Origin of the sequence: Streptomyces sp. NPDC059743 (assembly GCF_042732975.1) — a bacterium.
In the GTDB taxonomy this organism is placed as follows: Bacteria; Actinomycetota; Actinomycetes; order Streptomycetales; family Streptomycetaceae; genus Streptomyces.
On the sequence record NZ_JBHWGS010000021.1, the window covers coordinates 57,672 to 171,746 of the forward strand.

Genomic DNA, 114,075 nt, shown 5'->3' on the forward strand with positions numbered 1-114,075 from the left:
GCTGATGCAGGCGCAGCCCACGACGGGCACGATGGCGGTGGTCCATGCCGACGCGGAGACGGTACGTGCTGCCCTGGCAGGGTATCCCGAGGTCGAGATCGCCGCGTACAACGCTCCTCGGTCCCTGACCATCAGCGGCCCCGAAGCAGCCGTCGATGCCTTCTGCGAGCAAAGCGGACACCGTACACAGAAGTTGACGGTCAGTCATGCCTTCCACTCGGCGGCCATGGAGGGTGCTCTCGCGCCGTTCGCCGAGGCGGTCGCAGCGACGCCGCTCTCCGCTCCCCGGATCCCGTTCGTGTCGACACGGACAGGCGACTGGCACACCGCTGCCACCGTCGCCGATCCCATCGGCTGGGCCCAGGCCATTCGCCGTCCGGTGCTCTTCTCACAGGCGCTGACCAGGACGGAGGAGGCCGGCGCCCAGGTCTTCTGGGAGATCGGTCCGCATCCGGTGCTCACCTCGCTGGGACGTGCCACTCTCCCGGGCGCCGGGCTTCAGTGGCTGCACACACTGCGCCGTGGCCGCTCCGACCAGGAGGAGCTGCACACCGCCCTGACGAGTCACTACAACCAGGGCAACTCGGAGATCCACTGGGACGCCGTGCATCACGGCAAGAACCAGCGCACCACCACCATCCCCACCTATCCCTTCAACCGGCAGCGTCTCGCCGCGCCTGCCGCGCCTGCCGCGCCTGCCGCGCCTGCCGCGCCTGCCGCGCCTGCCGCGCCTGCCGCGCCTGCCGCGCCTGCCGCGCCTGCCGCGCCCGCCGTGACGCCCGTACCCGAGCCCGTCGTCACTCCCGCAGTCCCCGCGTCGGCCGCCGAGGTGCGGGCCGGCGGTCATCCGCTGTTCGACCGTCACTACGTCAATCGGAGCGAGGGATCGTGACGTATCGGGTGGAGACCTACGAGAAGACATTCGCCGGGCGTGAATCCTTCCTCGCCCAGCACCGCTCCGGCGGGATCGGAATCCTGCCCGCCTCGATGCAGTTGGAGATGGCCCTCTTCGGGATCGCCTCCCGCCAGGCGTTCACTCCGCTGGAACTCACCGATGTCGCCTTTCTGCGTCCGTTCACCGTCGCCGACTCCGCCGAGGGCACCGTACGGCTCGATGTGACCTTCGGCCCGCGGACGCGGTTCGAGCTGAGTACCGGCACCGACGCGGGACGCAAATCGCTCTCCACCGGCACCGGCCGCCCGCTCCCGGAGCCGGAGGCGCGTCCGGTGGCGGCATGGGAGGTGTCCTGCCCGCGGACGCTCACTCCGCAGGCTCTGTACGGGAGTTGGTCGAGCCGTGGCCTGGAGTACGGGCCGGACTTCCGTACCGTACGAGAACTCCGTGTCGGGGACGGTACGGCCGAGGCGGTCCTGCACACCACCGCCGAACCGTTGCCCTGGTATGCCCATCCGCTGCTGGTGGACGGTGTGTTCCAGGTGGTGAGCTGTGCGCTCCAGGCCGAGGGCGAGCAGACACAACCACGTCCGATGCTGCCGATCGGTGTCGCACGGTTCGCTCTTCTCTCCGATCTCACCGAACTCGCCCGGACGGCCGGGCCCGTCACCGTGCGCGTCCGGCGGACCGCCGTCGAGGGCGCCTACTCGGTCGCCGACGCCTTGGTTCTCTCCTCGTCGGGCGATGTCGTCGCCGAGTTCGACGGTGTACGGATGCGGCGCATGCCCGCGGCGGCCGACGCGCGGGGGAGTGGTACGGTCTCGCCGCTCACCACCTGGATCCGCTGGACGCCCGCCACCGCGCTCTCTTCGCCCGTCCCGCGCGAGGTCACGACGGGCACCTGGGTGGTGCTGCACCACGGTGAACCGGACGCCCTGGGCGGACACATGGTCCGTACGCTGGTGGCGCGAGGCGCGCGTGTGGTGGAAGTTCTCCATGAGGAGCCGGTCACCAGGCCGGTCACCAGGCCCTCCGATGAGCCTTCCGGCGAGCACCGGGTCATGCCCGAACCCGACGAGGCCGCGTTCCGCCGGCTCTGGGAGGAGATTGCGGAGCCCGTCGCGGGCGTGGTCCATCTGTGGAACACCGGGCCGGTCCGGTCGGCCGACTCGGAGTTGAGCACCGGTCTGTACGGTTGCCTCGCCGCCCTGAAGACACTGGGCGAACGACAGCGCAAGGCGCGGTTTTTGGTCGCGACCGAGAACGCGCAGCCGGTCGCGAACGGCGATCTGCCCGTTCCCGAGCGCGCCGCGCTGTGGGGCCTGATCAGGACCGCTGCCATCGAGTACCCGGGACTGCGCCCTCGCCTCGTGGACCTGGACCGGGGCTTGGACCTGGACCTGGACCTGAGTACGGATGCAGGAGCCGGTGCGGGTACGGCTACGGCGGCGGGCGAAGCCCTGCTCGCGGAGCTGGACGCGGGACCGGTTGAGGCCGGTTACCGGAACGGTGTCCGCCATGAGCCCGTACGTATGCCGTTCCGCCGGGCCGGCGTCGGTCGGCCGCCTATCAGGCGCGGTGGGCGCTATCTGATCCTGGGCGGCCACGGCGGCCTCGGACTGGAGGTCGCCGCGCGCTTCGCCAAGGAGGGCGCGGGCACCGTCGCGCTCGTCAGCAGATCCGGCGGCTCGGGCGTCGACCACGACCGGATCGCCGAGATCGAATCGTACGGCTGCGCCGTTGTGTCGTTCGGTGTGGATGTCGCCGAGCCCGGCGCGCTCTCGGCCATGGTCGCGGAGATCCGGCGCGACATCGGGGATCTGCACGGTGTCGTTCATGCGGCGGGCACGTTGAAGGACGGGCTCATCCGCTCCGCCACCGCCGCCGATGTCGCGGCCGTACTGCGGCCCAAGACCGTCGGCGTCCATGAATTGGCCGCCGCCGTCGCGGGAACCGAGCTGGACTTCGCGGTGCTGTTCGCCTCGGTGTCCGGGACGTTCGGCAATCTCGGACAGGCGGGATACGCCGCTGCCAACGCCTATCTCGACGCCTTCGCACACGCACGGAACGCGCCCTGGATCAGTGTCGACTGGGGCCTGTGGGGCGAAGTGGGCATGGGAACGGCGGTCGCCGAACAGTTGCGCCGACGCGGTGTCCGACCGCTGGGAACGGCCGAGGCGCTCGACGCGCTGCTGACGGCGCTGCACGGCGACGCGCGCCAACTGGTCATCGCGCACCCCGACGTCGACCATCCGGAAGTGGACAGCACACCGGCAGGCAATACGCCGACAGACAACACACCGGCAGACAGCACACCGGCAGGCAACGCGCCGGGCGACGACGGGAAGGCCCGCCACGACGAGCTGGCGCGCTTCCTGGCGGAGCGGCTGGGCATCACGGACTTCGACCGGGACGCGCCTCTGGCGGATTACGGCATCAACTCGATCATGAGCGTCGAGCTGTCGGAGGAGCTGTCCCGCCGCTGGAACACCTCCCTGCCCGCCACACTCTTCCTTGAGTACGGTGACTTCGCCGAGCTCGCGGACGCGCTGACCCAGCGGTACGGAGCCGTGCCTCCGGCCGCCGCGCCCGCGCCCGTCGAAGCGGAATCCGTACCGACACCTGCTTCAGCGCCGGGACGGGATGCCGAGCCGCAGGCCGTCACCGGCAGGCGCCGTCGTCCGCGCGCCGAGGACATAGCCGTGGTCTCGGTCTCGGGCGATCTGCCCGGTGCCACGACCTTCGCGGAGCTGTGGTCCATGCTCAGATCCGGTGGCGACGCCTTCACCGACGTCCCGGCGGACCGGTGGAGCGCGGACGCCCACTTCGAGGAGCGCGGCCCGTACATGACGGGAACGTACTGCCGCACAGGTGCCTTCCTGTCGGGGATCAACCGCTTCGATCCGAAGTTCTTCGGGATCTCGGTCCGCGAGGCCGAGGAGATGGATCCACAGCAGAAGCTGCTGCTCGAACACGCTTGGTCGGTGATTGACGACAGCGGACTCGCGGGCCGCAAGGACATCGGGGTATTCGTTGGCGCGACGTACACCCATCACCGCGACGCCCAGGGCCTCGGCACCGTCGGGCCGCACACCGCGCTCGGTTCGATGAACGCCATACTGGCCAATCGGATCTCGTACGCACTCGATCTGCACGGCCCGTCGCAGACCGTCGACACTCTCTGCTCGTCCTCGCTGGTCGCCGTGCAGCAGGCCGTCGCCGGGCTGCGCGCCGGGCACTGCGGAGCCGCGATCGTCGCGGCCTGCCATGTGGGACTGACTCCGTGGTACTACCGGAGCCTCAGCCAGCTCGGCGCGCTGTCCGAGACCAGGCCACGGCCCTTTGACGACCGGGCCGACGGCTTTGTGCCCGGCGAGGGCGCGATCGTGGTCATGCTGAAGCGGCTCGCCGACGCGGAGAAGGACGGCGACCGGATCTGGGGCATCATCCGTGGCGCCGCCGTCAACCACGGCGGGCGTGGCAGCGCGCTGCCGGTGCCGCGCAGCGGGTCCCAGGTCGCGGTGGTACGGGCGGCCCTGGCCGACGCGGGAGTGGAGCCGACGGACATCTCTCTGGTCGAGACCCATGGCACGGCAACACGGCTCGGTGATCCGATCGAGATTGCTGCCCTCACCGAGGTGTTCGGCGGCGACACCGCGCGGGAGGACCCGTGTTTCCTCGGCTCGGTCAAGGCCAACATCGGGCATCTGGAGCCCGCGAGCGGTCTGGCCGGGCTGGTCAAGGTCCTGCTGTCGCTTCAGCACAGGGAGATTCCGCCGCTGGCCGGCTTCGAGAGACCTGGCGCGCATATCGACTTCTCGTCCGGTCCGTTCGTGGTGCCGACCGAAGCGCGGCCATGGAGTACGGACGGGCCGAGGCTGGCCGGGATCAGCGCCTTCGGCATGGGTGGCACCAATGCGCATATCGTCGTCCAGGAGTACGTTACTGACGCGGACTACCGTCGTACGGAGACGGTTGATACAGCGTCCGCCGAGCATCTGCTCGTCCTCTCCGCGCACACCTCGGAGGCACTGCTCCGACGAGTTGGAGACGTCGAGCGCCTTCTCACGGACGCGCCTTCGGTCGATGTGGACGCGCTGTGCCTCTCGGCGGCCGTGGGACGTGACCATCTGCCGCACCGGATCGCCGTACTGGGCGTCGACGCAGGCGAGTTGAGGGCAGGGCTGCGCCAGGCGTCACGTACATCGGGAGACATTACCGGGGTGGTTCTACGCGGGTCGACGGTCCTGGTGAACGAAGGGACGACGAACGGCGGGGAACTCGTCGCGCGCGCCTTCCAGTACGCCGCTGGTCGGAGCGTCGACTGGCGTGGTGTGTACGAGGGCGTGCGGACGCGCAGGCTGTCCTTGCCTCCGTACCCGTTCCGGCCGGGAGCCGGTTCCGAGACCGTAGCCGATATGTCCGACGGCGGGGTCGGTCTGGCCGATATGGCCGATGCGGGAGACCGTCTGATTCGGGCGCATCGTGTCTTCGGCCAGGAGACGGTACCGGCGGCGCTGCTGCTCGCCATGGGATTCGAGCGGACCACCGTTCTGGAGCGGATTGTCCTCATCGCTAAGGGAGTTGGCGCGCAGCGGCTCACCAGCGATCTGGCCGAGCGAGCGCGGTCGGAGACCGCGGCCTTCCGGTACGGCGACCAGGTCATCGCCCATCTTGTCCTGGGCGCACCGCCATTGACCGAGCATGCTCCTGGCAGGTCATCGATCGACGCACTGCGCGCCGACTACGGGCGGAGGCTGGAGCCGGACGGTCTGTACGCGTGGTTCGCCGCCAAGGGAATGGAGTTCGACGCACCGCTGAAGGCGATCACCGCCATCCACTACGGCCCGGCCGGAGTGCTCGCCCGGCTCGATGGTGACGAGGAGAGCCCGTCGGTGCGCCGGATCGTGGCGATCGACGCCGCGCTCCAGAGCATGGCCGTACTGACACTGGCCGATCCGGCCGCCTCACCGCTGACCTATCTGCCGGTGTCCATCGGCCGCGCCGTACGGTGGGCCGACCCGGCGTTGACCGCTTTTGTCCATCTGCGGGCCGTCGAGCAGGACATTGACGGCACACGGCGAGGCAGCGCGACGCTGCTCTCCGCCGAGGGACGAGTTCTGGTCTCGCTCGATGATGTGGTGTACCGACCGCTGCCCAACGATGGAGCTCTGTCGGTCTCTTGCGCGGTAACTCCCGCTGGTGGAACGGTAGATGAGGAAGCCGTCGTCGCGCTCGTACGGTCAGTGATGCGCGATCCCGACATCACGCCCACGACCTCACTCTCCGCCGCAGGCCTCGATTCGATGCTGGCGACGATGGTTGCGACCGAGATCGGGGAGAGCCTGGGCATACGGCTGAGCCCCACGGATGTTCTGAGCGCACGCGACTGCCGTGCCCTGGCGGCGGTGGTGGCGGACCTGGCCCCTGAGGGGACAGAGAAACCGGCCGAGGAGGAGACAGCAGCCGCCCGGGATTCGACGGCCACGCTCGTATCCACGGCGCCGACCGCATCCCGTGCGACTCCGCCCGGCGAAGCGGCAGCCCGTACCAAGGACATGGCCGTCATCGGCCTCGCCCATGCGCTGCCCGGCGCCGCCGATCCGGCACTGTTCTGGCCGATGCTGTCGCGCGGCGGGACGGGCGTCGGCCGCGTACCGTCCGCGCGGTGGAACGGCGGCGCGGACGCCGGCAGTGCCTCCGTCGGCGGCTTCCTGGAGAACATCGATGAGTTCGACGCCCGCTTCTTCGACTTCTTCCCCAAGCAGGCGGATGTCCTCGATCCCCAGGTCCGCTGGCTGCTCCGTACCGCGTGGGAGGCCTTGGAATCGGCCGGCGTGCCCGCGCTGTCCGTGCCCGCGTCGACCGGTGTCTTCGTGGGGGCCAGCTATCAGCACTACAAGGACTACAACATCGAACCGGAGCTGGACGCGCCGAGCGGCCTCGGCAATCACAACGCCTTCCTGGCGAATCGGGTGAGTTATTTCCTCGATCTGCGGGGGCCGAGTATGACGATCGATACGTTGTGTTCGTCGTCGCTGGTCGCGCTGCACACCGCCGTACGCAGCATCCGTGACGGCGAGTGCGCGCAGGCGATCGTCGCCGGAGTGCGGCTCGCGATGTCGCCACTGCACTACACCGCGATGCGGAGTCTGCGCGCGCTGTCTCCGTCCGGTGTGTCGCGTGCGTTTGATGCGTCGGCGGATGGGTTTGTGCCGGGTGAGGGTGTGGTCACGGTGGTGATCAAGCCTCTGGTGGATGCGGTGCGGGACGGTGACCGTATCCGTGGGGTGATCAGGGGTTCGGCGGTCAATCATGGTGGTCGTACGTCCGGGTTGACGGTTCCCAGTGGTGCGGCGCAGCAGGAGGTGATTGCGGCTGCGTTGAAGGATGCCGGGATCGGTCCGGACAGCATCGGGATGGTGGAGGCGCATGGTACGGGGACGAGTCTGGGTGATCCGATCGAGGTCGACGGGCTTTCGCGTGCGTGGCGTGAGGAGACGGATCGGCGGCAGTTCTGTGCGATTGGTTCGTTGAAGAGCAATATCGGTCATCTGGAGCCGGCGGCGGGTCTGGCCGGGCTGGTGAAGGTTCTTCTTGCGATGGAGCATGGCGAGATTCCGCCGACGTTGCATGTGACGCGTCCTAACGATCACATCCGGTTTGAGGACACGCCGTTCTATGTCGCTGACCGGCCGGTTGCCTGGCCGCGTACGGATGGTGCGCCTCGGCGTGCCGCGCTCAGTGCGTTCGGGATGGGTGGTGTCAACGCGCATGTCATTGTGGAGGAACCGCCCGCTGTCCCGGTGCGTACGGTGCTGCCGCAGGAGAGCCATGTGCTGCGTGTCAGCGGAGCGACCGAGGACGCGGTACGGGAAGTGGCCGCGGCCTACGCGGATCGGTTCGCCGACTCCCATGACGATCAGGAGACGGCCGACCTCTGCCACACGGCCAACGTCGGCCGCTCGGCGCTGGACTTCCAGACAGCGGTGTACGGTCGCGACGCCGCCGCCTTGGCCGACGAACTCCGTGCCGTCGCCGATGGACGTATCCAGGTGGCGCAGACCGATGGTGAATTGACGCTACATCAGTCCGCTGATCGATTCGCTACGCAGACCGACCGGCACGCGGCGGTCGTGGATCTCGTACAGCGTGGATACGCCCATACCGACTGGACGTTGCTCTCCGCGCCGGGAGCGAGGATCACCGATCTGCCCACCTATCCGTTTGCCCGTGGCCATCACTGGCAGGTCAGGGACTCGGCTGTCGCCTCGGACGCTACGGATCCGGCAACATCCTTGATGCTCGGGGCTCCGGAGGCGCTCCGTACCGGCTGGCGTGCGGCGGACATCAACGAAGAACCGTTGAACGGCGGGAACTTGGCCGAGGCCGTTACCGTCCGCGTCGTCGCGGCGGAGCGGGAGATGGCAGGCCTGGTCTCGGCTTCTCTTCGGGACATGGGCGTGCGCGTTGTGGAGGAGGGACAGCCGGTCGAGGCCATCGTCGTCGTCGGCGCGGCCTCAACGCTCGGTACGGAGTCCGAACTGAGCGGCTTCTGGAGCGATCTGCGTAACTGGATCGCCGCGCTCCCCAGGGACGGGAAGATGGTCTGGGCCGGTCACCACTCGACCGTGGTCCATCCGGAGGAGCGTGCCCGTCTGCTGCCCGGAGCGGCGGCCGAGGCGATGGCGGTACGGGCGGCCTGCGCGGAGAACCGGTTCGCTGTCGCGACCATCGACTTGGACCCGGCGGACCTGGCCGCCCTGCGCGCCCGGCAGATAGCCGCCGAGTTCGTGGCCCTGCACACCGGCATCGACAGCGGTGGTGGCACCGCCGTCGATACCGCCGCCGTCAATACCGCCACCACCGTCGATACGGTCGTGGCCTACCGGCGCGGAGTCCGCTTCGTTCCCGAGTCCGTCGTGGCGAGGTCGGCCCCGGCCGCCAAGCTGTCCATCGACGGTTATTACCTGGTCACGGGTGGTCTCGGCGCGGTCGGCCGACGCCTGGCCGAGCACTTGATCGAGCGTGGCGCGAAGCGCGTAGGCATCGTCGGCCGCTCGACGCTCAACAGCGTCAACTCGCCTTATCTGGAAGAACTACGGCGGCGTGCGGAGGTGGACTATCTTCCCTGCGATGTCTCGGACGCCGCCGCCCTGACCGCTGTCGCAGCCCGGTTCGGGCAGAGCTGGGGCCGGCTGTTGGGCGTCGTGCACTCCTCGGGTCGCGTCAATCCGTTCGGCGCGGTACGCCGCCGGGAGTGGGCCGACGCCGCCACGGTGACCGGTCCCAAGATCGCCGGTTCGGACAATGTCGTACGGCTGGCCAAGGCCGAGGGCGCCGAGTTCGCCGTACTGGTCTCCTCGATCGCCGGTGCCCTGCCTCAGGCGGGCCGTGGGCTGGTCGACTACGCCTTGGCCAACGCCTACCAACTCGCTCTCGCCGAGCGCGAGCACGACTCCGTCACCGCTGTCACCGCCCACGCCTGGCCCAACTGGACCGGTACCGGAATGGAGGCGGACGCGTCGTACGCCGCCGTCCACTCGATCACGCTCGCCCAGGCGCTGGACGGATTCGCCGGTCATCTGCGGTCGGGCGGCGGTGTGGTCTTCCCAGGAAGCGCGGCGCCGATCACGGCACCGGCACCGGCGACGACACCTACACCTACACCGGCACCGGCGATGGCTCCGGTGCCGGCATCGTCACCGGCACGCCCGGCCGCGGAGGCCATGTCCAGCCTTGTCCGCAACGCCTTCCTGGACGTTCTCGGCGAGGACCCGGGCGATCGCGCACTCCCGGATCTGGGGCTCGACTCGCTGGCCATAGCCGAGGTGGCGACCGCCATCGAGCGCCGCAGCGGACGGACGGTGGACCCGTCCCTGCTGATGCGTGCGCGTACTGCCGGTGACATTGCCGCCCGCCTCGCCGAGACCGACACCCGCATCCACACCGAATCCGGCCCTGATTCCGAACCTGATCCGACGGTCCCGGTAGCGGCGCCTCGCCAGGCATCCGGCTCGACACTCAGTTCGCTGCTCCGGCCTCTGCTCACGCAGAACCGAGGTCACTGACCCATGCGGAATCAACCGTACGAAGGGAGTGCTGTGACCGAGGACGACGACAGCCGAATCGCCGTGATCGGCATGGCCGTACGGCTCCCGGGAGCCGAGGACATGGTCGATCTGCGGCGGATGCTCACACATGAGTCCGTCGAGGTGGACGAGGTGCCCGCGAGCCGCTGGGCTCGGGAGCTGTATCTCGGCGACGGCGGCCACCAGGGCTCGCACCACCGTGGTGCGTTCCTCCAGGATCCGTTCTCCTTCGACCACGAGGCGTTCGGGATGACCGCCGAGGACGCCGTCCTCCTCGATCCTCAGCAGCGGTTGATGCTGGAGGTCGGCGGCCGGGCCTTCGAGGACGCCGGCTGTCTGGCGTCCGGACGCAGGCTCAACGCCGGTGTGTTCGTCGGCGCGCGTATGAACTCGTACGGTTTCGACCAGGGCCGCGGCCTCTCACCCGACTGGGCCGACGGAACCGCCGCGACGGCCGGGCCGACCGGCTCGATCGATGCGAGCAGCTCGATTGCCCCGACCGGGCGCGGGACCGGCGCGGTTCGGCCCGTCCCTGCCGCCCTGTGGGGACGGTCCCAGAACTTCATGGCGGCCTGGCTCTCGGACCGGTTCGATCTCTCGGGGCCGAGTCTGGTCGTGGACACGGCCTGCTCCTCGTCGCTGACCGCGGTCTGGCTCGCCTGCCGGAGCCTTCGGGCGGGCGACTGCGAGCTGGCGGTGGTGGGCGCGGTCGATCTGCTGATCGATCCTCTGACCTTTGTCCTCCTCTCCCGTACGGGTGCGCTCTCCAAGGACGGGCTGTGCCACACCTTCGACGAGAAGGCCAACGGCTATGTCCCGGGCGAAGGCGCGGCGGCACTGGTGCTCAAGCCGATGAAGGCGGCGGTGGCCGACGGTGATCTGATCCTCGGCGCCATCGCCGGCGTCGGTGTCAACAATGACGGTCACACCATGGGGGTGACCACACCGAGCCTCGAAGCGCAGGTGGAGCTGTTGACCAAGGTGTACGGGAAGGTCGATCCGTCGACCGTTCAGTACATCGAGGCACATGGCACGGGCACGGCCATCGGCGACCCGATCGAAGTACGGGCGCTCACCGAGGTGTTCGGACGGCTGGGCGCGGCGCGTGGCTCCGTGGCGCTGGGCTCGCTCAAGCGGCGGATCGGCCATCTCCACTCGGCGTCGGGGCTGGCCGGACTCGCCAAGATCATCACAAGCCTCTATGAGGGTCTGCTTCCGGGTATCGCGGTCGAGGCCCCCAACCCTCGTCTGGGGCTGGAGATCAGCCCTTTCTATCTGCCGGAAACGTCAAGTCCCTGGCCCAGCAAGGCGATTCGCCGGGCGGGAGTGAGCGGATTCGGCTTCGGCGGCACGAATGTCCACGTCGTGGCGGAAGCGGTCCCTGCTCCGGCACCGGTCCCGGCCGCCACTGCTTCCGACGGCAGCGACGGCACATCGCCTCGCCCTGTGGAGGTGCTGCCGCTGTCGGCGGACAGCCCGGACGGTCTGCGTGAACTGGCCGCGCAGTGGCTGGAGTTCCTGCCGACGGTGACGGCGGACGATCTCGGCAGTGTGTGTGCCACCGCCCGGCTGGCCCGCCCGCACCGTGCCGTACGTACCGTCGTGACCGGACACGACACCGACGCGCTCGCCGCCGCCCTGCGCGCGCGGCTGCTGGCGGCCGATGTCCCGAGGGCCGAGCGCCGGACCAACGGCCTCCGGCCCACCGTGATGGTGCGGCCGACCGAGGCCTCGGCTCCGCCCGGTTGGCTGACGGCGCTGAACCGTTCCGTACCCTCGGTACGGGAGACCGTCGGCCGGTTCGAGGAGGCGTCCGGCCGCCGACTGGCCGAGTTTTCCGGCGAGTTGCTGAGGATCTGCGCCGGTGTCGCCCTCGTACTGGCGCTGAGGGATCTCGGTCTGCCCGAGCAGTCCATGGATCTGCCCTCGGGCTGGCAGCCGATCGCGGACTTCGCCCACGGACGTGCGTCTCTGGAGCAGGCGCTCGCCGAAGTGCTCAGCCATGAGAACGACGAGCGGAGCCGCACCGGCGGGCGGCCCGGGACAGCCGGGACCAGCCTTCACCGGGACGGCGAGATCTGCGCGCGGCTGGCCGGTGCCGGTGCCACGGACGAGCGCGAGGTCGCCGCCGTGTTCGCGGCGATCGTGGCGGAGATCCACGAGTCCGGGCAGGACATCGACTGGGCCGCCTTCCAAGGAGAGCGGGCTTGGGCCAAACGGCTGCTGCCGGTGGCCCAGCCGCGCGGACGCGCACTGGACCTGCGTGAGCCGCTGCGTTCTCCCGAGCCGGGAACACCGGTGACACTGGACTCCGACGCGGGAGCCGGCGGCGGATATGTCTTCTCACGGATGTTCGGCCCTGGCGAGGTGCCCATCGCCCAGCACTCGGTGTATCGCAGGATCATGCTCCCGGGTGTCGCGTGGTTCGACTTCCTGCGCCAGGGTGCCGAGCTGCGCGGAGACACCTTCCACGGCGTGCGGGACGTCCTGTTCCACCGTCCGCTGATTCCCTCGGCCACGGCGGGAGCGCAGCGGGTGGTGTGCCGGGTCGACGGCAGCGGACGATTCACGGTCGAGGACGGCGTATCCGAAGTCCCTTATGTCACCGGGCGGTTCGCCGCGGACGCGGGACCGGCACCGGAGTCCGAGCCGGTGGCCGCCCTTCTGCGGCAGTGCTCCCGACTGCACGCGGGATCGAGCCTGTACCGCTGGCTGCGCCGTATCGGTTACCACCACGGCCGCTACTACCGGAACATCTCCTGGGTGGCGAGCCTGCCCGACGGTGGCACTCTCGCCAGGATCGAGGGCGGCCGTCAGCGGGAGATGAACCCGGCGGATGTACGGCTGTTCCCGGGCCTGCTCGACAGTGTGACCATCGCCGCGATCGATCCGGACAATCCCGTCTTCGGCGCGGACGACGCGACCGCCTTCATCCCGCTTTCCGCCGACCGCGTGCTGGTCCATGGGGCGGGCTCCCTGGACGACGCCGCCTATGTACGGACCGAGGTCTTCTTCTGGAACGAGGAGGCCTGCCGGGTCACCCAGGTGGTGATCGACGCGGCAGGCAAGGTGCTGCTGGTCTTCGGTGACATCTCGTCAAAGCGCGTTCCTGGAACGGCGTTCAGCGGTGGGACGGATGTCGGCGGGACCGCGCCTTCCGACGGGCCGACGGCGGTTGTCGCGTCGGCGGCGGAGCCTGCCACCATGCCCTCGGAGACGGTGGCCGAGCCGGTCCGAGCGGGAGCCGTCGTGGCGCACGGCTCACCTGCCGCGCGTGTGCTCACCTGGTTTCTGGAGCTGACGGGCGTCTCCGACGAACACACCGACACCGAGTTTCTGTCCGCGGGGTTCGACTCGGTCGGTCTGGTCGGACTGAGCGACCGGATCTCCCAGGAGCATGGGCTCTCGCTCTATCCGACGGTCTTCTTCGAGTACCCGACTCCTCGCGAATTCGCCGACTATCTGGTCCGGGAAGCTCCTGACTTCGTCCCGCCACCGGCCGCTTCGGCCGCCGTACGGGCGCCTGAACTGGAACCCGTTCCCGCTCCCGAGCAGATGGAGACGCAGCCGCCGAAGTCCGCTCCGGCCCAGGCCACTTCACAGCCCAGGAGCTCGCCCGCCCGCCAAGCGTCGTCCTCGCGTGATATCGCCGTCGTCGGCGCCGCGATCCGGGTGCCCACCGCACGTACCCTGGCCGACTACTGGTCCCTGCTCGCCGAAGGGCGCGACACCGTACGGACGCTCCCGCCGGACCGGTGGAGTTCCATGGACGGCAACGGCAACGGCAACGGCAACGGGAGCGCGGTCGGCGACGAGGACGCGGAGGTCCCGCACGCGTCCTTCCTGGAGAGCGTCGACGAGTTCGATCCGGCTCCGTTCCGGATCTCCGCGCGCGAGGCCCCGCTGATCGATCCGCAGGCCAGGATCGTCTACGAGACGATCTGGGAGGCCCTGGAGGACGCCGGCCGCCTGGGCGACCGCGCCCGTGACAGCCGTACCGGCCTCTGGATCGCGTACAGCCACGACCACTACCACGAGGAGCGGTCACGCCACGGTGTGTCCGCCGGGCGCGGGCTGGGCCTTGAGGCCATGATCCCGAACCGGCTCTCCTACCTCATGGACTGGCACGGCCCGAGCGCGGTCGTCAACACACTGTGCTCGTCGTCGCTGGTCGCCCTGCACACCGCGCTCCAGCATCTACGGGCAGGCGATATCGACACGGCGGTGATCGGCGGCGTACACGCGGCGATCAGCCCCGAGTACTTCCGCTCGATGGGCGATCTGATGGCGCTGTCGCCGCAGCACCGCTGCCGCTCGTTCGACGCCTCCGCCGACGGATTCACACCGGGCGAGGGCGCCGTGGCGGTGGTGCTGCGCCGGTACGAGGACGCCCACCGGGACGGCGACCGTGTCCGGGGCCTGATCAAGGGCGCGGCCGTCAATCACGGCGGTCGTACCACCCGCTACTCGGCACCGAGTCCACGCGCTCAACGGGAGGTCATCTCGGCCGCGTTGAAGGACGCCGGGATCGGTCCGGAGAGTATCGGGATGGTGGAGGCGCACGGCACGGGGACGAGTCTGGGTGATCCGATCGAGGTGGACGGGCTTTCGCGTGCGTGGCGTGAGTGGACGGACCGTACGCAGTTCTGCGCGATCGGTTCGTTGAAGAGCAACATTGGTCATCTGGAGCCGGCAGCCGGCCTTGCCGGGCTGGTGAAGGTGCTTCTCGCGATGGAGCATGAGGAGATTCCGCCGACATTGCATGTGACGCGGCCCAATGATCACATCCGGTTCGAGGACAGCCCGTTCTATATTGCCGACCGGCCGGTTTCCTGGCCGCGTACGGAAGGTGCGCCACGGCGGGCCGCACTCAGCGCCTTCGGCATGGGTGGTGTCAACGCGCATGTCATCATCGAAGAACCCCCCGCTGTCCCGGCACCCGAATCCCTGGCCCAGGAGAGTCATGTCCTTCGGATCAGCGGCGCCACCGAGGGCACCGTACGCGAGCTGGCCGCCGCATACACACACGAGTTGGGCGCGTTGCGCGAGGACGCGCTGAGCGATTTCGTCTTCACCGCGAACGCGGCGCGCGCCTCGCATCGCTATCGGACCGCCGTCCGCGGAGCCACACATGATGAGCTGGCGCATGGACTGAACGAGGTGGCTCTGGGCGGGCGGACGGTGACACGGCTGGCGAATCTGCCGGCACCGGCCGTGTTCATGTTCACGGGTCAGGGCTCGCAGTACGGGGACATGGGCCGTGGGCTGTTCGCGACGGAGCCATTGTTCCGTGCGGCGCTGGAGGAGTGTGCGGAGCTGCTGGCGCCGCACACCGACACACCGCTCCTTGAGTTGTTGTTCGGCGAGGCTCAGGCCGCCCTTGATCAGACGCGGTATGCGCAGATCGGTATCGTGAGTGTGCAGGTGGCGCTGGTCCGGATGCTGGAGGCCTGGGGAATACGGCCCGATATGGTCGTGGGCCATAGCGTAGGGGAGTTGACGGCCGCATGGGCGGCCGGAGCTGTGTCGCTTCCTGATCTGCTGCGGCTGGTGGCGGTACGTGGGCGGCTGATGCAGGCCCAGCCGACGACGGGCACGATGGCGGTGGTCCACGCCGACGCGGAGACGGTGCGCACTGCCCTCGCCGGGTATCCCGGTGTGGAGATCGCCGCGTACAACGCTCCTCGGTCCCTGACCATCAGTGGCCCCGAAGCCGCCATTGATGCCTTCTGCACGCGGACCGGTCACCACACACAGAAGTTGACGGTCAGTCATGCCTTTCACTCGGCGGCCATGGAGGGCGCTCTCGCGCCCTTCGCCGAAGCCGTCGCCACGACCTCACTCTCCGCTCCCCGGATTCCCTTCGTATCGACGTACACCGATGACCGGCACACCGCCACCACCGTCACCGATCCGCATGTCTGGGCCAGGGCGATCCGCGAACCGGTTCGCTTCTCGCAGGCGTTGACCACGGTCGGCGACGCCGGAGCACGGGTCTTCTGGGAGATCGGTCCGCATCCCGTGCTTACCGCGCTCGGGCGTGCCACTCTGCCCGACGCCGGGCTTCAGTGGCTGCACACACTACGCCGTGGCCGCTCCGACCAGCAGGAGCTGCACACCGCCCTGATCAGTCACTACAACCACGGCAACTCGGAGATCCACTGGGACGCCGTGCATCACGGCAAGAACCAGCGCACCACCACCATTCCCACCTATCCCTTCAACCGGCAGAGGTTCTGGATCTCGGCCCCGACACGGCACGCACAACCACTCCCCGAAGAGAGCACAGCGAACACATGAGCAGCGAGTACGGACTGAAGCGGCACTTCAACGGCGACGCGGCCCGCCTGCTGGGCGGAAAGATCCGCGCCGTCCACCCGGAATTCGATGTCGACGGTTACGCCGCCGAGGTCGAGCGGCGCATTCCCGGCAAGGAGCTGAAGGACCGTGTCCTCGTCCTCACCGAAGGGCTGCGCAGCCGGCTGCCCGCCGACTTTGCCGAGGCCGTCGGCATTCTCGTCTCGATCCTTGAGGACGAACTCGCCGAAGGGGAAGGGATGTTCAATGTCAGCTGGTATCTGATGCCGGTCGCGCGGTTCGTCGAGGAGTACGGCCTCGACCATCCCGAGGTCTCCCTCGACGCACTGGTCGAGATCACCAAGCGGCATACCGCGGAGTACGCGATCCGGCCCTTCATCGAGAACCACTACGAGCTGACGATGAAGCGCATGCCCGCGTGGACCGCCGATCCCAGCCACAATGTCCGCAGAATGGTGAGCGAGGGCACCCGCTCGCGGCTTCCCTGGGCTCGCACACTCACTCTCTTCGTCAAAGATCCTCAGCCGGTCCTGGACGTACTCGAACCGCTGCGCAGCGATCCTTCGGAGTATGTCCGCAAGTCGGTGGCGAACAATCTCAACGACATCTCGAAGGACGCTCCCCAGATCGCCCTCGCGACCGCGCTCCGCTGGTCCGAGGAGAGCCCGACGCCCGAGACCGCCTGGATCGTACGGCACGGACTGCGCACGCTCGTCAAGAAGGGCGATCAGCAGGCGCTGACGATCCTCGGTGCGACCGGCGGCGAGCACATTCGGGTCCCGAGTCTGCGGATCACACCGCAGGCAGTGGCTCTCGGCGACACGTTCGCCATCTGTCTCGACATCGAGAACACCGACGGGCGGTCCCACAGCGTCGCCGTCGACTATGTGGTGCATCTCGTCCGCAAGAACGGCCGCTCGATCCCGAAGGTATTCAAGTTCACCACGCTCGAACTGGCGGCGGGTGAGCGCAGAACGCTGGAGAAGTCCCACACGATCAAGGCGATCCAGACCCGTACGTACTACCCGGGGGAGCATGTCATCGACATTCAGGTGAACGGCCTGGTCAGGGCCACGGACAGATTCGATCTACGACTGTGATCCGCGTCCGGCACCATCTCAGCGGAGACGATCCGGTGGTCCGTGACCACCGGATCGGTGGGACACCCGTACTGCCGGCCGCCGCGCAGATCGACACCATGCTCACCGTTTGCGACACCACACGTCCGGACAGCCAGTGGCGGCTCGACCAGGTCGCGTTCGTGGCACCGCTCCACGTCCCGGCGCCAAAGTCCGGAGCTCAGGCGGGAGTTGAGATCGAGGTCGCCGTGGATGCGGGCGAGGGCGGTGAATGCTCGGTCAGCTCGTCACGGCCCGACGGAGGCTACGGACCCGACGGACCCGACGGAGGCGACGACGGAGAGCGGGCGTGGTCGGTGCACAGCCGGGCACGGGCGACCGGAGTCGCGCTGCCGCCACCTCGCTATATCGATGTGTCACGGCTGCGCGCCGGTTGCTCCGACACGGTACCGCTGTCCGCCGTGACCGAGTGGCGGCGAGGGAGCGGGATCGAGTACGGCCCTGCCTTCCAGGCGATTCGCGCGCTCCATCGCGGCCCGGCGCGGATGCTCGCGCTGCTGCGCGCGTCCGAGGGCGGGCCCGGCTCGTACTTCGTACCACCGGCCCTGCTGGACAGTGTCTTCCAGTGCCTGGGCATGCTGGATGCCGGCGCGGCCGGCGCCTGTCTGCCCTGGTACGTGGGCCGGATCACCGCCCGCCGCAGGGTCTCGGGTACGGTCCTGGCCCTGGTCGAGCGGACGGACGCGCCGGCCTCGGCGGAGGGCGCGGGCGGCGGCGGTTTCGTACGAGGCCGGGCCACCGTCTGCAATCAGCAGGGCGAGGTCCTTCTCGAACTGGACCGGATCACCTTGAAGAGTGTGTCGCCGCCCACTTCCCGGGCGCCCGTGAGGACCTCGGCCCGCCGCTCGTCCGGGAGAGTCGAGTCCCCGGTCTGGCGCCCGACGGTCCCGACTCCGGTCCCGACTCCGGTGCCGATGTCGTCCGAGGGGACGACTCTCGTCGTATCGGCCGATGACAGCGCGCGATTGACGGACCGTCAATTAGTCCGGCTCACCCCCGAGGAACTTCGGAGCGAGCGTATCGATGCCCTGCCGGCCGACATACGCGAGGTGATGTATGTGGCGCCGCGTGGCATCACCGACGCGGAGAAGGCGACCGAGGCGCTGCACGGTGTCTTCACTCTCGTACGGCGGCTGGCCGCGCATCCGCCGATGCCGGACCTCACCGTCATCACCGACGCCGCTCAGAATGTGACCGGCGGCGAGTCGGTCGAGCCGTACCAGAGCGCCCTGTGGGGGCTGGCCCGTACGCTGCGGACCGAGTATCCACGAGCCCGTGTCCGGCTGCTCGACCTCGGTGACAGCGGAACGTCCGCGCCACCGGCGCCGGACACCGCCCGCTTTATGGAGCCGGAACTCGCATGGCGCGACCGCGCCTGGTACGAACCTCACCTCACACCGGTCCCTGTCGACACCTCCTCCCTGGAACGGCCCTCTCCCGTGCGGATCGGCGGTGGCAGATTCCTGATCACGGGCGGTATGGGTGGCATCGGCCTCCATGTCGCGGAGTTCCTCGCCCGGGAGGGCTGCGCACATCTCACGCTGGTCGGCAGAACAGAGCCGCAGGACGGCGAGATACGACAGCGGCTCGACCGGCTGGCCGCCGTCTGCGATCTTGATGTCGTCCGCGTGGATGTGCGCACGCTCGGTGACGCGCTGCGCGACACCAAGCCCTTCGACGGTGTGTTCCACGCGGCCGGTGTACTCCGCGACGGTCTGGCCCGCTCGCTGACACCGGAGCTGATCGACGAGGTCTTCGGTCCCAAGATCGGCGGTGCGCACTCGCTCGACACCGCGTTCCCGCCGGAGGCCAGGCCCGGATTTGTCGCCCTCTTCTCGTCCGTCTCCGCCGTCCACGGAAACCTCGGACAGAGCGGCTACTCCACGGCCAACGCCTATCTGGACGGGTACGCGGCGGCCAAACGAGCCCAGGGCGAAGCCTGGTACAGCCTCGGCTGGGGCCTGTGGACCGTCGGAATGGGCGAGCAGATCGTACAGGCCGCCGCCGCGCGCGGTGTCCCCGCACTCTCCGCCGACGAGGGCATCGGCCTGCTCCGGGCCGCTCTCGCTCTTCCTCCCGGGCATTACGTCCTGTCCGCCTCTCCGATCTCGAAGGACGAACAGATGACTCTTGTGACACCAGAAGTCGGGCTGTGGCCGTCGCTCTCGGCGATCTTGAAGAAGACACTGCATATCGCCGATGTGTCGCCGGAAGACAGCCTGCTGGACATGGGCCTGGATTCGATGATGGCGGTCGAGGTGGCAGCCGCGCTCTCCGCCGAGGGGCTGGAGGTCGATCCGGTGGCGTTCTTCGAGCACGGCACTGTCGGTGCGCTGCTCGGCCATCTGGAAGCCCTGCCACGGACTGGACCGGCGCCTTCCCACACGCCTACGCACACTCCCACGCGCAGCCCCATGCCTCCGCCTCCGGCCGTGCCCACGCCGGTCACTCCCTTCATCCCGGAATGGGACCGCTTCCGGAACGTCGACACGTTGCCCTCGCTCTCCGTTCCCGCGGCCGAGCGTCGCTCCGTCCTCACAGCCGCCCCCGAGACACGCGGCCTCGCGCGGTCCACGGCGCCGGGCCGCCGGCCTCGGCATACGGCTCCCGCCGGACCGTCACCGTCGGCGCCGGGCGCGTCGATCCCTCGGCGTACGCTGCCCGGGCGCCTCTCCGATCTGCCGCACGGCTCGTTCCTCGACCGCCGTATCGACGCACTGTCGGCCGAGGACCGTGTCGTCGTCGCCCAGGACGACTACTTCTACGAGCCGGTCATCGAGCAGGCCGAGGGCTCCTGGATCAAGTTCGACGGGCGCTGGTTCCTCAATCTCGCCTCGTACAGCTATCTCGGCCTCGTCGGACACGACTACATCGACCAGCAGGCCCAGCGCGCCCTGGAACGGCACGGCACCGGCGCCCACGGCGTACGGCTTCTCGCGGGCACTCTGCATCTCCACCGTGAACTGGAGCTGACCATCGCCCGTTTCCTCGGCACCGAGGACGCGATCGTCTTCTCCAGCGGCTATATGGCGAATGTGGCGACCGTCGGCGCGCTGGCCGGCCCGGACGACGTCATCATCGGCGATGTCTACAACCATGCGAGCATCCTGGACGGTTACCGTCTCTCCGGCGCGAAGGTCATCACCTACGCGCACAACGATCTGGCGGATCTGGAACGCGCGCTGCGCACGGCGGGCGGCGCCGGGCGGCTTGTCGTCACCGACGCCGTCTTCAGCATGGACGGGGACATCGCCGATCTGCCGGGCATCGTGGAGCTGTGCGAGCGCTACGACGCGCCGCTGATGGTGGACGAGGCGCACAGCCTGGGCGTCCTCGGCGCCACCGGCCGTGGCATCACCGAACACTTCGGTATCGACCCGGCGCGTGTACCCATCAAGATGGGCACACTCTCCAAGACCGTGCCGAGCGCGGGCGGTTATGTCGCGGGATCGAGCGATCTCGTCTTCGCGCTGAAGAACAACGCGCGCGGATGGATGTTCTCCGCCGCGGCCACACCGACCCAGACGGCGGCGGCCAAGGCCGCCATCGAGGTGATGGAGGCGGCGCCGACGCTCGCCGGTGAACTGCGCACCACCACCGACCGCTACCGGGACAAGCTGCGCCGGCTCGGCTTCAACACACTGGCGAGCGAGTCACCGGTGGTGCCGATCCTCTGCGGCAGCGCCGAACAGGCGCAGACGATGGCCCGGCTCTGCCAGCGCGACGGTCTGTTCGTACAGCCGATCGTCTATCCGGCCGTGCCCCGCGCGCTACCTCGGCTGCGGACCATCGTCAATCTCAGCCACTCCGACGACGATCTCGACGAGGCGCTCGCGACGCTGGAGAAGGCCGGCCGCCGTATCGGACTCATCGCCTGACCACCAGCCCACGCACCACGAACCGCCCAGCCGGCCAGAACCGCCCAGCCAGAGAGAACAAGGAGACCGCAATGAGCGACATCGACGGCAAGGCCTTCTTCGGAGCGGTACTGAAGGCCATCGCGTGCACACGCAATCACAACACGGACCAGAGCGAGTACGCCGCTGGCGTGCTTGAACCGGCCACGCGCATACGGGAGTTCGAGAAGGAGCTCGGAGAGCGCCCGCCGACCCGCGCGGAGGCCGAACAGGTCCTCGGCTGGCTGGAGTCGACGTTCCGTACGAAGCGGACGCCCGACGAGGAGCGGGAGCACTACCTCGCCCGTATCGCGGAGGTTTCCGGTCCCGGTCTCTCCGGCTCCGTGGGTCTCTCCGGCGCCGTGGTCTCCGGTCCGGCTCCCGCGCGCGTATCCGTCTAGGTTCCAGCTCCGCCCGACATCTGAGGAGGAGGCCGGCCGGTATGCCGAACCTTGCGTGGTACAGCCACGAGATCTGCTTCTGGCACGATCCCGGACCAGGCTCCGGGTACGTACCGGTCGGCCCGGGGATCGAGCCGCTGCGCCAGTTCGCCGTGGACCCGGATCTGCGGAGGTCCGAGGGCCTGGTCAGGGCGTCCGGAGTGCTGGACCGCTTCACCCAGGTCACTCCGGTCCCGGCCACCGACGAGGAGCTGCTGCTCGTCCATGTGCCCGAGCACATCGACAGGATCGAGGCCACCTCGGCGCTCGGTGCGGGCGACGCCGGGGTGTACGCCCATGTCAACTACCACAGCGCGCGCGCCGCTCGGCTGGCGGTGGGCGCGTGTGTCCAGGCCACCGCCGCCGTGCTGGACGGCACGTTCGACCGTGCGTACTGCCTCGTACGCCCGCCGGGCCATCACGCCGAGCCGGACCGGGCGATGGCGTTGTGTCTCTACAACAACGTGGCCATCGCGGCGCGTACCGCACAACTCCGGGGCGCGGCCCGGGTGATGGTGCTGGACTGGGACGTCCACCACGGCAACGGCATCCAGCGGACCTTCTACGAGGATCCCGAGGTGCTCTATGTCTCGATCCACCAGGAGGGACTGTTCCCGCCCGCGTCCGGACTCGTCACCGAGACGGGCGCGGGCCCGGCCGTCGGCACGACGCTCAATGTGCCGCTGCCGGCCGGTTCGGGGCACGAGACCTATCTCGCCGCCGTCAGCCGGATCGTGGCGCCCGCGGCACGCGCCTTCGCGCCGGATCTGATCCTGGTGGCGGCGGGCGTCGACGCGGGCGGCCACGACCCGATGGGCCGGATGATGTGCACCAGCCGCACCTTCCACACCATGGCGTCGATGCTCTGCGACCTGGCCGAGGAGCTGACGCACGGAAAGATCGTCTTCGCCCATGAGGGCGGCTACTCGGCCTGGTACCAGCCGATGCTGGTGCTGGGCACCGCCGCCGCGATCGCCGGGCTGCCCGAGCCGCAGGATCCCTTTCTGCACTCGCTGGAGCATCTGCCCGGCCAACGGCTCAGACCTCATCAGAACCGGGTGATCGAACATCTCGAATCCCGCCACCCACTGCTGGCCGGGACCGGGACCGAGACCGGGACCGGCTCCGGCGAGAGCGCCGCCAGCAACGGTGTTGGCAGCGGCGTCAACGGTGCGGTGACAGGAGGCGTCGGACCATGACGGCCAACTGGCTGCTCAGAGTGGGCACCGGCGGCGGCCGTCGCGCCGCCGCCGTGGCGCTCCGTCCCCGTCTGCGTCTCATCGCCCTGCCGCACGCCGGCGGCTGGCCCTCCGCGTTCCGCTCCTGGCGGCAGGTGCTCCCCGAGGATGTGGAGTTCCTGGTGGGCCAACTCCCGGGCAGAGGACCTCGGACGGAGGAGCCCGCGGCCCGCCGTGTCGAGCCTCTGGTCGAAGGGCTGAGCCGTGCGGTGGCCGAGCTGGAGCCTCTTCCGTACGCGATCCTCGGCCACAGCTTCGGCAGCGTCCTTGGGTACGAACTCGCCAAGGCCATGGAGCAGAAGGGCCTTCCGCCGAGACTGCTCGCCGTCTCCGCCCGTCAGCCTCCGTGCTTCCCGAGCGAACCGCCCTTCGCCCATCTCAGGACCGACGCCGAACTCCTCGCGCATCTCGTGGAGATGGGCGGAATCTCCCGGGAACTGATCAGCCGTACGGATCTGGTACGGCCCGCTCTACGGGCGATCCGCGCCGATCTGGAGGCCATGGAGACCTACCGACGCCCGCTGACCGGGACTTCTGTGCCGATCCTGTCGCTCGGAGCGGTGGACGATCCGGTCGTCGTCGCCGAGCGGCTGCATCTCTGGTCGCTGGAGACCACGGGCACCTTCACCCGCCGGATGTTCACCGGCGGTCACTTCTACCTGTACGCCCCCGGTGCCGCCGCGACCGTCGCCCGGCAGTTGATCGCCGGTCTCGACGGGCCTTCCGGGGACGGCAGTACGGATGTCCCACCTCACCGTCCCGCCGCGCTCGCGCGGCAGGCCGGCCGATCCGTCAACCCATCACCAACGTAAGGACATGTCTTGAGCACGATCGCCGAACCCCGCCACCGGGCCGGACCACGGGAGTGGCTCGGCCTGGCCGTGCTGGCACTGCCGACACTGTTGCTCTCCATCGATGTGAGCGTGCTGCATCTGGCGGTGCCTCATGTCAGTGCCAGTCTGGACCCCAGCGCCTCCCAGATGCTGTGGATCATCGACATCTACGGCTTCACGATCGCCGGGTTCCTTGTCACGATGGGCACCCTCGGCGACCGGATCGGCCGGCGCAGACTGCTGCTGATCGGCGCGGCCGTGTTCGGTGTCGCCTCGGCGGCGGCAGCGTACGCCACGGACCCGGCCACCCTGATCGCCGCCCGTGCCGCGCTCGGTGTCGCCGGTGCCACACTGATGCCGTCCACACTCGCCCTGATCAGCAGTATGTTCCGGGACGCCAAGCAGCGCGGTGTGGCCATCGCGGTGTGGGTCACCATGTTCTCGCTGGGCATCGCCGTCGGCCCGGTGGTCGGCGGCGCCCTGCTGGAACTGTTCTGGTGGGGCTCGGTCTTTTTGCTCGGTGTGCCGATCATGCTGCTGCTGCTCGTGACCGCGCCGGTGCTGCTGCCCGAGTACCGCGACCCAGACGCGGGCCGGCTCGATCTCACCAGTGTGGCGCTGTCACTGGGCGCCATTCTGCCGATCGTCTACGGGCTCAAGGAACTCGCCAACGACGGCGGCACATTGGTGCCGCTGCTCGCGATCGCGGTGGGTCTGGTCCTGGGCGTGGTGTTCGTACGCAGGCAGCGCACACTGGCGAGCCCGCTGCTCGATCTGCGGCTGTTCCGCGACCGTACCTTCGCGACGGCGCTGGTGGCCCTGCTGCTCAGCATGTTCATCGCGGGCGGCACCTATCTCTATGTGACGCAGTATCTCCAGCTCGTCTCCGACAAGTCGCCCATGACGGCCGGGCTGTGGCTGCTTCCCGCGGCCTTCGCGCTGATCGTCACCTCCATGCTCGCTCCGGTTGCGACACGTTGGCTGCGGCCGGCCCATGTGGTGGGCATCGGTCTGGTGATCTCCGCAGCCGGCCATGTGATGCTGAGTCTGGCCGACAGCCCGTCGGGACTGACACAGGTGGTGACCGGATTCCTGTTCGTGTACGCGGGCGGCGGACCGCTCATCGCGCTGGGCACGGACATGGTGGTCGGCTCCGCACCGCCCGAGCAGGCCGGGTCCGCGTCGGCGCTCTCCGAGACCAGCACGGAACTCGGTATGGCGCTGGGCGTCGCGGTCCTCGGCAGCATCGGTACCGCCGTCTACCGCAGTCAGATCACCGTCCCGGCGGAGGTCCCGGCCGAGGCCGCCGACGCGGCCCGGGGCACGCTCGCGGCGGCGGTGGCCGAGGCGGAGAAGCTCTCCTCGGACCTCGGTGCGGCGCTGCTGGGCCCGGCCCGGGACGCCTTCACCAGCGGGCTGAACCTCATCGGTGTGCTCGGCGCCACGCTCGCGCTGGGGACGGCCGTCGTGGTGGCGATCGTGATCCGGACTCCGGCCTCGGGCGACGGCGACAGCGGCGGTGACGGCGACAACGGCCGTACCGATCCGGCGGAGAAGTCCGCGGCCGACATCGGTCCGGCCGTCGCGGCCCAGGACGGCAGCCTGGCTCCGTAACGACGGCCCCGCAACCACGGGCCCCAAGACCGCGGAATCCCCCGTTGACCGCGGGAGCGGTCCGGGCCGGAGACCGATGAAGGTCCCCGGCCCGGACATACGCTCAGGGACAAGCTCACCCGCCGTCGGCCGGTCCACCGGCCGGTCCGCCGAAGGCGTCGGCGAACTCCGGGGACGGCTTGATCGGCGTGATGATGTCGACCAGCACACCGTCGGGATCGGCGACGATGAAGTGCCGCTGTCCGAAGTCCTCGCTGCGCAGTGGCAGTACGGGCGTCAGCCCGGCGCCGTCCACGAGCCGCGCGTGCTCCGCGTCGACATCGTCCACTTCGAGATTGAGCAACAGCCCCTGTGCGGGCCTGCGATACGCCTCCGGCATGGTGGGATGGTCCGCGTCGAGCAGCGCCAGCTCGTAGTACGGCGGCTCGGGCCGGCGCAGACTCACATACCAGTCCGACTGGAATGTCTTCTCGAAACCGAACAGAGTGGTGTAGAACTCCAGGGACTCGGCGAGATGCTCGCTGCAGATCACCGGGTAGAAGCTGGTCACGCTGGGGGAGTTCATCGCTTTCACCGTTCCTGGCTCAGTGCTGTCAGGGCTGGGCCCAAGTATGGAAGCGTTCGCCAAGTTTTTATGCGCGGACGGATGGTCTTCCACGAACGGGTGACACGCGTGTCGGTGGAAGGACGGTGCTCCGGTGTCCGGGTACGCTGCACGCACCGCCAACGCCCGCTGTCCGACGGGCGCATGGGACCGACGGCGCTACGCGCGTCACCACCCGCACGGCTATGGAAAACACGGGAGTTCCCCATGGAAACCGACGAATCCGGCCCGTCGCGCCGTACGTTACTGCGCGCAGGCGCGTATCTCGGCGCCACGTCTCTCGCGGTCGCCACGGCCTCCGCCGTCGCGCGGGCCGGTGAACAGCGCGGTACCGTCCGTCCCGTCCCGGACTGGATCCCGGCCAGTCCCTCCAACTACACGGCGTCCAGCCGCCCTTCGGAGTATCCGGTCGAGTTCGTCATCATCCATGTGACACAGGTGTCCTTCCAGAACGCCAGGAAGATCTTCCAGAACCCGGCCAAGAAGGTCTCCGCGCACTATATGGTCGCCTCGGCGGACGGATACGTCGGCCAGTTCGTGCGGGAGAAGGACATCGCCTGGCACGCCGGCAACTGGGACTATAACACCCGCAGTGTCGGAATCGAGCACGAGGGCTGGGTGGACCGGCCCGAGTACTTCACCGGCGCGATGTACGAGTCGTCCGCGGCGCTGACCGCCGCCGTCTGCGACCGGTACGGCGTACCGAAGGACCGCGGCCACATCATCGCGCACAGCGAGGTCCCGGGCGCCACGCACACCGATCCCGGGCGGTACTGGAACTGGGACCGCTATATGGAACTGGTCAATCGCTGATCCGCGGTGGCGCGGCCGGAATACCGCCTCGGCCGCGCCACCGCGTGCTTGGTGCTGTGCTGTGCTGCGTTGTGTTACGTGACGCGGTGCGATGGGGTGCTGTGCAATGTTGCGTAGTGGCCGCTACTCCCACTCCACCGTCAGCGTCGCGTCGGCTCCCGACCTCAGGAAGATGTACGCCGTCGACGCCGGCGCGTTGACCAGCCGCAGCCGCGCCTGGGTGACGCCCGTACGGTTCACCGCGGTGAAGTCGCCGGACGCCTTCGTTCCCGAGGAGAAGGCACCGAACTCCGCCGCCTCACTCACCGAGGCCGCGGCGGCCCAGTCGTCCGTACCCGTCGCGCAGGTGGCACCGAAGCATCCGCTCCTGACATCCAGCACCAGCCGGTTGCCCGCCGCCCACGGATCACCGCTGCCACTGGCGCGCGCCACCGTCACATACGCACGCTTCACCGTCGCGCCGTCCGGCAGGGACGAGGTGTCGAACGAGAAGAGCGCGCGGTTGTGCAGCCCGTCCGTCCCTCGGCCGACCGCCACACCGAGGCTGCCTTCGAGCGTGCCGACCACCGGACCACCGCCGCTCGCCGACGCCTTCACATAGCCGTCGTCCGCGGCCACACTCGGAAACACCGCGGTGCTCGGAGGCTCTTCTCCACCGGGCTCTCCCGGCTCCTCGGGCGTTCCGGCGCCGCCGTCCAGACCCCAGAACTGTCCGATGCGGTACGAGGCGCAGAGGTTCACATCAAGGATGTACGCGCCCGCGGTGCCGCACTGCTCCGCTCCCGTGCCCGGGTCGACCGGCTGGCCGTGTCCCATGCCGGTGAGCGAGTACGTCTCCACCACGGCCCGTCCCGCGCCGTCGCGGTACACCGCGTGCGGATAGCCGGCCACGGTGTCGTTGGTGTCGGCCGTGGCGTCCGTGCCGTGGACGGCGGTCCACTGCTCCACGGTCTCCCTCATATTGGCGGGCACGACCGTTGTGTCACCGGTGCCCTGCCAGACCGAGACCGACGGCCTGCGCCCGGTGTAACCGGGATACGCGCCACGGACCTTGTCCGCCCAGGCGGCCGGTGTCAGATTCGTCCCCGGATTCATACAGGTGTAGGCGGCCAGCACACTGGTCGCGCAGGCATAGGGCAGTCCCGCCACCGGCGCTCCGGCGGCGAAGACATCCGGATAGGCGGCGAGCACCACATTGGTCATCGCGGCGCCCGCGGAGAGCCCGGTCGCGTACACCCGGGCCGGGTCGCTGCCCAGATCGGTCTTCATCCGGTCCGTCATCTGTTTGACCGACAGGGCTTCGCCCGCGCCCCGCCCGATGTCCCCGGACTCGAACCAGTTGAAGCAGGAGTTGAGATTGTTCCCGGACTGCTGCTGCGGCAGCAGCAGCGCGAAGCCCCACTGGTCGGCCCACTTGGTCCAGCCGGTCTCCGTGTCGTACGCGGCGGCCGACTGGGTGCAGCCGTGCATCGCCACGACAAGCGGGCGGCCCGCGGGCAGACCGTCCGGCACATAGCGGAACATCCGCAGATTTCCCGGGTTCGAACCGAAACCGGTGACTTCGGTGAGTGACGCGGCCCGCGCCACGGGCACGAACCCGGGCCCGCCCACGCCGAGCAGAGTGACCAGCAGCGCAAGCAGCAGTCCGACGGAGAAGAGGTTTCGTGTGCGGGTTCGATGCATGGCGGCTCCTTCGAGGCGTCCCCCTCTTGTGGGTACGGAGAGTAGGGCGGCTCGCACACCGTGGAGCACGGGCCGGACCACCATCAATCCGCCGGAGCGGTGGTGCCTGGCCATATGGACGGCCGGGCCCTGTCCGGCCGCCGATGGATGGCACCGCCACGCATGACGTCTCCCATGAAGGGAATATCAGATGCGAAGGAGTAAAAGTCCTCTATGTGAAGAGTAAGAAAATTGTCCGAAAGTTGAGATCGGAATGGATGACACGCGTGGCACGGCCACCGGGGAGGCGCCGGCCGGGTCCGGCGGTGGCGTCAGGTGGGCTACGGCGACGGTCGACGCGCGCGGCGTCGTCATCCGCTGGAGCACCGCCGCCGAGCAGATGCTCGGCTACGCGCCCGTCGAGATCGTGGGACACAAGGCCGAGGGACTTCTCCAGGGCACTCTGCCCGCCTCCGGATGGCGGTCGCTGGCCCGCCAGGAGCTGTGGAGCGGCCGGATCGCGGTACGCCACCGGGACGGCGGTCCCATGGACGTGGATCTGCTGGCCTGCCCTCTCGGCGACCGCGACGGCAACGGCGGTGGGACCGGTGGCGGCGGTGGGGCCGGCCAGTGGCTGCTGGCGACCGTGGCGGAGCCCGGTGCCGCTCGCGACGCCGATCTGACGGAGCGGTCATTCGCCCAGGCGGTGCTTCCGATGGCGATCCACGACGTGGATCTCCGGCTGCTCCGCGCCAACCATGAAATGTGCCGGATCGTCGGCCTCACGGAGGAAGAAATGCGCGGACGACGTTCCGGATTCCTGACGGAGAACCGAGTGGACGCAGAGGTCGAGAGGCCCATGCGACGGGCACTGCGCACCGGCGAGCCCGAGACCGCGCTGACCTTCCGCCGCGCGGCGGGCGAGCACCATGAGCGCGCCTGGACCGTATCGCTCTCGCCGCTCACCGATGAGTACGGACAGGTCCTGGCCGTCGCCGTGGCCGGGCTCGAGATCAGTGAGGAGTACCGGGCCCGCGAGGGACTCGCCCTGCTCAACGAGGCGGGCCTGCGGATCGGCACCACTCTGGATGTGACCCGTACCGCCGAGGAGCTGGCGAGCACACCGCTGCCCCGGTTCGCCGACTTCATCAGCGTCGATCTGCTGGACTCCGTACTGCGCGGTGACGAGCCGACGCCCGATCCGCTCACCGGTGATGTACGGCTGCGCCGCGTCGCGCACCAGTCCGCCCACCGGCCCGATGTGCCCGAGGCCGCCGTGGCCGTCGGCGAGGTGGACAACTATCCCGAGTACTCGCCGCCCGCCCGCTGTCTGACCACCGGCCGGGCCGTTCTCACCGGGCCCTGGGACACCGAATACACCCGGTGGATGACGCGCGACCCGAGGCGGGCCGCCAACTGCCCGCGCTACGGCGTCCAGTCGCTCATCGCGGCGCCTCTGGTGGCTCGCGGAAACATCCTGGGCGCGGCCCTGTTCTGCCGCAGCGTCAACCCGGAGGCCTTCACCGAGGAGGATCTGCTGCTCGCCGAGCAGCTCGCGGCCCGTGCCGCCGTCTGTATCGACAACGCACGGCGGTTCACACGCGAGCGCAGCACCGCCGTCACCCTGCAACGCAGTCTGCTGCCACGCGGACTGCCACCGCAGTCGGCCGTGGAGGTCGCCACCCGCTACCGGCCCGCCGACTCCGAGTACGGCGTGGGCGGCGACTGGTTCGATGTCATTCCGCTCTCCGGTTCCCGGGTCGCCCTGGTGGTGGGCGATGTCGTCGGCCACGGCATCCACGCGTCCGCCACCATGGGCCGGCTGCGTACCGCCGTGCGCACGCTCGCGGACATGGACCTGCCGCCGGACGAGCTCTTCACCCATCTTGACGATGTGGTCGTACGGCTCGCCTCGGAGAACGTCGGCGCGACGGAGAACGCCGACACCGCGGCCGACGACGCCTATGTCGGCGCGAGTTGTCTCTACGCCGTCTACGATCCGGTGTCCCGCCGCTGCTGCGCGGCGCGCGCCGGCCATCCGCCGCCCGTACTCGCCAAGCCCGACGGCACGGTGGAGGTGGTCCGGCTGCCGGCCGGTCCGCCGCTGGGCCTGGGCGATCTGCCCTTCGAATCAGTGGAGTTCGAGATCCCGGAGGGCAGCCTGCTGGCCCTCTACACCGATGGACTGATCCAGTCCCGTGAGCATGACGTCGGCTCCGGCATCGAGGTGCTCTGCGACATCCTGAGCACACCCGCCGCATCGCTGGAGTCCATCTGCGACTCCGTGCTGCGGTCCCTGTTCTCCACACGTCCCGTCGATGACGTCGCTCTTCTCGTCGCACGCACCCATGCGCTTGACGACGGCCAGGTCGCCACCTGGGAGCTGCCGGCCGAGCCGTCGCTGGTCGCCGACGCCCGGGAACGGGTGACGGGCCAGCTCGTCTCCTGGGGCCTTGAGGAACTGACCTTCAGTACGGAGCTGGTGGTCAGCGAGCTGTTCACCAACGCCATCCTGCACGCCGGCGGCCCTGTCCAGCTACGGCTGATCCGCGATCGCACCTTGATCTGTGAGGTCTCCGACAGCAGCACCACCGCTCCGCATATGCGCCGGGCCCGGGTCTTTGACGAAGGCGGACGGGGACTGCTGCTGGTGGCTCAGCTCAGCGAGCGCTGGGGCACGCGCCAGATTCCCACCGGCAAGGCCATCTGGGCCGAACAGGCGCTCCCTGTCGCCTGATCCGTACAGTCACCGGTCGCGCGGCCCTCGGTCGCGCGGCCTGCTGCGCCATTCGGCCGACGTCGTTCGAGCGGCGCGTGTGTCGTGGCCGAAGGACGCGTTTTCCTCCGTGAAGGACGGGTTTTCATACATCGCGTACAGCTCTGTCGACTCCGTAGGCCCTTTCGCTTCTGTCCGCGACCGAATCCGTCATTCCAAGGAGAACGCATGCGTCTGCGCACGCGCTGGGCACCGGCCGCCCTTCTGCTGCTCGTCCCTCTGCTCAGCGGTACCGACGCCAAGGCCGGGCCCCGTGAGGACCATGTTCCGGTGGAACGTTCCGCCCGGGCGGTCCCGCACCAGTACATCGTCACGCTGAAGCCCACGCTCTCGCCGGCCGACGCGGTACAGCGGCTCGGGCTCGATCCGCTCTTCACGTACGAGACCACTCTGCGCGGATTCGCCGCCGTCCTCACCTCGTCCCAGCTCGACGCGGTGCGGGCGCTTCCCGGGGTCGCGGCGGTCGAGGAGAACGGCCGGGTCGCGGTCGGTCCGCCCGTGACCGGGCCCGATCCCGGACGGACCGGAGGCGCCGTCGCGAGCTGGGGACTGGACCGGATCGACCAGCGGAGCCTGCCGCTCGACAACGAGTTCACCGTGACCGGCACGGGCAAGGGCGTCACGGCCTATGTCGTGGACACCGGGATCGAGACCGCGAACAGTGAGTTCGGTGGCCGCGCCACCGTTGGCTTCGATGCCGTCCCCGACCGGCGCGAGGGCCAGGACTGCAACGGTCACGGCACTCATGTGGCGGGCACCACGGGCGGAACGATCCATGGTGTGGCCCGGGCGGTCTCGCTGGTCGCCGTACGCGTACTCGACTGCCGGGGCCATGGCACCTGGGCCGGTATCCTCGCCGGACTCGACTGGATCGCCAAGAACGCCAAGCAGCCCGCGGTACTCAACGTGTCCCTGGGCGGGCCTTCGTCCAAGGCGGTCGATGACGCGGCCGACGCGATCGCGGCCCGAGGCGTCCTGCCCGTCGTCGCGGCGGGCAATGAGTCCGCGGATGCCTGCGCTGTCTCGCCGGCGGGCGCCGAGCAGGTGGTCACCGTGGGCGCGACGGACAGACAGGACCGCGAGACCGAGTTCAGCAACTACGGTGAATGCGTGTAGACTTACGCTCCTGGCGCCGCCATCGTCTCGGCCAGACTCGGTGGAGGCTCCGTCGCACAGAGCGGTACCTCCATGGCGAGCCCGCATGTCGCCGGCGTCGCCGCGCTCTACAAGGAGAAGCACCCGGACGCGAGCCCGAAGGACATCGCGCTCTGGCTCGCCGGGCAGTCCAGCAAGAATGTGCTCTCGCCCATCAGCAAGGGTTCGCCCAACCGTCTGCTCCACACCGGCGGACTCTGACCGACGGACTCCGCCGGACTGCGACGGTTCCGGCGGTTCGGGCGATACGGAGTCGGCGCCTGCCTCCTCGCTCATGCGCCGCTGCCGGTCCCGGCGTGGGACCGGCAGCGGCGTTTTCCATGACGGATCCGCCCGGGCGGACAGGGCCGAGGCGCCGAGGCGTGGACGGGTCGGTCGAAGGGCAGGGCTCTGATCGTCGCCGTACCGGGCTCGGCGGACTGAACTACGCAGGGCGCGGCCGTCGGCCCAGCCGTACGGTCGGCCGCCCTCATCCCGACGGCCCGTACGCGACACCGTAATGCGACGTATTACGCGCGTAGTTCGAAGGAGCCCTGTTATGACATCCGCCCTCCAGCCCTCCTCCGCCAAGCCGTTCGCCCTGGCGCCCGGTGAGGCGACGCTCGACCGTATCTCCGCCGTCCGTCTCTCGCTTGTACGGCTGCCGCTGCATGCGCCGATCAGCGACGCCAAAGTACTGACAGGACGTCAGAAACCGCTGACCGAGATCGCGTTCCTCTTCGCCGAGATCGCCACCGAAGGCGGCCACGAGGGCATCGGCTTCAGCTACTCCAAGCGGGCGGGCGGTCCCGGACTGTACGCCCATGCCCGGGAGATAGCTCCCGAACTGATCGGCGAGGATCCCAGCGACACCGGCCGGCTCTGGCAGAAGCTGGTCTGGGCGGGCGCGTCGATGGGCCGCAGCGGGCTGACCACCCAGGCCATCGCCGCCTTCGATATCGCACTGTGGGATCTGAAGGCCCGCCGGGCGGGACTGCCGCTGGCCAAGCTGCTGGGCGCGCACCGTGACTCCGTACGCTGCTACAACACCTCCGGCGGTTTTCTCTCCATGCCTCTCGACCAGGTGCTGGAGAACGCGGGCCTCGCGCTGGCGCGGGGCATCGGCGGTATCAAGATCAAGGTGGGCCAGCCGGACAGTAGGACGGATCTCGGGCGCGTCGAGGCCGTACGGGAACACCTCGGCGACGATGTGCCGTTGATGGTCGACGCGAACCAGCAGTGGGACCGCACCACCGCCGCCCGGATGGGCCGCGCCCTGGAGGGATTCGGACTCACCTGGATCGAGGAGCCGCTGGACGCCTATGACGCGGAAGGACACGCGGCACTCGCCGCGAGTCTGGACACGCCTGTGGCCACCGGCGAGATGCTCACCAGCGTCGCCGAACACACCGGTCTGATCATGTCCGGGGCCACCGACTTCATCCAGCCCGACGCGCCTCGGGTCGGCGGGATCACTCCGTTCCTCCAGATCATGGCGCTCGCCGACCACAAGAGCCTCGGTATGGCGCCTCACTTCGCGATGGAGATCCATCTCCATCTCGCCGCCGCCTATCCGCGTGCCACCTGGGTCGAGCACTTCGAGTGGCTGGAGCCGCTGTTCAACGAACGCCTCGAACTGCGCGAGGGCCGGATGATCGTGCCGAGCCGTCCGGGACTGGGTCTCTCGCTCAGCGATCAGGCCGCCGACTGGACCTCGGAGGAGACAACTGTCGCTCCCTGAGGCGTGGTTGCCCGCCTCCGTCCTCGCATCCACAATGCGCATGACAAAACCGAAGGCACTTCGGTCACAGAGGGGACCCCCACATGAAGAAGCCTCTCCTCGGCGCGCTCCTCGCCGTCCTGCTCCTCGGAGCGGGTACGGCACCGGTGATGGCCGCGAGCCATGACACGGTGGCGCCGACGACGACTGCCACGAACAGCACCACGCCCCAAGTCAAGGTCAAGGCGGTCGACTTCGCGGGAACGGTGGCACTCAGCAACTGCTCGGGCTCCGTGGTCCGTACGCCGGGATCGCAGCCCGGTGATCCGGCCCTGGTCCTGTCCAACGGCCACTGTCTGGAGACCGGCTTCCTCGGCCCCGGCCAGGTCGTCGTGGACCGGGCCTCCACCCGTACCTTCAGTCTGCTGAACTCCGCGGGCAGCAGCGTCGCGACCCTGCGCGCCAGCAAGATCGCGTACGCGACGATGACCGACACCGACATCTCGCTGTACCAGCTCACCAGCACCTATGCCCAGATCCAGAGCTCGTACGGGATAACGGCGCTGGAACTGAACACCGTACGTCCGGTCCAGGGCAGTGCTATCAAGGTGGTCTCCGGCTACTGGAAGCGCATCTACAGCTGCAATGTCGACGGTTTCGCCTACCAGTTGAAGGAGGCCGACTGGACCTGGAAGGACTCGGTCCGGTACACCTCCGCCTGCAACACCATCGGTGGCACCTCGGGCTCGCCCGTGATCGACAATGTCACCGGCAAGGTCGTCGCCGTCAACAACACCGGCAACGAGTCCGGCGGCCGGTGCACACTCAACAATCCGTGCGAGGTGGATCAGAACGGCACGGTGACGGTGCGTCAGGGCATCAACTACGCCCAGGAGACCTATGGCATCGTGCCGTGCGTCGGCACGGGCAACAAGATCGACCTGAGCCGCGCGGGCTGCGCCCTGCCCAAGCCGTAACGGCCCGGTGCTTCAGGCGACAGCCGCGCCTCCGATCGTCTGGCGGCGCGGCTGTCGCGGTATCGGTGCGCGGGCGGTCGGCGCGCGGGCGGTCATAGGCCGGGCGCGCCCCAGACGGGGAACCAGCGGGCCAGATCGGGTTCGATCCGCAGATCGTCGCCGAGCAGGGCCCGCACCTGGAGCTCCCGCTGGTTGTCCCGTTTCTCGCCGCTGCCGGGCAGGGGAGCGAAGGGATAGAAGGTGCCGCGCTTGTAGAGATAGACGAGCCCGAGAGGCCGCTGCTCCGAGTCCCGGAAGCTCATCAGCGAGCAGAGGAGCTGCGGGCCGAAGCCGCCCTCCTCCAGCAGCGTATTGACCGCGTGCAGATCGTTGACCAGCGCGGCCGTGTCGTCGGGCGGCTGCCGGGCGAGCAGCCAGGTGTAGCCGTACGAGTCCTGGCTGAACTCCACCGGGTGACCGGCCCGTCCCGAGTCCGCGTCGAGCAGCTCCCGTACGTCCTGTCTGATCCGCGCGAAGCCGCCGCCCTCGACGCCCGCGAAACAGACGGAACCCAGACCGGTGGGTACGAATCCGGCGCCGGCCTGGAGAGTGAGTGCGGCGGACGGGAGGGCGAAGAGCTGGTCGAGATCGGGACGGACGGGCTTGCTCCGGCCGAGGATGGTGGCGAGAAGACCCACGGGACCAGCTCCTCGCTGCTCGGGTCGGTACAAACGTACGGGTCGGTACCAGTCGTACCGGTACGGTCGCTCACGGGCGGGCGGGTCGCTCACGGGCGGGCGAGTTCGGCGGACAGCCGGGCGAGCTGCTCCAGACGCTGTTCCAGAGTCGGGTGCGAGGAGAACAGCCGGCTCAGGCTCTCCTTCGAGGAGAACGCCGGGACGAAGTAGAAGGCGTTGTACGGCTCGGCCTTCCGCAGATCCCGCGTCGGTATCCGCGCCATCTGCCCGCTCACCTTGGTCAGGGCCGAGGCGAGCGCCGACGGACGGCCGGTGAGCAGCGCGGCGGCACGGTCGGCGGACAGCTCCCGGTAGCGCGAGAGCAGCCGGGTCAGCAGAAAGCCGATCACATAGACCACCGAGCTGACCAGCGGAATGACCATGACCGCCAGACCTGCCGGTCCTGCGTTCCTGGCACTGTTCGACAGTCCGCTGTAGAGCGCGAAACGGGTGATCAGACCTGCCATCACGCCCAGGAACGAGGCGATCGTCATGACCGCCACATCGCGGTGGGCGACATGGGACATCTCGTGCGCCAGGACGCCTTCCAGCTCCTCCGGCTCCAGTCTGCGCAGCAGTCCGGTGGTGGCGCAGACCAGGGCGCTGCGCTCACTGCGGCCGGTGGCGAAGGCGTTCGGGATGTCGCTCTGCGAGATCGCCACCCGTGGCTTGGGCATATCGGCCAGGGCGCAGATCCGGTCGACGGCGCCGTGCAGCTCGGGCGCCTGCTCGGGCGTGACCTCGCGCGCGCCCATACCGAAGGCCGCGATCCGGTCGCTGAACCAGAACTGCGCGATGAACAGCGCACCGGCGACGATCAGGATGACGGGCCAGAACTTGCCCAGCACCGCGAGCAGCACACCGACCAGGACCACATACAGCAGGCCGATCAGGAACATGGTGGTCACCATGCGGGTGGTCAGCCCGTGGTCCTGGGTGTAGCGGGTCTGTGTCATCGCTTCGCCTCCAAGGGGGACTCTCTCCTACTATTTTCCTCCTTTCCCGGCGAAACGGAATAAGCGGAGTATATGGAGGGCGCGCGGGGGCGGTCCGGCCCTCATGGGGCGGTCGGCCTTGTGGTTCGCCGGGGCCTACCGGCGCCGACCAGGGTCCATCGGCCGGGGACCGTGCGCCTGGCGCTCGGCGGAGCCTCCGTCGAGCCGGGTAAGCCCTTACGCGGTCCCGCCGGGCGCGCGCGGTGGCGCACTGCTGCACGCGGGTGCTCGGCGTGCATCGGAAAGTGCCTCCCTTACTGACGAATTTCGCGTTCCTGACCGCTTTCGCCGGGCATTGTGGTGTGGGCGATGACATCAAGAGGAGGCAGGACATGATCCGGGTCCATGTGGTGCACCATGTGAGTCTGTTCCGCTCGGCCCTGGTGGCGCTGTTGCGGGCCGATACGACACTCGATGTGTCGTCGGCGCCCGGGTGTATGTCATTTCATGGAACATACGTAACGCCGCCGCATGTGTTTGTGGCCGATATCGACTGTCTGGATTCTCCAGGACATTCTCCGGGCCATACCGGCAAGACGGCGTCCGCCTACGGTGACCTGGGCCATGGGCCTGGTCTGCTGGTTCTCGCCACCGTGAGGAAGCCGGGAGCTTTACGCAAAGCTTTTGACGCGGGCGCTCTCGGATATGTCAACAAGGACGGTGAGCCTCGACGATTGGTCGAGGCCATCCACAGAGTGGCCAGAGGTGAGCGATTCATCGACGAATCGCTTGCTTTCGATTTTCTCCAGGCCGCGAAGATGCCGTTGACGCCACGCGAACTCAGTGTTCTCGCGATGGCGGCGGAGGGCGCGCCGATCGATGAAATCGCGCGGTCCCTGCATCTGTCCAAAGGGACGATACGCAACTATCTGGCCGCCGCGATACGGAAGGTCGGCGGACGCAACCGCCTGGACGCGGTCCGTATATCCCAGGGCGCCGGCTGGCTCTGACCGCGCCGACCGGCGGACCGCGGGCAGCGGGCCACCGGGCAGCGGGCCGCCGGATCACCAGTGGCCTGCCAGATCGCGGTAGAGGGCCGAGCCGGTCAGCAGCTCCTCATGTGTCCCGCAGGCGGGCCTGGTCCCGTCCAGTACGAGGACACGGTCCGCGCGGCGCGCGGACGACAGCCGGTGCGCGATCACGATCAGCGTGCCGGGACGCTCGGCCAGAGCCCGTTCCGCACGTGCCTCCGCGACCGGATCGAGATGGCAGGTGGCCTCGTCCAGGATCACCAGAGGCGCGGCGGAGACATAGGCACGGCACAGGGCGAGCAACTGGCGCTCGCCCTGCGAGAGCTTCGCGGGCTCGACCGTCGCGTCCGGCCCGCCCAGCCGGCCGATGAGTCCGTCGGCGTCCAGCGCGTCGACGGCCGCTGTCAGCTCGGCGGACGACGCGTCGGGACGCAGATACCGCAGATTGTCGCGGACGGTGCCGGTGAATATGTACGCCTGCTGCGGTATCAGTACACGGCGTCGCGCCGGCTCGCTCGTCCGTGGGCCCGATACGGGCTCGCCCGCCAGCAGTACGGTCCCATGGTCGGGTACGAGCAGTCCCGCGATCACGCCGGCGAGAGTCGACTTGCCGATACCGCTCGGTCCCACGACCGCCAGATGTTCGCCCTGCTCCACGGTCAGATCGAGACCGTCGAGCACGGGAGGCGCACCGGGAGCGTACGCCACCGTCACCGAGCGGATCTCCACGGCGGGCTGGGGCCTCCGCGTCGATGCGACACCGCCCTTGACCACCGGCTGCGCTGAGGGATCCGGCGCCATGGCCGCGGGAGCTGCCGTGCGGTCCTCGAACCGATCCAGGACCACCAGCAATCTCGTACCAGCTGTGCCCAGAGCCGTCATCAGCGTATGGAGGGCGGGCAGCAGCGCCTGGACGAGATAGGCCAGCGCCCCCAGCAGGGCGCCCGCCGTCACTCCGTGGCCCAGCAGCCAGGGAGTGGCGGCCAGCAGCGTGATCACCGGTAGCTGCCCGGCCACTCCCAGCGCCAGCGCCCGGACGGCCGCCCACCGTGCCAGGACGCGCGAGGCGCGGGCGCCCGCTTCGATCAGCCGTTCCGTACGGTCCGCCACCTCCGCTCCCGTACCGCAGGCCACGATGTCGCGCAGCCCGGCGCCGACCGCGCCGACGCGATCGGCGAGCGCCTCGTCGGCGTCCAGGAACGCGCGCTGGGCGGTGGCCATCGGGCGCAGCGTGGCGAGGAACAGCAGCAGTCCCAGGGCCAGCGGCGGCAGGACCACGAGCAGGAACAGCGGCGCGAGTGTCAGCAGTCCGGCCATGGCTCCCACCAGCGTGAACACAAAGGACCGGGCGGTGAGCACCAGACCGGCGAAGCTGTCCCGCACGATCTCGGTCTGATGGGTGAGCCGTGAGACCGCGCCACCGTCCGGATGCGCCGGGTCGGCCACGGCCCGGCGCAGTGACTGTGTCACCGCCCGGCGGACCAGGGCGTCCCGCAAGGGCTCCACGAGCGAGGCCAGCTCGGCGAAGACACCGCGCACGAGCGGGCCGCCGACGAGGATCGCCGTGGCGGCCACGGCCAGCCAGACCAGGCCGGTGCCTGTCCGGCCCGCCAGAAATCCCTGGTCAAGGGCGCGCGCCAGGCAGTAGCCGCCGAGAAAGGTCTGTGCGGACTCCAGCAGGGACCAGCCCGCGAGTCTGAGCAGAACTCCCTTTCTGCGCGAGAGAAAGCGGCGACCACGCGGCAGAAACCGGCGCAGCGTGCCTCGGTCCTCGTACGGTGTGCCACCGCCCTCGGCGAGAGCCCGGCCGGCCATTTCCTTCGCCGTCACCGGCCGGGCCGTTCCATCGGGACGTCCGCCGTACGCCCGGCTCCGTACGGCACAAGGCCCGGGTCCGGCGCCGGACCCGGTGCCGCGAAGACCTCGCGGTAGGCCGCGAACCGCCATAGCTCCGCGTGCGGTCCCACCGCCCGTACCCTTCCCTCCTCCAGCCAGATCACCAGATCCGCCCGGACCGCCGAGGAGAGCCGGTGGGCGATGATCAGCCGGGTGCCCGCCCGGATGTCCTGGGCCAGGGCGCGTTCCACCTGCCGTTCGGTGACCGTGTCCAGGCTGGAGGTCGCGTCGTCGAGGATCAGCAGCCGACCCGCGTGCGCGAACGCCCGTGCGAGACCGAGCCGTTGGAGCTCACCGCCGGACAGCGGAGCCTCGCGCGGCGGTGTGTCGTACCCATGGGGGAGCAGTTGTACGAACGTGTCCGCGCCCGCTGCGCGGGCCGCCGCCCGTACCCGGTCCTGGGAGACCTGCTCGGCGCCGCACGCCAGGGCCTCGCCGATTGTGTCGCCCCAGAGGGCGGGCCGTTCGAAGGCATAGCCGACCTCACGGCGCAGTTGTCCATGCTCAACGGCGGCCAGAGACACACCGTCGAGGAGTACGGAGCCCTCGTCCGGATCGGTGAGGCGCCCGGCGACGGCGGCGAGCAGGGACTTGCCCGCTCCCGAACGTCCCACCACGGCCGCCGAGATGCCTCCCGGGATCTCCAGATCCACGCCGGAGAGCAGAGCACGGCCCTCGCGCACCACGCGTACACCGCACAGCCGGAGCGTGCCCGGTCCGTCAGGCGGCAGGGATTCGGTGCCGTAGGCCAGAGCGGGCAGGTCCAGCAGCTCGGCGGTTCTGCGGGCGGCGGACCGGCTCCGTACCAGCGCGCCGAGAAAGCCGGCGGTGGCGCCCACACCGGCTGCCAGCGCCGCGTACCGGGAGGCGGCCAGCAGTTCGCCGACGCTGATCGCGCCCGAGGCCAGCCGCGCGCCGCCGACCGCCAGTACACCGGTGGTCAGCAGCGGCATGAGGACACCGCTGCGGGCCAGGGCCCGGCCGTGCACGCGCCACATACGCCGTCCCTGGACGTCCAGTTCGGGCAGCGGCGCGAGGATACGGTCGAGCTCGCGCTCCGTCGTACCGGCGGCGGCGATGGTCCGCGCGCCGCCCAGCGCCTCGACGAGCCGGGACGCGATCTCGGACTGCACGCGCTGATACCGCGCGATGCTGTCGGAGGAGTCGCGGGTGAAGGCGCGCAGCAGCAGAAAGAGCAAGGGCACACCGACGAGGAAGGCGACGGCCGTCCAGAGATCGATGAGGAGCAGTGCGACGGTCGCGCCGGCCGGAGCCAGCAGCGACGCCGCGAGGGACGCGGCGGTCACCGGCGCGGCAGCGGCCTCGGTGGCATTGGCGGAGAGCCTGGCCGCCGTGTCGCCGGGAGAGAAGCGGGAACCCTGCTCGGGCGGCGCCGCGAGCAGCCTGGTCAGCCCTCCGAGCCGTAGCCAGGCGGTCGAACGGGCATTGGCCATACCGCTCGCCAGAGCCACCAGGGCATCGAGAAGCACCTCCGCGATGATCGCGACGGCGCACAGAAGGAGCCAGAATCCGGCTCCGCCGTCGCGGGCCAGCAGCAGATCCAGCGTCCGGCCGACGGCCGCGGGCAGGACGAGGGACGCGCCCGCCGAGGCGGCCGAGCAGAGGAACACCGCCGTGGTGAGGCCCGCGCTGTGCCGGGCAGCGCCGATCAGCGGACCAGGGCCCGACAGCGGACCAGGGCCGGACAATGGACGGGGGCCGGGCAGCGGACGGGAGCCGGACCGCGTCGCCATGAGCGGTGCGTCGCGGTCGCGGCCTCCCTGGGACGGGCGCCGTTCCGGGCGTGGAACAACCATCGGGGCGGGATCCTCCTCCGGTCCGGGGCCCATCGGCGGCCCGGCAGCCGCCGGCCGGATCCCGGGCGGTGCACCGCCCGGGACCCGTGACGTCAGTGACGTCAGTTACAGGTGAAGAGGCTCAGGCTGCTGTCGCCGCAGAGCAGCAGACTCGCGCGGCTCCCGGTTTCCACATCGCCGATGGCCTCTTCCTTCGGGGTCTCCATCGACTGCAGGTCGAGAAGGGTCATGGTCCTACCTCTCATTCATGGGGACGGTGTGCTCTGTTTCGGCTCCTGGCAGGAGCCGGTTCTGGGGCCGCCGGAGCGGCGGGAGGAAGGGCAGTTGGGCCGGACGGCCGGGCGAGGCGGCGGCGAGCGCCAGCAGACAGCCCGCCGTGCCGGTCGACAGATCCATCGACAGCCGCATCATCTGCTCACCGGGAAAGGCCAGTTGGCCTCGGTACGTCATGGCGTGCCAGGACAGCGCGTCCATCTGGCGCCGTACATCCGCCGGTCCGGTGCCGGGGCCCGGAGCCGTGGTGCGGCTGAGATACAGCACCATGCCCGCGGCGCCGCGGAAGAGGCCCGGCTGCGCGTAGAAGGTGGCCTGCGCCGCCCGTACGATCTCGCCGCGCGCCCGCTCGAACGTGTCGTCCGCGCGGTGTGCGAGATAGTCGTCCAGCACCATACCGATGCCCACGCTGCCCGCCCCGAGATACGGCATGGTGCGCCATCCCTCGTCGATCTGGAGGGTGCCGCCCACGCCGTGTCTGCAGCGGGCCAGATCGCGACGGAGCGCCTCGGCCGCGAGGTCGAGCAGCGCGGTGTCGCGGGTGCGCTCATAGAGGCGGATGAAGAACAGTGCGATGCCCGACGCGCCGTACAGCAGCCCCGCGCGGGACAGCCCGGCGCCCGGCCGCGCCGGATCGCCCGACACCACGCGGGCGGCCGACTCGGCGCAGCGCAGCGCCGCGTCGTACAGCGCCGATTCACCGGACGCCGCCGCGAGATCGCTCAGCGCGAGGCCCAGCCCGGCGGCCCCGCCGTGCAGACCGGGCGGCAGGGACTCCCATGACTGACTGAGCGTCAGTTCGGTCAATTCAAGGGCGCGTTGTGTGTGACCGAGCCGGTTCAGTGTCCAGGCGAGGCCGGCCAGACCGTCGTAGAAACCGAGCGGTGTGCCCGAGGCCGGTTCCTTCGTTCTCAGCAGCAGCCACTCCTCCGCCGGAACGCACCGGCCCGCGCCGCTCTCCTCCAGCGCGTACAGCACTCCGGCCGTTCCGTGGCCGAACGACAGACCGCCGCCCGCCGTGGCGAACTGGGCGATGTCACCGGGGAAGAAGCGGTCCTCGCGGTCGGGCGACGCCGAGGCGAGGATCGCGTTCACCATGGAGTCCCGGCTCCGTGGCCAGTCGGCGGGCTCGGCCGGCAGATAGGGGCCCATGGCGCGGCTCTCGCCCGCCATGGGCCCCTCGACGGGGCCGTCTCCCGCGGCCCATGGACCGGCGGCCGTCTTCCGGTCGCCCACGGGATCGCGGAGCAACTCGGCGACGGCCTCGTCGAGGAACGCGCGCTCGACCGGGAACTGCCGCGCCACGATCTCGGCGAGATGCGCGGCCTTGGCGCGGTCGACGGTGAAGAGGCTGGTCAGAGGTATGAACAGGGCCAGCCGCAGACAGGCCAGGGCATAGCGGTCGACATCGAAGCCACGCCGGTCGGACGGTGCGACAAAGGCCGGATTGGCCACTGTCTGGCGTCCGTTGACCTCGGCGGGCGCCGCGGCCTCGAAGTCGAGCAGCACCACGGACGACTCGTCCTCGGAGACCATGATGTTGAACAGATGCAGATCGTTGAAGACCACACCGCGCCCGTGTACCGCCTCGACGGCCTCCTCCACCAGCCGGTGGATCCGCAGTGCCCAGTCGGTGTACTCGGCGAGGCGGGCCGCGTCCGGATCGGCGTCGATCAGCGGATGCCGCCGGGCGAAGAATGTGTTGAGCGGTCTGCCCTCGATGAACTGGAGCACCAGGAAGTGATGGCCGCCCAGAGTGAAGCTGTCCAGCACCTCCGGTGTGCAGGCCAGCCCCGACAGCCGTTCCAGGGCGTCCTGTTCACGCCTGAGCCGGGTGACGGCGTCGGCGCCGTCGGCGGCCAGCCCGGCGTACGGACGGGCCTCTTTGAGGACGACCTTCTCGCCGCTCCTGCTGTCGCGTGCGGCATAGACTCCGCCGCCGTTGGAGAAGTGCAGCGCCTGCTCGATCGTGTAAGGCAGGTCTGCGACGGACACGGCGTTGCGCGCTTCGAGATGCGGACGCAGAAAGGACGGCGGAGTGATCCACTCGGGAATACGGAAGACCGGTTCCCGCAGATCCGGTACGAGCCGTCCCTCCGCGTTCTCGACGGCCGGGCGGAGTTCGCCGTCGGCGTCGTAGCAGTTCCGCTGGGTGAAGCTGCCGTAGCGGAGATGGACAGGGCCTCGGCCCCAGCGCAGATCGCTGAGGATGTACGGTCCCGGCTCGCCCGCCAGCAGGGCATCCAGTTCCGCGGCGACGATCCCGCACCGCCGGTCGTCGGCCGGATACACGGTGATGAACTTCCCGCTGGCGCCGCGGTCCGCGTACTTGGCGTTGCGGGTGTGCAGCAGATAGCGGCTCGGCACGAACTTGAAGGCGATGTCGCGCGGTACGCAGTACCTCATGACGCGGTCCAGGACCGATTCGGCGTTGTCGAGACAGGCCGACACATGGATCTTCCAGCCCTGGGCCGGCAGTTGGCAGTCGACCGGACGCCAGGCCAGCCAGTCGCCGGCGCGGTGGCGCTGCCAGCCGGCGGGCGTCGGCCGGCGGGCGGCCTCGTACAGGGCCTCGTGGCCCGTGCCACCGGTGGACGGCAGCCGGTGCGGTGCGTCGTAGAAATGCCGGTCGGCATCGCAGAATACGCCGTAGCCCTTGTTCACACGCGCTCTCCTTCGGCCGGTGACACTGCCAACGGTGTCAGGCCGCAGAAGCGTGAGTAAGTCGTCGATGTCACCTCTCCGCCGTGGACTACTCACGAGTAATCGGCGCCGGTGCGGGCAGGGAAGGCCCGGACAAGGACCGGGCAGGACCGGCAAGGACCGGCGGACACTCAGGTCCGCCGGTCCCGTGGTGCCCGGTGCTTTACAGCGTGCGCTACAACGTGCTCTACAGCGCCGGGTACGCGTTCTTCAGCAGCTCCTGGAACTGCGCGGAGAACCAGTCGCCGGAGAGCGGCGCGTTGGCCAGAGCGCCCGACAGATTGTTGTTGTTGCGCGGGTTGCCGGTGTACGTCGGGTCGCACATCCGGTCGAAGCCCTTGCCCTGGTCGTTCGGGATCTCCTTGCTCGCGCCGTCGGACTCGCCCGGAGGCTTCATCCAGACGTACGCGTCGATCCCGGCGGCGGGCGCCGCCTTCGGCCGCTCACCGAGTCCGGCACCGGCCTGGTTGCACCAGTTGCCCAGGTGGATCCTGCGGTCGTAGCGCCCGCCGTCCACATAGGTGTCCACACTGGTCTGCGCGCCGGGCCCGGCAGGCCTGGCCGTACCGCCCCAGCCGTTGCGTGAGGTGTCGATCAGCATGCCGACGCCCGAGGGGAAGCCGACACGGACCGCCTCCTGGCGGAAGGCCTGCGCGAACGACTGCTCGTCGACATAGCGGTTCCAGTCCACCCACTTCGACTCACGGACCGACCTGCCGGCCACATTGTCGTTGATGGTGAAGTTGTTCTCCTTCGTCGCACCGTAGTTGGCGGTGTTGACGATGAAGCCGTGCACCTTGTCGACGGTGCTGCCCTCGGCGGTCGCGGCCTGCTTGAACATCTGTGCCGTGGCGCCGAAGTTGTCGTCCCAGCCGAGCCAGCCGTGGTGGCCCGCGTCCACATAGTTGTAGACGTTGGAGACGGCGCCCAGGTGGTTCAGGGCGTAGCCGACTCCCTTGACATAGTTGCCGTTCGCCTTCATCACATCGCACTGCGGAGTGGCGGTCGGCCGAGGCGTGACATTGGTGACCAGGTTGGGCAGCGAGTCGATCTCGACGGTCGTCACGATCCGCAGGCTCGCGTACTTGCTGTCCCCGAGGATGGCGGCGATCGGGTTGATGTACTCGGTCTTGTAACGGTCGATCTCCGTCGGGCCGAGCTCTCCGTTGGAGGCGAGCGCGGAGCAGTCACGGCCCGGCAGGTTGTAGATGACGAGCTGGACGACGAGCGGCCGTCCGGCCGCCTGCCGCAGCGCCTCGTCGAGATGGTCGCGCAGGCCCATGCCGTTGCCCACGCCCTCGATGGCCGCGATCCGGTCCAGCCAGACACCGGTGGGCTGGTTGGAGACCTTGGTGCCGCCCGGCTCGGCGGCGGCCTTCGCGGACCATTCCGGGTTCACATACACACCGGCGCCCGCGTACGGATTGTCGACCTTGGAACCGGCCGGCGGCGGAGTGGTCGGCGGATCGGTGGGCGGCGGAGTCGTGGGATCGCCGCCGCCCGGTGTGTTGCAGGTGACACCGTTGAGCTTGAAGACGGTCGGTACGGCGTTGGTGCCGGTCGCCGAGGCGTTGAAACCGAAGGACGCCGAGGCGCCGGTGGCCAGCGCGCCGTTCCAGGCCGCGTTCGCGGCGGAGACCGCGGCGCCGGTCTGGGTGATGGTCGAGTTCCAGCCCTGGGTCACCTTCTGGTTGCCGGCGAAGCTCCACTCCAGCTTCCAGGAGCTGACCGCGTCACCGGTGTTGGTCACACTGACATTGGCGGTGAAGCCGCTGTCCCAGGAGGTCTGGATCTTGTAGTCGACGGTGCAGCCGGCCGCCGCCGCGGAGGCGGGCCCGTCCAGCACGATCGCGGTGCCCGCCGCGGCGGCTATCAGGGCGCTCGCGGTGATCAGCGCCGTACGGGCGCGGCGCGGTGGAGCGGTGGTGCGGCTCATGAGAGTCCCTTCAGATGGTTACGGAGTCCGACGCCGAAATTGGTCGGCGTGCCGTTGTAATCGCTGATCAGAGAGGGTCCTGAGGAGCAGTCCCAGGTGTTCCAGGTCCACCCGAGATAGGAGGCGCCACGGCCGTCGAGCCAGGCCATGACCCGGTCGAGATAGCCGTGCGAGCAGGTGTTCTCGCCGATCTCGCCCGCCACGAACGGCACCTGGGCCGCCACCGGGGCGAGCTGTTCGTTCCAGCAGCTCTCGTTCGCGCAGACATTGAAGTTGTACGAGTGCCAGGCGGCGGCGACATTGGACGCCGGGTCCGCCGGACGGTATTTCAGCCACTGGCGCAGGTCGTTGGCGTACGCGACGCCGGGGATCAGCACCAGATTCCGGGCGCCGGTGGCCCGTACCGCGTTCAGCAGCGACTGCATGCCCGCCACCGGGAAGTCGATCCCGGGACAGGTGCCGCCGTCGCGCCAGCAGGTCCAGGCGGCGTCGATGTTGCTGGTGGCGCGGTCCGGGAACGGCTCGTTGAAGAGATCGAAGACCACCGCCTCGTCGTCCTTGAAGGTCTGGGCGACCGAGGTCCAGAAGGCCGGTGTGTACTGGGCGTTGGGCATCGGCTTCTGGCAGGTGGCGTACTCGGTGTCCGGGCAGTGGTTGTCGTTGCCCGTGTATCTGCCGTGGGACCAGTGCAGTTCGAGGACCGGCGTGATGCCGTGGGCCTCCAGCCGGTCCACGAACTGCTCGACCGCCCGGATGTAGTTCGTCCCGGCGTAGGCCGGGTTGATATGCGGCAGCCCGAGCCAGCACTCCTCGTTCAGCGGCACCCGTACGGTGTTGACCTCCCAGTCCGCGATGGCCCGCACCGAGGCGTCGTCGACCGGGCCGTCGAAGATGCCATGGCCCTGGACGCACATGAACTCGCCGCCGGAGCGGTTGACGCCGAGCATGCGCCGTACCGTCCCGTTCTCATCGACCAGCTTGTTGCCCGAGGCGCGCAGCTTCGGCGGTGCGCCGCCCGGCTCCGGCGGCGGATCGGTCGGCGGATCCGTGGGCGGATCCGTGGGATCACCCGGTCCCGGCTCTCCGTCGCAGGCGACACCGTTGAGCCGGAACGCGGTGGGCGGGGGATTGGACCCCGACCAGGAGGCGATGAATCCCGCGCCGACCGAGCCGCCGGCCGGAATCGTGCCGTTCCAGCTCTCGTTGACGACGGTCACGGTCCTGCCGGACTGTGACCACTTCCCGTTCCAGCCCTGGGTCACCTTCTGGCTGCCCGGGAAGTCGAAGGCAAGAGTCCAGTCGGTCACCGGGCTCCCGTTGTTGGTCAGCGTGACACCGCCCTGGAAGCCGCTGTCCCACTGACTGGTGACGCTGTACTCGACGGTGCAGACGGCCGCGGTTCCCGACGCGGCCGTCGGCTGGACAAGGGCGGTGCCCGCCACGGCCAGGGCCGCGGCGCAGAGCAGCGCGCCGAGGCGCGGTGGTGCTCGCATGGAGCGACTCCTCGGTGCCGATACGCCGCCTGACACGGCGTATGACTGATGGAAGCGCTCCCACTGGTTGCGTTCGACGGTAGCGCCGAAGTGGCGTGAGTCAACAGCGCGGTTGACTTCTTTTATCGACCAACTCGCTTGGACGTGCGTCTTGTTCAAACTCTTGACACCTTCCCGGTCCCGCTCGACGCTTGGGAGCGCTCCCACTGGTTCGCACTTCCGCCCCACACCCGCACCGGACCGCGAGGAGGACCACCCCATGCTCGGCTTACGAGGCTCACCGCCAGGCGCGCCACCACCGCTCGGAAGACGTCGCCGGGCGCGTGGCACCCGCCGGCTGCTGACCGCGCTGGTGGCGGCCCTGTCCCTGCCGCTCGCGCTGACCGCGGCCAACAGCACTCCCGCACACGCCGCCGCGGTCCAGTGCGGTGTCGACTACAAGACCAATGACTGGGGTTCCGGCTTCACGGCCGATCTCACGATCACCAATCGCGGTACGGACCCGATCGACGGCTGGACGCTCACCTACGCGTACACCGGCAACCAGACGCTCACCAGCGGCTGGAACGGCACCTGGACACAGTCGGGCAAGGCCGTCACCGTCAAGAACGCCGCGCACAACGCGCGGATCGCGCCCGGAGCCTCGGCGGGCGCGGGCGCCAACTTCAACTACAGCGGCACCAACACCGCGCCCACCGCCTTCGCCGTCAACGGAGTGACCTGCGCGGGCGCGCACCAGCCGCCGATCGCCGTACTGACCAGCCCGGCTCCCGGCGCGCTGTTCACCGCGGGCGGCACCATCCCGATGGCCGCCACCGCTGCCGCCGCCGACGGTGCGGGCATCACCAAGGTCGAGTTCTACAGCAACACGACACTGCTCGGCACCGACACCACCTCGCCGTACACCTTCGACTACACCAATGTGCCCGCCGGTGATCTCTCGCTGTACGCCAAGGCGTACGACGGCCAGGGCGCCTCGGCGGAGTCCACGCCGGTCGGAGTACGGGTCGCCGCGGGCCCCTCACTCGTCGCGAGCCCCACCCAGCTCGGCGTACGGCAGGGCGCGACCGGCACGTTCGGAGTGAAGCTCTCCGCCCGGCCCACCGCTCCGGTCCAGGTCACCGTGGCCCGCACCGCGGGCAACACCGCTCTCACCGTCACCGCGGGCGGCAGCCTCACCTTCACCACCGCCAACTGGGACACCGCGCAGCAGGTGACGGTCTCCGCCGCGGCCACCGGCACCGGTTCCGCGACCTTCACCGCGACCGCGCCGGGACAGACCAAGGCCGAGGTGACCGTCACCCAGCTCGCCGCGTCCGGCGGTTACGACGCCCGTTTCCTGGAGCTGTACGGCAAGATCACCGATCCGGCCGCCGGTTACTTCTCGCCCGAGGGCATCCCGTACCACTCGGTCGAGACCTTGATCGTCGAGGCTCCCGACCACGGGCATGAGACGACCTCGGAGGCGTACAGCTATCTGATCTGGCTCCAGGCCATGTACGGCAAGGTCACCGGAGACTGGAGCAGATTCAACGGTGCGTGGGACACCATGGAGCGTTACATGATCCCGACCCACGCCGACCAGCCCACCAACAGCTTCTACACCGCCTCGAAGCCTGCCACCTACGCGCCCGAGTGGGATCTGCCCTCGCAGTATCCCTCCCAGCTCAACGGTGGTGTCCCGGTGGGGAGCGACCCGATCGCGGGCGAGCTGAAGAGCGCCTACGGCACCGACGACATCTACGGTATGCACTGGATCCAGGACGTCGACAACGTCTACGGATACGGCAACGCGCCCGGCAAGTGCGAGGCGGGACCGGCCGACCAGGGCCCGTCGTACATCAACACCTTCCAGCGCGGACCGCAGGAGTCCGTCTGGGAGACCGTGCCTCAGCCGACCTGTGACGCGTTCAAGTACGGTGGCAGGAACGGCTATCTCGACCTGTTCACCGGTGACGCCTCGTACGCCAAGCAGTGGAAGTTCACCAACGCGCCCGACGCCGACGCCCGCGCCGTCCAGGCCGCCTACTGGGCCTCGGAGTGGGCCAAGGAGCAGGGCAAGGGCAGCCAGGTGGCGGCCAATGTCGCCAAGGCGGCGAAGATGGGCGACTATCTCCGCTACGCCATGTACGACAAGTACTTCAAGAAGGTGGGCGACTGTGCGGGCGAGACCGCCTGCCCGGCCGGCAGCGGCAAGAACAGCTCGCACTATCTGCTCTCCTGGTACTACGCCTGGGGCGGTGCCACCGACACCTCGGCGGGCTGGGCCTGGCGTATCGGCTCCAGCTTCGCCCATGGCGGCTACCAGAACCCGATGGCCGCGTGGGCGCTGAGCTCGTACGCGGACCTCAAGCCCAAATCGGCCACCGGCCAGCAGGACTGGAGCACCAGTCTCAAGCGGCAGATGGAGTTCTACCGCTGGCTCCAGTCCTCCGAGGGCGCCATCGCGGGCGGCGCCACCAACAGCTGGCAGGGCCGGTACGCCCAGCCGCCGGCCGGGACTCCGACCTTCTACGGCATGTACTACGACGAGGCGCCCGTCTACCACGACCCGCCGTCCAACCAGTGGTTCGGCTTCCAGGCCTGGTCCATGGAGCGCGTCGCCGAGTACTACCACCAGACCGGGGACAGCGCGGCCAAGGCGGTGCTGGACAAGTGGGTCGACTGGGCCCTGTCCGAGACCACCGTCAATCCGGACGGCACCTACCGGATCCCGTCCACTCTCCAGTGGTCCGGCAAGCCCGACACTTGGAACGCCACCACTCCCGGTGCCAACGCCGGTCTGCATGTCACTGTCGCCGACTACACCAATGACGTCGGTGTGACCGGTGCCTACGCCAAGACGCTCTCCTACTATGCGGCGAGGTCCGGCGACACCGCGGCCAGGAACACGGCCAAGGCGCTGCTCGACGGAATGTGGGACCACCACCAGGACGCCCTGGGCATCGCCGTTCCCGAAACCCGTACCGACTACAGCAGGTTCGACGATCCGGTCTATGTCCCGAGCGGCTGGACCGGCACCATGCCCAACGGCGACACGATCAACTCCGCCTCCACCTTCGACTCGATCCGGTCCTTCTACAAGAGCGATCCGGCGTGGTCGAAGGTCGAGGCGTATCTGCGAGGCGGAGCCGCGCCGAGCTTCACCTACCACCGGTTCTGGGCACAGGCGGACATCGCACTGGCCCTGGGCTCGTACTCCGATCTCTTCGAGTAGAACCTGTCCCGCCGTCCGACCGCGGAGGGTCCCGGCTGTCGCCCGCCGGGGCCCTCCGCTCCCAACTGCTCCGCCACTACGCCCGTTTGATGTCCGTATGCCGCGCTGAATTGACAACACAAGGTCAAATCCTGGTAAGCGATCTATTGCTGAGTGTCCGAACGATGTCACTCTCTGGACGGCTCGACGCGCGTTGATCACGCGACGGGCTCCCCCACAGAAGGGCCGTCCAGGCGGTCCATCACTCTTGGAGACTGAGTGAGACTCGTAGCTTCCAGCCCCCGCAAGAACACCGTTCGTGTCGCGGCCCTCGTCGCCTCCGCCGCCATGGTGGTCGTCGGCATCCAGTCGGGAACGGCCAGCGCCCAGCCCGACCTCTCGCGTGAACGCGGCGCCACCGCCGTCCTGTTCACTCCCGCCGAGCGCGTCGCGGCCATCCAGTCCGCCCAGGCGGACACCGCGAGCGAAGCCGTGTCCCTCGGACTCGGCGCGCAGGAGAAGCTGGTCGTCCGTGATGTCATCGAGGACGCCGACGGTACGGTGCACACCCGGTACGAGCGGACCTACGCGGGACTGCCCGTGCTCGGCGGCGATCTGATCGTCCACCAGGCGCCGGCCGGCGGGCGCAGCGTCACCAAGGCGACCTCGGCCCGAATAGCCGTGGCCTCCACCGATGCCCGGATCGCCTCGGCCACCGCCAAGTCCAGTGCCCTGAAGGCCGCTTCGGCGGAGAAGACCGCGAAGCCCGCGGCCGAGTCCGCGCCGCGCAAGGTGATCTGGGCCGCCACCGGCGCTCCCGTGCTCGCCTGGGAGACCGTCGTCAAGGGCGTCCAGCCGGACGGCACGCCGAGCGAGCTGCATGTCGTCACCGACGCGGCCACCGGCGAGGAGCTGTTCCGCGACGAGGCCGTCGAGACCGGCACCGGCACCGGCGCCTACAGCGGCTCCGTCACGCTCGGCACCACCAAGAGCGGCACCACGTACAACCTCACCGACGGCACGCGCGGCAGCCACAAGACGTACGACCTGAACCAGGGCACCTCGGGCACCGGCACGCTCTTCACCGACGCCGACGACATCTGGGGCGGCGGCCGGCAGAGCGCCGCCGTCGACGTGCACTACGGCGCCGCGACGACCTGGGACTTCTACAAGAACGTGCTCGGGCGCAACGGCATCAAGAACAACGGTGTCGGCTCGTACTCCCGCGTCCACTACGGCAACAACTACGTCAACGCCTTCTGGCAGGACAGCTGCTTCTGCATGACGTACGGCGACGGCTCGGGCAACACGCACCCGCTCACCTCGCTCGATGTGGCCGCCCACGAGATGAGCCACGGTGTCACGGCCGCCACGGCCGGTCTGGTCTACAGCGGCGAGTCCGGCGGTCTGAACGAGGCGACCTCCGACATCTTCGCCACGGCGGTGGAGTTCTACGCCAACAACCCGAGCGACCCGGGCGACTACCTCATCGGCGAGAAGATCAACATCAACGGCAACGGCACGCCGCTGCGCTACCAGGACAGGCCGAGCAAGGACGGCGCGTCGAAGGACTACTGGTCGTCCACGCTGGGCAATCTCGACGTCCACTACTCGTCGGGCCCGGCCAACCACTTCTACTATCTGCTCTCCGAGGGCAGCGGCGCCAAGACCATCAACGGCGTGAGCTACAACAGCCCCACGTCCGACGGCTCGACGGTCACCGGCATCGGCCGGGACAAGGCCACGCAGATCTGGTACAAGGCCCTCACCACGTATATGACGTCCTCCACCAACTACGCCAGGGCACGCACCGCCACCCTGAGCGCGGCGGGCGCGCTGTACGGCACGACCAGCCCCGAGTACAAGGCGGTCGGCGCGGCCTGGACCGCCATCAACGTCAAGTGACCTCACGCAAGTGACCCGTCTCTGACTCCGCACCGTACGGGTTCGGACAGGTGAATATCCCGCCACCGCAGCCGGTCTCTCTCCGAGGCCGGCTGTGGTGTGTCCGCCGCCCGGTGGTCCGACCAGAGCCGACGAGCTCACGGGGCATGGCCGTCCACCGGTCGGCGCGCTCCGGATGAGGGATCGGGGTCCGCGAACTAGGGTCCGATCATGGCCGGAGACGCAGCGCGGGACAGCGGAGCCGCGGCGGGCGGGCCCGTCCCGTCCGCCGCGGGCACGACGCCCGATCCACGACGCTGGAAGGCGCTCGCGGTCTGTCTGGTCGCGGGCTTCATGACGCTTCTGGACGTCTCCATCGTCAATGTCGCGCTGCCGTCCATCCGCGAAGGCCTGCACACGCCGGTCTCCGACCTCCAGTGGGTGCTGTCCGGATACGCGCTCGCCTTCGGCCTCTTCCTGATCCCGGCCGGCAGGCTGGGCGACGCCCGTGGCCGGCGCGTGGTGTTCATGGTGGGACTCGCGCTCTTCACCCTGGCGTCCGCGGCCTGCGGAGCGGCCCAGTCGAGCCTCTGGCTGGTGATCGCGCGGCTGGTGCAGGGCTTCGCCGGAGGCACGGTCACTCCGCAGATCTCCGCGCTGATCCAGCAGATGTTCTCCGGCCGTGAGCGGGGCCGGGCCTTCGGCATGTTCGGCGCGGTGGTCGGTATCTCGATGGCCGTCGGACCGCTGCTCGGCGGTCTCATCATCCAGTTCGCCGGCGCCGACGAGGGCTGGCGCTGGGTCTTCTACGTCAATCTCCCGCTGGGCGTGGTCTGTCTGCTGCTCGCCCGGCGGCTGCTGCCCGACACACCGGCGGCCGGCCGGGTCGGACTGCGCGATCTCGACCCGATCGGTGTACTGCTCCTCGGCTGCACAGTGCTGTTCCTGCTGCTGCCCTTCGTCCAGTCACAGCAGTGGCACGGCGGCGAGAAGTGGCTGCTGGTGCTCGTCGCCGCGGCCCTGTTGGCCGCCTTTGTGAAATGGGAGTCCCGGTGCCATACGGGCGGCACCCAGCCGGTGCTGAATCTGTCGCTGTTCCGTGTCCGCTCGTACTCGCTGGGATGTCTGCTGATCCTGCTCTACTTCGGCGGATTCACCGCGATCTTCTTCATCACCACGCTCTATCTCCAGAGCGGACTGCACTACTCGGCCCTGGAGGCGGGACTCGCCATCACGCCCTTCGCCCTCGGCTCCGCCGTGGCGGCCGGTATCGGCGGCCGACTTGTCAGCCGCTTCGGCCGGCCGCTGGTCCTGATCGGACTGATCACGGTGGCCGTGGGGCTCGCGGCCACCGCGTCCGCCGTGCATCTCGTGCCGGGCCATGCCGCGGGCTGGGTGATGGCGGCGCCGCTGCTCGTGGCCGGTCTGGGCAGCGGCCTTGTCATCACGCCGAATCAGACGCTGACGCTCGCCGAGGTACCGGTGGCCATGGCGGGCACGGCGGGCGGCACTCTCCAGACCGGGCAGCGTGTGGGCTCGGCGATCGGTATCGCCGCCGTGGGCTCGGTCTTCTTCGCCCAGGTGGAGCCCGAGGGCTGGCCGACGGCGTACGACCATGGGCTGGTCGTGTCGGTGGCGTTCGTGGTCGCGGCACTGCTGGTCGCGGTGGCCGATGTGGTCGCGAGCCACCGGGCGTCCTGAGCGCGCGCGGCTCCCGTCAGCCTTCCGGCGGCGGCCTGCGCTGGAGATGGAGTCCGACGGCGGCCGACAGCACCACCACACACGCCGTGAAGACCAGCCCCGCGTTCTTCAGCCCCAGCCGGAGCGCCAGCGCCCCGACGGCTACCACCGGCACGGAGATCCCCAGATAGGCCACGACGAAGTAGGCCGAGATGGTGCCTCCCCGGTGTTCCGGCGGCGCAGCCCCGCTGACCGCGGCCATACCGGCGCGGAAGGCGAGGCCCTGGCCGAGTCCGCCGCAGAGCGCGCCCAGCACGAGCAGCGGCAGCGACTCCGCCGCCAGCGACGCGCCCACCAGCAGGAGACCGAGCACCAGGAAGAGACAGCCGCTCGGCAGCGCCCGGCCGACCCCGATCCTCCCGAGCAGCGCCTGTCCGGCCGTGGAGGCCAGGAACACCGAGAAGACGACCGCGCCCGACACGGCCAGATTGCGCTCGCCGAGCGTCTGGGAGAGAAAGGCCGGTGCCACCGCCAGGAACACTCCCAGCAGCGCGAAGCCGACGAAGGCAGCGAGTGCCGACGGTACGAACACTCCGCGCACCTCGGGCGGCACCGTCAGCCCCTGCGGTCTGAGCCGTGGCCACCGTACCGGGTGCCCGACGGTCTCCGGGAGGAACCAGGTCAGTACGCATGCCACCGCCACCAGCGCGAGATTCACCAGGAAGGGCAGCCGCAGCGGCCAGGGCGCGTACTGGGCGAGCAGCCCGGACAGCAGCGGACCGCAGCCCAGACCGGCCATGCCGGCCGCGGTGGCGACGAAGGCCGCCCGTGCCTCGTGGCCCGGCGCGGCCAGTTCCAGCACGGTCGCGGTGGCGGTGCCGCTGAACAGCCCGGCGGCGAAGCCCGACAGCAGCCGGCCGGTGAACAGCAGCGGCAGACCGCCTTCGAAGAGGAAGCAGAGGGCACTGGCGGCGGAGAGCCCGAGGGCGATCAGCAGTACCGGCCGGCGTCCCGCCTCGTCGGAGTAGTTGCCCGCCAGCAGCAGCGTGGTGATCACTCCGATGGCGTAGACGGCGAAGACCACCGTGACCATCAGCTCGGAGAAGCCGAGCTGCTCCCGGTAGAGCCCGTACAGCGGCGTGGGCAGAGTCGTACCGGCCATGCCGATGGCGAACACCACCGCGGCGGCCGGACAGGCGAGCCGCCGCGTTCCGTGCGTGCGAACGATCATGCAAGCCACCGTACGAGCCGACGGGCGCGGACGCCGCTCCCGCGACCGTCCTCGACCGCCCTCAAGGGGCCATTCGCCTGACGGCCGGACCGCACGGATCGTACGGTCGTCCCTCCGCGTCTCTTCGTGCCTCGTCGCCGCTATCCGGTGCCGGGCGCGCGGCCTCGGCCACGACAGCCGCTGCCACGGGCCGGATCGCGGGTCAGATCATGGGTCAGACTGACGTCCGGCTGGGGCACTTCGCCGAAGTCCTCGTCCGCGCTGTCGACACGGAGGCGGTTGATGACCGCTTCCAGCGGCGCCGGCAGCGTGGGATGGCGGCCACGGTGGCACTGGCTGAGCAGATTGTGCCGGACCGTCTCGGGCAGCAGCGAGGAGAGCGTGGGCGGCGCCGTCGTCCTGCGGCCGGGCCGGGCCGGCCCGCGCGACTGACCGCGCCAGTACGCCGCGTCCCGGAACTCGGCCCGCTGCTGATGGGCGAGGAAGAGACAGAAGGCCGCGGTCCTGTTCCCGCCGCCGGCCGCGAACTGCCACCAGAACTGCGCCGCGTCCCGATGGCCGGTCAGATGCAGCAGGGCCGCGAAGACGACGGCGCCCTCCGGATCGATCTGGTCATGGTCGACCAGCCGGGTCAGACTGGCCGACGCCTCGGGAGCGTTGAGGATCAGGGCCACGGCGAGATTGAGATCCTGGGCGGCCTGTTCATGGGCGGAGGGATGGTGCCGGGGCGGTGCGCCCGCACCGGTCGGACATGCCTGCTTCTCCGTCGCGCACCGGGCGGCGACCCGGGCGCGGGCCGCCTCCGTGTCGTAGTCGTCGTACGTGTCGGTGAGCACTTCGGCGTTCTCCAGCAGCACCTCTACGGGGCTGGACGCCGGTTCATCGGCGCGGTGCACGGTCCATGGTCTCCGTCTCGGTCTCCCGTATGTCCAGTTCCCTGGCCAGCCGCCGTCGGGCGTGCCGTACATGGGAGCGGACCGTGGCGACCTCGATCCCCATGTACTCGGCGACCTCCTCGTCCGGGACCTGGAGGACATAGCGCAGCACCACGACATCGTACTGCCGCTCCGGAAGCCGTGAGATCGCCGTATACAGCCCGATCTCGCCCTCCAGCACGGCGAATTGATCGCATGTCTCGGGCAGGAGCAGTTTGCGGATCGCGGCCTGGAAGGCGGCGGTGTCGGCCAACAGCGGCTCGGGAGCGCCGTGTTCGTCCAGCCATCGCGCCACCTCCTCCTTCAGTACGGCCCAGGCGTACTGCGGTACCGATTCCCTGGAAAGGACATACTGCCAATGCCCGAGCAGCCGTGCACAGGCCGCGTCCACCACCTGCTCGGCGGCGGCCTTGCTGCCGACCTGGGTATGGGCGTAGCGCAGCCAGAGTGTGTGGTGGTGTGTGTCGAAGGCGTCGAATGTCAACGCCAGCCGCCGCTGCGGCCGGTCGGGGATCTCTAGATCGACCTGCACGGACGCCCCGTTCCCTGGACACCGCGCCGCTCCAGGGCAGAGGGCGTCGGCGCGAGAGGTGTGGTCCTCTCTCACTGGTCAGCCAACCGGAAGGGTGCCCTCACTGTACGGAACACCTCTGGGTCTTTTCGCTGATAGTCATCATATGATTACTCGGCCTTGGAGTCAGGTTACTTGGCCCATTTGGTTTCTTCTCTCCCACCAGGCCCGCTGGTAACCGGAGTTGGAGTATCTCGTACGGTTGTCCGTATGCGGTGGTGGGCAGCCACTGACAGTCAACCGGCAACGAGAGCAGGGGGTCGCGACGGTGGGGGACAACAGCGCGGTGGATCTGGAGCTGGACCGGGCGCATTCGGCGCGTATGTACGACTATTACCTGGGCGGTACGACCAACTTTCCCGCCGACCGCGAGGCCGCGGCCCGCGCCATGACGGCCTTTCCTTCCATCCTGGCCACGGCCCGTATCAACCGGCGCTTCATGAACCGCTCCGTACGCTTCCTCGCCCGGAACGGTATGCGCCAGTTCCTGGACATCGGCACGGGCATTCCCACTTCGCCGAACCTCCATGAGGTGGCCCAGCGGGAGGACCCGACGGCGCATGTGGTCTATACGGACAACGATCCCATCGTGCTGGCCCATGCCCGCGCGCTGCTCCACAGCCATCCCGCCGGACGCACGGCGTACGCCCATGCCGATGTCACCTCGCCACAGGCCCTGTTGGCCGCCGAGGAGATCCGGTCGACGCTGGACTTCACCCAGCCCATCGCGCTCAGCCTCAACGCGCTGCTCCACTTCGTGACCGACGAGCACGGCGCCCATGACATCGTCGAAATTCTCAAGGACGCGCTGCCGTCGGGCAGTACGCTCGCGATCGCCCATGTCACGGCCGAGTTCGATCCCGAGGGCATAGCCCGGCTGACGGCCGCCTACCGCGCGTCGGGCAATCCCGGACAGGCGCGCACCCGCGAGGAGATAGCCCGTTTCTTCAGCGGCTGGGAGCTGCTGGACCCAGGGATCACGCCCTCGCACGAGTGGCGCCCGGATCCCGACGAGCACGCGGAGAACGTCACTCTCAAGGAAGCGGCCTGCTACGTCGGTGTGGCACGCAAGCCCTGACCGGCTTCGATCGGCCTTGACCGGCGCTGACCGGTCCTGAACGCCGAAGCGGCCGGTGCCCTCGGGCGAGGGCACCGGCCGTTCGATACGCGGCGCGCCTACTGCGCGGCCGGTGAGTCGGGCGCCGGGCCGACCAGTTCGTCCAGGACGTCTTCCATGGTGACAAAGCCGATGACGGTTCCCTTGTCACCGGTCACGGCCGCGAGATGCGTCCCGGCGGCGCGCATCGCCGTCATGGTGTCGTCCAGCGGAGTGTCGATCTCGACCCGGATCACCGTGTGCAGCGCACTGCGGGGAAAGGGCCGGGTGCGCTCGGCGGCACCGAGCGCGTCCTTGATGTGCAGATAGCCGAGGATCGTGTCGTCGGGCCCGGTCACCGGCAGCCGGGAGAAGCCGGAGGACGCGGCGGCGCGCTCCAACTCCTGCGGTGTGATCCGGTGGTTGACGGTGACGGTCCTGTTGAGCGGGACCATCACCTCGCCCGCCGGGCGCGTACCGAGCTCCAGGGCGTCCCGCAGCCGCTCCCCGTCCGCCGGATCGAGCAGCCCGGCCTCGCTGGAGTCCTTGACCAGCCGGGCGAGTTCGTCGTCGGTGAAGACCGACGCCACCTCGTCCTTGGGCTCCACCTTCAGCAGCCGCAGGATGGCGTTGGCGAACGCGTTGATCCCGAAGATCACCGGACGCAGCGCACGGGTCAGCGCCACCAGGACGGGCGCCAGCGCGAGCGCGGTCGACGCGGGCGCCGCCAGCGCGATGTTCTTCGGCACCATCTCGCCGATCAGCATGTGCAGATAGGTCGCCAGAGCCAGCGCGATCACAAAGGCGATCGGATGGATCAGCGCCTCCGGCACACCGATCGTCTCGAACGGCGGCTCCAGCAGATGCGCGATCGCCGGCTCGGCGACGGCGCCCAGCACCAGCGAGGAGATGGTGATACCGAGCTGTGCGGTGGCCATGGCCGCCGACAGATGCTCAAGTCCCCACAGCGTGGTCTTCGCACGGCGGCTGCCCTTGACCGCCAGAGGCTCGATCTGGCTGCGCCGTACGGAGATGAGAGCGAACTCCGCACCGACGAAGAACGCGTTGGTGAAGAGGGTGAACACGCCGACGGCGAGCTGCAGAACGGTCATCGGGCGTTCTCCGTGAGGTCGTTGGCCGGGGCGGACGCGGTGATCCGCACCCGGTCGGCGCGCCGGTGCTCTATCCGCAGGACGTCGAACCGCCAGCCGTCGATCTCCAGTGTGTCGGCGACGACGGGCAGCCGCTCCAGCCGGGTCGCGAGCAGGCCCGCGAGTGTCTCGTAGGGACCGTCCGGCGCGTCGAGGCCGATCTCGGCGAGCTGGTCGAGCCGGACTCCGCCGTCCGCCTCCCAGACCTGGCGGCCGTCCGCGGTCGGCTCCTTCGGAAGCAGATCGGGCGTCTCGTCCGGATCGTGCTCGTCCCGTACCTCTCCGACGACCTCCTCGACGATGTCCTCCACGGTGGCGACACCGGCGGTGCCGCCGTACTCGTCGATCACCACGGCCATCGTCCTCGCCTCCCGCAGCCGCCGCAGCAGCCGGTCGACCGGGAGCGAGTCGGGGACGAGCAGCGGGCCGGTGGCCAGCTCGGTGACGGGAGTGTGGTCACGGCGGGTCTCGTCCAGCGCGAGGACATCGCGGATATGGACGGTGCCGATGACCTCGTCCAGCGTGTCGCGGTAGACCGGGAACCGGGACAGACCGGTGGCCAGGGTCAGCCGGGCGGCGTCACCCGCGGTGGCATGGGCCTCCAGGGCCCGGACATCCACCCGTGGCGTCATCACGTTCTCCGCGGTCAGCTCGGCGAGATGCAGTGTCCGTACGAACAGCTCGGCCGAGTCCGCCTCTATGGCGCCTTCCCGCGCGGAGTGGCGCGCCAGGGCGACCAGCTCCTCGGGTGTACGGGCGGAGGCCAGCTCCTCGGCGGGCTCCAGCCCGAACCGCCGTACGAGCCGGTTGGCGGTGTTGTTGAGATGCCGGATCAGCGGCGCGAAGGCTGCGGTGAAGCCGCGCTGCGGTCCCGCCACCACCTTGGCGACGGCCAGCGGGCTGGAGATCGCCCAGTTCTTCGGCACCAGCTCACCGATGACCATCAGCACCACCGTGGACAGGGCGACACCGAGCAGGGTGGCGACGGTGGAGACAGCGCCCTGCGGCAGGCCCGTGGCCTCCAGCGGGCCTTTCAGCAGCACGGCGAGGGACGGCTCCGCGAGCATCCCGATGACCAGGGAGGTCACCGTGATGCCGAGCTGGGCGCCGGAGAGCTGGAAGGTCAGCCGCCTGGCCGCCGCCAGCGCACCGGCGGCGCCACGCTCGCCCGCCGCGACGGCACGCTCCAGCTCGCCGCGCTCGACGGTGGTCAGGGAGAACTCGGCCGCGACGAACACCGCACAGGCGAGGGTGAGCGCGAGGGCGAGGAGCAGCAGAAGCACTTCGGTCACCGTGCCACCTCCGCCCCTGGGCTCGTCGGGACGGGAATGACACGGCTCGTACTGGGAGGCTCACCCATTGCGGGACCGCAGCTCCTTCTCGGATCAGATGGTGGGAACGGGGTGGGCACCCCGGTCCCTTCATAGTAAAGGAATCGCAAAGCTGTGCTGCCCGGTGGCCGACGTCGGCCACCGGGCTGTTCATCGGAGGGCATCGAAGTCCGGGCCCACGGTCAGTGTCACCACTCCCGCAGCGGCCTGTGCGTCCTCGCGCGCGACACCGCCCGGCAGCCGGGAGGCCAGCACCTCGGCCGCCGCCCGGAGGCCCGGCGGATGAGTGACCGTGGTCCGCTTCGTGTGCTCGGGCGCGTTGCCGACGCCCGTGACGGTGAATCCTGCCGTGCGCAGGGTGTCCGCGACCTTCGCGGCCCGTCCCGGAACGCCGGTGCCGTTGAGGACCTGGACCCGTACGGTGTGGGCGTAGACCGGGTCCTTGGAGTCGGCCGTCAGCCGCTCCTTGTCGACCTCCTCGTCCTTGGCCAGCGCCGTGAACAACTCGGCGGCCTGCGGATACTGCCAGACGACATTGGCCTTGTCGGTCGGCACATCGAGCTCGCGCACATAGTTCGGCACGGTCAGAAACGTCAGCCGGTCGCCGGGAATGCCCTTGATCTCGGAGGCGAGACCGGAGAGCGGTTTGATGCCCGCCAGCTCCTTGTCCGTGGTCAGTGACTCGGTGGCGGAGTCCAGAAAACCGTACAGCGCTTTCGGGCTGGTCAGTTTGGTCTGGGCCTTGGCGGCCAGGGCCTCCATGAACTCCTGCTGTCTGCCGATGCGTCCCAGGTCCGAGCTGTCCCCGAGGCTGTAGCGCGTGCGCACATAGCCGAGGGCCTTCTCGTCCTTGACGGTCTGGCAGCCGGCGTCCAGATCGAGATGGGCCTTGGTGTCGTGGATCGCCGCCTCGGGACAGACCTCGATGCCGTCCAGCGCGTTGACCATGCCCTTGAAGCCCTGGAAGTCGACCGACATGAAGTGGTCGATACGCAGTCCGGTGTTCTGCTCCACGGTCTTGATGGTGCAGGCGGCGGCGCCGGCGATCTCGCCGCTCGTACCGCCGATGGCGAAGGCCTCGTTGATCTTGAAGTGGTGCGGTGCGGAGCGGCTGCCGTTGCCTCGGTCGCAGGCCGGTATGGCCACCCAGGAGTCACGCGGGAGCGAGACCACCGTGGCCCATTTCCGGTCCGCGGCCAGATGCAGGACCATCAGTGTGTCCGACTGCATGGTGGTGAGGCCGCTGCCGTACTTCGCGTTGTCACCGGCCCGTGAGTCGGAGCCCACGACCAGGATGTTCTTGGAGCCGGGACTCGAATTGACCGGCCGCCCGCCGCCGACCTTGTTGTCGACGTCGGCGGAGTGGATATTGCCGTTGAGGTCCTGGTAGACCCAGGCCGCGGTGCCCGCCACGGCGATCAGCCCGACGACGAGGACCGCGCCGGACCAGACGGCTATTCGTCCGCGCCGCGTCAGTCTGGTACGGGGCGCGCCATGGGCGGCGCGCCGGTTCCCGCTCCCGTCGGGGCCACGCTGTTTCCCGGATTCCATCTCCACGCTGTTCCTCCGTCCCCCGTACCGGCCTGCCCGCCGCTCACTGCCCGCTGTCCAGGCCCTCTCGGCCCGTCGGCCATGCCGGTCATCGCCCTGTGCGATTCGTGCACTCTACTTTCTCTACAGACGTGTAGAGAAAGCCGGGTGGTTGCCCGTGTGACGGGCTGCCGCCATCGCCGCGCCCTTGGGCCGCCAACTTCTACAGTGCTGTAGATTTACGTGGTGTCACCCGGGCCGGAAGGTCCGCCGGGCGTCCGGTGTGCCCGGTTCCGGGACGGATGAAGGGAAGCGATATGAGCGTCAACCTCGCCAAGGGCCAGCGGATCAGTCTGACCAAGTCCGGCGGAGGTGAACTCACCGTCATCCGGATGGGGCTGGGCTGGAAGTCCGCGCCGCGCAAGGGTTTTTTCGCCAGAATGACCGCGCGCGAGATCGACCTGGACGCCTCGGCGCTTCTCTTCGCCGGTCAGCAGGCCGTCGATGTCGTCTACTTCCAGCATCTGATCAGCGACGACGGTTCCGTACGGCACACCGGCGACAACCGGGTCGGCGGTGCGGGACAGGGCGGCGACGACGAGTCGATCGTCGTGGACCTCCAACGCGTTCCCGTCCATGTCGACCAGATCGTCTTCACGGTGAACTCCTTCACCGGGCAGACCTTCGAGGAGGTCGAGAACGCCTTCTGCCGACTGGTCGACGAGACCAACGGCCAGGAGCTGGCACGCCACACACTCACCGGCGGCGGGCGGCACACCGCCCAGATCATGGCCAAGGTGTACCGCTCGGACACCGGATGGCAGATGGCCGCCATCGGCAGCCCCGCCGAGGGCCGTACGTTCCAGGACCTCATCCCGGCCCTCGCGCCGCACCTCTAGCCGGTCCCGCACTTCTGGTGCCGATCACGGGCCGAGGCGTGCCGTCCCCACACGGCACGCCTCTCCGGCGGGTGCGCACCCGGTTCAGACCGGCAGCGCGCGGCCCAGGAAGTCCCTCATCAGCGCGGTGACCGCCGGGAGCTCGCTCTCCAGCAGGAAGTGCCCGCCGTCGAGCAGATGCACCTCGGCATCGGGCAGATCGCGCCGGAAGGCCCGTGCGCCGTCGGGCCCGAAGATCTCGTCGTTACGGCCCCAGACCGCGAGCAGCGGTACCTGTGTCGTACGGAAGTACTCCTGCACCTGCGGGTAGAGCGCGACATTCGTCGGATACTCGCTGAACAGCTTGAGCTGGACGTCCATACTGCCGGGACGGCTGACCAGCATATGGTCGTGCATCCAGGTGTCGGGACTGACCAGACTCGTATCCGGCACCCCGTGCGTGTACTGCCACCGGATGCCCTCCAGGCTCAGCGCGCCACGCAGCGGAGCCGCCTTCTCCTCGGTCATGTCCTCCGCGTAATCCCACAGCGGTTTCCAGAACGAGTCGACGAACCCTTCCGTATAGGCGTTGCCGTTCTGTGAGACGACCGCCGTGATCCGGGTGGCGTCGCGCAGCGCCAGCCGCCAGCCGACCGGCGCGCCGTAGTCCTGTACGTACAGGGCGCACCGCCGGATCCCGATCGTGTCGAGGAAGCCCTCCACGGCATCGGTCAGGGCGCCGAAGGTGTAGTCGAACCGCTCCACGGGCGGCATGGCGGAGTAGCCGAAGCCCAGCAGGTCCGGCGCGACCACGTGATAGCGATCGGCCAGCAGCGGGATGAGACCGCGGAACATGAACGAACTCGCGGGCGCGCCGTGGAGCAGTACGACGGCGGGCGCCGTGGCGTCCCCGGCCTCACGGTAGAAGACCGCTTGGCCGCCCACGTCAACGGTGCGATGGTGCACGACAGTCATGATCCAACCTCCTGGGCGCCGACGGCGGGACGGTCCTCGATCCGCTCACTGACGGACTCGATCTGCTCGCTGAGGACGACGCTGCCAGACAACGGCCCACTCGGCACGGCGGGAGAGCGGGCGGAGGAACGGGTGGAAGAACGGGCGGTGGAACGGGCGGGGGAACGGGCGGGGGAACGGGCGGAGGGAACGGGCGCGGGCGGCGGAAGTGGCCACGCCGCGGGCGGTACGCCGCCGGTGCCGCGGATCAGATCTCCTCGGTCTCGATCTCGCGCTGGAGCCGCAGATGCGTGCGGTGCTCGTGGTAGAGCCGGCCCACCAGCGCGCTCCCGTAGACGACGAAGCCGACCCCGACGAGCCAGGACTGGAGCACCAGCACCGTGCCGAACGGACCGTAGGTGACGGCGTTCGCGGCGATCAGCGGCGAGAAGACCAGCCGGGAGAACACCCGCAGACCGAGCAGTCCCAGGGCGGTCGCGATGGCGCCGGGGATCAGGGCGCGCCAGCGGACCCGGCCCGCGAGAAGGAAGCGCTGGGACCACCAGAAGAACAGGAACGTCGCGATCAGATCGCCCACCGTGGAGAGAGTCAGTTCGATGACGGACTGGGAGGTGATGGACGTGTTGACGAAGACCATGAGGAAGAAGACCAGCATCGCGAGCCAGACGACATGGCGCCACATGGTGTGCCAGCGGGCCGTCGGCAGCTCCCAGGCCTTCTCGTAACCGGTCTGTACGGCCGAGCCGAAGGTCAGACCGAACGCGGCGAGCGCGGCGAGACCGAACGCCGTCGTACGCTGCAACGCCTGTCCCGGTCTGCTGAAGAGCTGCTGGATCTGCTCCTGCGACGACCCCGACACCCCGAGTCCCTGTCCCAGCCAGCGGGCGAAGCCCTGGCCGCTCGCCGGATCGGCCGCGGCGACCAGGACCAGCAGGGGCACCAGCGTCAGAAAGCCGAGCGCGGCGAAGCTCATGGCCCGGTGCATCAGCTCCATCTCACGGCCGCGGTTCCAGGCGAGTCCGGCGGGCGATGTGATGATCCTGCTGTACACGCGCTCCAGCCGGTGCCTGAGTTCGGCCGCACCGAGACGCTTTCGGGTCATGTGTCGTCTACTACCCCGGCGGGCGCCACGCTCTGTCCAGGGCCCCCGGATGGGGGTGCCCTCCGTACTCTCTGTGCCCTCTGTGCCCTCCGGTCATCCGCGTTCCTCCAGCGCCCAGACACGCTCGGCGCGCAGCGGACCGCCACGGGCCAGCACACTGCCGTGGTCGACGGCGAGCGGCGCGAGCTGTGAGGCGTAGCACTGCACCGCCGCGCGCTTGGCCGCCCACTGCTCGTCGGAGAGATTCAGCTCGTGCGCGACCCGCAGTACGAAACGGCTGTCGAGATCCTGGTAGGCCACTCCGAAGTCGACATCCTTGGCGAGCGCCGCGTCCGTCCCGGGAGTGCCCCACTCCGGCAGATGACCGGTGTACGGCAGATCGGCGTAGACGAGAGGGAGCGGTCTGCCGAGACCGGCGAGTATGTGCAGGGCACGGTCGCGCACCTTCGCGTGATCGGGCTGATTGGTGCTCAGCGGGATCAGCAGCCGGGTCTCGGGAGCGAGGGCCGTGAGATAGGTGTCGATCTCATGGAGCACGCCTCCGTCCTGGTAGGGACCGTCCGGATGTCCCAGCGGGACACACGCCGCACCGAGCAGCGCACAGGCCCGCGCGTCCTCCGCCCGCCGCGCGTGATGCGCCTCGCCCGCCGAGGAGAAACCGCACGTGCTGTCCCACCACGAGACGTCATGGCCGGGCGAGGGCGCGCCGCCGTGGACGGTGACGACGGTGACCGGTGAGCCGAGCGCCGGGATCAGACCAGCGAGGGACAGCACGGCGTCGTCGAAGTGCGGGGAGAGGATCACGGTGGCGGGCGGGGCCGCTGTCGGCCGGGACGTGGTCATACGGGAGTGCTCCTGTCGGTCGGTCATGGTGCTGAGCTGCTGAGCTGGTGGTGAGCCGCCGGCCGTGGACCGCCGGCGAACCGTACGTCGCGGAGGGCGGCGTCCCACTGGGCGTCGTCGCCCTGCCACCGCCCGGGAGCGGCGGCCACGGTGCCCCAGCCGATCCCGGGACCGAGCGCGTCCGCGTCCGAAGGCGGCGTACGGCGCAGCCAGAGCAGATCGAAGCGGTGCTCCGGGTGCGCCGTCGCGATGACCAGCCGCAGTCGGCGTAGATCGGCCGCGGCGAGTTCGTCGAAGGCGTCGTGATGGATGTACAGCACTCGCGCGGACGAACCGGTGAGCGTACGCCAGCGGTCGGCGAGCGCGGCGAACTTGGCCCGGACGGAGCCGAGTTGGCCGTCGATGTCGTCACTGTTGAGCGTGGTGCCCGAGGAGGGACGGAAGTCATGGAAGAACCGGATGTCGGAGCCGCGGTCCAGCGCGCAGAGCCCGTCGCTGAACGGTTCGACCATGCCGGGCCGCAGGACGTTGGTGAAGTCGGCGGCGATGGTCTCCACGACGGACTCGAAATCGAGATCGAGCCAGTCGAAGAAGTGCGCGCGGTCGTCGCCGGTGATACGGCGGATCTGATAGGTGGATTCGCAGTGGTAGCCGAGACCGACGAGCCGGTCGTACATATCCGCTCTCCCGGAGGTCAGTCGGTCGGTCAGCCGGCCGTGCGCCGCAGCAGCAGTCCCACACTGCCGCGCTTGCTCAGATAGGCGCGTCCCGCGCAGACGGTCTCGACCTGCGGAGGTACCAGCACGGTCTCCTCGTCCGCCCGCCAGAGCGTGGACCGTTCGAGCCAGGGCCGTAGCCGGGAGGTGAGCGCCTCGGGTTCGAGGGCGACGAACACCCGGTCCGTGGCGAGTCCGTCGAGCAGCGCGAGATCCTGGCCGTAGTAGAGCATCTCGATCAGCAGATGGGCCGCGGCGTGTGGCGGGCCGTCCTCCTTGGCCAGTTCGGCCAGATCGGCGCCGTCCACGGTGACTGTCTCGGAGCCGGTGAACGCGGCGGTGAGCCGGTCCCTGAACGCGGAGTTGGGCTCGGTGGCCCGTACGGTGAAGCCCGTGGCGGCGAGCCGACGGGTCAGCGCGCCCTCACAGGCGCCCACCTCCACCAGAGGGCCCTCGGCGCCGGCGCAGTGGTCCCGTACCCAGGCCGCGGTGGCGTCCAGCCGCCGTTCCTCGTACGGCGAACTGCCGAACTCCCAGGGGTCCACGACGGACGCGGCCTCGTCGTCCAGGCTGGCCATCAGGGCGTAGAGCCGCTCGCGCTCGGCGGGATCCGCGTCGAAGAAGCGCTCGGCGGCCGGGATATGCGGAGTCTGGACGACATAGTCGGGATCCCGCTCGGCCAGCAGATGCCCGCACGAGCGGTTGACGAAGTCCAGCTTGGTGGCGATCAGGTGCCGGGGCAGCGGACGGTCGAGATCGCTGAGGAACTGGAGATACGGCGAGTAGCCGACGGCATGGCGCAGTTCGGATCCGCCGTCGGGACGGCCGGCGTGGGCGAGGGCGGTGTCACGGCCGAGCCGTCCGCGGCTGCGCCGGGTGTCCGCCGGAGAGTGTGTCCAGATCCGGACGGTCTCCCGGCTCCGGCCGTCGTGGGCGTACGGACCGTCCTGGCCGTCGCGCCAGGCTCCGGCCCGGGAGAGGAGACCGGCGAGGACCTCCGGGCCCGGTGCGGCGATGCCGTCGGTCACGGGCCGGACATGGGAGGCGAGCAGCGTGAGCCGCTCAGCCGTGTCGGTTCCCGCGGCGAGTGTCAGTATCTCGGCGCGGTCGCCGAGGATCACCCGGGTCTCACCGCCGTGGTCGTCGGTGAGTACGGACAGGAAGTCGAGGACGGCGTCCTCGGCCCGGAGTACGACAACGATATCAATCACGGCACTTCGGTCCTCGGTACAGAGCCGACGGAGGGAGCGGGACAGGGTGAGGCCGGTCGGGGGAGGGCTCGTGACGGGATGTCGGCTGGCAGGGACCCTAGCGGGCGCCCGGGTATGTGGTCCAGACCAATCGGGGCGGTGATCGCCGAATTTCAGCCATCCGGCGAGTGCTTCCGTGCGCCGCCCTTGTGGGTGAACGCGGTTCCGTGGCGAGCCAGAAAAGTGGCAAATCATATGACTTGACACTGAGTGCCCGTATAAGCCCGGAGGTTCTCCCATGCCACTCGCCCCGATCGACCATCAGACGACCGGTTACCAACTGTCGCACGCCTACTGGCTGGCCAAGGCCTCGGAGCTGGCCTACCGCGACCGGGACACCGCCCGGGCCGCCCTGGCGGAATGGGGGTTCGACCGGTTCCGGCACTTCGAGTCACGGCACGAGATGCCGTTCCCGCTGGAGGACACCCAGGCGTACACCGCCGCCAGTGACCGGATGATCATCACCGCGTTCCGTGGGACGACTCCTCATGAGATCCGCGACTGGCTGACCGACGGCAACACACCGCCCGTACCGGGCCCCGGCAACAAGGGCTTCGTCCACTACGGCTTCCACCAGGCGCTCGCCTCCGTCTACCCGGATGTACGCGACACCATCGAGGAGTTCCGTACCCGCGACCAGACCGTGTGGTTCACCGGCCACAGCCTCGGCGGCGCGCTCGCCATGCTCGCCGGCACCCGGCTGTACTTCGAGGAGCCGAGGATCCTGGCCGACGGCATCTACACCTACGGCCAGCCCCGCACCTGTGACCGGCTGCTCGCCGCCGCGTACAACACCGCCCTGAAGAACCGTACATACCGTTTCGTCAACAACAACGACATCGTTCCGCAGGTCCCGCCGGCGCCGCTCTTCACCCATGTGGACACCGTCAAGTACTTCGACTCGCACGGGAAGATCCATGACCGGCTGCCGTTCGTCGATGTCCTCAGGGACCGGGTGACGGGCCGTACGGCCGATCTGTTCGCGCCTGCCTCCGACGGCATCCGTGACCACTTCATGCCCGCCTATCTGGCGAACCTGGAGAAGAACCTGGTCTGAGGAGCGGTCGGCGGCGGTCTTCGGGCCCTGCCCGACGGGCAGGGCCCGAAGACCAGGGCCCGGAGACCGGCCCGCTTCAGCGGCGGGCGAGCCGGCGCTCACCTGCCGCGCCGGTCGTGTAGGGCAGTCCGTAGTGCGAGAAGACCTGCGGTTCGTCCTGGGCGAGCAGCTCTCCGTCGGTGTCGATGGAGGGAGCGTCCTTGGCGAGGTTTCTGTCCCAGGTGACCTTCAGATAGCCGGGACCGACCGTGGCATCGCCCAGCGGGACAAAGACCAGACGCCGCCTGGTGGGCAGCCCGACGGTGACGGTGGCGAACGACGGCGCGTCCGTCGCGGTGTCGACATAGACGGCTTCCAGTGAGCCGATCTTCTTCTTGTCGGCGTCGACCACATCGTGGCCCCGCCACTCCCGAATGTCCTCGGCTTCGAACATGAGCGATCGCCTCTTTTCGGATATCCCCTCTCTCTCGGTCATTATCCTGCAAAAAGAGCAAGCCGCCCGAGGGCCTGCCCTTCCTGCCTCGCGAAACGCATTGGCGGACCGGTGAGCGGTGGCGGCATGCTGGCCCTATGTTGATCAGGGAAGCCACCGCCGAGGACTGGGCCGCCATCTGGCCCTTCTTCCATGAGATCGTCGCCGCGGGCGAGACGTTCTCCTATCCGCTCGACCTCGACGGGACCGAAGGCCGTGAGTGGTGGCTGCTGGCGGCTCCGAACCGTACCGTCGTCGCCGTGGACGAGGCCGGTACGGTCCTCGGCACCGCGAAGATGCAGAACAACCAGATGGGCAACGCCGCGCATGTCGCCACGGCCAGCTATATGGTCGATCCGGCGCGGTCGGGACGCGGAGTGGGCAGGGCGCTGGTCTTGTACACGCTCGACTGGGCCCGTGCGGCGGGCTTCCGCTCGATCCAGTTCAACGCCGTCGTCGAAACCAACACATACGCCGTGAAGCTGTACGAGTCGCTCGGCTTCGAGATCCTGGGCACGGTGCCGGAGGGATTCCGGCATCCCGCGCAGGGCTATGTCGGACTGCACATCATGCACCGCGCGCTCTGAGCACTCAGCGCTCCTGAAGCCGCTCCTATCTGCCTTCGCCTCTGCTGTCGTTCATGTCGCTTCCGTCGCTCCGGTCTCGCGGCAGCAGCCGCCCGAGAGGGATCAGCGCCACGCCGAGGCCGAGCCAGGTGCCCGCGTACAGCCAGCCTCCGAGGACATCGGTCGCCCAGTGCACGCCGAGATAGATCCGGGTCAGCCCGACGGCGACGGCCCAGCAGACGATCAGCGCGCAGAGCGTGTACGTCGGAGACCTCCGGCCGCCGCGGTGCAGTACGGCCCAGACCAGCAGGCCCGCCACCAGCGCCGAGGTCGTGGCGTGTCCGGAAGGGAATGCGTAGCGGGAGGCATGGGTCGCCCAGTCCGCCACCGGTGGCCGCGGCCGGTGGACGCCGTACAGGACGCCGTAGCGGACGGCCTGCGCGGCCAGGAGGAAGGCCAGCGCGCCGGCCGCCGCCACCAGCCGCTGCCGTATGCCCCGGCCCATCAGCAGACCGGCCGCGACCGCGCCCAGATAAGGGAGGATTCCTGTGCCGGTCGCCGTGATGCCCCGGGCCACCGCCGTGGCCTCGGCCGGGCGGTGGCCCACCGACCAGTCGAGCGCGTCGCGGTCCACCGGGAACGGCGCGCCGTTCCGGCCGGCCACCACCACCGCCAGCGCGGCGAAAACGGCCGCGAGGAGCGCGGTGACACCCAGCGGGCGCAGCGCCACCGCTCTCGTGTCCGCCGCGGTCAACGGGTCTCTCCCTGGGACGTACGGCGTGAGCGCAGCACCTCCAGCACCAGCGGAATGAGCGAGACGACGACCACAAGCGCGACGATCGGCAGCAGATAGCGGTCGACGTTCGGTACGGACGAGCCCAGCGCGTATCCGGCCAGTACGAGTCCGATCGTCCAGACCACGCCGCCGACGATCTGCCAGAGCGTGAAGAGGCGCGCGGGCACGTTCAGCGCGCCGGCCAGCGGGTTCAGCACGGTCCTTACGACCGGTACGAAACGGGCCAGCACGATGGCCTTGGCATGGCCGTACCGGTCGAGCAGCTCCTCGGCGCGGGCCGCGCCCTCGTGGAGCTTGCGGGCCCGGCTGCGGGCCAGCAGCGCCCGGCCGCCGCGCCGGCCGATCCAGTAGCCGGTCTGCGCTCCGAGCAGCGCGCCGACGGCCGAGGCGATGAGCACCTGAGGCAGCGAGAGATGCGCGGGACCTGTCGCGCCGGGCACGCACAGCAGCCCGGCGGTGAAGAGCAGGGAGTCGCCGGGAAGGAAGAATCCGATCAGCAGGCCGGTCTCTGCGAAGAGAACGACGGCGATGCCGAGGGCGCCGAACGCGGAGAGCAGGGATCCCGCGTCGAGGAGATTCACGGCTTGTGGCATCGCGGCGAGCGCGGATACGGCCATAAGGAGGCTGCTCCCATAATGGTGGGCAGGGGAATCCTGCGTGACGATCTGATTGTCTACAGTGCTGTAGACGGTCTACTTCACTGTAGACGAAGGAAACAGGAGGAGCGTTCCCATGGGCGACGAGAGCGCGGAGCGGCGGCCGGCCGGCGAGCTGGAAGCCGGTGTGCTGGCGGCGCTGTGGGCCGCCGGGGGACCGCTGACGCCGGGCCAGGTCCAGGGAGCGCTGGAGATGTCGCTCGCCCGGACCACCATCACCACGATCCTGTCGCGGCTGTACGAGAAGGGCACCGTCACCCGGGTCAGAGAAGGCCGTGGCTACGCCTACACGCCGACCGAGGACGCTCCCGGACTGACCGCCCGCCGTATGCACTCGGAGCTGGCCAAGGACGAGGACCGCAGCGCGGTGCTCGCCCGTTTCGTCTCCCAGCTCAACGACGAGGACGAGCGGCTGCTGCGCTCGCTGCTGGACGGCGGGGACATCGCGCCGGACGGCGGGCCCGGGTTCGGCGCCGAGGAGTCCCGGCCGGCCGACGGGCGGGCCGGATGATCTACCTCGTCTGGGTGCCGCTGCTGATGCCCTTCCTCGCCGTGCCCGCCGCGCGGCGGCTCGCGGCGGCCCTGCCGCCTCGCCACGCAGCATGGCTGCTCACCGCCGTCGCGCTGGTGCTCGCCGTCAGCAGTTCGGCCGCGCTGGTGCTGCTTGTCGTCCCGGGCGCCTCGTATCTGCCTCCCGTGGCCGTGCTGGGCGAACTTCTCGAACCGCTGACGGCGGGACCGCCGGCCGTCACCGTCGCGCTCGCGCTCACCGCCGGAGCCCTGCTGGTCCGGCATACGGCCGCACTGACCGCCGCCGCATACCGCGCCCGTACGGAGCTGCGCCGGGCCAGAAGCGCCACGGGCGGTACGGACGGTGAGCTGGCGGTCGTACGGGACAGCCGGCCCGACGCGTACGCGCTGCCGGGACGGCCCGGCAGGATCGTCGTGACCACGGGCATGCTGCACGCCCTGGAACCGGCCGAGCGCGAGGCGCTGTTCGCGCATGAGCGCGCCCATCTCCGCGGCCGTCACCATCTCTTCCTCACGGCCGTGGAGCTGGCCGCTCACTGCCATCCCGCCCTGCGCGCCCTCTGCGAGCCGCTCCGCTACGCCCTGGAGCGCGCCGCGGACGAGGCAGCGGCGGCGGCCGTCGGTGACCGGCGCCTCGCCGCCCGCGCCATCGGCCGGGCCGCCCTCGCCGCCCGCCACGGCCAGGCGCATGGGCCCGCGCGCCCGCGCGCCGTCCTCGCGGCGACGGCGGGCCCGGTGCCTCGCCGGGTCGCCGCGCTGCTCGGCGGCGCGGTGAGCGGCCCGCCGGTCCGGCCGCGGACCGGACGGCTGATCGCGGGCGCGCTGCTGTGCTGTGTGACGCTGTCCGGTGCCACGGCGGTGGGCGCGGCGAATGACCTCCATACGCATATCGAAATCGCGCAGGGAGAAAGCGCGGCGGACTGAGCGGACCGGGCCGTAGGTGTGAGGTGGCGGGCCGGGATCACCGGGAGCGTTTCGCTCCCTCCTCCGGGCCCGCCGGGAAATTCATCCGTACAGCCGTCCCAGCCGGATGGTTTCGCCGAGGGATTCCTCGCCCGTCAACCGCTGCCGGTCGGTGTGGCCCGGGCGTCTTCGGTACTCATGGCCTCCGGCCGCCGCAGTCGCCGCGGAAGCCGCCAACGGGCGCTCCTCGCGGTGTGTTTCCGGTCCCGGGGCGGCGCCGAGCAGAACCGGAAGCGCCCGGTCCATTCTCAGCGCGTCCACCGATTCCGCGAGCAGTTCATATTCCGTGGTGTCGTCACGTGTGGCGACACGCAGCAGCCTTCCGGCGGCCAAATGCTCGGCGACCAGGTCCTGGTGGGCCACATCGTCCCGCCAGGCCCGGAGCATCGCTGGTACGTCCGGTACGCTCTCCGCCACCGGAACGAGAGCTCCCGCCGGAAAATGCGCGCTTTCCGGGCTGGGATCGAGTCGTTCGGCGATCCAGGTCGCACGGTCCCGCAGCCACCACAGTGCAAGTGCCAGAGTGGGAGCGCGATATGTGCCGAGGGGTACGCCGATACGCTGTCCACCGCAGACTCCATATGCGGTGACATGACACAGGAATTCGTCATGCACGGCCGCTCTCCTTGCGCCGTTCTGTGAGGCCGGACGGTCTGGGCCGCAATTCTTCGCAGTGACATCGCGCGGTACCGCAGGGCGATTCCGGAGGCCGATTTCCCCAGTGGGCGGAGATCGGCCTTCGAAGGCCCGAAGTTACAACTATGAAGGCATTGCTGACGCCCTGTCACGAGGCGGATCCGGCCAGAGTGGCGCTCCTTTACGGTGTCGATGGCCGAAACCTCACGTAATCGCGTGGAGACACACTGTGCATGGCTGGCAGGCTATATAGCCGCTCGGGTATGTTCGGGCCATGTCCATACCGTTCGACGTCCTCGCAGAGCCGAACCGGCGGAAGATCCTCGATCTTCTCCTCGACCGTCCGCACACGGTCGGGCAGCTCACGGAGCGGCTCGGGCTGAGCCAGCCCGGCACCTCGAAGCATCTGAAGGTGCTGCGCGACGCCGGTCTTGTCGAGGTCCGGCAGGACGCCCAGCGCCGCTGGTACGAGCTGCGGCCCGAGCCTCTCGCGGAACTCGACACCTGGCTCGCCCACTACCGGCATCTATGGTCCGGCGCGCTCGACGCGCTCGAACGGCAACTCGACGCGATGGAGGACGACTCCCCATGAACACCGACCCGCCCCACGAAATCCCGCAGGATCCCACTGCTTCCGGCCGCGCCTCCGATCCCACGCCCGATCCCGTGTCCGACGCCGCCCTCTTCGCCTCCGCCGACGGCCGCACCTCCCTGCGGATGGAGCGCAGGCTCGCGCATCCTCCGGAGAAGGTGTGGGCCGCGCTCACCGATCCCGTCGCGCTCGCGCGGTGGTTCCCGTCCGAGGTGGCCGTGGACCTCGTACCGGGCGGTGCGATGGGCTTCCGCTTCCCGGGTGACGCGGCACCGGGCATGACCGGCACCGTCACGGATGTCGACAAGCCACGGCTTTTCGCCTTCACCTGGGGCCGCGACCATCTGAGCTGGACCATCACTCCCGACGGCGAGGGCTCATTGCTCACTCTCGTCCATACCTTCGGCGACCGTCCGGGCGCGGCGAGCTTCGCCTCCGGCTGGCATCTCTGCATCACCGCGCTGGACCGGCTGCTCGGCGGCGGGCCGGTCGAGACCGCTCATGACCGGAGCGGTGAGCTGCACGAGTCCTATGTGAAACGGTTCGGCCTCGACGGCGGCACCGCTGAAAGGACCGAGGGCGGCAGCCGGATCCGCTTCGAACGCCAGCTCGTACGGCCGGCCGAGACGGTCTGGGCCGTGCTGTCGGCCGGAATCGAGCCGGTGGCCGGGCTGCCCGTCCCGGAGGGCTTCACCGCGGAGAAGGTCCCGGCGGGCCCTGTCGCGGAGGTACGGGCGCCGAACTCGCTCACCTACACCTGGCAGCCGCGCGGAACGGTCACCTGGGAGCTGGGGAAGGGCACGGGACATGGCGCCCGGCTCGTCCTCGTCCAGACCGGCCCGGAGGACTTCGACACGGACGCGGCCCTTGCCGCTTGGCGCACCCGTATCGACCGGCTCGCGGAGGAACTGGTGCGGACATAGAGCTGGGCGCGTAGACGAGTCTCGGGCGCCCTCGCGGCGCCCGGCCGCCGTCGGCTCGTTCCCCTACGTGGTGACCTCTGGGCGACACCCGGGTTAACAAGTGGTTGACGCACTCGTTAGGGTGCCTTGAATGTTCGCTCCGCTTATTCCTCCCACATCTCTGCCAAGAGGCGTATCCGCCGCGCCAGGTTCCCCTGGGGAGGCGCCATGACGCAGATCACCGAGCAGTCGGCACGGCCCGTGCCGGGCACCTCGGCGCAGACGCCGACGGCTGCCGCCGCGGCGGCTCCGGGGGCCAGGAGCCGGGACGCCTTCTTCGACAACGCCAAGTATCTGGCGATCGTCCTGGTCGCCGTCGCGCACGCGTGGGAGCCACTGCGAGGCGGCAGCCGTGCGGTCTCGGCGCTCTATATCGTTGTCTACACCTTCCACATGCCGGCATTCATCATCATCTCCGGCCACTTCTCCCGGAGTTTCGACTTCCGGCCCGACCGCGTGCGCCGGCTGATCACGGGCATCGCCGTCCCGTACATCGTCTTCGAGGTCGCCTACAGCCTCTTCCACCGCTGGGCCGCGGACGATCCGGACATGCCGGTCAGTCTGCTTGATCCGTGGTATCTGACCTGGTTCCTGCTCGCGCTGTTCGTCTGGCGGATGACGGCGCCCATCTGGCGGCTGGTCCGCTGGCCGCTTCCGCTCGCCCTGGCGATCGCCGCGCTGGCCACCACCTCACCGCAGATCGGCGACGACCTCGATCTTCAGCGGCTCCTTCAGTTCCTGCCGTTCTTCGTCCTCGGCATGGTGCTGAAGCGCGAGCACTTCCGGCTCGTCCGCCGCCGCGCGGTGCGGATCGCCGCCGTGCCGGTCTTCGCCCTCGCCGTCGTCTTCGCCTACTGGGCCGTCGTGCGGATGAACATGGCGTGGTTCTTCCACCGTGACAGCGCGCAGGAACTGGGCGCGCCCTGGTGGACCGGCGTGCTGATGACCTTCGCGCTCTTCGGCTGCTCCCTCGTCCTGACCGCCTGCTTCTTCGCCTGGGTGCCCGGTCGGCGGCTCTGGGTCACGGCCCTGGGAGCCGGCACGCTCTGCGGCTATCTGCTGCACGGATTCCTCGTCAAGAGCGCGAGCATCTGGGGCTGGTACGACGCGGAGTGGCTGCACCGGCCCGTCGGCGCGGTCTTCATCTCGATCCTCGCCGCCGTGGTCGTCACCCTGCTCTGTACGCGACCGGTCCAGCGGATCTTCCGGTTCGCCCTGGAGCCAGAGATGGCCTGGGCCTTCAAGAAGGAGCCCGCGAAGGAGCACTCGAAGAGCTGACGCCTCGGTCCGGTCCGGGGACGCCTGTGCGGGGCGGTGGCCAGGCGCGGCCACCGCCCTGTCGCGTACGACGCCTCAGCGTCTTAGCGTTTCAGCGGCACAGCGCTTCAGAGGTCGAACTCGTGCGGAGGCAGGTCCAGCGCATAGCAGGCCTCCCGGACCACGGCCTGCTCCTGCTGGTCGAAGTGGCCGTCCGCGCCGCCGATGACAATGCCGATCTGGATGACCGCCCGCGCCTCGGCGGGCTTCTTCTTGGCCTTGGCGATCTCCTGGAGAACACCGACCTTGCCGAACGCGAAGTCGGCGGTCAGCTTGTCCAACGACGCGTCGAAGCGCCGCTGGAGATCCTCCGCCGGGAAGTTGCGCAACACCTCATTGGTGGCGATCAGGGACGCGACCCGCTGCCGCTCCGCGGGATCGACCGAGCCGTCCGCCGCGGCGACCAGGGCGCACATGGCCATGCTCGCGTCGCGGAAGGCGCCGCTCTTCAGATCGTTCTTCTTCGCCACGAGCTGCGACTGCATCGTCGTGGCTGATTCCTTGAACCGGTCCCACAGGGCCATTCCGTCATCTCTCCTCAGGTGGTGCGCAGAGCCACTCGTACAACGTCCGGCACCGCCGCCACGTGCCCGCGCCCTTACGATCTTGGTGTCACCGGCCATCCGGTCCCGGTGTCACCCGTCACCGTTGAGGAGCGCCGCCCATGGCCACCGATCCCACCTTCCAGAACGTCTCGTTCCCGAGCGCCGGAGCCACCGCGTACGGCTATCTCGCCATGCCGCCCGCCGGACACGGTCCCGGCGTCATCGTCATCCAGGAGTGGTGGGGACTGACCGCTCATATCAAGGATGTCACCGACCGCTTCGCGCAGGCGGGCTTTGTCGCGCTCGCTCCCGATCTGTACGGCGGCCGGGTCGCCCACGACTCCGACGAGGCGCTGCGCATGATGTCCCAGCTGCCCACCGAGCGAGGCGTCGAACTGCTCTCCGGCGCGGTCGACCATCTGCTCTCGCGGCCTGGGACAGATGGCGACACGGTCGGTGCCGTCGGCTTCTGCATGGGCGGCGGATTCGTTCTCCAGCTCGCCGCCGTCGACGAGCGGATCTCCGCCGCCGTACCGTTCTACGGCGTCATCCAGGACGGCATGCCGGACTTCTCGCGTCTCAGGGCGCAGATCCTCGGCCACTACGGCGAGGACGACCACACCGTGCCGCCCGAGACGCTGGACCGGCTCCGGGCCACGATCGAGGACCAGTCAGGCATCGTGCCGGACTTCAGGCTGTATCAAGGCGCGGGACACGCCTTCTTCAACGACACCCGGCCTCAGGTGTACCGCGCCAAGGAGGCGGAACTGGCGTGGGAACGTACGATCGCCTTTCTCCGCGACCGGCTCGCTCTGTCCGCCGCCACCGGCTGAACGACGCCGACTGAATGACACCGATGAACCGCTGCCGACCGTGGTCGCCTCAGGAGAGAGCCGTCCCCTGCCACAGCAGCAGCGCGACATCGACGCCCGCGACCAGGATCGCCGCGAGGAAGGGAAGCCTCGGCCGGTGACGGCCCATCAGCGAGCCGCCGATCCCGGCGACCAGGGCCACGGCGACGGCGACGGCACTGAGCGCGCCCGGCCGGCCGAGCACGAGCAGGACCGTCGCCGCCACCAGCGGCGCGGGCAGCAGCAGCCTTGTCCGGGCCGGTCCCAGCCGCTGCGGCCAGCCGCGTACGCCCAGAGCCAGATCGGAGTCGATGTCGGGCAGTACGTTTCCGAGATGCGCGCCGATGCCCACCAGCGCCGCCGCGGTGACGATCCACCAGGCAGGCCGGGGCTGCCCGGGCAGACCGAGCGTCACAAAGACGGGCAGCGCGGCGAAGCCGACCGCATACGGCAGCCAGGACAGGACCGTCGACTTGAGGCGGAGGTTGTACGTCCATGCCGCGGCCACCCCGACGAGATGCACCGCACCGGCGAGCCGCCCGTACGCGAGGGACAGCGGTACGCAGAGGGCCAGCGCGATCAGCGCGGCGGCTCCCACGGCCCGCGCGCTCACGGCCCCGCGTACCACGGGCTTGGCGCTCCGTCCGGCCGTGGTGTCGCGCGCCGCGTCGAGCGCGTCGTTGCTCCAGCCGACCGACAACTGTCCGGTCAGCACGGCGGCGGCCACCAGCGCACATCCGGACGCGTCCTGCCCTGCGGCCACCGCGAGTCCGGTGATCAGCAGTGTCACCGCGGCCGTGGGCCCCGGGTGGCACGCGCCCAGCAGGGCGGCGGCCCGGCGTGGCCACCGTCCCGGTGCGCCGCCGCGCGGCCCTCGGCCGATGCTCTCCGTCCGGCCGGAAAGGCCCGTCCCGCCCGAGGGAGCCGTCCCGCTCGAAGGAGCCGTCCCGTCGGCCGCGTCCACCGCGTCGATAGCGTCCACGCGGTCATCGTAGGCAGGGCGCGGTAACCATACGAGTACACCGGCGTCCCACCCGTCCGGCGGCGGATCCGCGCGATACCGCTCTCGCGGGGCCGTACAGGCGACTTCGCGTGTGATGCGGCGGTGCGGGGGCAGGGATGGCTCGTCAGCCGCCCTCGACCGTCCCTCGACCTCGGACCGCAGATGACTCGCATCGCAGCCGTCCATGGAGCCCTGGCTCCGTATCAGCATTCCCAACAGGACCTCACGGACATGGTCGCCAGGGCCTGTCTGCCCGGCACCGTCGACCGCCGGGTACTGGACCGGCTGCACAGCAGTGCGCGCGTGCTCACGCGCCATACGGCCCTGCCTCTTGACCAGTACGCGGAACTGAAGGACTTCGGCGAGGTCAATGACGCCTTCATCGCCACGGCCGTACCGCTGGGAGCCGAGGTCGTCGGCGGAGCGCTGGACGCGGCTGGTCTCTCCCCACGCGATGTCGATCTGCTGATGTTCACCTCGGTGACAGGGATCGCCGCGCCCTCGGTGGACGCGCGCCTTGTGCAACGGCTCGGTCTGCGTCCCGATGTCAAACGAGTGCCGGTGTTCGGACTCGGCTGTGTGGCGGGCGCGGCGGGAGTCGCCCGGCTCCATGACTATCTGCTCGGACGGCCCGACGATGTGGCCGTCCTGCTCTCGGTCGAGCTGTGCTCGCTCACCTTCCAGCGAAACGATCCTTCGCCCGCCAATCTCGTGGCCTCCGGGCTCTTCGGTGACGGCGCGGCGGCCGTGGTCGCCTGCGGATCCCGGCGCCGCGCCGCCGGTCCCGTCGTCATCGACACCCGCAGCCATCTCTATCCGGACACCGAGGAGGTGATGGGATGGGACATCACCGGCTCCGGCTTCCGTATCGTCCTGGACGCGAGCGTTCCCGACCTCGTACGCAAGAACCTTCCCGAAGAGGTCGACGGATTCCTGGCCGAGCACGGTCTGCGGCGCCAGGACATCACCGCGTGGGTGTGCCATCCGGGCGGGCCGAAGGTGCTGGAGGCCGTCGAGGAGGCTCTCGAACTGCCCGACGGAGCGCTCGACATGACCTGGCGTTCACTGGCGGCCGTGGGAAACCTCTCCTCGTCGTCCGTGCTGCACGTGCTCCGCGACACGCTGGAGCAACGGCAGCCACCGCCCGGGACCGCGGGGCTGATGCTCGCCATGGGGCCGGGATTCTGCTCCGAACTGGTGCTGCTCCGGTGGTAGCGCCGGACGGGCCGCCGCGACCGGCGGAGAGGGACGGGGAGAGATGATCTGGTACACCGTGCTGGTACTGGCCGTCGGCGCGGAGCGCGTCGCCGAACTGGTCGTCGCCCGCAGCAATATGCGCTGGAGTCTGGAGCGCGGCGCCGTCGAGCGGGGCCAGGGACACTATCCGCCGATGGTCGTCCTGCACACGGCCCTGCTGCTCGGCTGTCCGGCCGAGGTGTGGCTGACCGGCCGTCCCTTCGTCCCGGCGCTCGGCTGGACGATGCTCGCCGTCGCCGTGGCCGCGCAAGGGCTGCGCTGGTGGTGCATCCGTACGCTGGGACCGCGCTGGAACACCAGAGTGCTGGTCGTGCCGGGACTGCCGCTGGTCACGGGCGGCCCTTACCGGCTGCTGCGGCACCCCAACTATGTGGCGGTGGTGGCCGAGGGCCTCGCGCTGCCTCTCGTACACGGCGCCTGGATCACCGCGCTGCTGTTCACCGTACTCAACGCGGCGCTGCTGACCGTCCGGATACGGTGTGAGAACCGCGCGCTGGAGAGTGCCGTCGCGGGCGCGCATCCGTGATCGACGTCCTGGTGGTGGGCGGCGGGCCCGCCGGACTCGCCACGGCCGTCCATGCCTCGCTGGCCGGACTGGAGACGGTGGTGATCGAACCGCGCGCCACTCCGGTCGACAAGGCCTGCGGCGAAGGCGTGATGCCCAGCGGCGTACGCGCGCTGACCGCCCTCGGACTCGACCTGCCGCCTGGCCATCCGCTGCGCGGAATCCGGTATGTACGCGGATCCCACCGGGCCGAGGCGCCGTTCGACGACGGCCCGGGGCTCGGGACACGGCGTACGGAGCTGCACACGGCGCTGGCGCGGCGGGCCGAGGAGACCGGAGTGAGATTTGTGACCGGCCGGGTCGGCGACATCGCGCAGAGCGCGGACTCAGTGAGCGCCGGCGGGCTGCGGGCCCGCTGGCTGGTGGCCGCGGACGGACTGCACTCGCCCGTACGGCACAGTCTCGGTCTGAGCCTGCCCGACCGCAGGCCCCGGCGATACGGTCTCCGGCGGCACTACCGCATGAAGCCGTGGACGGACTTCGTGGAGGTGCACTGGTCAGCGGCGGGCGAGGCGTATGTGACGCCGGTGGCCGACGATCTGGTCGGTGTGGCCGTACTGAGCACGGTGCGGCGCGGCTACGACGACCATCTCGCCGGCTTCCCGCGGCTGCTGTCCCTGCTGGACGGGGAGCCCGTGAGCGCGGTGCGCGGCGCGGGCCCGCTGCGCCAGCGGGTACGCGGCCGTACGGCGGGCCGGGTGCTGCTGGTGGGCGACGCGGCGGGCTATGTCGACGCGCTCACCGGCGAGGGCATCGCGCTCGCGCTGGCGTCGGCGGAGGCGGCCGTACAGTGTCTGAAGGCGGGCCGGCCGCAGGAGTACGAGGACGCGTGGCGCAGACTCTCCCGGCGCCACCGGCTGCTGACGGAAGGGCTGCTCCGGATCAGCGGTCACGCGGCGGGCGCGCGGCTGATCGTCCCGGCGGCGGCCCGGATGCCGTCGCTCTTCGCGGCGGCGGTACGCGCCTTGCAGTGACGCCCGTACACGCGCGCGTACGCGCGGCGCGTGGTCACGCACCGGTTTCAGCGGGACGGATCAGGGAGACAGACCGTTTGCCGAGTCCGCCGTCGGCGGGATCATCGCCTTCACCGAGTGCGGCAGCACATGCGCGACATAGTCCTCGATGGTCGCCTCCAGGCCCACATCGTGTCCCGCGCGCTCCGACAGATACCAGCGGTGCTCCAACACCTCGTGGTAGATCTGCGCCGCGTCCATCTCACCGCGCAGCTCCAGCGGTACGGCCCGTACCGTCGGCCGGAAGACATCACGGACCCAGCGGTGCGCCAGCACCTCAGGGCGGGCGCCCAGCGGATCGCCCGGCGCGTAGTCCTCCTCGCCGGCCATCCAGCTCTCCAGATCGTTGAGCAGCCGCCGCGCCTGGTTCTCCTCGGCGTCCAGACCGGTCAGCCGCAGCAACTGCCGCTGATGGTGGCCCGCGTCGACCACCTTCGGCAGGAAGGTGACCGTGTCGCCCACCGGAGAGCGCTCGATCTGCATCTCCGCCACGTCGAAGCCCAGATCGTTCAGGCGACGGATACGCCGGTCGATGTAGTGCCGTTTGTCCACCGGATACACCGACTCCCGCGTCACCTCGTGCCAGAGGTCCTCGTACCGCTGGACGATCGCCGCGCCGAACGGCACCGGATCCACCGAGGGATGGAGCGCGCCCGACGCCTCCAGGTCCATCAGCTCGCCGGCGATGTTCACCCGGGCCAGCTCGATGTCGTACTCCCGCTGGCCCCGGCTCAGATTCGGCTGGATCTGGCCCGTCTCGGCGTCCACCAGATACGCGGCGTACGCACCGGCGTCACGGCGGAAGAGCGCGTTGGACAGCGAGCAGTCGCCCCAGGCGAACCCGGCGAGATGCAGCCGTACGAGCAGGACCGCCAGCGCGTCCATGAGCCGTTTGACGGTCGTGGGACGCATGGTCGACTCGAACATCGAGCGGTAGGGCAGCGAGCCCTTGAGATGGCGGGTGATCAGCGCCGGCTCCAGCGGCTCGCCGTCCGCGTCCACGCGTCCCGTCACCACCGCCAGCGGATCCACGGCGGGAATGCCGAGCCGGTGCAGATCGCGCAGCAGCCCGAACTCGCGCACCGCGCCGCGCTCGGATATCTCCTTGACCGCCACCACCTCGGGCCCCGCGGACGCGAAGCGGACGACATGGCGTGAGATACCGCGGGGCAGGGCCACCAGACAGGCGTCGGGCCACTCGTCGAGCGGCACGTTCCACGGCAGATCGAGCAGCACGGCGGGCTGCTCGGGATTGGTCGCGCTGATCTGAAGCGCCATCGTGCCTCCCACGGCGGTCGTCGGGCGGGCAGCGGACCGGGAACCGCCCAGAACAGTGTGCAGGGTCGCGGAAACACCTGACGCCTGGGTGGTACGAGCCCGGTGAACGCCGGATGCGGGCCCGGTCCGTCGCCGGGGTGCACACGCGTTTACCCTAGGGGGTGAACAGCTGTGCACCCCTGTCGCGTCCCCGTCTGTGCGGAGAGACGTATCCCTATCTGTACGGAGAGAGATGACCCGAGCGAGAGAAGCGATATCCGAGCCCGCCGCCGCGCCGCATCCCCGTTTCCTCGTCGCCGTCCTCGCGTTCTGCGGAGTGGTCGTGGCGGTCATGCAGACGCTGGTCGTCCCGCTCCTGCCCCACGTCCCCGCGCTCACCGGAGCCACTCCCACCGCCGCGAGCTGGCTGGTCACCGTCACGCTGCTGACCGGCGCCATCTGCACGCCCGTACTCGGGCGGGTCGGTGACATGTACGGCAAGCGCCGGGTCCTTCTCGCCTCCCTCGGCGTACTGGCCGCCGGGTCCGTGCTGTGCGCCGTCAGCTCCCAGATAGGCGTACTGATCGCGGGCCGCGCCCTCCAGGGCGCCGCGCTCGCCGTCGTACCTCTGGGCATCAGCATCATGCGCGACGAACTGGCGCCCGAGCGTGTGCTGTCCTCGGTCGCGCTGATGAGTTCGACGCTGGGCATCGGCGCGGCCGTCGGACTGCCCGTCGCCGCCCTGGTCGTGGAGAACTACGACTGGCACACCATGTTCTGGGCCTCGGCCGGGCTCGGCGTGCTCGACATCGTGCTGGTGCTGCTCTGCGTACCGGAATCACCGCGGCGCACCCACGGCAGGTTCGACGGGCCGGGCGCCGTCGGGCTCTCCGCCGCACTGCTCTGTCTGCTGCTCGCGGTCACCCAGGGCGGCGGATGGGGCTGGATTTCCGTCCGTACGCTCGGACTGCTCGTGCTCGCCGTGGTGATCGGAGTGCTCTGGGGCTGGTACGAGCTGCGCGCCGGTACGCCCGTGGTCGATCTGCGCGTCTCCGCGCGGCCTGCGGTGCTGCTCGCCAATATCGCCGCGCTGCTGATCGGTTTCGCCTTCTACGCCAACTCCCTCGCCACCGCGCAGATGGTGCAGGAACCGACGAGCACCGGCTACGGCCTGGGCGCGTCCATCGTCGTGAGCGGGCTCTGTCTGCTGCCCGGCGGGCTCGCGATGGTCGCCCTGTCGCCGGTGTCCGCCAGGATCTCCGCGAGATACGGGCCCAAGACCGCGCTGGCGGTCGCCTCGGCCGTCCTGGCCGCCGGCTATGTGGTGCGCTTCTTCACAAGTCACGTGCTCTGGACGATCATTCTCGGCGCGACCGTCGTTGCGGCGGGCACCGCGATCGCCTACTCGGCGCTGCCCGCTCTGGTGATGCGCGCGGTGCCGGTCAGTGAGACCGGCGCGGCCAACGGTCTCAACACCCTGATGCGCTCGGTCGGACAGGCCTTCTGCAGCGCCACCGTCGCCGCCGTGCTCGCCCGTGTCACCTTCGAGGTGGACGGCCGTACGGCGCCCACGCTCCACGCCTATCTGCTGGTCTTCCTGATCGCGGGCGGCGCGGCGCTGCTCGCCCTGGCCGTCACGCTGTGTCTGCCGCCGCAGCGGATCACGGCCACCGGTACCGTCGGGCGGGACGACCGGACGGCGTCGCTGGCCCAGGAGGGCACATGAACGGGCAGGCAGCGGACGGGACGGCAGACGCCGGGACCGGGGCTGGAGCTGGGACCGGGGCCGGGACCGGCGGGGAGTCTCCTACGGAGGCGGGCACAGGGCGTGACGCGATCCTGCGGGCCGCGCGGCGCGCGTTCGCCTTCCGTCCCTATGCCGAGGTGACTCTGCGAGGTATCGCCGCCGACGCGGGCGTGAGCGCCTCGCTCATCGTCAAGCACTTCAGTACCAAGGAACGGCTGTTCAACACCGTCGCCGACTTCGGGCCCGCGGCCGACCAGCTCTTCGCCGCGCCCTTGGACACGCTGGGCCGCCATATGGTGCTGACCATGGTCCGCAGCCGCCGTGAGCAGCAGGGAGATCCGCTGCTGCGCGTCGTGTTCGCCCTCGGCAACGACGACGAACGCGTCCTGCTGCGCGAACGCTTCGCCGAGCAGATCACCGGACGGCTGACGGCTCTTCTGACCGGCCGGGAACGCGCCCTGCGCGCCGAGCTGATCGTCGGTCAGCTCCTCGGTCTCGGCGCCACGTTCAGCCTGCACCGCGAGGGCGCCAACGCGCGGGCCGCACCGGAGCGTCTGGCCGAGTTGTACGCGCCGGCGCTCCAGCGGCTCATCGGCGAGTGATCAGCGCATGGTCGGCGAGTGGATCAGCGCGTGATCAGCAGTTCGGTGTTGCGGTCCATCAGCTTGCCCGCGGGCGCGGTGGTGGAGCCCGGCGCGTTGTGCGCCAACTCCCGGTAGAGCGCGGCCAGTCCGGTCTGCGACAGATCCTGGAAGTCCGTCCGGTGCGGCGCCGCCGACTCGATCAGCGTGGTGAACAGGGACAGGGTGCCGTCCCTGTTGTCGGTGATCTCGATGATCCTGGCGAGCTGCGGGAAGTCGATGTGCGAGGCCGTGGAGACCTCCCAGAAGGAGCCGCGCGCGTTGATCGAGTTCCGGTGGCTGTGACCGTTGACCCAGGCCAGCACGGGCCGATGCCGGTTGAGCAGCGCCAGCACCTCCTCGCCGTTGTGCCGGCCCTCGCCGGGCCTGGCCGGATCGGGATGCGTATTGGTCATCGTCCAGCTGTTGTGATGGCTGAAGACCACGACGTATCCGTCCCGGTGCTCCTTGAGCGTCCGCTTCAGCCAGTTGAACTGCGTCGTGTCGAGCGAGCCCGTGAAGTGCCCGGCGCGATCGGTGGTGTCCAGACTGATACCGGTGATGTTCTCGCCCATCGGGAACGTGTAGTAGAGCGTGTCGCTGTCGAGATTGGCCGAGGTGTAGCCGTGTCCCGCCGGGCCCGCGCCCAGATGCGCCGGGTCGAGATGCGCGGACACATACTCGCGCGGGCCGAAGGGCGCCCGGCCCGGATCGGGAGTGACGGAGCGCATCGAGCGCCTCGACCGGCGCAGCAGATCGATCAGTTCGTCGCCGCCGGGCATGCTGCCCTTGGCGAGGATCTTCGCCAGAGCCTTGGCGTCGGCGTCCGAGATGTCGTACAGCTTCCGTGCTCCGACCGCGAACTCGGCCAGATAACCGCTGCGGTCGGCCATGGCGCCGCTGGCCAGACTGTCGTGGTTGCCGACGGTCGAGTACCAAGGGAGCCGCAGTCCCGGGCTGTTCACCGAGCGGATCACGGCTTCCAGGAAACCGTCGATACGGGGAAAGCCGTACTGCTTGTCGGTGTCGCGGCGGGAGTCCTCCGGGTGCCAGAACAGCCGCTCGTCGGAGTTCTGCACTCCTTCGTAACGTCGGCTGTCACCCGTGTTGGGAGAGATACGGCCGCCGCTCATCACCGTGAGATACCAGTCGAGTTCGGCCCGGGAGTTGTTGTCGGTGTTGTCGCCGGTCGTCACGGCGAAGGCCAGCGGCTCACCGGTCGCGGGTCCGGCGTTGATGGCGTTGATCTGCTCGATCAGGGCCACCGCTCCCGGCACGGTGAGCGCCTCCTGAGGCCGCCATCCCGATACTCCCTGCGAGCGCAGATACTCGGTGCGCACCGGGTGCTGAACGTCCGTCAGATGCAGATCGGTGAGCTGTACGAAGGAGCTGAGCACCGTGCGCCGGGCGGCGCGGCCGGCCCGGGGAGCCGCCAGCGACTCGCGTACGATCCGGCGCCAGCCGGGCCCGTCGCCGAGGCGGCGGAAGGCCGCCGAGGAGTCGCGCGGCGCGGCGACCGTCTCCAGCGTCGTGCGCGCCGGGACGGCGCGGGTGGGCGTGCCGGCGGGCGTGGACGGGACGGGCGTACGGGGGACGGGCACCGCGGACGCGGTGGCCGCGCCGGGTACGGCGGCGGCCTCTCGGGAGCCGCCGCCCGCGCCGAGCGCCAGTCCGATGCCCGCGGAGATACCGACCGCACCGGTCGCGGTGAGGAAGGAGCGGCGGTCGACAGCGGTGACTGCGGAGCGTATGCGTGTCATGGGTGCGGTCTCCCGAAGTGCGAGCGCATCAGCAAGAGCGCCTGGGGATGGGTCCCTGGCTACTCCTCGATGGTCGGCACACGGCGTGGCCTGCGCGTGAACGACATTCCAACTGCGAACACCCATCACTGCACAGGGATCACCCGCGTCGGCGAACCGTCGCCATGTTCATGGCCTGAGGACGGAAGCCGGTCACTCACCGTTCACCGTGCGGGGAAGCGGCACGCTCGATGTAACACGTTCTACGGGCCGGGTCCGGATGCCGGGCCTGACGCCTTCGCCCTCGGACTGCCCTTCGCTTCTGCTACGGCCGTTGCCGGTGTGGTGCCGCCGCCTCGGCGACCTCGTGCGCCGGTCCCTTGCCGGTCCGTTGTCGTACCCACGTGGCAGAGTCTTCGACAGGCCCGACGAGGCACAGCGTCGAGCCACTGAGCCCGTGTGCCCATGTGCCTTTGAGCCGATACCGAGAAGGAGATGCCGTCATGCCGGACCTGCCGAACCACACCACCTCCGTTGCTGAGGCGCTCGCCGAGCTGGCGGCGCTCCTCGCGCCCGGCCGTCCCGCCGTCGCCGAGGAGGTCCTGTTCGCGTACGACGATCCGGAGGCCTATCTACGGACGTATGCCGGGCGGCTGGAGGAGCGAGGGATCGACGAGCCCATCAAGGACCTCGCGTGGATCGCGCTCGTCGACGCGCTGACCGCGCAGGGCCTGCTCGCCGAGGTCGACTGGAAGGAGGACGGCGAGGAGGTCAGACGCCAGGTCCGGGACCTGGAATCCCGTCCGTCCATCGATCCGTGGACGCTCTCCGGAAGGGACCGTACGGACGGTACTGACGCGACGGACGACCTGGAAACGCTCGACACGTTCGCCTTTCTGAGCCACTACGGCAGGCTCCATCTCGAAGCGGGCACGGCGCTCGCGGTGCTCGACATAGATTCGGACTGCTATCCGCTGGTCCTTCTCCCGGCCGCCCGTGCGGCCGGGCTGACGCCACTGGCCCGGCGCGCCGGATTCGCCGCGTCGGTCCTGGGATCGGACATCCTCTGACCACGGCCCGCACGGTGAGCTCAGCCCGCCGAGATCACCACCGGTCCGCCGTCCGGGCGCGCGCGGTCTATCCAGTCGGCGGAGGCGTACAGAGGGCGGTTGGGGACCGCCGCCCGGCGCAGCCGTTCACGGTGCAGGAGACGGCCGTCCTGAGTGACGATCAGCGCCGACAGCCGGCCGGCCGTACGGGTCGTACGGAGCGTGAACCGGCCCAGCGGCGGGCGAGGGCCACGGGGGTCTATACGGTTCGGCGCGACCCATCGCAGCGGCGCGTCGACCTCCACCGGCACCTGGCCGCCGGGCCAGACACCGTCCGCGAGATAACGGAGAACGGGCCCCGCGACCAGCCGGCCCTCGCGGGCCGCCGTGCCTGCGGGCTCCACGGCGTGCAGCAGATTTCCGACGGCGAAGACTCCGGCCGCGGCCGTACGGAACGCCGTGTCGACCGCCGGGCCCCGGGTGCCACGGTCCAGCGCGATGGCGCCGAGCCGGGCGAGTTCATGGTCGGGGATCCAGTCGCCTGTGAAGACGACCGTGTCGCAGGCGACGGTTGTGGTCCTGCCGTCCGCGTGCCGCAGCGCGACACCCGAGAGCCGGCCTCGGCCGAGGAGCTCGGTCACCGTCGTTCCGGTGAGCAGCGGGACACGATGATGCAGCCGGGCACCGAGGCCCGACGCCCAGGAGGACTGATGGCGCGGCTGGTCCGTGACCATCGCGGCGACCTCGACGCCCGCGCCGCGCAAGGTGCGTACGGCGGAGTAGCCGACCGGTTCCGCGCCGACGACCACCGCCCGCAGACCGATTCGCTGATGGTGGAGATGGACGGCCTGTTGCAACTCGCCGGTGGTGAACACACCGGCCGGCCGTGTCCCGGGCACCAGCCGGGCGCTGCGCGGCCGTTCGCGTGCGCCGGTGGCCAGGACGACCGCTCCGGCCGTGATGCGCTCCAGTCCGTCCGGACCGGTGGTGTCCACGGCGAGCGGCCCAGGGCTTCCTGCCGGACCGAGGCTTCCTGCCGGGCCAGGGCTTCCCGTCGGGCCCGGGTTCGTCTCCGGGGCCGTACGGCCGTCCCGCCCGAGCCGTCCCGACCAGCCCGTGACGGAGACGCCCGTACGCAGGACAGCGCCCGCGCCGGTCGCCAGATCGCACCAGTGGCGGGCATACGCGGGACCGCTCATCGGGCGCCGCAGCTCGCGCAGCCCGAACCCGGAGTGATAGCAGTGGCGCGGGACACCGCCGGCCTGCTCCTCGCGGTCGACCACCTCGACCGCGCCGGCGCCCGCGGCGGCCAGCCGGGCCGCCGCGGCCAGACCGGCCGGACCCGCGCCGATCACCAGCACATCGACCGTACGCGGTCGCCGGTCGGGCCCGGGGACGGAGAAGCCGTCCCGGTTCGTCGTCGCGCTCATGGTCCGACCTCCGGCCGCAGGGATGGTTCGCCGTCCTCGGAAGCGGCGGCGCCGGTCGTCCCGGCGATGAAGCCGGTGGTCCCGGAGGTGAACAGGGCGCGCACGGCGGCTCCGCAGTAGAAGCCCTGGCACCGGCCGCCCCGGGCCCGGGTGCGCCGCCGCAGCCCTTCGGGTGTGCTGGGCGCGATCGTACTGGCGAGAGCGTCCCGGATCTCGCCCCGGGACACCCGTTCGCAGTGGCAGACGAGTCGGCCGTACTCCGGGTCGGCCGCGATCAGCTCGGCGCGTTCGTAGGGACGCGGAAACGCCTCGCCGATGTTCGGCATCCGTACGGGTTCGTGCTCCCGTGGCGTCCCCAGCTTCTGCCCCGCGTCGGCGAGCAGCTCCACGACATGCGTGGCGATCGCCATCGACGCCGTCAGCCCGGTGGAGCGGATGCCGCCCACCGTCACATACCGCTGCTCCGGGTGGCAGCGGATCCGGTAGTCGTCGTCCTCGGTGGCCGCGCGCAGCCCCGCGTAGACGGCGGTGACCTCCTCGTCGAGCAGCGCGGGCAGCACGCGTCCGCCTCGCTCGCGCAGAAAGGCCAGCCCTTCCGCCGTGGAGCCGGTCGCCGTCTTGTCGTCCAGGTCCTCGGCGGTCGGCCCGAGCAGCACATTCCCGTACACGGTCGGTGCCACCAGCACGCCCTTGCCGAGCGCGGTGGGCACCGGCAGCAGGATATGACGGACCAGATCACGGGCGAACTTGTCGAAGACCATGAGCTGACCGCGCCGGGGCGTGACGGTGAAGTCGGCGTGGCCGAGCATCCGGTCGATCTCGTCGGCGCGCAGTCCTGCGGCGTTGATCAGGGTGTGCGTACGCAACGGCCCGCGGCCGGTGACGAGTTCATGGGGCGATCCGCCTTCATGGGGCGATCTGTCTTCCTGAGGAGATCCGCCGACGATCCGTTTCACCGGGCAGTTGAGATGCAGATCGGCGCCGGCGCGGACGGCCTGGGTGGCGTACGCGAGCGTTGTCGTCCAGGGACAGATGATGCTTTCGCCGGGTACGTCGAGTCCGCCGAGCGCGCCCGGTCCGAGATGTGGTTCGCGGGCGTACAGCTCGTCCGCGCCGATGATCCGTGCCTCGTGGTATCCGTTGCGCTCGGCCTTCTCCACCAGCCGTGGCAGGGCGGCCAGTTGCTCTTCATCCCAGGCGACGAGCAGCGCGCCGACGGGCTCGACCGGGATACCGGCTTCGGCGGCATAGGCGGCCAGCCGCCGCTGTCCCTCCCGTACCAGCCGGGACTCCAGCGAACCGGGCACGGCGTCGAAACCGGTGTGCAGAATGGCCGTGTTGGCCTTGGACGTGCTGTCGCCGACATCGTCGGACGCCTCCACCAGCGCGATACGCAGCGGATAGCCGCTGAGTTCGCGCGCGATGGCGGTACCGACGACTCCGGCGCCGATGACGACGATGTCGTACACCTCGTCCGGCAGACTTCCGGAGGTGGTGACAGCCATGATGCTCCAGTGTTCCGGCTCAGTGTTCCGTGGTGGCGGGCGCGGGCGGGGGCGTACGGTCGAGCAGCGTGGCCACCGCCGCGCGGAAGACACCGAGACGGTCGGCCGCCTCGGCCGGGCCGATTCGCGGCTCGTAGACCGCTGAGGGCTGCCATTCCGGCACCACCTGACCGGCCGTCAGCTCCGGATCGAGACCGAGACGCGCGAGCGCGCCCACGCCCAGCGCCGTCGCGTCCGGCAACGCGGAGACCTCGACGGGCCGTTGCAGCAGATCGGCCTGCGTCTGCATCAGCAGCGCGGACCGCGTCAGACCACCGTCCACCCGCAGACTCCTCAGCGGTTCACCGAGATCGGTGGCCACCGCGTCCGCCAGCTCCACGACCTGGGCGGCGATGCCCTCGCACAGCGCGCGCACAAGATGCCCGGCACCGGTGTCCAGGCCCAGACCGCTGATCGAGCCGCGCAGATCGCCGCGCCACCACGGCGCGGCCAGTCCGGCGAGCGCCGGTACGAAGGTCACTCCGCCGCTGTCCGGTACGGAGGAGCCGACCGTGTCCAGCTCGGCCGCGCCGGAGATGACGCCGAGATCGGTCAGCCAGCCCACGGCGGACGCGGCCGTGTAGACCTGTCCGTCGAGGCAGTAGCTGGTGTGGCCGCCCAGCCGCCAGGCCACACAGCTCACCAGTCCTGTCGTGCCTCGGCGCGGCCGGTCACCGGTCTGGGCGAGCAGGAACGCGCCTGTGCCATAAGTGCACTTGGCGGAGCCCGGTTCGGTCACGCTCTGCGCGAGCAGCGCGGCCTGCTGGTCGACGATCACTCCGGTCAGCGGGATCTCGCCGCCGAAGGCGGTGGTCGTGCCGACCGCGCCGGCCGTGTCGACGACACCGGGCAGTGGCTCGTCGGACAGCCCGAAGATCTCCAGGGCCTCCGGAGACCACTCGGCGCGGTCGAGATCGAGCAGCTGGGTGCGGCCGGCGGTCGCGGCGTCCGTGACGAACGCGCCGGTCAGCCGGTGGATCAGCCAGGAGTCGCTGGTGGTGACGGCGCCCTCGCGGGTCAGCCGGCGCCGGATCCACGCCATCTTCGGCGCGGCGAAGTACGGATCGAGAGGAAGCCCGGTGAGCTGCCGCAACCGCTCCTCGTACGGCGCGAGTTCGGCGCAGAGGGACTCCGCGCGCCGGTCCTGCCACACGATCGCGTCGGTGAGCGGCGCGCCGGTGGCCGGGTCCCAGGCGAGCACGGTCTCGCCCTGGTTGGCCAGACCGACGGCTGCGACCGGTTCCGCCGCGTCGGCGAGGGCCGCGCGTCCCGCGTCGAGGACGGAGCCGAGCAGCACGGCCGGATCGATCTCCACCAGTCCGCCCGAGCCGTACCTGGGCGGCGCGGGCGCCGATCCGGTGCCGATCACGCCTCGTTCGGGGCAGATGACCAGCGCCTTGGTGGACGAGGTGCCCTGGTCGATGGCGAGTACCGGCCGGTCGGCCGAGCCGGTGCGCGGTTGAAACGAGTGCTGGACTGGCGGCATGTCCCGTTCTTCGTGTCGGGCGTCTTCGGTCGCTTCGGCGTTTTCTTCGGCGAATTCAGCGAGTCGGACGGCTTTGGGCGGTGTCAGGGCTGCGACGGCTTCGCGGGCTTCGACGAGCCGGATCGCTTCCGGTTCTTCAGGTCAGATGGGGCCTTCCGCTGCTGGGATCTGATCGCTGAGCGAAAGCGTGGTGCAGGTCAGAGCGGGCGTCAAGGGTTTCCGGGGCCGTCCGTGCGGCCTCGGCGGCGGGGACGGTTCCGGTACGCGTCAACCTGTTCGGCACCGGCGTCGAGAAGGACATAACCAGCTTTGATCAACGGAGAGTTGCGAAAGATCAGCAAAGTGTTCGAGCGCGGTCACTCCGGCCCCTACACTGATCGCCGCAGCGGCAGGCGTCCTTGACCGGTTTCGCCCTTGTCCGCGGCCACGACAGGTCCATACCTGCGTGACGCACCCCGGATCGCTCGCTCCACCCCCCCCACCGTCCTAGAGGATCTATGACGACCATATGTTCAGCCGGACGCCTCCTCGGTCGTGCCCGGCCCCGTACGGCCCGCAGGACGTCCGGGTTCCTGGAATCTGTATGCGTGTGTCATGCCCGTGTCCAGGGGCCACCAGGGACGGGGTTGGAGGTCTGGTGCTAGGTTCTCCCGCCCGGTCGCTCTGCCACCGGCCGTCGTACGGGCCGCGCACGGCGTGCCGGCGCATGGTCCTCTCGTACACCCGACTTTCGTACGCCGGACTTTCGTACGCCGGATCCATGTACGCCGGGCCCTCGCCCGTGCGGACGGAGCCGAGCTGATGGCGAGCGACGACAACTTCCGCCCGGTGTACCACCCGGCCGGTCACGACAACGAACTGCGCGCGGCGGTACAGGATCTGCGCACAGGACGCTGGGTCGCGATGCGCAATCTCCTTGCCGAGACGACCGACTGGGGCCTGTGGACCCAGCGGACGCAGGTCCTCGCCGCCGTGGCCGCCGGTTCCGACGCCGTACAGGCCTGGCGCACCGAGGAACCGCGGAGCCTCGCCGCGACCGTGATGCATATGCGCGTCATGGTCGAACGTGCCGTACGGGCCCACCGCGAGGGACATCCGCGTACGCAGGAGCTCTGGCAGCAGGCGTGGGAGGCGTGCGGCGCCGCCACCCGCCACGCGCCGGCCGACCCGGTGCCCTGGGTGTGTCTGCTGGCACTGGCCCAGCTCGACGGCAAGCAGCAGATGGAGGAGCACCGGCTGGCTCCGCCGGGACCGATGCTGTTCCCAGGTCCCTGGGCCCTGTTGGCCGAGGCCGACAAGCGCGATCCGTTCAACCGCGAGGCGTACCACCGTATGCTCCAGTTCGTCTACGCGCGACGCGCCGACGGATCGCTCTCCGAGGCGGTCAACTTCGTGCAGTGGGCGGCCTCGGCGGCCCACGAGGGCTCCGCGCTGCACGTACTGCCGCTCTTCGTCCGGGTGGAGCGCTACCGCCGGGAGAACGGCCATGAGAAGGCCCTGGATCTGCACTGGGTGACGGAGGACGCGACCAGGGACGCCCTGCGGGCCCTGCGCCTCTGGTTCGACCACGCCGTGCTGGCCGAGGCGTCGCTGCTCGATCTGAACCATCTCGCGCACGCGCTCTGGGGCGCGCTCCAATTCGACGCCGGGGCCCGGGTGTTCGAAGCGCTGGGCCCTTTCTACGCCACGCTGCCGTGGGCGTACCGTACGCGGAGTCCCGGTGACCCGGCACAGGCCGAGGACGTGTTCCTCCGCGCCCGCAGCCGGTGCCTCGGCGCCGCCCGCGAGGGCCGGAACGGACCGTCCGGCTGAGCCGCTTCCACCGGGACCGTACCCGCCGCACCGCACACGTACCCGCACCAGCAGGCCGCACGTACCCGCACCGCCCGTACCCGCACCGCACACGTACCACCAGCACCGCCGCACGATTTCTGTCCCTGCTCCCTACACAGGTGTGTTTTCCACCGGAGGTACTTCCGTGTCCGTTTCCCCACCAACGTGGTCGAAGGCCGACCTCGTGCCGCAGAAGGACGAAGAACAGCGGCTGCGAGAACTCGGCTATCAGCCGGTCCTCGCCCGCCGTATGGGCGGCTTCGGCAACTTCGCGATCAGCTTCTCGGTCATCTCCATCCTCTCCGGCTGTATGACGCTGTACGGCTTCGGCATGGGCGCCGGCGGCCCTTCGGTGATGCTCTGGGGCTGGGCGGGCGTCGGTCTCTTCGTCCTCTGCGTGGGCATGGCACTGGCCGAGGTCACCAGCGCGTATCCCACCTCGGGCGCGCTGTACTACATGGCCGACCGGCTGGGCGGACGCAAGTGGGGCTGGTACACCGGCTGGCTGAACCTGCTCGGACTGCTGGGCGCGATCGCGGGTATCGACTACGGCGCCGCGCTCTTCACCGGAGCCTTCCTGAATCTCCAGTTCGGCTTCGATCCCACGCCCGGCTGGACCATGGTCATATTCATGTGCATCCTGCTGCTGCACGCCGTCTTGAACCTGTTCGGCGTCCGGCTGGTCAGTGTGCTCAACTCGATCAGCGTGTGGTGGCATCTGATCGGTGTCGCGATCATCGTCGGCGCTCTCGCGATCATTCCCGACAGCCACCAGTCGCCGTCGTTCGTCTTCACCGAGTTCGTCAATGAGACCGGCTGGGAGAATCCGCTCTATGTGGCGGCCATCGGTCTGCTGCTCGCGCAGTACACCTTCTCCGGATACGACGCCTCCGCACATCTGTCCGAGGAGACCTCCAACGCCTCGGTGTCGGCCGCGCGCGGTATCGTCCGCGCCATCTGGGTCTCCTGGATCGCCGGCTTCGCGCTGCTGGCCGGACTCACCTTCGCGATCCAGGACTACGCGGGCACCCGGAACAGCGACACGGGCGTGCCGCCCGCGCAGATCCTGATCGACGCCCTCGGCACCAGCGGCGCCACCGCGCTGCTGCTGCTGGTGATCGTGGCGCAGCTCTTCTGCGGCAACGCCGAGGTGGCCGCCGCCAGCCGGATGGTGTTCGCCTTCAGCCGTGACAACGCCCTCCCGGGCTCGTCGCTCTGGCGTCGTGTCAGCAGCCGTACCCAGACGCCCGTTCCCGCGGTCTGGCTCTCCGTCATCGTCGCGTGCCTGCTGGCCGTGCCGTCCCTGTACTCCACGACCGCGTACGGCGCGGTGACGGCGATCAACGTCATCGGTATCACGCCCGCGTACGCCATCCCGATCTATCTGAAGCTGCGCGCGGGCAACCGCTTCGAGCCGGGACCGTGGACGCTGGGCCGCTGGAGCAAGCCGATCGGCTGGATCGCGGTGGTGTGGGTGGCCGTGGTGACGGTGCTCTTCTGTCTGCCGCAGTCCAACCCGGTGACCGTCGACTCGATGAACTACGCCGTGATCGCCCTGGCCGTGGTGCTGGTCCTGGCGACGGTGTGGTGGTACGTGGCCCGTAGCTCGTACAGCACACCGCAGGCGTACGGCAACGCCCGGGAGCAGTCGGAGATCTCCGAGGGCATCGTCTGACCGCGGAGGACCGCCGACGGGGGGTGGTGTGCGGCGGGGCTTCCCGCCGTACACCACCCCCCGTTCCGCTGTCGGCCCTGTCGGCCCTGTCGGCTCTGTTATCCGTCCGCCGTCAGTTCTCCAGAAGGAACTGCCTCGCGAGTTCCTCGCCCTGGAGGGCCGCGCTGTCCCGGTCCTCCAGCGACGCGATCTCCGAGTTCTTGAAGAGGATGTAGGTCACTCCGGCGCCGATGCCGCCGCCGTACGGATCGGTCGAGATCCCCAGCCCGCGGGCCGTCGCGAGCGAGCCCTCCCCGATGATCCCGGGCGGCCCGGTGTCCCCGACGACGGCGTACTGGACCCGGTCGCCGTGGATGACCGCCGCGACGGATCCGCCGCTGATGCCCGACGAGCGGTAGTTCCAGATGGCGCTGGGCGTCGGTACGACGATGTACGGCAGCTCCTTGGCGTTGAGCGCCCGGCCGCTGGACTCCGTGTAGGCCGTCATGCTCTGGAAGTAGGGATCGGTCCTGATGTTGCAACGGTCCGTCACCTGGCCGTCGCAGTCGATGTCCATGTCGGCCTTCCAGAACACGGCACCGTTCGCGTCGCAGACGGGAACCGCTGTGGGAGCGTTCTCGCGGGTGCGGTAGAGGCCGTTGGAGATCTGCTGGCAGTGGCTGACCTTGGAGAGCAGCGCCTCCGCCGTGACCGGTTCTCCCTCGGTGGACGGTCCGCCTCCGGCGGGCGGTCTTCGGGCGGGCGGTGGCGGTCCCGCCGCGGGCCTGTCGGCAGGCGGTCCCGGGACTCCTTGGCGTTGGCGTTCGGCCCGTGGGACGGGAGGCGGCTCGTCGGTGGACTGGGCCAGGGCGGGGAGCACGGTGATGGGGACTGCCGCGGCGGCCAGCAGGGCCGAACCGACGGCGATGAGGACATAGGTGCGAGGGTGCACGAGGGATGATGCCCTTCCTGGTTCCTGGACTGGGTGGCGGGGCCCCGACGGCTCCTGGACGGTTCCTTGAACGGCTCCTCGGACGGTTCCTTGGACGGCTTCGGGGCAGCGAGCGCTCTAGCGCCCGGACGGAGACGGACGGCGGTCATCGCCTATGCACTCGTCCAGTCGTTCGAGGAACTCTCGCTGTCCCGTTACCAGCGGTTCCACGGCGTCCCGCAAAAGGAACCAGCCGACCCGGTCCAGCTCGGGGAACTCACGCACCACACCCGACCCTCTGGGCCACTCCATGGTGAAGGTGCCGAAGACGGCCGCCGCGGGATCCAGATCGCCCTCGACAGCCCAGGCGGTGACGGTCTTGCCACTCTTTTGGCGGACTTCGCCGAGAGGGGTCCAGGGCCCCTCGGGCACGGGCAGTCCCAGCTCCTCCCGGAACTCCCTGCGGGCCGCGTCCTCGGGCCGTTCCGCTGATCCGTACTCACCCTTGGGGATGGTCCAGGCGGCGGTATCGCGGCCCGACCAGTACGGTCCGCCCATGTGTCCGAGAAGCACTTCGAGACCGGTGTCCATGACCCGGTACAGGAGGAGGCCCGCGCTTCGTTTGCCCGACATGCCGTCAAGTCTGGGCGGGGGCGCGAAGCGTCGCCATTCGCGCGCCGGGGGAGTGCGCCGCCCACGGCGGGAGCCGATCCGTACGCTGCGCGGGAACGGCGCGGGCTCCGGCGCGGACTGACACGCCGGAGCATTACGGTGATACCGCCGAGCCGATCGTATGAACGGTTGCGCCGTACGGCGCAGGGCCCGGCCTCCGTGGGGGGAGACCGGGCCCCTGTGTGCCGGGGGATCGGCGCGGGTTACGGGACCGACCGGAGCCTTACGGGAACGAGGTGATGGTCGACGGGACCGTCGAGGTTCCCGAGGTCGGTGACCCCGTGCTGTTGATGACGTGGTTGTACTGGCCCATGCCACCGAGGGAGACGACCAGGAGATCGTGGAACTTCACACCGGGTTTGACCGGTGCCTGGAAGCCGTGGTCCTGCTGGATGTTCGGGTCCGAGGTGTAGTTGCAATAGCTGCCCAGACCCCAGCCCTCGTGGTTGTTGACGGAGTCCGCGACCTTGTAGGCGGCGTATCCCTTGATACTGCCGTTCTGGATCGAGGCCTGGTTCGGCGCGTCGTACGCCTTCTCGTTCTGGAAGAAGATCGTCTTGCCGTTCTCGCCGTTCCACTCCACGTCGTACTTGTTGAAGTGTTCGACGAAGAGACCGGTCGCCAGGACGTCGTCACCATTGACCCGGACGCCGTAGTCCGCGCGGTTGGTCTCCCAGCCGACGCCGGCGCCGTGGTCGGCACGCCAGACCCAGGTGTGGTCGATGATGGTGTCATCGCTGTTGATCACCATGCTGGTGGTCGCCTTGCCGGGGCCCGCTCCACCGATCCGGATGAAGACGTCCTGGACCGTGGTCGGGTTCGCGGAGTGGTCCGTGGCCGCGCCCTGCGGTCCGACCTCCAGCAGCGTCGGAGAGTTCACCGGACCGGCGTCGATCAGGAAGCCGGCCAGCTTCACTCCGTCCACATCGGCGACCTTCATCGCGGTCACACCGTTGTCCGGAATGATCGTGGCGAGGCCCAGACCGAGGACGACCGTGTTCGCGCGGTTCACGTTGATGGTCTGGTCGACATGGTAAACACCGGGCGTGAACAGGAGGTTGAGCCCCTGGGCCAGCGCCTGGTTGATCGTCGCCGCGGTCGCGCCGGGCTTGACGACATAGAACTGGTCGAGCGGCAGGGACTGGCCCTGCGGAGCGCCGTTGCCCCAGGTGGTGCCGCGCGCGTTGGTGCGCTTGGCGGGGACGAACACCTTGTACGCGTTGCCGTCCAGGTACAGGAACGGCTTCTCGCGGGAGACCGGCGTGTTGGCCAGCGTGGTGTACGGCGGGTTCGGGAAGCCCTGCGCGGGCGCGCCCTCGACACCGGAGAACACCATGTTCCAGACGCCGTTGGTCCAGCCGCCGACGGAGCTGTCACGGGTGTACCACTGCTGCTGGGAGTACGGGCCGACGGTGCCGTCGATCTTGCTGTCGGCGATATAGCCGCCACTGGCCCAGCCGTAGCCGTTGGGCGCGAGGTTGAGTCCGCCCTTGACATGCATACGGCGGAACGGCGCGGCCTGCGCGACCGCCCAGCGGTTGGTACCGCTCACCGGGTTGAGCGCGAGGTTCTCGGCGGAGCGCCAGAAGTTCTGCGTGGCGTTTCCGTTGAACCAGCCGGCGTCCACGGTCACATCACCGTTGAAGGTGGTGTCGTCGGGCGAGAGACCGAGACCGGAGATCGAGGTGTAGAAGCCGAGCTGGGCGTTGATGTTGTTGTACGTGCCGGGCTTGAACAGGAACTGGTAACGGCCGGTGCCGAACTGGTCCGACTCCTGCTGGTCGAAGACCTGGTCGAGCCTGCCCTGGATGTTGGGCGTCGACGGGTCGAAGACGATGACGTTGGGGCCGAGGTCACCGCCGCCCGGGATCGGGTCGCCGGTGCCGCCCGAGGTGCCGCCGTAGATCTGGAACTCCCAGAGCGAGTAGCCCCATTGGGTGGCCCGCTGGGTGCCCGTCAGCCGTACGAAGCGGGCGGTGCCCGACACATTGAGCGTCTCCGTGCCACCGGGTCCGGTGGTGGTGGCGTACGCCTGCGTCCAGCCGTCGGTGCCGTTGGGCGAGAACTCGATCTTGTACGCCTTGGCGTACGCGGTCTCCCAGTTCAGCACGATCTGGCTGACCGCGACGCTGGAGCCGAGGTCGATCTGGATCCACTGCGGGTCGGACGCGGCACTCGACCAACGAGTCCCGGTATTCCCGTCGTTGGCGCCTGTGGCGGGCGTGCCGCCGTTCTCCACGCTGGACGCTGTCACCGCCTTGCCCTGGGAGAGCAGGGTGGGCGCGGCCTGGGCGGAGGTGCTGGGAATGAGAAGCAGCAGCGAGGCGATCAGCGTGGCCGCGACCGAGGCGGCCAGTCCTCGCCGACGGCCCGGAGCGGATCTCCGGAACACCGGTGAAGTGAGCGGAGGAGCGTGCATGGGCAGGTCTCCTGAGTCATCGGACAACGGGCGGGCGGAGCGTGAGGGCAACCGGAGAGCGCTCTCTCGGTAGAGGAGATGCTTCTCTCGTGTTTCGAACACGTCAAGAGTTGTGCACGAAGCCGCCAAGGTCGGTTCTCGTGCCGACAACAAATAACGGACGGGACGCGGCGATTGTCGGACTTTGCGTGGTGTCCGAGGTGTGATGAGGAGGTGTCGTTTCAGAATCTGACGGCGGGTGCGGGCGCCTGAAACATCGTCATGACATGTCGTCGGACACGGCCTGGGAGATCACAGCGGCATCATCCGTGTTCGCCACGCGCTCCAGCCACTCGGACAACAGCGCGGTCTCGGCGGCGGTCAGGGCCGACGGCGGTGACTGGCGCAGCAGCGCTCCGAGCCGGGCCGCCGCCACCGGAGTCTCGGCGCCGGATCCGTCGGGAGTGGCGGACGCGCCGTCCGGAGCCTGGTCGTACATCGCCTCGGAGGTGAATACGGCGGCGTGCACCGCGTCGCGGACTCGCCGGGACATATCGGGATCGGTGAAGGTGGCGGGCCGGGAGACCAGCATCAGCGCCACGCCGACATTGGCCGACATGACCATCTGGGCGGCGAGTTCGGGCGAGATCCGCAGCAGTCCGCGGGCCGCCGCGCGTTCCAGATCACGGGCGAGGATCCGATGCGACTCCAGCGCCGAGGCGGGCGGCTTCCGCATCGAGGGAGAGTTCATCAGCCGGTACAGATTCGGGTTCGCCAGTGCGAACGCGACATGGGTGTCCCAGCCGTCGCGCAGATCCCGGATCGGGTCGGTGGTGCCCGGTTCGCGGAGCCGCTTGGTCGCCAGATAGGTGTCGAAGCCGTAGTCGACGACGGCGGAGAGGAGTCCCTCCTTGTCACCGAACTGCCGGTAGAGCACCGGCGCGCCGACCTGGGCAGCCTCACAGACCGCCCGAGTGGAGATGTCACCGTTCGGCGACTTCGCCAGCAGCTCGGCGGCCACCTCCAGAATGCGCGTTCGCGTGCTCATGAGAGGGATGTTATCAACAAGGCGTAGCGTTGCTTATGCGTATATGTATTCATCGTTACGCTCTTGCCGTCGCGGCCTGTCGGCGGTGGACGCGGTGTTCCTGCATGGCTCCGAGGCGTGATTGCGGCCATTGCGGTGATTTGCCGGGAAAGTTAGGCTTCAAGCTTGGACGGACGAGTCCTGGCGACCGGGTGACCGACGGGGTTCCGGGCCCATCTCCGGAGCGGGGCGCATGGCAGGACGCAATCGGGACCGCAGTGGGGACCGGAACCGATCGGTGATCGGTGCCGATGAGAAGCTCGCGCTCAATCGCGTGGGCAGCTTCGACTGGGATCTGGAGAGCGGCCTCCTGGATCTGGACGCGGTGGCCCTCGACGTATTCGATCTGCGGCCCGGCGAGTACGACGGTACGGGAGAGTCCCTGCTGCCGCGCATCCCGCACGAGGAGCGCGTACGTCTCGAAGCCGTCGTGGACGCGGCGGTCCGGCACGGCCGGTCGTCGTACAGCTCGTACTTCCAACTGCTGCGCCGTACCGGTATGCGGCAGTGGACGCATACGCGCGGGCGGATCCTGCGCGACGAGCTGGGGCACGCGTACCGCGTCGTCGGGATCGTCCGCGACGCGACGGCGGATCTGACGGAGTCATGTCTGGCCGGTCCCGGCGACATGGGCCGCGACGGGCTGAACACCCTGGTGCAGAGGACCACGGAAGCCTTGTCCAGAGCGGTCACCGTGGACGATGTCGCCGCCGTACTGACCGGCGTCGGCGGACTGGAGCGCTTCGGCGCCGACGGACTCGCGCTCGGTCTGGTCGAGGGCGGCACTCTGAGACTGATCGCGCTGTCCGGCGAGTCCATGGATGTACTGGACGATCTGCGGCTGCACCGTCTCGACGGAACGCTGCCGCTCGCCGAGTCCGTCCTGAACCAGCGGCCACGCTTTGTCACCTCGCTCAGCGATCTCGTCGTCGACCGCTTCCCGAAGCTGCGGCCGTATGTCCGCAGACTCGGATTCAACGCGGCGGCCTTCCTGCCGCTGATCGCCCAGGCCCGCTCCATCGGCTGTCTCGCGCTCTTCTACCGGCGGCGTACGCACTTCTCGGCCGAGACCCGCTCGCTGTGTCTGGGCCTGGCCGGGATCGTGGCGCAGTCCCTCCAGCGCGCCATCCTCTTCGACCAGGAACGCGAGTTCGCGACCGGCCTCCAGGCCTCCATGCTGCCCCGAGACATCCCGGAGTTTCCCGGCGCCGAGATCGCGGTGCGCTACCACGCGGCATGGAGCGGCAGAGAGGTCGGCGGCGACTGGTACGACGTGATCGCGCTGCCCAGGAACCGCGTCGGCGTGGTCGTCGGCGACGTCCAGGGCCATGACACCCACGCCGCCGCCATCATGGGACAGCTACGGATCGCCCTGCGCGCCTTCGCGGGCGAGGGCCACACACCGGCGACCGTCCTCGCGCGCGCCTCGCGCTTTCTCGCGGAGCTCGACACCGAACGCTTCGCGACCTGCACCTATGCCCAGGTGGACCTGGGCACCGGTGTCGTACGAGCCGTACGGGCCGGCCATCTCGGCCCGCTCATCCGCCACACCGACGGCAGAACCGGCTGGCCCAATCTGCGAGGCGGGCTCCCGCTGGGCTTCGCCACGACCTTCGGCCATGAGGACTTTCCCGAGACCCGGCTCGATCTGGTGCCCGGCGAGACGCTGGTGCTCTGCACCGACGGACTGGTCGAGGAGCCAGGCCGCGATATCTCGGCCGGCATGGACACGCTCGCCGACATCGTCAGAACCGGGCCGGGCGCGGCGAGCGCGCTGGCCGACCATCTCTCGGACCGTCTCTGGGAGCGCTGGGGGACCGGTGACGATGTGGCGCTGCTGGTGCTGCGCCGCCGTCCCGACCGCGGCACGGACCACGCGCCGCGTATCCACCAGTACGTCCATCAGGCGGACCCGGAAGGGCTGGTCGAGACGCGCGCCGTGCTGCGTCAGGCCCTGGCGGACTGGGACCTGACGGCGCTGATCGACGATGTCGAGCTGGCGGCGGGTGAACTGCTGGTCAATGTGCTGCTGCACACCGAGAGCGGCGCGGTGCTGACCTTGGAGGTCCTGCCGGAGCCGGTCCGCCGCGTACGTCTCTGGGTCAAGGACCGCTCCAGCGTCTGGCCCCGCCGCCGCACGCCCGGCGAGGCGGCGACCTCCGGCAGAGGGCTGCTGATGGTGGACGCCGTGGCCGCGCGCTGGGGAGTCGAGCCACGGGGCGACGGAAAGGCGGTCTGGTGCGAGTTCGAGCCGGATACCGTCCGGTGCTGAACTCGGGAACGCTGCTCTTCGCGGGAGCGCTGCTCTTGCAAAGCAGATGTCAGGGGAACGGCCGACCGCCCCCTGCGCGTCGGCGCAGAGGGCGGATCATCAGCGGTGGAACGGAGCTCAGATGTCCAGGAAGCCGAACCATCCGCCGGCCTTGTGCGACGAGTGGGCGCCCTCGGTGATTCCCGCGGGCCCGCCCAGGTTGTGGTAGTAACCCGCGGCACCTTCCTTGTGGAAGCCACCGGCCGCCACGGTCGCGTCGTCGTGACCTTCACAGGCGAGGGCCGAACCGGCGCCACCGAGCAGAGCGGCGGCGGCAAGGGCGGTGGCGGCGAGCGCGGTACGGATACGCATGAGGAACTCCTACGTCAGGTGGTGGTGCGAACACCGCATGCGTGCCCCGGTGAACCCGTCCTCCGACCGGATCGCGGTCCATCCCATCCGAACAGCCTAATAAATCAGGACAAGTGGAAATATGTGCACTATGGAGCGTCGGTGCCATCGGCGGCGTCGGCGCCATTGGTGCCGTCGACGCCCTCCATGGCGTCCGCGAGGGTGTCGAGGAAGCGGGCGTGCGCAAGATGGCTGTACGGCGCCTCCGGATTCCACGGCGCGATCCGCGCCCGCTCCTCGACGGCGCGCCAGTGCGCACTGTCACGGAGCCGCGCGCGGGGCTCCGCGTTGGCGCGCACGTCGGTGAGCACGATGTCCGGCTCCAGGGCGGCGGCCTCGGACCAGCCGACCGTACGCCAGTTGGCACCGCCGCCCTCCTCGGGTTCGATCAGAGTTACGCCCAGCTCCCCGAGGGCCCGTAGATCCGGCCAGGTCAGAGGCCTGGCCAGATACGCCGTCGCCGGATCGGCGGCCGACAGCGCCAGCACCCTGGGCGCACCGGGCCGCGCCGCCGCGGTACGCAGCCGGGACTCGGCGCGGTCCAGTTCGGCCACCGCGGGCGGGCGAGGCGCGTCCAGCGAGCGGGCCAGCTCCGTGAACCGGTCCCTGATGCCGTCGAACGTACGGTCCTTGCCCACATCGAGGACGACCACGGGCAGCCGCTCCTCCAGACGCTTGGCCGCCTCCGGGTCGATGCCGTAGACCTGTCCGCCGCCGTAGCTGACGGCGACCACCAGATCCGGCTCCGCCGCGAGCAGGGCGTCCAGATCGAGGGCACTACCCGCACCGAAGTCGCGCAGCTCGCCGAGAGGCAGCTCGCCCGCCTTCGCCGGATCGGGGGCCGCGCCGTCGTGGTGGGAGCCGAAGACGCCCAGGGGACGCAACCCGTGGTCCCACAGGGTCGCGCCCGCCTGTATATAGGCCACCACCCGTGCCGGGCGGTTCGGTACGACGGTCAGATGGCCGCGGTCGTCAGTGAACTCCCAGCGGTTGCCCGGGTTCATGTCTCGCCTCGTTCCGCTTGTGATTCCGCTCGTTTTGGCGCGGTTTCCGTGTGCGGCGCCGGTACGCGCTGTTCGCGCGGGCGCCACCCACTGTCTGCCCACCTCGGACCGCGTGAACTCCCGCTCCACGGGCGCGTGAACTCCCGCTCTGCGGCCGTCCCGCCCGGTCCCACGGCCGAATGATGGAGAATCCCTGATCGTGGCGGGTGGCTCATCCGTCGCGCGTACCCAGGGGCCCGGGTCCTGTCCGACGGACAGGACCCGGCGCCCGAAGACCTCTCGGCACGCCCGTATGGAGCGTATTCATGGAGCCCACCGCTCATGTCAGCAAAACCGCCCTGCCCGGGGTCGGTACCCGTTACGACCTGAACACGGATGCCGGAAAGCATCTGTCGGTCGTCGTGCACCAGGACGGGCGGCGCATTCTCGCCTTCCACGATCCCGAGGACGACGACAACTGCAAGGACGCCGCGTCCCTCGCTCCGCACGAGGCGACCGCGCTCTCCAAGCTCCTGACGCCCGATCCCGTCGCCCATCTCCACCAGCACCTGGAGATCGACCTGGTCACCGAGCACATTCCGGTCACCAAGAGGTCGCCGTACGCGGGCCGCACGCTCGGCTCCGCCCAGGTGCGTACCCGGACCGGCGCCTCCATCGTGGCCGTTCTGCGCCGTACCGCAGCCTTTCCCTCGCCCACACCGGACTTCCGCTTCGCCTCGGGGGACACCCTCGTCGTCGTCGGTACCCGGGAAGGCGTCGACGCCGTCGCCGAACTGATCACCGGAGGATAAGCGCCCGTGCACGACACCACCGCACTGCTCATCGAACTCGGCTCCGTCATCCTGGTGCTGGGCATACTCGGCCGGCTCGCAGGCCGGGTGGGCTTCTCCGCGATCCCGCTCTATCTGCTCGCCGGACTCGCCTTCGGACATGGCGGACTGCTTCCGCTGAACGCCAGTGAGGAGTTCATCGCCACCGGCGCGGAGATTGGCGTCATTCTGCTGCTGCTCCTGCTCGGCCTCGAATACAGCGCCTCCGAACTCGTCAGCAATCTGAAGACCCAATATCCCTCGGGCATCGTCGACTTCGTCCTGAACGCCGTGCCGGGCGCGCTCGCCGCGCTGATCCTGGGCTGGGGTCCGGTCGCCGCGGTCGCCCTGGCCGGTGTGACATGGATCTCCTCCTCCGGAGTCATCGCCAAGGTCCTCGGCGATCTCGGCCGGCTCGGCAACCGCGAAACTCCCGTGATCCTCGGCGTCCTGGTGATAGAAGACCTCGCCATGGCGGTCTATCTGCCGCTGCTCACGGCCCTGCTCGCCGGACTCAGCCTCGCCAGCGGCAGCCTCACGCTGGCGATCTCGCTCGGTACGGTCGGCGCGGTCCTCTATCTGGCCCTGCGCCACGGCCGGCTGATCAGCCGTGCCGTCTCCAGCGACAACCCCGAGATGCTGCTGCTGGTCGTCCTCGGGCTGACGGTCCTGGTCGCCGGAGTGGCCCAGGAACTCCAGGTCTCCGCCGCCGTCGGCGCGTTCCTGGTCGGTATCGCGCTGTCCGGCGAGGTCGCCGAAGGCGCGCACAATCTGCTCGCGCCGCTGCGCGACCTGTTCGCCGCGGTCTTCTTCGTCTTCTTCGGGCTGAACACCGATCCGGCCGCCATCCCGCCGGTGCTGGTCCCGGCCCTGATCCTGGCGACGGTCACCACCGTGACGAAGATCGGCACCGGCTGGTACGCGGCGAAGCGCGCCGGAGTCCGAACGGCGGGCCGCTGGCGGACCGGCGGCACACTCGTGGCACGCGGCGAGTTCTCCATCGTCATCGCCGGACTCGCGGTCGGGGTCGAGCCCCGGATCGGGCCGCTGGCCACCGCGTATGTCCTGATCCTGGTGATCCTCGGCCCACTGGCCGCGCGCTGGACGGAGCCGCTGGCACGGCGTATCACCCGCAAGGTGAAGCCCGCTGCGTCTGCCGTGCCCGCTGGGCCTGCTGCGGAAACGCCCGCTTCGGAGGCGCCCGCGAGCGCGCCCGGAGCGACGGCTGGCGCCGCCGAGGCATGACAAGGCGGGGCACAGAACGCGCGCCCCGCGTCCTGTGCCCCTGTCGCGGCCGTGCCCGTCCCACGTCTGGTCGAGGCGGGCAGCGACCGTCATAGAATCTACAGCAGTGTAGAAGATCATGGGAGAGGCGCCCGTGGAAGCGCGCAGGCGCCGGGCTCAGTAGCATGAACGGCTGCCACGCGGCGCGGTCGCGCGGCTGGAGGGAGACATCGTGAGGGTGCACGGCGGTCCGGACGGCCGGGACGGTCCGGACGAGCGCCCGCGCCGGCGCGGCCAGGGCGAGCTGGAGTCCCTGGTACTCGCCGCGCTGCGGCAGGCGCCGGGGCCCGTCACGGCCGCCTGGGTGCAGGAACGGCTCGGCGGGGATCTCGCGTACACGACGGTGATGACCATCCTGACCCGGCTCCAGGCCAAACGCGCGGTCACCCGGGAGCGGGCCGGGCGCTCCTTCGAATGGCGTGCCGCCTCGGACGAGGCGGGGCTCGCCGCCCTGCGGATGCGGAAGGTGCTGGACGCGGAGGCGGACCGCGAGGCGGTCCTGGCCCGGTTCGTCACCGCGCTCTCCGCGGACGACGAACGGCTGCTGCGCGATCTGCTCGGCCTGCCCGAGGACCCCGAGGACGAGGCGGAGGGCTGACGGGGTGGGGGTGTTCGTCTTTCTGCCGCTCGTCCTGCCGCTGACCGCGCTGCCCGTCGCGCGCCTGGCCGAACTCCATCTCCATCCTCGTGTCGCCACCAGGCTGCTGTCCGGGCTGGCCGTTGTGCTCGCCCTGTGCAGCACGCTCTGTCTGGTGCTGCTGGTGGTGGTCGGTACGGCGCAACTGCCCGGCAATCCGCTGCCGGACGCCTGGTCCGATCCCGAGGTACGCGAGGCCGTCCCGTACGACGAGATCGCGGGGAAGGCGGCGATCGTCGCGCTCGCCGCGGTCGCCGTCGGCTGTGTGGCGGCGGCCGGACGCCATCGCCGGGTACGCCGCCATGCACACCGCGCCCTGGCCGGGCTGCCCGACGGCGAACTCGCCGTACTGACCGACAAGGCGCCGTACGCCTACGCGCTGCCCGGTTCCGCCGCAGGACAGCTGCCGGACGCGGGCGCGGGTGCCGGAAGTCGGCGAGGACGAGGGCGAGGGCGTGGACATGGCCGTGGGCGGGTTGTCGTGTCCACGGCCATGCTCGACTGTCTGGACACCCGGGAGCGTGCCGCGCTGGTCGCCCATGAGCAGGCTCATCTCAACGGAAGCCACCACCGGTATTTGCTGGCCGTACGGCTGGCCGCGCGCGCCAATCCGCTGCTGCGCCCGCTGCGCGCGGCGGTCGCCTACACGACTGAGCGATGGGCGGACGAGGAAGCGGCCCGGGTGACCGGCGAGCGTACGGTCGTGGCACGGGCCATCGGCAAGGCCGCGCTGGTCTCCCGCGGCACGCCCACACCGACACTGGCCGGTTTCGCCGCGCCTGGCCCGGTGCCGCGCCGAGTGGCGGCCCTGCTGGAGCCCGCGCCCTCCGCGGTGAACTGGTGGCCGTCGATGTCGACCGCGGTGGGCCTGGCCGTCTGGACGGCGGCAGCCGGAACGCTCGGCTCCGCGCTCTCCTCGGCGAACGCGACGGTCACTCTCTTTCTCCTACTGAAGACCGCCACACCTCTTTGATGACCTCTTTGACGACTACTGCTCTCTGACACGCGTGGTCAGTCGGCTCCGTGCTCCTTCCACAAGGGCGGCTCGGTGGGGGCCGGCCGGACGGGGCCGAACAGCGCCGCGCGTACGACACGCGGCGCGAACAGCACCGAGACCGGCGCCATCAGTGTGCTGGCCGCGCGGAACGCCTCTCCGACGACCGGATCGCCGGGCGCGCGCTGCACCACCCGGGCGAGATACCAGGCGGCGGGCCGGTTCACCAGCTGCGTCCGGGCCGCGTCGCCGCGTGCGCCCGGCAGCGCCCTGTCGGCCCCGGAGGCGATGTCCCAGGCCTGCCGTGAGGCCTTGAGCAGCGCGAGCTGCACCCGGCGTGTCGTGGGTGTACGGGCGGGATCGGCCAGCGTGTCGCGTAGCGCGACCGCGCCGAGCGCGGCAACCGCCATGCCCTGCCCGTACACCGGGTTGAAGGCGCACAGCGCGTCGCCCACGGCGAGGAAACCGGCCGGGCGTCGGCCCGGACGGTCGTACCGGCGCCGTACGTTGGCCGTCGCGCGGAAGGCGTGTACGCCGGACTCCGGCCGGGCCTTCATCAGCCAGTCGTGCAGCACCGGATGCGGGAGTTGAGCCGTGAACTCGGTGAACTCCTCCTCGTCGGAGGGCGGTTCGCTTCCGCGCAGGCCCGAGAGCGTGACGAGATGGAGGCCGCCCTCGATGGGGAGAGCGACGCCGCCACGGGCCTGGCCGCGCCCGGGGACGAAGTAGTAACCGACGCAGTCCGTCGTCCGGTCGGCGCTCCCACCGGCACTTCCGCCGACATTCCCGGAGTCATTCCCGTCGGGCTGACGGTAGAGCCTGGTCGCGTAGGCGAGCCCGGTGTCGAGCGTCTCCTCGTGCGGCGGTTCCGCGCCGATCGCGGCCAGCCAGTCGGGCGCGCGGGAGCCGCGTCCTGAGGCGTCCACGACCAGATCGGCGGTGAGCCGCCGTACGTCCTGACGGGTCTCGGCGCCGCGCTTGCGCACCTGTACTCCGCGGACACGGTGGGAGTCGCCCAGCAGTCCCACCGCCTCCGTGCCCTCCAGCACCGTGATCCGCCGCTCGGCCAGCACCCGGCGCCGTACCAGCCACTCCAGCAACGGCCTGGTACCGGTGAGGAGATGGGCGGTGGCGGCGGTGCGCCGGTAGTAGCGGTGGCTCTGCCACTGCACGAGGTCGCTGGGCAGGCCCACGCGCGGCGCGCCGTGCTCGCGCAGTTCGGCGACGATGCCCGGGAGCAGCTCGTCCAGCGCCCGCTGCCCGCCCTCCAGCAGGACATGGGTGTGGCGGCTCTGCGGGACACCCGCCCGTGGCTCGGGTCCTTCGGGCAGGCGGTCACGTTCGACGATGGTGACCCGGTCGGCATGGGCGCTCAGCACATGGGCCGTCAGCAGAGCCGCGACGCTGCCGCCGATGATCACGGCGTGGCGGGTCCGGCGGCCGGGGGAGCGGTACGGACCGTCCCCTTCCGCCCCAACGGTCTCCACGTCTGCCGCGTTCACCATGCTTGTCCCTCCGGAAGTCCTGTACCGACAACGGGCCTGCCGTGGCCGATCCGTGAGGGCTCAGTATCCCCGGGTGGCGATTCATGGATCACGACGACTGTGCGCCGTTCTCACCTTGTTCCGTAACCCCCCTCGCCTCACTCCTTGTGGTACTGGTACGCCTCCGTCGCCGCCGCCGCGACCGCGTTCAGATCTCCGCCCGCCGAGGCGGTGACGAGCGCGGCCACCGCTCCCTCGACGAACGGAGCGTCCACCAGCCGTGCCCCGTCCGGGAGTTCGTCGCCCTCGGCGAGCAGTGTCTTCACCGTCAACACGGCGCTGCCGAGATCCACCAGAATCGCTATGCCCGCGCCTCGGTCCACTTGCGCGGCGGCAGCCGAGATCAGCTCGGAGCTGGTGCCGAGTCCGCCGTCCGGAGTGCCTCCCGCCGCCGCCACCGGCGCGGTCGCGCCGCCTCCCGCCAGCCCTCGGGCCATCGCGGCGACGGCCTCCGCCACCGGTCCGCTGTGCGATACGAGCACGATGCCGACCGGCTTCTCGATGCTCATGGCGTCGCCTCCGCCGTGTCGGCGAGCGCGGCGATCAGCAGGGCCGAGGAGGTCGCGCCCGGATCCTGGTGCCCGATGCTGCGCTCGCCCAGATAACTCGCCCTGCCCTTCCGGGCCTGGAGGGGTACGGTGGCCAGGGCGCCCTTCTCCGCCGCCTCCGCCGCCGCCCTGAACGATGTGCCGAGCGCCTCGGCCGCCGGCTCCAGCGCGTCGATCATGGTCTTGTCCCCGGCCTTCGCTCCGCCGAGCTGGGCCACGGCCGCCACGCCGGCGCGCAGCGCCTCGGTGAACTGCTCGTGCGTGACCTCGGGAGCGTCACCGAGCGCCTTGCCCGTACGCCGTAGCAGCGTCCCGTAGAGCGGCCCCGACGCGCCGCCCACCGTGGAGATGAGCTGCCGTCCGGCCATGACCAGTACGGCTCCGGGGCCGGCCGGTGACTCCTTGCCCAGCTCGGTCATGACGGACCGGAAACCGCGCTGGAGATTGCTGCCGTGGTCGGCGTCGCCGATCGCCGAGTCCAGCTCGGTGAGCCGGCCGGCCTCACGCTCCACCATGGCGGTGGCGGCCGTCAGCCAGCGGCGGAAGAAGTCGGTGTCGAGCGTCCGGTCGGGTTTCTGATCGGTCACGTGAACTCCCTCGCCCGTGGATCGTGCCCTGCCGTGGTTCGTGCCCTGCCGTCCCAAGTTTCTGTGCCTGCCCTGCCGTCCCGGCCGGCCTTGCCTCTTCTTTGCCGTATTCAGCGGCCCCAGCGGAGCGCGGCCGTTTGCACCGGCGCGTCCCACAGGCGCAGTAGCTCCTCGTCCACCTGGCAGAGCGTCACCGAACAGCCCGCCATGTCGAGCGACGTCACATAGTTGCCGACGAGCGTACGGGCGACCGGGACGCCTCGCTCGGTCAGCACCCGCTGCACCTCGGCGTTGAATCCGTACAGCTCCAGCAGCGGTGTTCCGCCCATGCCGTTCACCAGGACGATCACCGGGCCGGAGGGCCGCAGATCCTCCACCACCGTGTGCACGGCGAAGTCGGCGATCTCACGCGAGGTCATCATCGCGCGCCGCTCGCGGCCGGGCTCGCCATGGATACCGATGCCCAGTTCCAGCTCTCCCTCGGGCAGATCGAAGGTCGGACTGCCCTTGGCGGGCGTGGTGACGGCGCTCAGGGCGACACCGAAACTCCGCGAGCGGTCATTCACCCGCCGGGCGATCGCCTCGACACGCTCCAGCGGCGCTCCCTCCTCGGCCGCCGCGCCCGCCAGCTTCTCCACGAACAGCGTCGCGCCCGTACCGCGCCGACCCGCGGTGTAAAGACTGTCCGTCACCGCCACATCATCGTTGACCAGCACTTTCGCGACCTGGATGCCTTCGTCCTCGGCCAGCTCGGCGGCCATGTCGAAGTTCAGGACGTCGCCGGTGTAGTTCTTGACGACGAACAGCACACCGGCGCCGCTGTCGACGGCGGCAGCGGCCCGCACCATCTGGTCGGGCACGGGCGAGGTGAACACCTCACCGGGACAGGCTGCGGAGAGCATCCCGGGCCCGACAAAACCTCCATGCAGCGGCTCATGCCCGGACCCACCTCCGGAGACCACCCCGACCTTCCCGGCGACGGGCGCGTCCCCGCGTACCACCACACGGTTCGCCACATCGACGGAGAGCTCCGGATGCGCCGCGGCCATCCCCCGAAGGGCATCCGCCACCACGGTCTCCGGCACATTGATCAGCATCTTCATGGGTGTCTCCCGGGTAGATTAGCAGCTATGCCTCTGACCATGGTTTTCGCAGGTCACATGTGCTGTGGTCACTCTGCGATCTTGGCGGTCCCCGGCGCTCCGAAGCGGCGTTCGGCGGTACTGATGCTGACCAGATGCTGACTTTTCTGACGCATGGTCAGCTCCTTCGGGCGCGGTTGAAGACGCTCTGCGGCGGTCCGCCGCTGGCATTCAGTATCGATCCAACAGCGCCGCGCGGCACGGCCTGCGGGACAAGGGTTTGCACGCGAGGGACACGTACATCCGTTCGGGTGAGACGGGGGTGCTTCTGGGAGCCGAAGGCTGGATGATCATTCCAACGGGCGATCCGCGGTGAGGAGTGAGAGCGTCCATGATCGCTGTGTGATGAACAATCCGGCCATCCCGGCGGAGGGGATCGACATCGAGATCGGGTATGCGGATATTGGCCGGCAGCCGAGTACTGATGCTGGAGGACGGGCGTGGGGCCGGGTGGCTCTGTGGGATGGCCGGGCATGGGGCAGTGGTCGCCGGGCAGTTCGTCGGGTGTGATGCCGAGGCGTTCCCGCACGATGCGGCGCATGTACTCGGGAGGGAAGAGGCGGTCGTCCCGGGCCAGCAGGACTCTTGTGGGCACGTCCAGCCGTGCGGGCGGTGGCCATGGCTTCGTGAACCGGGTCGTCCAGGTGCCGGGATCTATGCCTGCAGCATCACCAGCAGGTCCATGGCCACTACGTCATGGTCCCTCCACGCACCTCGGCCTCCAGTAGATGCCAGTACCACGGGCCGGACGCGGCACCGGGAATCGTCAGCGATCCCTTCGGTAGCGGACACCCTGCCTCAACACCGTCGCCCGGCCCGCCAGGACACGGCAGAAGAACGCCCCACCGACGGGTCGGCGCCGTCCCCAGCACCCAGGAGGACCTGGCCCACGCGGCGATGAGGCGAGAGCACCCATGATCATTGTGTGACGAACGATCCGAACACCCACGCGACCCCTCTCCATGTGAAGAACGACGGCTTGCTGAAGGAAGCCGCAGTTCGCTCCGTAGAGGCCGACCGCGGCGTCTTATCCCATACCACCCGCTAGGCGTACGCCGAGAGCCAACGAGATCTCGCGAGGCTGATGTGAACCGAGTTGGCTAGAGGTTGGAGGGTAGTGTGGCGACGAAGTTACCATCCGGCACGGAAAGTTACTTACTGTGAGCGCTGCTGTGGCCCCGTCGACTTCGGACTTCTACTGCCATCAGGCCATCTCTCGACTTACGAGTTGGTGCGTGATAGCGGGTGGGCCGTGTTTCGCCTGGTCGTGACCTGTTTTCAGACGTTGATGGTGCGGTCGGATACGAGGTTGGCG

The 114,075-nt window shown here is 69.6% G+C and carries 81 protein-coding genes and 2 pseudogenes (1 of these 83 cut by a window edge); 41 read left to right on the forward strand and 42 right to left on the reverse strand.

Features of this window, described 5'->3' with window-relative positions; translation table 11 throughout:
• From ACFV6H_RS31520 to ACFV6H_RS31560, 9 genes are all read left to right on the forward strand, one after another.
• On the forward strand, nt 1–892 hold the 3' end of the coding sequence (locus ACFV6H_RS31520; protein ID WP_385549091.1) for an amino acid adenylation domain-containing protein. Its footprint begins 8,621 nt before the window's first position; only the last 892 of its 9,513 coding nucleotides appear in the window; its start codon lies off the left edge, out of view; its stop codon occupies nt 890–892.
• Nucleotides 889–9,966, forward strand: a complete 9,078-nt coding sequence (locus ACFV6H_RS31525) for an SDR family NAD(P)-dependent oxidoreductase (protein WP_385549094.1) — start codon at nt 889–891, stop codon at nt 9,964–9,966. The genes ACFV6H_RS31520 and ACFV6H_RS31525 overlap by 4 nt, the downstream gene beginning before the upstream one ends.
• A 33-nt stretch (nt 9,967–9,999) precedes the next feature.
• Nucleotides 10,000–16,287: a beta-ketoacyl synthase N-terminal-like domain-containing protein gene (locus tag ACFV6H_RS31530; protein ID WP_385549097.1), complete on the forward strand. Its 6,288-nt coding sequence runs from the start codon at nt 10,000–10,002 to the stop codon at nt 16,285–16,287.
• A complete protein-coding gene (locus ACFV6H_RS31535) occupies nt 16,284–17,405 on the forward strand; it encodes a DNA alkylation repair protein (protein ID WP_385549100.1) in 1,122 nt (373 codons plus the stop codon). The genes ACFV6H_RS31530 and ACFV6H_RS31535 overlap by 4 nt, the downstream gene beginning before the upstream one ends.
• Nucleotides 17,402–21,322: a bifunctional SDR family oxidoreductase/pyridoxal phosphate-dependent aminotransferase family protein gene (locus ACFV6H_RS31540; RefSeq protein ID WP_385549103.1), complete on the forward strand. Its 3,921-nt coding sequence runs from the start codon at nt 17,402–17,404 to the stop codon at nt 21,320–21,322. The genes ACFV6H_RS31535 and ACFV6H_RS31540 overlap by 4 nt, the downstream gene beginning before the upstream one ends.
• A gap of 71 nt (nt 21,323–21,393) precedes the next feature.
• Nucleotides 21,394–21,741 (forward strand): hypothetical protein, encoded by a 348-nt coding sequence (locus ACFV6H_RS31545; RefSeq protein WP_385549106.1) that lies wholly within the window; start codon nt 21,394–21,396, stop codon nt 21,739–21,741.
• A gap of 41 nt (nt 21,742–21,782) precedes the next feature.
• On the forward strand, nt 21,783–22,979 hold the full coding sequence (locus ACFV6H_RS31550) for a class II histone deacetylase (RefSeq protein ID WP_385549109.1): 1,197 nt from the start codon (nt 21,783–21,785) through the stop codon (nt 22,977–22,979).
• On the forward strand, nt 22,976–23,830 hold the full coding sequence (locus ACFV6H_RS31555; RefSeq protein ID WP_385549112.1) for a thioesterase II family protein: 855 nt from the start codon (nt 22,976–22,978) through the stop codon (nt 23,828–23,830). Before ACFV6H_RS31550 ends, ACFV6H_RS31555 begins: the two co-directional genes overlap by 4 nt.
• 9 nt (nt 23,831–23,839) lie before the next feature.
• Nucleotides 23,840–25,465 (forward strand): MFS transporter, encoded by a 1,626-nt coding sequence (locus ACFV6H_RS31560; RefSeq protein ID WP_385549116.1) that lies wholly within the window; start codon nt 23,840–23,842, stop codon nt 25,463–25,465.
• Nucleotides 25,466–25,580: 115 nt separating this feature from the next.
• On the opposite strand, the gene ACFV6H_RS31565 is transcribed toward ACFV6H_RS31560, so the two are convergent.
• Entirely contained in the window at nt 25,581–26,030 is a 450-nt protein-coding gene (locus ACFV6H_RS31565; RefSeq protein WP_385549119.1) for a VOC family protein, read from the reverse strand.
• A gap of 246 nt (nt 26,031–26,276) precedes the next feature.
• Between ACFV6H_RS31565 and ACFV6H_RS31570 the strand changes: the two genes are divergently transcribed.
• Complete coding sequence (locus ACFV6H_RS31570; protein WP_385549122.1) at nt 26,277–26,882, forward strand: N-acetylmuramoyl-L-alanine amidase; 606 nt, start codon at nt 26,277–26,279, stop codon at nt 26,880–26,882.
• Between the two features lie 123 nt (nt 26,883–27,005).
• Here the strand turns inward: ACFV6H_RS31570 and ACFV6H_RS31575 are convergent, their stop codons facing one another.
• Complete coding sequence (locus tag ACFV6H_RS31575) at nt 27,006–28,565, reverse strand: alpha/beta hydrolase family esterase (RefSeq protein ID WP_385549125.1); 1,560 nt, start codon at nt 28,563–28,565, stop codon at nt 27,006–27,008.
• A gap of 253 nt (nt 28,566–28,818) precedes the next feature.
• Between ACFV6H_RS31575 and ACFV6H_RS31580 the strand changes: the two genes are divergently transcribed.
• The 4 genes and pseudogenes from ACFV6H_RS31580 (at nt 28,819) to ACFV6H_RS31595 (ending at nt 35,151) form a co-directional block, all read left to right on the forward strand.
• Entirely contained in the window at nt 28,819–31,281 is a 2,463-nt protein-coding gene (locus tag ACFV6H_RS31580; protein ID WP_385549128.1) for a SpoIIE family protein phosphatase, read from the forward strand.
• Nucleotides 31,282–31,488: 207 nt separating this feature from the next.
• A pseudogene (locus ACFV6H_RS31585) lies at nt 31,489–32,676 on the forward strand (S8 family peptidase).
• Between the two features lie 337 nt (nt 32,677–33,013).
• Complete coding sequence (locus ACFV6H_RS31590; RefSeq protein ID WP_384987286.1) at nt 33,014–34,195, forward strand: mandelate racemase/muconate lactonizing enzyme family protein; 1,182 nt, start codon at nt 33,014–33,016, stop codon at nt 34,193–34,195.
• Nucleotides 34,196–34,278: 83 nt separating this feature from the next.
• On the forward strand, nt 34,279–35,151 hold the full coding sequence (locus ACFV6H_RS31595; RefSeq protein ID WP_384987285.1) for a serine protease: 873 nt from the start codon (nt 34,279–34,281) through the stop codon (nt 35,149–35,151).
• A 92-nt stretch (nt 35,152–35,243) separates the two neighbouring features.
• Here ACFV6H_RS31595 and ACFV6H_RS31600 read toward each other — a convergent pair whose 3' ends face one another.
• Both ACFV6H_RS31600 and htpX read right to left on the reverse strand, forming a co-directional pair.
• Nucleotides 35,244–35,828: a hypothetical protein gene (locus ACFV6H_RS31600; RefSeq protein ID WP_385549133.1), complete on the reverse strand. Its 585-nt coding sequence runs from the start codon at nt 35,826–35,828 to the stop codon at nt 35,244–35,246.
• 89 nt (nt 35,829–35,917) lie between these two features.
• Nucleotides 35,918–36,823, reverse strand: a complete 906-nt coding sequence (htpX, locus tag ACFV6H_RS31605) for a zinc metalloprotease HtpX (protein WP_384790194.1) — start codon at nt 36,821–36,823, stop codon at nt 35,918–35,920.
• Between the two features lie 371 nt (nt 36,824–37,194).
• Between htpX and ACFV6H_RS31610 the strand changes: the two genes are divergently transcribed.
• The gene (locus ACFV6H_RS31610; protein ID WP_385549137.1) at nt 37,195–37,812 is read left to right on the forward strand and encodes a LuxR C-terminal-related transcriptional regulator; all 618 of its coding nucleotides are present in this window, start codon (nt 37,195–37,197) and stop codon (nt 37,810–37,812) included.
• 54 nt (nt 37,813–37,866) lie between these two features.
• Here the strand turns inward: ACFV6H_RS31610 and ACFV6H_RS31615 are convergent, their stop codons facing one another.
• From ACFV6H_RS31615 to ACFV6H_RS31640, 6 genes are all read right to left on the reverse strand, one after another.
• Nucleotides 37,867–39,648, reverse strand: a complete 1,782-nt coding sequence (locus ACFV6H_RS31615; RefSeq protein WP_385549282.1) for an ATP-binding cassette domain-containing protein — start codon at nt 39,646–39,648, stop codon at nt 37,867–37,869.
• Between the two features lie 11 nt (nt 39,649–39,659).
• Nucleotides 39,660–41,483 (reverse strand): ABC transporter ATP-binding protein, encoded by a 1,824-nt coding sequence (locus tag ACFV6H_RS31620; protein WP_385549140.1) that lies wholly within the window; start codon nt 41,481–41,483, stop codon nt 39,660–39,662.
• 164 nt (nt 41,484–41,647) lie between these two features.
• A complete protein-coding gene (locus ACFV6H_RS31625) occupies nt 41,648–41,776 on the reverse strand; it encodes a SapB/AmfS family lanthipeptide (RefSeq protein ID WP_384790203.1) in 129 nt (42 codons plus the stop codon).
• 4 nt (nt 41,777–41,780) lie between these two features.
• Nucleotides 41,781–44,483: a class III lanthionine synthetase LanKC gene (gene lanKC, locus ACFV6H_RS31630; protein ID WP_385549145.1), complete on the reverse strand. Its 2,703-nt coding sequence runs from the start codon at nt 44,481–44,483 to the stop codon at nt 41,781–41,783.
• A gap of 226 nt (nt 44,484–44,709) precedes the next feature.
• The gene (locus ACFV6H_RS31635) at nt 44,710–46,458 is read right to left on the reverse strand and encodes a glycoside hydrolase family 6 protein (protein WP_385549148.1); all 1,749 of its coding nucleotides are present in this window, start codon (nt 46,456–46,458) and stop codon (nt 44,710–44,712) included.
• Nucleotides 46,455–47,951: a cellulose binding domain-containing protein gene (locus ACFV6H_RS31640; protein ID WP_385549151.1), complete on the reverse strand. Its 1,497-nt coding sequence runs from the start codon at nt 47,949–47,951 to the stop codon at nt 46,455–46,457. The genes ACFV6H_RS31635 and ACFV6H_RS31640 overlap by 4 nt, the downstream gene beginning before the upstream one ends.
• Nucleotides 47,952–48,210: 259 nt before the next feature.
• Between ACFV6H_RS31640 and ACFV6H_RS31645 the strand changes: the two genes are divergently transcribed.
• From ACFV6H_RS31645 to ACFV6H_RS31655, 3 genes are all read left to right on the forward strand, one after another.
• Nucleotides 48,211–51,168: a glycoside hydrolase family 48 protein gene (locus tag ACFV6H_RS31645; protein WP_385549154.1), complete on the forward strand. Its 2,958-nt coding sequence runs from the start codon at nt 48,211–48,213 to the stop codon at nt 51,166–51,168.
• 258 nt (nt 51,169–51,426) lie between these two features.
• Nucleotides 51,427–53,052 (forward strand): M4 family metallopeptidase, encoded by a 1,626-nt coding sequence (locus tag ACFV6H_RS31650; RefSeq protein ID WP_385549156.1) that lies wholly within the window; start codon nt 51,427–51,429, stop codon nt 53,050–53,052.
• A 210-nt stretch (nt 53,053–53,262) separates the two neighbouring features.
• Complete coding sequence (locus ACFV6H_RS31655; RefSeq protein WP_385549159.1) at nt 53,263–54,732, forward strand: MFS transporter; 1,470 nt, start codon at nt 53,263–53,265, stop codon at nt 54,730–54,732.
• A 16-nt stretch (nt 54,733–54,748) separates the two neighbouring features.
• On the opposite strand, the gene ACFV6H_RS31660 is transcribed toward ACFV6H_RS31655, so the two are convergent.
• The 3 genes from ACFV6H_RS31660 to ACFV6H_RS31670 form a co-directional block, all read right to left on the reverse strand.
• Entirely contained in the window at nt 54,749–55,942 is a 1,194-nt protein-coding gene (locus ACFV6H_RS31660; protein WP_385549162.1) for an MFS transporter, read from the reverse strand.
• A gap of 140 nt (nt 55,943–56,082) precedes the next feature.
• Nucleotides 56,083–56,838 (reverse strand): hypothetical protein, encoded by a 756-nt coding sequence (locus tag ACFV6H_RS31665; protein WP_385549165.1) that lies wholly within the window; start codon nt 56,836–56,838, stop codon nt 56,083–56,085.
• Nucleotides 56,822–57,409, reverse strand: a complete 588-nt coding sequence (locus ACFV6H_RS31670; RefSeq protein ID WP_385549168.1) for an RNA polymerase sigma factor — start codon at nt 57,407–57,409, stop codon at nt 56,822–56,824. Before ACFV6H_RS31670 ends, ACFV6H_RS31665 begins: the two co-directional genes overlap by 17 nt.
• A 307-nt stretch (nt 57,410–57,716) precedes the next feature.
• Here ACFV6H_RS31670 and ACFV6H_RS31675 point away from each other — a divergent pair, with 307 nt between their 5' ends.
• On the forward strand, nt 57,717–58,526 hold the full coding sequence (locus tag ACFV6H_RS31675; protein ID WP_093604675.1) for an SAM-dependent methyltransferase: 810 nt from the start codon (nt 57,717–57,719) through the stop codon (nt 58,524–58,526).
• 98 nt (nt 58,527–58,624) lie between these two features.
• Here the strand turns inward: ACFV6H_RS31675 and ACFV6H_RS31680 are convergent, their stop codons facing one another.
• The 3 genes from ACFV6H_RS31680 to ACFV6H_RS31690 form a co-directional block, all read right to left on the reverse strand.
• Nucleotides 58,625–59,656 carry a hemolysin family protein gene (locus ACFV6H_RS31680; RefSeq protein WP_385549171.1) on the reverse strand — a complete coding sequence of 344 codons (1,032 nt, stop codon included), beginning with the start codon at nt 59,654–59,656 and terminating at the stop codon, nt 58,625–58,627.
• Nucleotides 59,653–60,987, reverse strand: a complete 1,335-nt coding sequence (locus tag ACFV6H_RS31685; RefSeq protein WP_385549174.1) for a hemolysin family protein — start codon at nt 60,985–60,987, stop codon at nt 59,653–59,655. The genes ACFV6H_RS31680 and ACFV6H_RS31685 overlap by 4 nt, the downstream gene beginning before the upstream one ends.
• Before the next feature lie 189 nt (nt 60,988–61,176).
• Nucleotides 61,177–62,577, reverse strand: a complete 1,401-nt coding sequence (locus tag ACFV6H_RS31690; RefSeq protein ID WP_385549285.1) for an LCP family protein — start codon at nt 62,575–62,577, stop codon at nt 61,177–61,179.
• Nucleotides 62,578–62,873: 296 nt separating this feature from the next.
• Here ACFV6H_RS31690 and ACFV6H_RS31695 point away from each other — a divergent pair, with 296 nt between their 5' ends.
• Entirely contained in the window at nt 62,874–63,455 is a 582-nt protein-coding gene (locus ACFV6H_RS31695; RefSeq protein ID WP_384792935.1) for a TerD family protein, read from the forward strand.
• An 84-nt stretch (nt 63,456–63,539) separates the two neighbouring features.
• Here ACFV6H_RS31695 and ACFV6H_RS31700 read toward each other — a convergent pair whose 3' ends face one another.
• The 5 genes from ACFV6H_RS31700 to ACFV6H_RS31720 all read right to left on the reverse strand — a co-directional run bounded on the left by ACFV6H_RS31700 (nt 63,540) and on the right by ACFV6H_RS31720 (nt 68,281).
• Nucleotides 63,540–64,412 (reverse strand): alpha/beta fold hydrolase, encoded by an 873-nt coding sequence (locus ACFV6H_RS31700; RefSeq protein WP_385549288.1) that lies wholly within the window; start codon nt 64,410–64,412, stop codon nt 63,540–63,542.
• Nucleotides 64,413–64,656: 244 nt separating this feature from the next.
• Complete coding sequence (locus tag ACFV6H_RS31705) at nt 64,657–65,511, reverse strand: YhjD/YihY/BrkB family envelope integrity protein (RefSeq protein ID WP_385549178.1); 855 nt, start codon at nt 65,509–65,511, stop codon at nt 64,657–64,659.
• 93 nt (nt 65,512–65,604) lie between these two features.
• The gene (locus ACFV6H_RS31710) at nt 65,605–66,381 is read right to left on the reverse strand and encodes a PIG-L deacetylase family protein (RefSeq protein WP_385549182.1); all 777 of its coding nucleotides are present in this window, start codon (nt 66,379–66,381) and stop codon (nt 65,605–65,607) included.
• A complete protein-coding gene (locus tag ACFV6H_RS31715) occupies nt 66,378–67,031 on the reverse strand; it encodes a papain-like cysteine peptidase (RefSeq protein WP_385549185.1) in 654 nt (217 codons plus the stop codon). The genes ACFV6H_RS31710 and ACFV6H_RS31715 overlap by 4 nt, the downstream gene beginning before the upstream one ends.
• Nucleotides 67,032–67,060: 29 nt before the next feature.
• On the reverse strand, nt 67,061–68,281 hold the full coding sequence (locus tag ACFV6H_RS31720) for a hypothetical protein (RefSeq protein WP_385549188.1): 1,221 nt from the start codon (nt 68,279–68,281) through the stop codon (nt 67,061–67,063).
• A gap of 277 nt (nt 68,282–68,558) precedes the next feature.
• On the opposite strand from ACFV6H_RS31720, the gene ACFV6H_RS31725 reads away from it, so the two are divergent.
• Complete coding sequence (locus ACFV6H_RS31725; protein WP_385549191.1) at nt 68,559–69,377, forward strand: lipase family protein; 819 nt, start codon at nt 68,559–68,561, stop codon at nt 69,375–69,377.
• A 76-nt stretch (nt 69,378–69,453) separates the two neighbouring features.
• Here ACFV6H_RS31725 and ACFV6H_RS31730 read toward each other — a convergent pair whose 3' ends face one another.
• Nucleotides 69,454–69,810 carry a PRC-barrel domain-containing protein gene (locus ACFV6H_RS31730; protein ID WP_384792914.1) on the reverse strand — a complete coding sequence of 119 codons (357 nt, stop codon included), beginning with the start codon at nt 69,808–69,810 and terminating at the stop codon, nt 69,454–69,456.
• Nucleotides 69,811–69,947: 137 nt separating this feature from the next.
• Between ACFV6H_RS31730 and ACFV6H_RS31735 the strand changes: the two genes are divergently transcribed.
• Nucleotides 69,948–70,436 carry a GNAT family N-acetyltransferase gene (locus ACFV6H_RS31735; RefSeq protein ID WP_384792911.1) on the forward strand — a complete coding sequence of 163 codons (489 nt, stop codon included), beginning with the start codon at nt 69,948–69,950 and terminating at the stop codon, nt 70,434–70,436.
• Between the two features lie 25 nt (nt 70,437–70,461).
• Here ACFV6H_RS31735 and ACFV6H_RS31740 read toward each other — a convergent pair whose 3' ends face one another.
• On the reverse strand, nt 70,462–71,169 hold the full coding sequence (locus ACFV6H_RS31740) for a phosphatase PAP2 family protein (protein WP_385549196.1): 708 nt from the start codon (nt 71,167–71,169) through the stop codon (nt 70,462–70,464).
• Nucleotides 71,166–71,828: a DedA family protein gene (locus ACFV6H_RS31745; RefSeq protein WP_385549199.1), complete on the reverse strand. Its 663-nt coding sequence runs from the start codon at nt 71,826–71,828 to the stop codon at nt 71,166–71,168. Before ACFV6H_RS31745 ends, ACFV6H_RS31740 begins: the two co-directional genes overlap by 4 nt.
• Nucleotides 71,829–71,943: 115 nt before the next feature.
• Here ACFV6H_RS31745 and ACFV6H_RS31750 point away from each other — a divergent pair, with 115 nt between their 5' ends.
• Together ACFV6H_RS31750 and ACFV6H_RS31755 are read left to right on the forward strand one after the other, a co-directional pair.
• A complete protein-coding gene (locus tag ACFV6H_RS31750) occupies nt 71,944–72,378 on the forward strand; it encodes a BlaI/MecI/CopY family transcriptional regulator (protein ID WP_385549202.1) in 435 nt (144 codons plus the stop codon).
• Nucleotides 72,375–73,322, forward strand: a complete 948-nt coding sequence (locus tag ACFV6H_RS31755) for a M48 family metalloprotease (RefSeq protein WP_385549205.1) — start codon at nt 72,375–72,377, stop codon at nt 73,320–73,322. The genes ACFV6H_RS31750 and ACFV6H_RS31755 overlap by 4 nt, the downstream gene beginning before the upstream one ends.
• A 258-nt stretch (nt 73,323–73,580) precedes the next feature.
• Here the strand turns inward: ACFV6H_RS31755 and ACFV6H_RS31760 are convergent.
• Nucleotides 73,581–73,976 (reverse strand): annotated as a pseudogene (locus ACFV6H_RS31760) (hypothetical protein); the annotation flags it as partial.
• 295 nt (nt 73,977–74,271) lie between these two features.
• On the opposite strand from ACFV6H_RS31760, the gene ACFV6H_RS31765 reads away from it, so the two are divergent.
• The 3 genes from ACFV6H_RS31765 (at nt 74,272) to ACFV6H_RS31775 (ending at nt 76,829) form a co-directional block, all read left to right on the forward strand.
• Entirely contained in the window at nt 74,272–74,589 is a 318-nt protein-coding gene (locus tag ACFV6H_RS31765) for a helix-turn-helix transcriptional regulator (RefSeq protein WP_093605198.1), read from the forward strand.
• Nucleotides 74,586–75,512 carry an SRPBCC family protein gene (locus ACFV6H_RS31770; protein ID WP_385549209.1) on the forward strand — a complete coding sequence of 309 codons (927 nt, stop codon included), beginning with the start codon at nt 74,586–74,588 and terminating at the stop codon, nt 75,510–75,512. Before ACFV6H_RS31765 ends, ACFV6H_RS31770 begins: the two co-directional genes overlap by 4 nt.
• A gap of 207 nt (nt 75,513–75,719) precedes the next feature.
• A complete protein-coding gene (locus ACFV6H_RS31775) occupies nt 75,720–76,829 on the forward strand; it encodes an acyltransferase family protein (RefSeq protein WP_384987230.1) in 1,110 nt (369 codons plus the stop codon).
• A gap of 107 nt (nt 76,830–76,936) precedes the next feature.
• Here the strand turns inward: ACFV6H_RS31775 and ACFV6H_RS31780 are convergent, their stop codons facing one another.
• The gene (locus ACFV6H_RS31780; RefSeq protein WP_384987228.1) at nt 76,937–77,392 is read right to left on the reverse strand and encodes a tellurite resistance TerB family protein; all 456 of its coding nucleotides are present in this window, start codon (nt 77,390–77,392) and stop codon (nt 76,937–76,939) included.
• Between the two features lie 140 nt (nt 77,393–77,532).
• Between ACFV6H_RS31780 and ACFV6H_RS31785 the strand changes: the two genes are divergently transcribed.
• Nucleotides 77,533–78,246 carry a dienelactone hydrolase family protein gene (locus tag ACFV6H_RS31785; protein ID WP_385549213.1) on the forward strand — a complete coding sequence of 238 codons (714 nt, stop codon included), beginning with the start codon at nt 77,533–77,535 and terminating at the stop codon, nt 78,244–78,246.
• Between the two features lie 49 nt (nt 78,247–78,295).
• Here the strand turns inward: ACFV6H_RS31785 and ACFV6H_RS31790 are convergent, their stop codons facing one another.
• Complete coding sequence (locus tag ACFV6H_RS31790; RefSeq protein ID WP_385549216.1) at nt 78,296–79,246, reverse strand: UbiA family prenyltransferase; 951 nt, start codon at nt 79,244–79,246, stop codon at nt 78,296–78,298.
• Nucleotides 79,247–79,429: 183 nt separating this feature from the next.
• Between ACFV6H_RS31790 and ACFV6H_RS31795 the strand changes: the two genes are divergently transcribed.
• Genes ACFV6H_RS31795 through ACFV6H_RS31805 form a run of 3 tightly spaced genes read left to right on the forward strand, consistent with a single transcriptional unit; the run spans nt 79,430 to nt 82,063 of the window.
• Nucleotides 79,430–80,482, forward strand: a complete 1,053-nt coding sequence (locus tag ACFV6H_RS31795; protein ID WP_384987222.1) for a type III polyketide synthase — start codon at nt 79,430–79,432, stop codon at nt 80,480–80,482.
• Between the two features lie 43 nt (nt 80,483–80,525).
• Nucleotides 80,526–81,050, forward strand: coding sequence for an isoprenylcysteine carboxyl methyltransferase family protein (locus tag ACFV6H_RS31800; RefSeq protein WP_385549219.1), 525 nt, complete (start codon nt 80,526–80,528; stop codon nt 81,048–81,050).
• Nucleotides 81,047–82,063, forward strand: coding sequence for an NAD(P)/FAD-dependent oxidoreductase (locus ACFV6H_RS31805; RefSeq protein WP_385549222.1), 1,017 nt, complete (start codon nt 81,047–81,049; stop codon nt 82,061–82,063). The genes ACFV6H_RS31800 and ACFV6H_RS31805 overlap by 4 nt, the downstream gene beginning before the upstream one ends.
• Nucleotides 82,064–82,123: 60 nt before the next feature.
• Here the strand turns inward: ACFV6H_RS31805 and ACFV6H_RS31810 are convergent, their stop codons facing one another.
• Nucleotides 82,124–83,380 carry a DUF4032 domain-containing protein gene (locus tag ACFV6H_RS31810; protein WP_093593703.1) on the reverse strand — a complete coding sequence of 419 codons (1,257 nt, stop codon included), beginning with the start codon at nt 83,378–83,380 and terminating at the stop codon, nt 82,124–82,126.
• A gap of 232 nt (nt 83,381–83,612) precedes the next feature.
• On the opposite strand from ACFV6H_RS31810, the gene ACFV6H_RS31815 reads away from it, so the two are divergent.
• Entirely contained in the window at nt 83,613–85,085 is a 1,473-nt protein-coding gene (locus ACFV6H_RS31815; RefSeq protein ID WP_385549225.1) for an MFS transporter, read from the forward strand.
• A complete protein-coding gene (locus tag ACFV6H_RS31820) occupies nt 85,082–85,708 on the forward strand; it encodes a TetR family transcriptional regulator (RefSeq protein ID WP_385549228.1) in 627 nt (208 codons plus the stop codon). Before ACFV6H_RS31815 ends, ACFV6H_RS31820 begins: the two co-directional genes overlap by 4 nt.
• A 23-nt stretch (nt 85,709–85,731) precedes the next feature.
• Here the strand turns inward: ACFV6H_RS31820 and ACFV6H_RS31825 are convergent, their stop codons facing one another.
• On the reverse strand, nt 85,732–87,486 hold the full coding sequence (locus ACFV6H_RS31825) for a TIGR03767 family metallophosphoesterase (RefSeq protein ID WP_385549231.1): 1,755 nt from the start codon (nt 87,484–87,486) through the stop codon (nt 85,732–85,734).
• A 482-nt stretch (nt 87,487–87,968) separates the two neighbouring features.
• On the opposite strand from ACFV6H_RS31825, the gene ACFV6H_RS31830 reads away from it, so the two are divergent.
• The gene (locus tag ACFV6H_RS31830) at nt 87,969–88,535 is read left to right on the forward strand and encodes a hypothetical protein (protein WP_385549234.1); all 567 of its coding nucleotides are present in this window, start codon (nt 87,969–87,971) and stop codon (nt 88,533–88,535) included.
• Nucleotides 88,536–88,555: 20 nt separating this feature from the next.
• Here the strand turns inward: ACFV6H_RS31830 and ACFV6H_RS31835 are convergent, their stop codons facing one another.
• Genes ACFV6H_RS31835 through ACFV6H_RS31845 form a run of 3 tightly spaced genes read right to left on the reverse strand, consistent with a single transcriptional unit; the run spans nt 88,556 to nt 92,974 of the window.
• Nucleotides 88,556–89,944, reverse strand: a complete 1,389-nt coding sequence (locus tag ACFV6H_RS31835) for an NAD(P)/FAD-dependent oxidoreductase (RefSeq protein ID WP_385549237.1) — start codon at nt 89,942–89,944, stop codon at nt 88,556–88,558.
• The gene (locus ACFV6H_RS31840) at nt 89,941–91,449 is read right to left on the reverse strand and encodes an FAD-dependent oxidoreductase (protein ID WP_385549240.1); all 1,509 of its coding nucleotides are present in this window, start codon (nt 91,447–91,449) and stop codon (nt 89,941–89,943) included. Before ACFV6H_RS31840 ends, ACFV6H_RS31835 begins: the two co-directional genes overlap by 4 nt.
• A gap of 19 nt (nt 91,450–91,468) precedes the next feature.
• Nucleotides 91,469–92,974, reverse strand: a complete 1,506-nt coding sequence (locus tag ACFV6H_RS31845; RefSeq protein WP_385549243.1) for an FGGY family carbohydrate kinase — start codon at nt 92,972–92,974, stop codon at nt 91,469–91,471.
• Between the two features lie 801 nt (nt 92,975–93,775).
• Between ACFV6H_RS31845 and ACFV6H_RS31850 the strand changes: the two genes are divergently transcribed.
• Entirely contained in the window at nt 93,776–94,786 is a 1,011-nt protein-coding gene (locus ACFV6H_RS31850; protein ID WP_385549246.1) for a hypothetical protein, read from the forward strand.
• Nucleotides 94,787–94,952: 166 nt separating this feature from the next.
• The gene (locus ACFV6H_RS31855) at nt 94,953–96,482 is read left to right on the forward strand and encodes an amino acid permease (RefSeq protein WP_384792856.1); all 1,530 of its coding nucleotides are present in this window, start codon (nt 94,953–94,955) and stop codon (nt 96,480–96,482) included.
• Between the two features lie 112 nt (nt 96,483–96,594).
• On the opposite strand, the gene ACFV6H_RS31860 is transcribed toward ACFV6H_RS31855, so the two are convergent.
• The 4 genes from ACFV6H_RS31860 to ACFV6H_RS31875 all read right to left on the reverse strand — a co-directional run bounded on the left by ACFV6H_RS31860 (nt 96,595) and on the right by ACFV6H_RS31875 (nt 101,510).
• Nucleotides 96,595–97,413, reverse strand: coding sequence for a glycoside hydrolase family 75 protein (locus tag ACFV6H_RS31860; protein WP_385549250.1), 819 nt, complete (start codon nt 97,411–97,413; stop codon nt 96,595–96,597).
• Nucleotides 97,414–97,530: 117 nt separating this feature from the next.
• Nucleotides 97,531–98,025 carry an NUDIX domain-containing protein gene (locus ACFV6H_RS31865; protein WP_384987200.1) on the reverse strand — a complete coding sequence of 165 codons (495 nt, stop codon included), beginning with the start codon at nt 98,023–98,025 and terminating at the stop codon, nt 97,531–97,533.
• Nucleotides 98,026–98,287: 262 nt separating this feature from the next.
• Entirely contained in the window at nt 98,288–100,483 is a 2,196-nt protein-coding gene (locus ACFV6H_RS31870) for a discoidin domain-containing protein (protein WP_385549253.1), read from the reverse strand.
• A gap of 259 nt (nt 100,484–100,742) precedes the next feature.
• Nucleotides 100,743–101,510, reverse strand: coding sequence for a TetR/AcrR family transcriptional regulator (locus ACFV6H_RS31875; RefSeq protein ID WP_385549256.1), 768 nt, complete (start codon nt 101,508–101,510; stop codon nt 100,743–100,745).
• A 232-nt stretch (nt 101,511–101,742) separates the two neighbouring features.
• Between ACFV6H_RS31875 and ACFV6H_RS31880 the strand changes: the two genes are divergently transcribed.
• Nucleotides 101,743–103,821, forward strand: a complete 2,079-nt coding sequence (locus ACFV6H_RS31880; RefSeq protein WP_385549259.1) for a SpoIIE family protein phosphatase — start codon at nt 101,743–101,745, stop codon at nt 103,819–103,821.
• A 117-nt stretch (nt 103,822–103,938) separates the two neighbouring features.
• Here ACFV6H_RS31880 and ACFV6H_RS31885 read toward each other — a convergent pair whose 3' ends face one another.
• Together ACFV6H_RS31885 and ACFV6H_RS31890 are read right to left on the reverse strand one after the other, a co-directional pair.
• The gene (locus ACFV6H_RS31885) at nt 103,939–104,172 is read right to left on the reverse strand and encodes a hypothetical protein (RefSeq protein WP_093601808.1); all 234 of its coding nucleotides are present in this window, start codon (nt 104,170–104,172) and stop codon (nt 103,939–103,941) included.
• A 128-nt stretch (nt 104,173–104,300) separates the two neighbouring features.
• Nucleotides 104,301–105,215 carry an ABC transporter substrate-binding protein gene (locus ACFV6H_RS31890; RefSeq protein WP_385549262.1) on the reverse strand — a complete coding sequence of 305 codons (915 nt, stop codon included), beginning with the start codon at nt 105,213–105,215 and terminating at the stop codon, nt 104,301–104,303.
• Between the two features lie 305 nt (nt 105,216–105,520).
• Between ACFV6H_RS31890 and ACFV6H_RS31895 the strand changes: the two genes are divergently transcribed.
• From ACFV6H_RS31895 to ACFV6H_RS31910, 4 genes are all read left to right on the forward strand, one after another.
• The gene (locus tag ACFV6H_RS31895) at nt 105,521–106,006 is read left to right on the forward strand and encodes a cation:proton antiporter regulatory subunit (protein ID WP_384790882.1); all 486 of its coding nucleotides are present in this window, start codon (nt 105,521–105,523) and stop codon (nt 106,004–106,006) included.
• A gap of 6 nt (nt 106,007–106,012) precedes the next feature.
• Complete coding sequence (locus ACFV6H_RS31900) at nt 106,013–107,269, forward strand: cation:proton antiporter (protein ID WP_385549265.1); 1,257 nt, start codon at nt 106,013–106,015, stop codon at nt 107,267–107,269.
• A gap of 211 nt (nt 107,270–107,480) precedes the next feature.
• Nucleotides 107,481–107,906 (forward strand): BlaI/MecI/CopY family transcriptional regulator, encoded by a 426-nt coding sequence (locus ACFV6H_RS31905; RefSeq protein WP_256098099.1) that lies wholly within the window; start codon nt 107,481–107,483, stop codon nt 107,904–107,906.
• Nucleotides 107,907–107,910: 4 nt separating this feature from the next.
• A complete protein-coding gene (locus ACFV6H_RS31910) occupies nt 107,911–108,918 on the forward strand; it encodes a M56 family metallopeptidase (protein WP_385549269.1) in 1,008 nt (335 codons plus the stop codon).
• Between the two features lie 38 nt (nt 108,919–108,956).
• Here the strand turns inward: ACFV6H_RS31910 and ACFV6H_RS31915 are convergent, their stop codons facing one another.
• The 4 genes from ACFV6H_RS31915 to dhaK all read right to left on the reverse strand — a co-directional run bounded on the left by ACFV6H_RS31915 (nt 108,957) and on the right by dhaK (nt 112,721).
• Entirely contained in the window at nt 108,957–110,444 is a 1,488-nt protein-coding gene (locus tag ACFV6H_RS31915; protein ID WP_385549272.1) for an FAD-dependent oxidoreductase, read from the reverse strand.
• A gap of 137 nt (nt 110,445–110,581) precedes the next feature.
• Nucleotides 110,582–110,992, reverse strand: a complete 411-nt coding sequence (locus ACFV6H_RS31920) for a PTS-dependent dihydroxyacetone kinase phosphotransferase subunit DhaM (RefSeq protein ID WP_093600558.1) — start codon at nt 110,990–110,992, stop codon at nt 110,582–110,584.
• Complete coding sequence (dhaL, locus tag ACFV6H_RS31925; RefSeq protein ID WP_385549291.1) at nt 110,989–111,546, reverse strand: dihydroxyacetone kinase subunit DhaL; 558 nt, start codon at nt 111,544–111,546, stop codon at nt 110,989–110,991. Before dhaL ends, ACFV6H_RS31920 begins: the two co-directional genes overlap by 4 nt.
• A 182-nt stretch (nt 111,547–111,728) precedes the next feature.
• Nucleotides 111,729–112,721: a dihydroxyacetone kinase subunit DhaK gene (gene dhaK / locus ACFV6H_RS31930; RefSeq protein ID WP_384987182.1), complete on the reverse strand. Its 993-nt coding sequence runs from the start codon at nt 112,719–112,721 to the stop codon at nt 111,729–111,731.
• Between the last annotated feature and the right edge of the window lie 1,354 nt (nt 112,722–114,075).

Coding starts and splice junctions, on each gene's coding strand:
- ACFV6H_RS31765 (WP_093605198.1), top strand. CDS start 74,272: ATGTCCATACCGTTCGACGTCCTCGCAGAGCCGAACCGGCGGAAGATC.
- ACFV6H_RS31875 (WP_385549256.1), bottom strand. CDS start 101,510: ATGAGCACGCGAACGCGCATTCTGGAGGTGGCCGCCGAGCTGCTGGCG.
- htpX (WP_384790194.1), bottom strand. CDS start 36,823: ATGACACAGACCCGCTACACCCAGGACCACGGGCTGACCACCCGCATG.
- ACFV6H_RS31780 (WP_384987228.1), bottom strand. CDS start 77,392: ATGGCCCTGTGGGACCGGTTCAAGGAATCAGCCACGACGATGCAGTCG.
- ACFV6H_RS31620 (WP_385549140.1), bottom strand. CDS start 41,483: ATGGCGACGCGGTCCGGCTCCCGTCCGCTGCCCGGCCCCCGTCCATTG.
- ACFV6H_RS31830 (WP_385549234.1), top strand. CDS start 87,969: ATGCCGGACCTGCCGAACCACACCACCTCCGTTGCTGAGGCGCTCGCC.
- ACFV6H_RS31770 (WP_385549209.1), top strand. CDS start 74,586: ATGAACACCGACCCGCCCCACGAAATCCCGCAGGATCCCACTGCTTCC.
- ACFV6H_RS31850 (WP_385549246.1), top strand. CDS start 93,776: ATGGCGAGCGACGACAACTTCCGCCCGGTGTACCACCCGGCCGGTCAC.
- ACFV6H_RS31915 (WP_385549272.1), bottom strand. CDS start 110,444: ATGGTGAACGCGGCAGACGTGGAGACCGTTGGGGCGGAAGGGGACGGT.
- ACFV6H_RS31745 (WP_385549199.1), bottom strand. CDS start 71,828: ATGGCCGTATCCGCGCTCGCCGCGATGCCACAAGCCGTGAATCTCCTC.
- ACFV6H_RS31920 (WP_093600558.1), bottom strand. CDS start 110,992: ATGAGCATCGAGAAGCCGGTCGGCATCGTGCTCGTATCGCACAGCGGA.
- ACFV6H_RS31815 (WP_385549225.1), top strand. CDS start 83,613: ATGACCCGAGCGAGAGAAGCGATATCCGAGCCCGCCGCCGCGCCGCAT.
- ACFV6H_RS31535 (WP_385549100.1), top strand. CDS start 16,284: ATGAGCAGCGAGTACGGACTGAAGCGGCACTTCAACGGCGACGCGGCC.
- ACFV6H_RS31610 (WP_385549137.1), top strand. CDS start 37,195: ATGATCCGGGTCCATGTGGTGCACCATGTGAGTCTGTTCCGCTCGGCC.
- ACFV6H_RS31615 (WP_385549282.1), bottom strand. CDS start 39,648: ATGGCCGGCCGGGCTCTCGCCGAGGGCGGTGGCACACCGTACGAGGAC.
- ACFV6H_RS31890 (WP_385549262.1), bottom strand. CDS start 105,215: ATGAACCCGGGCAACCGCTGGGAGTTCACTGACGACCGCGGCCATCTG.
- ACFV6H_RS31810 (WP_093593703.1), bottom strand. CDS start 83,380: ATGGCGCTTCAGATCAGCGCGACCAATCCCGAGCAGCCCGCCGTGCTG.
- ACFV6H_RS31715 (WP_385549185.1), bottom strand. CDS start 67,031: ATGTACGACCGGCTCGTCGGTCTCGGCTACCACTGCGAATCCACCTAT.
- ACFV6H_RS31545 (WP_385549106.1), top strand. CDS start 21,394: ATGAGCGACATCGACGGCAAGGCCTTCTTCGGAGCGGTACTGAAGGCC.
- ACFV6H_RS31575 (WP_385549125.1), bottom strand. CDS start 28,565: ATGCATCGAACCCGCACACGAAACCTCTTCTCCGTCGGACTGCTGCTT.
- ACFV6H_RS31655 (WP_385549159.1), top strand. CDS start 53,263: ATGGCCGGAGACGCAGCGCGGGACAGCGGAGCCGCGGCGGGCGGGCCC.
- ACFV6H_RS31710 (WP_385549182.1), bottom strand. CDS start 66,381: ATGACCGACCGACAGGAGCACTCCCGTATGACCACGTCCCGGCCGACA.
- ACFV6H_RS31550 (WP_385549109.1), top strand. CDS start 21,783: ATGCCGAACCTTGCGTGGTACAGCCACGAGATCTGCTTCTGGCACGAT.
- ACFV6H_RS31755 (WP_385549205.1), top strand. CDS start 72,375: ATGATCTACCTCGTCTGGGTGCCGCTGCTGATGCCCTTCCTCGCCGTG.
- ACFV6H_RS31800 (WP_385549219.1), top strand. CDS start 80,526: ATGATCTGGTACACCGTGCTGGTACTGGCCGTCGGCGCGGAGCGCGTC.
- ACFV6H_RS31785 (WP_385549213.1), top strand. CDS start 77,533: ATGGCCACCGATCCCACCTTCCAGAACGTCTCGTTCCCGAGCGCCGGA.
- ACFV6H_RS31660 (WP_385549162.1), bottom strand. CDS start 55,942: ATGATCGTTCGCACGCACGGAACGCGGCGGCTCGCCTGTCCGGCCGCC.
- ACFV6H_RS31680 (WP_385549171.1), bottom strand. CDS start 59,656: ATGACCGTTCTGCAGCTCGCCGTCGGCGTGTTCACCCTCTTCACCAAC.
- ACFV6H_RS31735 (WP_384792911.1), top strand. CDS start 69,948: ATGTTGATCAGGGAAGCCACCGCCGAGGACTGGGCCGCCATCTGGCCC.
- ACFV6H_RS31595 (WP_384987285.1), top strand. CDS start 34,279: ATGAAGAAGCCTCTCCTCGGCGCGCTCCTCGCCGTCCTGCTCCTCGGA.
- ACFV6H_RS31880 (WP_385549259.1), top strand. CDS start 101,743: ATGGCAGGACGCAATCGGGACCGCAGTGGGGACCGGAACCGATCGGTG.
- ACFV6H_RS31565 (WP_385549119.1), bottom strand. CDS start 26,030: ATGAACTCCCCCAGCGTGACCAGCTTCTACCCGGTGATCTGCAGCGAG.
- ACFV6H_RS31625 (WP_384790203.1), bottom strand. CDS start 41,776: ATGACCCTTCTCGACCTGCAGTCGATGGAGACCCCGAAGGAAGAGGCC.
- ACFV6H_RS31895 (WP_384790882.1), top strand. CDS start 105,521: ATGGAGCCCACCGCTCATGTCAGCAAAACCGCCCTGCCCGGGGTCGGT.
- ACFV6H_RS31775 (WP_384987230.1), top strand. CDS start 75,720: ATGACGCAGATCACCGAGCAGTCGGCACGGCCCGTGCCGGGCACCTCG.
- ACFV6H_RS31695 (WP_384792935.1), top strand. CDS start 62,874: ATGAGCGTCAACCTCGCCAAGGGCCAGCGGATCAGTCTGACCAAGTCC.
- ACFV6H_RS31795 (WP_384987222.1), top strand. CDS start 79,430: ATGACTCGCATCGCAGCCGTCCATGGAGCCCTGGCTCCGTATCAGCAT.
- ACFV6H_RS31635 (WP_385549148.1), bottom strand. CDS start 46,458: ATGAGCCGCACCACCGCTCCACCGCGCCGCGCCCGTACGGCGCTGATC.
- ACFV6H_RS31690 (WP_385549285.1), bottom strand. CDS start 62,577: ATGGAATCCGGGAAACAGCGTGGCCCCGACGGGAGCGGGAACCGGCGC.
- dhaL (WP_385549291.1), bottom strand. CDS start 111,546: ATGGTGGAGCGTGAGGCCGGCCGGCTCACCGAGCTGGACTCGGCGATC.
- ACFV6H_RS31840 (WP_385549240.1), bottom strand. CDS start 91,449: ATGGCTGTCACCACCTCCGGAAGTCTGCCGGACGAGGTGTACGACATC.
- ACFV6H_RS31580 (WP_385549128.1), top strand. CDS start 28,819: ATGGATGACACGCGTGGCACGGCCACCGGGGAGGCGCCGGCCGGGTCC.
- ACFV6H_RS31725 (WP_385549191.1), top strand. CDS start 68,559: ATGCCACTCGCCCCGATCGACCATCAGACGACCGGTTACCAACTGTCG.
- ACFV6H_RS31750 (WP_385549202.1), top strand. CDS start 71,944: ATGGGCGACGAGAGCGCGGAGCGGCGGCCGGCCGGCGAGCTGGAAGCC.
- ACFV6H_RS31640 (WP_385549151.1), bottom strand. CDS start 47,951: ATGCGAGCACCACCGCGCCTCGGCGCGCTGCTCTGCGCCGCGGCCCTG.
- ACFV6H_RS31885 (WP_093601808.1), bottom strand. CDS start 104,172: ATGCGTATCCGTACCGCGCTCGCCGCCACCGCCCTTGCCGCCGCCGCT.
- dhaK (WP_384987182.1), bottom strand. CDS start 112,721: ATGAAGATGCTGATCAATGTGCCGGAGACCGTGGTGGCGGATGCCCTT.
- ACFV6H_RS31645 (WP_385549154.1), top strand. CDS start 48,211: ATGCTCGGCTTACGAGGCTCACCGCCAGGCGCGCCACCACCGCTCGGA.
- ACFV6H_RS31825 (WP_385549231.1), bottom strand. CDS start 87,486: ATGACACGCATACGCTCCGCAGTCACCGCTGTCGACCGCCGCTCCTTC.
- ACFV6H_RS31845 (WP_385549243.1), bottom strand. CDS start 92,974: ATGCCGCCAGTCCAGCACTCGTTTCAACCGCGCACCGGCTCGGCCGAC.
- ACFV6H_RS31820 (WP_385549228.1), top strand. CDS start 85,082: ATGAACGGGCAGGCAGCGGACGGGACGGCAGACGCCGGGACCGGGGCT.
- ACFV6H_RS31590 (WP_384987286.1), top strand. CDS start 33,014: ATGACATCCGCCCTCCAGCCCTCCTCCGCCAAGCCGTTCGCCCTGGCG.
- ACFV6H_RS31835 (WP_385549237.1), bottom strand. CDS start 89,944: ATGAGCGCGACGACGAACCGGGACGGCTTCTCCGTCCCCGGGCCCGAC.
- ACFV6H_RS31870 (WP_385549253.1), bottom strand. CDS start 100,483: ATGCACGCTCCTCCGCTCACTTCACCGGTGTTCCGGAGATCCGCTCCG.
- ACFV6H_RS31730 (WP_384792914.1), bottom strand. CDS start 69,810: ATGTTCGAAGCCGAGGACATTCGGGAGTGGCGGGGCCACGATGTGGTC.
- ACFV6H_RS31865 (WP_384987200.1), bottom strand. CDS start 98,025: ATGTCGGGCAAACGAAGCGCGGGCCTCCTCCTGTACCGGGTCATGGAC.
- ACFV6H_RS31570 (WP_385549122.1), top strand. CDS start 26,277: ATGGAAACCGACGAATCCGGCCCGTCGCGCCGTACGTTACTGCGCGCA.
- ACFV6H_RS31705 (WP_385549178.1), bottom strand. CDS start 65,511: ATGACCCGAAAGCGTCTCGGTGCGGCCGAACTCAGGCACCGGCTGGAG.
- ACFV6H_RS31555 (WP_385549112.1), top strand. CDS start 22,976: ATGACGGCCAACTGGCTGCTCAGAGTGGGCACCGGCGGCGGCCGTCGC.